This is a genomic window from Terrimonas ginsenosidimutans (genome assembly GCF_022012415.1).
Lineage (GTDB): Bacteria > Bacteroidota > Bacteroidia > Chitinophagales > Chitinophagaceae > Terrimonas_A > Terrimonas_A ginsenosidimutans.
In genome coordinates this window covers 173,015-278,265 of the sequence record NZ_JAKLTR010000009.1, presented here as the reverse complement: position 1 = coordinate 278,265, position 105,251 = coordinate 173,015, and the positions used below count along the sequence as shown (strand labels likewise).

Sequence of the window (105,251 nt, the reverse complement as noted above, 5' to 3'; positions counted from 1 at the left end):
AAGAGCCCTTTGCCCGCCTGGCAAAAAGCCCCCACGCGACAATTCACCTTTCGCACACAATAAGCAAATTCAACTCACAGATAAAACTCGGGGCATAGATTGATTTCGATATCACGCCGAATGCAGATTACACCCATCACCACTACTAAATTCACATCACCTGACACATCACCTGCAACAATTTAATATTTTCGCCCAGCGAAAAGAATCTTATGGACGGACAGTACAGGAAAGATATTTACCCGGGGCAGCAGGTCGCCATCATTCTGAAAAAAGATCAGCGTTCCGGAAAGCTGACGTATGGGGTTGTGCAGGACCTTCTCACTTCTGCGGCATTTCATTCACGCGGAATAAAAGTAAGGTTGGAAGATGGCCAGGTTGGCCGTGTTGCTGAAACTGATGTAGAAGATCCGGATGGGGATGACTAACTTTTCCCAAGAAGTACCTGGTACCACTTTCTTTTTTTCAGTCTCAGATTTTCAGTAGATAAAGCCATTAATGCTTCACGCAGATCGCGGATCTCTTCCAGCAGTTTTTGCTGATACGCCAGTTGTTCGGCGATATCCTGCTCTTTCGAGACAAGTTTCAAGCGGAACTCATCAAGTTTCCCTGCTTCTGTTTGCCATAACTGGCATTGATGCTCCTGCGTAAGTAGTTGTTTCTTCAATCCAAGAAGGTCTTGTTGTAACCGGCTCTTACTTTTCAATAACGTCTCGTTGGCTTCGGTCAACGCCTGGATAGTAGAGGAGCCTTGCAGGGGAGGATTGTTCATGGACTAAAGATATTCTAAATTTTCACATAACGATTCCCGTTTTATCAACATGCCCGGTCGCGGTCTCACTTATGTTTTTCTTAATCATAGAGCAGGTTGAAAGCGTGTTTTCGACAAGAAAAGCAATGAGATGGCCATTGGCTGACGGTGAGATTCTATGCAATTTTGTTACAGCAGCCAAGCAGTCAGATCATCACTTATTTAATCGAAAAAAACATCAATGCCTAACTACAAAAATTTTCTTTCAGCGATTAAGGAATTGCATGATCGCGGCTTCACACAGGATTTTGTCTTGTTTGAACAGTACCTGTTCTGGACACAGGAAAAGCTTTTCATATCCCCCATGGATTTCACTATCGAAGAATGTCATCGCTTTGCATTTCCTGCACCTACTGATAAACGCGATGACCTTGTCGTATTTGGCGTTACGGCTGTATCCGGGCATGTTAAAGGCATTCTGCTGAATCATTACACCTATACAACCGCCATCCCCGATGTGATAAGAACCAAGCTGGGAGAAATGGGATATTACCGGAAGGAGATGAGTTGGGTAGGATAGATAAATCAACTGTCCTTATGTTCCGTTCACAGAAGACGACATTGCAGCAATTTTTCGTAGCTTCCTTGTGTAATTATGCAGCAAATGCCAGACATCACTTATTGCACTATGAAACGGATTTTTGTTTCGCTTTATACGGGCTTACTGTTCGTATCTGCCGGCTGCAAAACAAAGAATAGTTTCCTGTTAACGGTAGATCCTCCGCTTAAAATAGAACAGGTGCAGGTAAAGCTGGAAATAATTTATCATGTGCCTTTGACAACTATTTTCAATGGAAGTCTTTATCAGCCAGTACCGGATGGATATGGAGAGAATGACTGGCAATTTATCTATCGTGACTCACTAGTGGGTGGAACAAGGTTCATAAAAACAAACAGGAATGATCATCATGATTATACATGCCGGTTCTTCGAAGAGAACGGTGTATATAAAGTTGCATTCCGTGCGAAAGGCATTGGTACGTTTTCAGATACTGTTGAACTGAAGGTCAAGGCTGCGGTAATGAAATGAAGGGATCATCTGAAGATCTATTTTCATTTCTACCACAGACCGAATTATTGAATGCTTGAAAATGTTATGCCTGATACTTCCCGCATTTAGCTGCGATTGAACATCCAGGCTTATTGTTTACATTCTGTTAAAGCTGATGACCTGAATGGGCGGCGCCTGGGTATTATCGCTGCTCTGTAAACCCTATATTGATCTTCACAAAAATGTGTTGCGCAGATTCCCTACGCAGTCACATTTAATTGCTTTGCAGATGCTGATTGAAAGATTGCTCGATCATAGGGCGGTTATTGGCGATCCAGGTTGGTAAAGTAGGACTGAGGCTGATAATATCCCAGTTCTCGCCCTCTTTCTTCCATTTGAATTGCCAACGATTCCCTCTGTCGTCGGATGTGTCTGCGTCATAACTGTCTTCAGCACGTTTGCGGAAATTAAACTCTCTCAAACGACCTTCGATCTTAACCAAAAGGGAAAAATGTATATTAGGAATAAATGCCATGAATCTCTGTTTTTCGGGTTGCAAAGGTAAGGTTGTTATTGCTTACAGAGAGATTCGTGCCAAACTAAGTTGTTGTTTGAGTGAATAATAGTTAGTTGCTCACAGGTTTTATCTTATTTATCCATCTTTTGACTTGATTTCGGTTAAGTGTCTGCGTTTTTAGCCTGAAATCAACTTCTCCATATCTATTGCAGGTATCGTTTTACCTGGTCTTCTGCTGAAAAGACGGTTAATGTTCCCGGTTGCAGCCCTTCGGCTACGGCCCTTAATTGAATTTGCCCTGCTGATCTATCCGTCCGGATAATGACCTGGCTTAATCCATTGAACAGTTTTCTTTTCCATGCTGACGCAGGAGTGAGTGAACGGATCAATCCTGCCTCTGTATTGACTTCATCCCAAGGATTTTTCTTTGGAATGGGTGTTGCCACAATATCTATCCTGTTATTACCCGTATGGATCATGGTTGAGTCCAGGTTGAAAATATAACCGTTCGATGTATGTGGAAGATCCCGCGCGATCAATTTCCCGTTTACATAGATCGATTGATTTTTCCCGATGCACTTGTAATACAGGGACCGCTGGATCTTTTCTTTTTCTGATGATATTGTAAAGCTGCCCCGATGGATATAAAGCGGGGCAAGGTTGTTGTAATCCCGTTGTTTAAATGCTGGAACCCAACCTTCGGCGGTGGAAGAGGACAGTAATGACGCAACTGCATTTGTATCTATTAAAGATCTTTCAAAAACTAGATCAATCGCGGCCGTTTCTATCTTATCAATAAATTGTTCTTTTTCAAGGGAAGTGGGATTGCCATTTCCTACACCAATGATCTTTGCCGGGCCGGTCAATTCAAAGGAAAGTTCATTGTCTGCAATTGGAACTGCTCTTCCTTTTTCATCAACAGCTGATGCTGTGATGATCAACAGGTCTTCACCATTGGCGGTGACCGTGTTCTTATGCGATGACAATTGTATTTGATGCGGCTTACCGGTAGTAGCTGTTTTTGCCGTCAGTATTTTTTTGCCATTGACGTACGATATTGCTTCCAGCGTGCCTGGAATATATCTGACCATCCACGAAAGGTGACCGTTCAATGGCATTTTTTTCCGGCCCAGACTTTTCTTGTTTAATGTCAGTTCAACTTCATCCGCATTACTGTACACCACTACTTCGATCTCTTCACCTTCCCGTCCCTGCCAGTTCCAGTGTGGCAGGATATGCAATACAGGTTGCTTCGCCCACCATGAACGCAGGTAGTACACATTGTCCTTTGGAAAGCCGCAAAGATCCATCATACCGAAATAGGATGTGACAGATGGAAAGCCATAAGGAGTCGGTTCGCCCCGGTAATCGAATCCTGTCCAGATGAACATGCCAGCCAGGTTGGGACGGTCTGCATAAAAATTCCAGCCTTCTTCAATACTATAAAAACCTGGTCTGGGTTTACGATCATATGCCGGTTGATGATGATTGATCTTGTCTTCCAGATACACGCCGCGTGTCGCAAAGGTGGAGCCTTCTTCTGTTCCCATGCCGGGTTGTTCAGGAAAAGCTTTAGCATGTGCGTCTATATCTCCATTGCCCATGTAGTTATATCCCATTACCTCCAGTACGGATGAAATGCCGCTTCTGAACCCTCCGCTGATGCCGGCAGTAACCGGCCGGGTCGAATCAAGGCTTTTTACAAAAGCCTGAAGGTTAAGTGCGATCCGTTCACCTGTTTTGTTGTTTTCGATAGCCCATTCTTCATTGCCGATAGACCAGCTGATCACAGAGGGATGATTGCGGTCGCGGAGGATCATTTTCCGGATCTCTTCCTGACCCTGAGTTGTTGTTTGCATCAACCTGTTCTCATCGATCACAAGCATGCCGAGTTCATCGCATGCGTTCAGGAGTTCAGGTGTGGGTGGATGATGCGAACATCGGTAAGCATTAGAGCCCATTTCTTTTAACTGCCTGATCCGCCAGTATTGCAGTTCATCGGGGATAGCTGTACCAACGCCTGCATGATCCTGGTGGTTATTGGTTCCTTTTAATTTTAGCGGTTTCCCGTTCAGAAAGAATCCCTGCTTTGCGTCAAAGCGGATCTCGCGGATTCCAAAATTTGTTTCATGTTCATCCAGTCTTTTTCCATTCTGCGTAACAATGGTGACAAGTTGATAAAGATGCGGAGAGTCAACGCTCCAGAATCTTGGCTGTTTAACTGTAAACTGATAATAGATCTTTTTTTCCTGGAATGGTCTGATCAGTACCTGCTGAAGTGTTGAGACCGCAACGGTGTCCCCGTTTTTTTTATGACGGATAAATTGAAACGCCTCTACGGGCTGAGTGGTCAGGGATTCGTTGATGAGGCTGCTTTCTGTAAATACTTGCGCCTGTTTATCCGAGATCTTTGTCCGGACAAATGTGCCTTGATCAGCCGCATGGATGGGAGATGTTTTCGTCAGCCATACATGACGGTAAATGCCGGCCCCTTCATAATACCAGCCTTCTTCGATGCCTGCATCTGTGCGTACAGCTACGATATTGCTGTCACCGTAGTTCAGCACTTCGCTGATATCGTAGGAGAATCCGGTATAGCCGCTTTCTGCTGTTCCGAGGTAATGTCCGTTCACCCAAACTTTGGAGTGTCTGAATACACCGTCAAAAACGAGTTTGATCCGTTTTGCTGTGTCTGCATGCGGAATAAAGAATGATTTACGATACCAGCCGATGGTCTGTCCAGGGAAGTTCCGGCCGATGGCTTTGAAACCATGACTAAAACTTGCGTTTGCATCAAAATCCTGTTCAACAGCCCAGTCGTGTGGCAGGTTGATCCTTCTCCATGCGCGGTCGTCAAAGTTTGCTTTGGCAGCGCCATCTCCGTATCCGGCCTTCGCGAGGTAGGAGAAGTAGCTCGTGGTGGTGTTGAAGTCTTTTGTATGATCGTAAGGATGTCCGAAAGAGAATTTCCAATCGAAATCCATCAGCCATTTTTGTCTGGAAGAAGATTGCGCAGCGCTTAGTACGCTGCAAAACAACAATACATGCAGGATCAGGTTTGAGCGGTGTGACATAGTTGGAAGCAGGCCGTTTTTACAGTACGGACAATTACCACTAAAATAGGCAAGCCTTCAAGCTGAGCCTAACAGTTTGTTTGCCAATGGCAATACTTTTTTGACTGTTAATGCCTGGCATCGTAGTCGGTCCGACAACAGGATATCTCTTATGTTCATCGAAATCTCCCTTTGGGAGATGCCCGTTTTTTTTCGGGAACTATCAACTGCAGAGCGCGGCCATCAGCCATCGTTCATCCGCCATTGAAATATGAATGACCGTTTAGCCTGATCATATTTCTTTACCCACAACATTCAGTCCTTCCAGTGTAAAATATGCGGGAGTGATCGATTGCCTTAGTTTGAGATATTGCTGATAGGTGTCTGTGAAGCCGGCGCGAAGTTCAACTGCCTTATCATAATTCCCCCATGTTCCCATGATCAGCTCGCAGGCTTCTCTTACCGCATAAGGCGAACCGCTGGTGATGTAATCCGCCAGGTTCCTGTCCGCAACATATTTCCTGAACAGGGGATTACCGGATCTGCCAACCATGATTCGTAACCCGGCGTTTGCGGCCAGGCCAAGATCAAGCGCATCATCAAATATAAAGGCCACTTCTTCGGGTTTCAAGGCATGTGCTTTCGTGAAATGTTCCAGTGCCAGCGCCTTGTGCAGCATCTTGAAATAGCCATTATGAAAATGTTCCCTGTTGGTATAATTGAATGACAATTGATTTCTTTCTCCGGACATGATGGCCATCACCGGAAGTTGTCCATTCAGGAGCCAGTGACTGAACCGCAGCAGGTTTGTTCCCATCGAATCTACTTCGTTAAAGGAACTGCTGCCCTGGTGGTCTTTTGTACCGTCATTGAATACGCCATCCCAATCGAAGATAAAAGCCTTGATACGCGATAGTTTTTCCTGGAAGCCGCTGAAGGGGATGCAGAATTTTCCGCCTTCTCCGGTGAAGATCTGTTCTATGCTCATGGTGTGAAAATAGGAAATAGAAGGCGGAACAGGCCGCAGGCCACAAATGACGTGGCAGACGGGGCGCCAGCCGGAATGTAATAAAGGTGGATGTGCGGGCGGCATTGGTATGACCCAATGCTGGACCGTCTGCGATCCAGTCCGCCATTTTTGCAGGAATCCTTCTTTGGTACAACTCTTGAAAACTAACCAGCATGGCCAGAGACTTTTATGCAATATTGGGTGTAGCGAAAACTTCTACTGCGGAGGAGATCAAGAAAGCGTACAGAAAGCTGGCGATCAAATATCATCCTGACAAGAATGCCGGAAATAAAGAAGCGGAGGAAAAGTTCAAGGAGATCAATGATGCGTATGAAGTATTGAGTGACCCGGATAAGCGGAAGAAATATGACAGGTTCGGGGAAAACTGGAACCGGGTAGGAGAAGAGCAGCAGGGCGGCAATTATTACCGGCGTGGCGCACAGGGCGGTGGTCAGCATTATGGTTTTGATGGCGATTCGTCTGACTTCTTTGGAGGAGATGGTGATTATTCAGACCTTTTTGGCAGCTTTTTCGGCGGACAGAACAAGGGTGGTCGTTCAAGAGCGCGCGATATACGTGGCACTATTGCCATCTCACTCGAAGATGCTTTTCAGGGTAACGCCAAGGTTTTCGAAGTGAACGGTGAAAAGATCCGTATACAGTTGAAGCCCGGTGCATATGATGGCTTGGAGATCAAGTTGGCCGGCAAGGGAACGCCTGGTGCGAAAAATGGAAAAGCAGGAGATCTTTATCTCGTATTGCAGATCATCCCGCATTCTCTCTATACCCGCGCAGGAAATGATATCCGGCAAACTCTTCCGGTGGACCTTTTTACGGCTGTACTGGGTGGCGAAGTACAGGTCAGCTCCCTCGGCGGGACGTTGAAGCTTAAGATCCCAGCCGGCGTGCAAAATGGTAAAGTATTGCGTATCAAGGGTAAAGGGATGCCGGTGTATGGCCAGACAAATGTGTTTGGCGATCTTTTACTGAATATCCAGGTCGCAATCCCCGAAAACCTCACCTCCGCCCAGCAAGAACAATTCCGCCAGCTGCAGGAATCCATGCGGGGCTGACAGGGCAGTATGGCCTGAAATATGATGTTCTAACAATACTAAAACCAGTTATTATGGGATTAGCAGTTGTTACCTACAGTGCCGGATCAAATGACGGCGAACGTTTTTTTCGTCAGCTGGAGGACCGCTTCCTGGAAAAGAGGCTTTCATACTATGCCAGCAGATTGCTCGATCATGGACTGGAAGATCAACCGGTGCTCGAAGAGGCCCTTTCAAAAGCTATGGCAGTTGTTTGCTCCGCCCGGATGAAGTGTAGTAATCATTTCAAACAGATATATGTAAGCAGGAAGGGACAATTGCAGGCGGATTGGCTGGTCTCGGTATTGGGAATGCGCACGATCATTATGCAGATGGGTGCGAAAAATCCGGAACTCGCCGCAATGCAGGTGGGCATGCTTTCTTCAGGTTATTAAAAAAGATATTATGGAAACATTTAAAGATATTATTCAGTCTGACAAACCGGTACTTGTAGATTTTTACGCGGAATGGTGTGGACCGTGCAAAGCCATGAGCCCGATCGTAACAGAGGTAGCGCGTAACTTACAAGGCAAGGCAAGAGTGATCAAAGTTGATATAGATAAAAGTCAGGCGGCAGCCCAGGCTTACCAGGTGCAGGCGGTCCCTACATTTATGATCTTTCAGAATGGAGCTGTCAAGTGGAGGCATTCGGGTATGCTGGATAAGCACACGCTGATGAATATGCTGGAGCAATACAGTTGATTAATTAAAAAGTCAAAAGTAAAAAGTAAAAACAGAGGCTTCGATCCGGCAATGAGCTTTCGTTTTTAGAACGTTTTTACTTTTGACTTTTTAATTTCCAACTCCCTATACGCTTACGTTGAAATCACGCAGTGCGTCATTTAAACTTGTCTTCAGGTCAGTGCTTGGCTTACGCTGTCCAATAATGAGCGCGCAATTCACGTGATATTCTCCTGCCGGGAATTTTTTTGCATAGCTACCGGGGATAACCACGCTTCTTGCCGGAACACGGCCTTTATATTCTTTTGGTGTATCACCGCTTACGTCGATGATCTTGGTAGATTGAGTGAGCACTACGTTTGCACCCAATACTGCTTCTTTTTCAACGATCACTCCTTCAACTACGATGCTGCGGCTTCCAAGGAAGCAACCATCTTCGATGATCACAGGAGAAGCCTGCAGAGGTTCCAGTACACCGCCAATCCCCACACCGCCGCTCAGGTGCACATTCTTGCCGATCTGTGCACAACTACCCACAGTTGCCCATGTATCAACCATGGTTCCCTGGTCAACATACGCTCCGATATTTACATAAGAAGGCATCAATACCACACCCGGCGCCACATAAGCTCCATATCTTGCCAAAGCATGGGGTACTGCTCGTACTCCCAGTTCCTTGTATCCTTTTTTCAGCAGCATTTTATCATAGAACTCAAAGGGGCCGATATCCCAGGTCTGCATCGGCTGAACACCGAAATACATCAGGATCCCCTGTTTAACCCACTCGTTGATCTCCCAGCCATTTTCCGTAGGGGTAGCCACGCGATAGCGGCCCTTGTCCAGATCCTCGATAAAAGAGTGGATGGCTTCACTGTACTTATTTTCCCTGAGCAACTCCCGGTTATTCCAGGCGTCCTGTATGAGTTCTTTCATAATAAGAAAATTTACGCGAATGTACATAAAACGCGAATGCAGCGCTAATGAGCACGAATGGCCGGGTCAGCTATTTCTTCTGCATAAAAACATTTCCGTGCCAGGTCAAATCTAAATACCGGGTTACTCAAACGCTGCCTTCCTGTGGGAGGGCATTCGTGCACATTCGCGGCCATTAGTGTACATTTGCGTCTTTATGAAGATAGGTTTTGATGCAAAGCGTGCGTTCCACAATTCAACAGGTCTTGGTTACTACAGCCGGACGCTGATCAATCTGTTGTCTGAGTATTACCCGGATAACGAATATTATCTTTTTAATACGAAGCCCTCATCGAAGTATGATTTTCCGCAATCAAATGTAAAGGAGATACTCCCTTCGGGATTTCCAGCCACGCTTTTCCGCTCTGCATGGCGAAGCAAATGGGTGGTAAAGGATGTAAAGAAACTGGGTATTGACCTGTATCACGGTTTGAGTCATGAGATCCCAGTAGGCATCGATCATACAGGCGCAAAATCCATCGTGACGATACATGACCTCATCCATGAAAGATATCCCAACCAGTATAATCCCATCGATGTAAAGATCTACACAGCGAAATATAAACATGCCTGCCAGCATGCTGACAGGATCATTGCGATCAGTGAGCAGACAAAACAGGATATCATCGACTATTATGGTGTGGCCGGATCGAAGATCGATGTTTGTTATCAAAGTTGCTCCCCGCTCTTTGCTCAAACTGTTCCTCCGGCAGAAAAGAAGAGCATTGCCTGGAAATATCATCTGCCGGAGAAATTTTTTCTCTCGGTTGGAACGATAAACGAACGCAAGAATATGCTGAACGTTTGCAAAGCGATGTTCCTGCTGCGCAATGACCTGCAGGTTCCGCTTGTGGTGATCGGCAAAGGAAGTGGCGGGTATTATAAAAAAGTGAAAGACTTTATTCTTCAAAACAACCTGGAGAAGAAGATCATTTTTTTGTCGGAGATGGAAGAAGCAAAAACAGACCGGACATTTCTGCAAACGGAAGATCTTCCCGCAATATATCAACAGGCCACCGCAATGCTTTATCCTTCCTTCTTTGAAGGGTTTGGCGCACCTATCATGGAGGCTTTGTGGAGTCGTTTGCCCGTGATCACCTCCAATGTGTCCTGCATGCCGGAAGTGGGCGGTGATGCAGCCTGGTATGTTAACCCCGCCAGTGCCGAAGAAATTGCCGAAGGCATGAGGCGCATACATAATGATCCTGCTCTCGTTGCATCCATGCAGGAAAAAGGCTGGGCACATGCACAGAGTTTTGCACCAGATATTTATGTGCATAACGTGATGAACATTTACAAAAGCGTATAATGGATTTTCAACAGGATATAGACCAGTGTTTAAAAACGCTTTCGGAAGGGGGCCTGATCCTTTACCCCACAGATACGATCTGGGGGATCGGTTGTGATGCCACGAATCAGGAAGCAGTGCAGAAAGTATACGCCCTGAAGCAGCGGGCAGATGAAAAGGCACTGATCGTGCTGCTTGCTGATGAACGTGACGTTTTACAGTATGTGGCCGGTGCGGATCTTTCTGTCTTCGACTACCTGCAACAAACCACCAAACCCACGACAGTGATCTATGATGGAGCAATCGGTCTGGCAGACAACCTGATCGGCGCAGATGGCAGCATTGCGATCCGCCTCTGCCAGGAACCATTCTGCAGACATTTGCTTAAACGTTTCCGTAAACCTATTGTATCCACGTCAGCCAATATTTCCGGGCAACCGTCTGCGCCATTTTTTAAACAGGTGTCGGATGAGATCAAAAGTGGTGTTGATTATGTGGTACAGTATCGGCAGGAGGATGAGACCATAGCGGTTCCATCGGCTATTATCAAATGGGAGAATGGGCGTGTGCAGGTAATACGACCCTGAGAGCGGTGGACCTCTGTTGGCAACAACTCCCACGCCCGTCATTTTTTTGATGGATCGTTGTACCGGAGGGAGATCGGTTGCGATCCGGAGACGCTTATCATTACTGAAACCCCTGCAGGCATCCTCCAGGACGATCTTTTCTTTTTTTGGCATCCGGGCAAAAAAGAAAATTCAGACAATATCTTTGCACTTCATGGAAATTAATTTTTCAGATAAAGAGATCTCATTGTTGAAGAGAATTTCAGCGGCAGCTGAAACGCTGAAGGTGCCTGCGTACCTTGTAGGAGGTTATGTGCGTGACAAGATACTGGAACGTCCCACAAAGGATGCAGATATCGTTTGTGTTGGTGACGGCATTGCGTTGGCAAACGAAGTAGCGAAACTTTTCAGCCCTGTACCTTCCGTTAATTTCTTCAAAACTTACGGCACTGCGCATATTAAAGTAAATATGGGTGAGCATGGCGAAGAGAATTTCTTCGATGTGGAATTTGTGGGAGCCCGTAAAGAAAGCTACCGGTTTGAGTCCCGAAATCCGAAAGTAGAGCCCGGATCGCTGGAAGACGATCAGAACCGCCGTGACTTTACCATCAACGCGTTGGCGATAAGTTTGAATAAGAACGATTTTGGCAAATTGATCGATCCGTTCGGCGGTGTCCGCCATCTGGATGAGAAAATGATCAAAACGCCGCTGGCACCTGATCAGACATTCAGTGATGACCCGCTGCGGATGATGCGCGCGATCCGTTTTGCGACGCAGCTTCAATTTGTCATCGAAGAAAATACACTTGACTCTATTGCCCGGAATGCAAAACGGATAGGGATCATTACGCAGGAACGCATCACGGACGAACTGAATAAGATCATACTTTCTCCAAAGCCTTCCATTGGGTTCGATCTGTTGTACAAAACAGGATTACTTCAGATCATCTTTCCGCCGATGGTTGATCTGGCAGGAGCGGAATATAAAGACGGTCACGGACATAAAGACAATTTTTATCATACACTTCAGGTGCTGGATAACATCTCCGTTAAAACAAATGATCTATGGCTGAGATGGGCAGCCATATTGCATGATATCGCCAAACCTGCTACTAAAAAGTTTGAAGAAGGGCATGGGTGGACATTCCATGGGCATGAAGCCGTGGGAGGGAGGATGGTGCCCAAGATCTTTGCGAAGCTGAAATTGCCGCAACACGAGAAAATGCGTTTGGTCCGGAAATTGGTGGAATTACATCTCAGGCCGATCAGTCTGACAAAGGAAAATATCACTGATTCCGCGATCAGGAGGCTTCTTTTTGATTCAGGTGAGGATTTTGATGGACTAATGATGCTCTGTGAGGCAGATATTACGTCAAAAAATAAGCAGAAAGTAAAACGTTACCTGGAGAATTTCCAACTTGTCCGGCAGCGCTGCCGGGAAGTGGAAGAGAAAGACCATGTGAGAAGCTGGCAACCTCCGCTGAGTGGTGACATGATCATGGAATTATTCGGGCTATCTCCCTCCAAACCCGTAGGAATACTGAAAGATGCCCTCAAAGACGCGATCCTCGATGGACTGATCCCCAATACCTATGAAGCAGCGCTGGAGTTTGTGACGGCGAAGGCAAGAGAGATCGGAGTGGCATAGAGGCGATGCACGATAGTAGACCGCCGGTCTGCAGAAATGGTCAGTATCCGATCATTGTTGCCCGATTCCGCTTTCTTTCCCAGCCATACAACATCGGTCATCGATAATGCGGAACTTATCTCCAAACTTTTTAATTTTGAAATCCCCCGGGGTTCAGCTCTGGATCATAACCCATAAATTTGTGCTATGGCAATTCTTAAATTCAGGATTTATTTTGAAGAGGACGAAAGCGTATACAGAGACGTTGCGATCCGTCATACGCAAACCTTCCGGGAGTTGAACGATACTATTTTGAAGGCTTACGAGTTTGACAGCAAACATAAAGCTACTTTTTTCAGAAGTAATGACCACTGGCAACGCGGCCGGGAGATCAGCCTGGAGAAGTATGATAAAGAATATAAAGCTCCACCATTGCTGATGGCTGAAACCTCCATAGGTTCAGAGATCAGGGATCCTAATCAAAAATTTATCTATCTCTACGATTTTAATAAGAACTGGACTTTCCTTGTTGAGCTGATCAATGTCTCCAAAGAAGAAAATCCCAAGATCAGTTATCCCTCTACCGTACGGGTGGAAGGTATTGCTCCCAGCCAGTACGGAACCAAAGGGTTGCTTGGTGAAAAGTTTGCCGATGTGGAAGAGAAGTACGATCTCAGCTCGGTGGGCGATGGCTTCGGTGAGAAAGATGAAGATGGTGAAGATCTTGGACTTGGTGAAGAATCGCAGGGTGGTGACGAAGAAGAAGCATAATCCGTGTACAAAAAGACCGTCATTGTTGTTGCTGGACCTACCGCGGTAGGTAAAACCGCGGTTGCAATCGACCTCGCACTCGCCTTTGATACCTCCATTATTTCGGCTGACAGCCGTCAGTGCTTCCGCGAATTATCCATAGGTGTGGCGCGTCCCTCAGAAGAGGAACTGCGACAGGTCCATCACGATTTCATCGCATCTCATAGTATTACAGAAGAGATCACTGCCGCAAGCTTTGAACAATACTCTTTGCAAAAAGCCAGCGATATCTTTCTTACAAAGGATATCGCTGTTCTTGCAGGTGGAACCGGCCTGTATATAAAAGCCTTTTGTGAAGGACTCGACGAAGTTCCGGCAGTACCGGTTGAAGTGCGTGCCCGGATCACCGCGCAATACGAAGCAAAAGGAATGGAATGGCTGCAGGAACAGCTGCGCGAAAAAGACCCCGCGTATTTTGAAAAAGGAGAAATGAAAAATCCCCAGCGTATGATGCGCGCACTGGAGGTGGTAGAAACGACAGGACGGTCAGTGATCGATTTCAGAACAGGCCGGTCCGCCATTCGTGATTTCAATATTATAAAGATCGGACTGGAACTTCCCAGGGAATTTCTTTACCAGCGGATCAATGCCCGGGTGGATGATATGATCGCGGCCGGACTGATTGAAGAGGTGGAAAGCCTCCTGCCATTCCGCAGCCTTAACGCCCTGCAAACCGTAGGTTATGCCGAACTGTTTGCCAGCTTCGACAACACAATCACCCTTGAAAGGGCGATCGAACTGATCAAACAGAACACACGCCGTTATTCCAAACGCCAGATGACCTGGTTCAAAAAAGACCCCGCATTCACATGGTTCAGCCCGCAAAATTTTGACTCTATCATTGGACATGTTCGCGAACAAATGCGCCGGTAAGTTGTTTACATGCTCACTAAGTTAGAATATGATTAGAACAGATGCTCCCCATCGAACCATTTCCCGTGTAAATTCATCTGCACCCGTGAACGTCACCTTTTGAAAGAATGTCTCATTTCACCAACTCAATCACATCAATCCGTTGTCATGAAGTATTGTCTAGCATGTTTATTTGTTATAATGTTTTCCGTATCGCATGCTCAGGAAGAGCGGGAACAGCCGTCTGATGTTGCCGTTTTAAAAGTCAACTCTAATCGTATTTATGGTAAACTGATCGATAAAAATACCGGCAAGCCCATTGAAGCAGCTTCAGTACAATTGTTTGCCAACGATGCAGGAAATAAAGACAGTCTCATAACAGGAATGCTTACCCGTTCAAACGGGGATTTCAGTTTTGATAACCTGCCGGCCTTAAAAACCTTCCGTCTGACTATTTCCGCGATCGGGTTTTCACAGATAGACCAGGAAGTAACGCCTGATTATGGAAAAGGTGCTGAGCAAAAGAAATTCAGAAATGATCTCGGTAATATCACGCTTGAGGCAGAAGTGAAGCAACTTGGCAATGTTGTGGTGACTTCCGTGAAGCCGGCACTGGAAATGGGGATCGACAGAAAGATCTTCAATGCGTCAAAAAGCATGGTTGCAACGGGTGGTACGGCGATCGACCTGATGAAAAATATTCCTTCGGTGTCTGTTGATGTGGATGGTAATGTGACTTTACGTAATTCATCACCGCAGATCTTCGTGGATGGACGCCCTACGATCTTATCACTCGATCAGATCCCGGCAGATAATATCGAGCGCGTCGAACTGATCACCAATCCTTCGGCCAAATTTGATGCGGCAAGCTCCGGCGGCATTATTAATATCGTTCTGAAAAAAAATAAACGAATCGGGCTGAATGGTCTTGCGACCATTGGTATCGGTCTTCCAAAAATTGCCAACGGAAATCTGAACCTGAACGTCCGCCAGGGTAAGTTCAATTTCTTTTTAAGCGGTGGGTATAATCAATCCGGTGGAAAGGCAAGGGGTGAAGCGCAGCGGCAGAATAAAGTGAACGGAGTGATCAGTGATTATTTCAACCAGGAATCTGTGAACGACAGGATCCGTCGTTTCGGTTCATTGAGACTGGGCGCTGACTATTTCCTGGACAACCGCAATACCATCAGCATCACCCAGCAGCTGGGAACCGGGCGATTTGGTTATGATGAAGTACAGGATCAGGACTACCTCGATGCCAGCCTCAATCCGGTCTATTACGGAAGCAGAACCGCAGACGGTAAAGCAACTTTTAAGCGGAATGGCACCAACCTCAATTTTAAACATAATTTTCCTGAAGCAGGAAAGGAGCTAACGGTTGATGTGAACTATAACTACGGCAGCAGTACCGACCGCTCTGACATCCTGAATGCGTTCAGCTACCCGGATGGGCAGGTTTATCGCCCGTCATCGCTTGTGAATAATCGGGGTAGCAGCAATTCTGACCAGGTAATATTCCAGGCTGATTATGCTGATCCCATCGGGGAGAACGGAAAGATCGAAATAGGCCTGCGCAGTTATCATAACCTCTTCAACAGCCGTTTTGATGCGTTTGCCAACAGCAACGGGCAGCAACAAAAGCTTCCACTGAGCAATAACTACGAGTACAAGGAAATGGTAAACGCTTTGTATGGTACGTATTCCAACAAAATAGGAAAGTTCTCTTACCAGGCAGGTTTACGCGCGGAGTATTCAAAATTTAATGGGTTGCTGGTAGACAGCGCTTTTAAATTCGGATATGAATACCCCTCGAAACTGAAGAATATCTGGAATGCATTATTCCCAAGTTTGTTTGTTACGCATGAACTAAGTGAAAAAGATCAGCTGCAGTTCAATTATTCGAGAAGGATCCGCCGCCCGAATTTCTGGCAGCTGAATCCATTCATCGATATCAATGATCCGGCAAATCTCCGCCAGGGAAATCCGGCGTTAAGACCCGAGTTTGTCAATTCATTTGAGCTGAACTACAGCCATAATTATAAATCGGGTAATTGGTTGGGTGTGCTTTATTTCAGGAATAACCCTGATGATATCACCGAATTCAGTGATACCATTACCACGCAGCAATACCAGGAGCTGGAAAATGCCGGTGTTAATCCGAATGCAATACTTAACACCTATATCAATGCCGGTACAACCAACCGGTATGGCGCTGAGTTTACCGTGCAACATAAGATCGGGAAGAATTTCGATATTACACCAACAGTGAATATGCAATACCGCACAGTGAAAGCACGGATCAATAACCTTGATCTGAGCAATGAAGGATTTAATTGGGAAGCAAAGCTCAGTACGAACTATAAGATCGAAACAACAAAATCATCCTTCTTCAATGGCCTCGGGTTCCAATTGCTAGGGGAATATGAATCCTCGGAAGTAATTCCCCAGGGAAAGCGCCGTCCGCAATACAGCGTCGACTATGCAATGCGTAAGGATTTTCTGAAAGACAATAAAGCGACGATCACATTTTCAGTCAATGACGTCTTTAATACTAGACGCTGGGGAACGATCTATGACACAGAAACATTCTACCAGGAATCTTATCGCCGCTGGAGTGTTCGCAGCTTCCGTATCTCATTCAGCTACAAATTTGGTAAATCAGACTTCTCCCTTTCCAACAAGAAACGGGATAACAATGAGTCAATGGACTAGCGGCCTTCACCTTCCATTCACTGAAGGGGAAAAGGGCTGAACAACCAGGAACAATTCATGCAATAAAAAAGGAGTAAGAACGCCGTTCTTACTCCTTTTTTAGTTTTATCCAAAGAACTATATTTTGATACCCACTGTCAGCATCAGGTTACTTCCATTGTTTCTCATCGTGGCAAAAGTATTTGCCTTGTCAGGCAATCTGTAAGGGAAGTCTACATCTTTCCTGAGGGCGTGCGTATATGTAAGGTCAATAAAGAAACCCGCATTTCTGTATCCAAGGCCGCCGCTTAAAAACATCTTGTTTGCTTTGAGTTCAGGATCAGCATAGGGATTGCCGAGATAAGAGAATCCGAGGCGGGTCATGATGGTAGTGAATTTCAACTCTCCGCCCAGTCTGAAATTGAAAGCGTTTTTATAATACTGCTTCATCACTTCGTTCACCCCTTCGTAGTATGAATTATCGCCGGAATCATCTGCATTAGCAAACTTATTTGACTTATATGTCACATATTCAACATCGGCCGTGATAAAACCTTTCTGCATCTTAACGTCTTCCGCTTCTCTTAAAACATAAGAGCCGCTCACCATAAATCTCCACGGAGAGGTCAGCTGGTATTTATAGAATGGAGTAGGCTCGTTATTATTCAGCAATTGATTGGAAGTGACGGTTGTTGTACCCGGAGTAGTGCGGTACTGATCAAGATTGACAGACATTGTTCCGGAATAAGAATCCTCCATCGCATACCAGGTTGGTGAATGAACTGCCAGGCCAAGGCGGATGAATTCCGCAGGCTTTGCGATCATACCCAGTTTCAGGTTAACACCAACACCTTTTGTTTTAAAGGTCTCATTCAGTTCATAAAAATTGAAGTTATTGTTCGTATTCCCTGTCATATCTTCTTCGCGGAAGCGGGATTTCTTTTCATAATTAACGATCGGCACGCCGAGAGAACCTCCCAGGTAGAATTTATCATTCATTGTTGCGGCATATCCAAGCGCGATCTCGGTAATACCTCCGCTTGTTTCTGTCCACTGTGATTGCCGGACGAGATAATCACCGCCATTCTTCAATGCATCCCACATAGACATGCTGATAACGTCCTGCCCGGTATGACCCGGAAGCGAAGCTGAGTCGATCAGGTAGTTCCATGCGGCCATTCTTGTACCGAAGGATACGCGGTTGCTGAATGGCATATCGTCCAGGTTAACACCGCTCGAAGCTGCTTCGGCAGCATATTGTTCAGCACCTGAGCTGAAGTCATTCAGTCCGGAATAGGAATAACTGCTATTGAAATTAGCTGTTCTGGCTACCGCAATGCTCAATGCCTGGTTGGTCCATTTTCCACGACGGCCGGGCCATCCCGCCACATATCCCGATGCTCCGAGGTTGAATGCTTTATCCTTTGAATTGCTACTGGGTGTGCCGCGGAAATCGATCTTATTATTCTGGAAGTTGAAGCCGGGGCTGATCACCAGGTCGCCGGTTTTGTAAAATGCAAGGCCTGCCGGGTTTACAAAGGTGGCCGTGATATCACCACCAAGAGAGCCCATTGCACCGCCCACAGCATTGATCCTTGCGGTCCCATTCACCGGCTGCCATGAATATTTCAATACGTCTTCGGGGATCTGCGCAAATGCCGTATCGGTGGAAAAGATCATTCCTGCAACCAGGCAGAGCTTTCCGATTCGCGTTTTTTGGATCAGTGTATGAATAGTTCGCGTATTCATTGTTCAAATATTTTAGGTTCGTCTGAAATACAATCGATAAAGAATACTATTGCCAACCTGCTACTGGCAACAGGGTACAAAAAAGGAGGAAGGGTAAGTAATTAAACTCAGATTCCATTCCTCCTCCCAAAAGTTTGCACAAACGGCCAGATCCGTTTCAATGCCCGGGTTATTGCTGCTTATCTTGGCGGTCTGGAAGCGCCTGAACTACCGCTGCTGCTACCGCGACCACTTGAAGATGAACTGCTGCTCGAAGATGGGGTATAACTCCGGGTTGGTGTCGAATTGCTTGGCTGCGAGTAATTGCTGCGTCCGCTGTTACTGGAGTTATTGTTCGAATAATTTCGTGAATTGGTATTGTTGTAACGGATGCTTCCACCACCGTTGTTGTTACTCGGGTTGTAGTAAGACATATTGGTACCTCTCGGAGCGCCATTCAATACATTACCCTTGGACGGATTAATATTCATCGGGCTTGTGTTCAGATAGCTTCGTGGATTGAATACAGTAGCACGACTCGGAACACCGGCAAAACCTCCCGGGTTCTTTATGAAGATCGGGCTCACATAATAAGGGTTGTAATAACTGTTCCATCCCCAATAGCTGTTCCATGGACTGTACCAGTTGTTATAAGAACCGTAGTAATTATAAGCGAAAGGGTTGTTGAAATAGTAATCATCCAGAGCCGACCAGCGGTATGGATTTGTTGAACGCATACGCAGGTACCTGTCTGTATAGTAGTCAGGAGTGGAACCATAATAACGGTCATCCTGCTGCTGAGCAACTACATATTCATCCTGAGGACGGGTGGGAGAGTAGTAAACATCGTCTACTGTCTGCCCGGTTTTATAGGCTGTGGTGCAACTACCAAGAGAGAATGCGGCCAGGGCCAGAAATAAAATATAAGGTCTCATGGCAAAAGGGTTTATTAGTTAAAATCGAAGTTACTACTTTTGTGCGACTTGAATTTTACGCAAACGTTTGTGTACCGAAGTTACATTTACCGGTTTCAAATAGTATGTGGAGGTGTGTTAAGGTTAATCTAAAGATTTGTGCGACATTAAACCTGTATTAGAATTAGACAATATTATAATCTGGATATATGAGTAAAGAAATCACTTCGAGGGCGCAGGACTATTCCCAATGGTATAACGATCTGGTTATTAAAGGCAGTCTCGCTGATCACTCTGCCGTTCGCGGTTGCATGGTGATCAAACCTTATGGGTATTCCCTTTGGGAGAACATGCGGGATGTGCTGGATAAAATGTTCAAGGATACAGGACATGTTAATGCCTATTTCCCGCTTTTCGTTCCCAAAAGCCTTTTCGAAGCTGAAGAAAAGAACGCGGAAGGGTTTGCGAAGGAATGTGCTATCGTCACCCATTACCGTTTGAAAGCTGATCCGAATGCAAAGGGTAAGCTGATGGTTGATCCCGAAGCAAAACTGGAAGAAGAACTGGTGATCCGCCCGACAAGTGAGGCCGTGATCTGGAATACATACCGAGACTGGATCCAGTCCTACCGCGATCTTCCTTTGCTCATCAATCAATGGGCGAACGTGGTAAGATGGGAAATGCGTACACGCCTGTTCCTCCGTACTGCGGAATTCCTCTGGCAGGAAGGCCATACTGCTCACGCTACAAAAGAGGAAGCTATTGAAGAGACGGTAAAGATGCTGCATGTGTATGCCGACTTCGTGGAGAACTACATGGCTTTACCGGTGATCAAGGGGGTGAAATCGCCTAATGAACGTTTTGCCGGTGCAGAAGATACGTATTGTATTGAAGCGCTGATGCAGGATGGCAAAGCATTGCAGGCAGGTACCTCGCATTTCCTGGGACAGAATTTCGCTAAGGCATTCAATGTAAAATTCTCCAATAAAGAGAATCAGCTTGATTATGTTTGGGCAACAAGCTGGGGGGTAAGTACCCGCCTGATAGGCGCGCTTGTAATGGCGCATAGCGATGACGAAGGACTGGTCCTTCCTCCAAGACTGGCTCCCCTCCAGGTGGTGATCGTTCCGATCTATAAAGGCGATGAGCAGAAACAACTGATCGATGCAAAAGCGGCCGAGATCATTGCAAACCTCAAAAATCTGGGTGTAAGGGTTAAATATGACGACAATGACAATGCACGTCCGGGCTGGAAATTTGCCGAATATGAAATGAAGGGCGTTCCCGTGCGTCTGGCACTCGGTGCACGTGATCTTGAAAAAAATGTGGTGGAAGTGGCCCGCCGCGATACCAGGGAAAAGCAAACAGTCGGACTGGACGGTATCGCTCAGTACGTTGACGGCTTACTGCTGGATATCCAGCACTCAATGTTCCATAAAGCGAAAACGTTCCGGGACGCGCATGTGACTGAAGCCAATAGCTGGGATGAGTTTGTAAAACTGCTGGACGAAAAGGGCGGGTTTATATCTGCGCATTGGGACGGCACTCCCGAGACCGAAGAAGAGATCAAGGATAAATCCAAAGCAACGATCCGTTGTATTCCTTTGGATAATCCACAGGAGCAGGGCGTCTGTATCCTGACCGGTAAGCCATCGACGCAGCGGGTGCTGTTCGCCCGGGCCTACTAGCCTAAATGGATAAATAGATGAAAGCGTTCTGACGCTGAGGATAAAAAAAGGGAAAGGAGTTAAAAGAGAGCACACCGGAAGGAATGCTCTTTTAACTCCTTTCCCTTTTTTATCCGCCTGGCTAAATATAGATTCTCTTTTCTTCTCTTTTTTCTCTTTAAACTCTTAGCTTAGTTAAAACTTAAACTATGGAGGATAATCAATCCTTTTTAGACCTGCAGGTAGATGATCAGGCTGCAATCAACCTTCATGAGACCTCGAAATGGGCGAAGTTCCTGGCGGTTGCGATCCTTTCTGCGATGGGTCTGGTTACATTATTATTTGTTGCATTCTGGAGCAGCATGAGTTCTGCATTTCAATCAACCGATGACTTTGATGAACGTAATGCCAACATGCTCAAAATTGTTGTTGCTGTTTGTTTGATCATTGTCCTGGCGATCGTCGTTATCCTGATGATGTTTTTGCTTAAAGGCGCCAATGCGATCAGGCAGGCAGTAAAGCATAAGGATCCGGTACTGTTCAACACAGGTCTTGGACATATCAGGAATTACTTTGCGATGGCGGGCATTCTGAGCCTGCTGGGTCTCGTTTTTAAAATAATGACTTTCTTCCTTCAATAAATGTATATATGGAACAGGATAACAGATCTTCTGACCTCTTTAATGAGATGAGTATAGACGGAATGGGTAAGCAATATATCCGCTCGATCGCCAGCTGGGCTATGGTAATGGTCGTAGTTGCCGTGATCGGATATGTGATAGAGATCCTCGATTTTTTGCGGGACAAACCTTCAGACGGCAGGCGTGTTGAAGGATTTGGCGGATTAACAGAAGCCATGGGGAATTCTTCCGCATTTTCGGTTTTCTTTGGTATTGCGATCGGACTGCTGATCAACTTCTTTTTATTCCGGTTTGCTTCCCAGGCGAAAGCTGGCCTGGACGGACATGATCAATGGAAACTGAATTCAAGTTTCAGCAATCTGAAAGCATACTTTATGGCCTGTTCGATCATTCTGATCATTGTGCTTGTATTTATGCTGCTGGTATTTGTTGTGGTTGGTGCAAGATTTGGAACAATGTAGATTCCTGGTGATTGTTGTCTCCCGCGGCCGTCGCTTCCGGCAATGGAGGCATATATAAATTAAAAAGAGAAGGGCTATCGTTGAAAACGATAGCCCTTCTCTTTTTAATTATCTCACCTCTATTGCAACAGACAGGCGGGCTGCAGCCGGCCAGGTTTATTTAACAGAAAGGTAATTGTAATCCTTCAGCAGTATTTCCAAAAAACTTTGCGGGTCCATGTCTGTCTGAATCTGCAGGTGATTTTTAATTTTATCAGCGGCTGAAGTGGCCATGAGATAATCGTTTTTCTTCTTCGACGACTCCAGGATGCTTTTGATGGCATTGATATCGCGGTCGCTCAGTTGCATGATCTGGGGGAAGGAAGGCGTATAGGTATCTTCCACTTCCTGGAAGACCGTATCTTCTATGCTCGCTTTGGAACTGGTGCGGATCAGGATCGTTTTCGCCAGCATATCTCCTATCCGTTGGCCTTTTTGTGAAGAAGCGATGAGGACAATATCTGTGATCAGGAATCCCAGTGCCATCAGGATCAGGAAACCCGTTTCCCAGCCACCCATACCCGCGCCTCCGGAAAGGATCGCGCCCAATAGCAAGACGATCCAAACATCGGAAATACGCAGCAACCAGCGGATGAAAAACTGGCTGAAGCTGGGTTTGCCGCCATTTTCATTAACCACCCTGATGCCCATGATCTTCTTTCCGACACTTTGCCCATTCATGGTGATCTCCAATACCACGTGATAAACCATGATCGGTAAAAATAAGAGCATCTGGATCGACGCCAGGTCATACCTTGAATCATGATCGAACCAGTTATAATTCCTGGCAATTTCCCGGTAAACTTTGGAGATCAGTATCAGGTACACTATTTCGATCACCATATCAATGAACAGCGAAAGCAAGCGTCTGTAAAATTCCGGGATCTCAAACTCGACTTCTATATTAAAACTGGTAGGTACTTTGATCAAAGCCATCTTCAGCGGCAGGTTTTAGCAATCAAGGTAGGGATTTTTTTGGGATGAAGGAAACTCGTTGGCCGTTGACCGTTGTCCGTTGACCGTTGTCCGGAATACAACTTCCGGGCGAAATTTGATAAGTATGTCTGTTACTTTCCCGTACGCCTATTTTAATGTAGAAGTCATCGGTCAACGGACAACGGTCAACGGTCAACGGCCATCGGTCACCGGACAACCATTTCTCGTTTTCCGAAAAAATGGTATTTTACAAGTCCAAACCCTGATAATTTTTGAGAGAAGCCTTATTCATAAAGAAGAACCGGGATCGCTGGTTGAAGAATCAGCATTTTATGGCAGAAGATGCTGACGAAATGGCCAAAGAATTTACTCAACTGGTAGATGACCTCGCCTATGCGAAAACTTTTTATCCCACAAGCAAGGTCACCCGGTATATCAATACGCAGGCATCACGGATCTATTTGAACATCTATCGCAACCGGAAAGAAGAAAGCAACAGGCTTATTACTTTCTGGAAATATGATCTGCCGCTTACCATCCGCAAACATCACCGGGCAATGATCTTTTCACTGATCATCTTCGTGGTCTTTTTTGCAATCGGCTTTTTTGCGTCAAGGCAGGATGAGAACGTTGCCCGGGGATTTTTGGGCGACAATTATGTGGAAACAACTCTCCGGAATATAGAAGAAGGTAATCCCTTCGGCATTTATGAATCGGGCAACCCGATCCTGAGCTGGCTTCATATCATGGTCAACAATATCAAAGTATCCCTGATGATATTTACCGCCGGTCTTTTTGCCGGAGTGCCAACCGCCTACCTTCTTGCGCATAATGCCGGAATGGTAGGTGTATTCGATCAGTTCTTTGCCGGACGCGGACTTGGGCTAGATTTTTTCCTCGTCGTTTTTGTGCACGGAACACTTGAGCTTACAGCTATTATTATCGCGGCCGGCGGGGGATTCATCCTGGGAAAAAGTTTTCTGTTCCCCGGCACACTAAAACGGATGACTTCCTTCAAACAGGGTGCGAAAGATGGCGTGAAGATCATGATCGGGCTGATGCCTGTATTTGCACTCGCCGCATTTTTTGAAGGTCTTATTACCAGGCTTTACAACGATATCTCTATTTTCACCTCCATTATCACGGCGCTTTCCGTTTTGTTCGTGATCTGGTATTTTGTGATCTATCCGATACAACTCGGAAGAAAAAGAAAATTCGATACGCTGGAAGAAGAAATCTAACACTAAAACGCTGAATCAAACAGAATACATCTCCCTTGAAAAGATTTTATCACCTCCTTTTTCTCCTGTTCTTTATTCCCTTGATTGCCGGAGCGCAAAACGATTCTGTCATTGTGATGATGGATACGGTTGCTGCACCCATCTATGATGATAATGGAAACTTCGATGACGAAGAGGAGTCACAGGACGAAGAAAAAAAGAGCGAATTCATGTCGCTCAACTTTTGGATAAAGGATTCTTTTCAGCTTCGACGGGTCGACTCTTCTGTAATAAAGGCATACCTCGCCGACGATGATTTCTGGTATGCTAATTATCCATTCAACAAACCCGAGCCCGAAAAAGAAAAAGAATATCGACGGCCGCTGGTGGATCATCCTGCGTTTGAAACGATCATGTGGATTGTTGTAATAGCCGGATTCATCACTTTCCTGTTCATATTCCTGACAAATAATAACGTCAGGCTTTTCCGGAGCTCAACGCCGATCCGGCACCAGGAAACAGAAGCAAACTTTGATGATATCTTCTCTGTCAATTACCAGTTGGAGATCGGAAAAGCAATAGCCTCCGGAAATATGAATTTCGCTGTCCGGTTGCTTTACCTGCGACTGCTGAGTAAAATGGCTGAACGGAATATTATTGAATATAAACAGGATCGTACCAATATGGATTATCTGATGCAGTTGTATAAGACCAAGTATTATCAGGATTATTTCCGGCTAACAAGGCATTATGAGTATGCATGGTACGGGCAATTTCCGGTTGACCGCGGAAAGTTCGAGCTGATACGCAGCGAGTTTGAAAACTTTGAAAGAAATTTAAACTGAGTACTTGAAGAAGACCTTTCCATATTTATTGATGGCCGTAGTGCTGGCTGCCGTTCTTTTCCTTATCTACAAGGGTGATAGAGGAGTAAAGGAACAGCGGACGCTGGATAGACGCATGTCTTTCCGCATTCGGGACAAGATCCCTTATGGAACATACGTTGCCTACCAAAGTCTGCAGCGGCTGTTTCCTGAAGCCACTATCAGTACAGATAAAAACCGCCCCGGGGAATGGCAAACGCTAACGCCCTATCAAAAACGTCAGGCGCTGGTCATCATTTCTCCTTTTTTCAACGCCGAACAAAGTGACATAGATAATTTGCTGGAGTTTGTAAAAGAAGGCAATGATGTGTTTGTGAGTGCAATGAAAGTGTCATACTATGTGGAAAAACTCCTAAAGTGTGATATATACTATCCGTCAGGTGTGATAGAGTCCGGCTGGCAGATGAATGGCAATGATACCCTTAGTGTATCACTTGATGTGCCTGCGCAGAATCAGCCGCACGAATATTCATATCCCGGTCAACGGTACGATTTCTGGTTCTACAAATATGATACGCTGACGTCTTCCGTATTGGGGTATAACAAAGAGGGTAAGCCGAATTTTGTAAGGTTGAAAGCCGGGAAAGGAAATTTCTATCTGCAGCTGGCACCGATGGCTTTCACAAATTACTTCCTGCTGCATAAAAAGAACATGGAGTATTACGACAGGTCTTTGTCGTTACTGTCGCCAGATACAAAAGCGATCGTTTGGGATGAGTTTTATGTATTGAAAGGGGATACAAGTGAACGTGACAAAGATGACAGCAAGCCAAACTGGTTAAGCGTATTCTTTAGCTACCCGTCTCTGCGTTGGGCCATGATCACAGCCATCATAGCACTGGTGGTATATGTTTTAATGGAAATGCGGAGAAAGCAGCGTCCTATTCCGGTGATACATCCTCCCAAGAATGATTCGCTTGATTTTGTAAAAACGATCGGCAGGCTGTATCATGATAAAGGAGATCACCGCAACCTTTGCATCAAGATGGGAGCTTACTTTCTTGAACATGTGAGGATGCGGTACAAGTTATCCACTACAACACTGGATGATGAATTTGTAAAGAATCTTAGTTATAAGACCGGTATCGATGAGAACGAATTGAAAGCGATCGTAACGGTTATTAATCATTTGCCTGAGCAGGACAGCGTGTCTCCCGGGCAACTGGTCACATTTCATAAACAACTTGAATCGTTTTATAAAACAGCATAAGCATGGAAGAAGAAATTTTTCAGCAGCGTACAGATCTTTCAGCCCTGAGTGAGGCAGTGATGTCTATCCGTAACGAACTTAAAAAGATCATTGTCGGCCAGGATGAGATGGTAAAACTGATCATTGCCGCCCTGTTGGCCGAGGGGCATATCCTGCTTGAAGGGGTGCCGGGAGTGGCCAAAACAATGACGGCAAAACTGGTTGCGCGAAGCCTTAATACGGGATTTGCGCGGATCCAGTTCACGCCCGATCTGATGCCTTCCGATGTATTGGGAACTCCCGTATTCAATCCCAAAGAAGCTACGTTTGATTTTAAAAAAGGCCCGGTATTCAGCAATATCGTACTGGTGGACGAGATCAACCGCGCTCCGGCAAAAACACAATCCGCATTGCTGGAAGTGATGGAAGAGCGGCAGGCTTCCGTTGACGGAAAAACTTACCTCATGTCTTCTCCCTTCATGGTACTGGCAACACAGAACCCGGTGGAGCAGGAAGGTACTTACCGTTTACCGGAAGCGCAGCTTGATCGTTTTCTGTTCAAGATCGTGGTTCCTTATCCGAATGAAACGGAAGAGATCGAAATACTTACACGCTTTCATCATATGGGCAATACACGTGTGGATGAACTCGTACAGCCTGTTCTTACCGGAGAACAGATCAATGCGATCAGGAAACAGATCAAGGATATCCTGATGGAAGAGAAATTGCTTCATTTTATTGCAAAGCTTGTTCATCAGACAAGGAATCATAAATCGATCTATCTCGGTGCCTCACCACGCGCGTCGCTGGCGATCATGAATGCGTCAAAAGCGATTGCAGCAATGCAGGGCCGCGACTTTGTTACTCCTGAAGATATCCTGGAAGTGGTTGTTCCGGTTTTGCGGCACAGGATCATTCTTTCGCCTGACAAGGAAATGGAGGGAGTAACGGAAGATGAGGTGATCAAACAGATCATTCAGAGTATGGATGTTCCAAGATAAACGATCTTAAAAAGAGTCTTTTGCTGAAATCATTCTATTTCAAAAATCTTGTATACTATATCGCGGGCATTGCTTCGGTAGTGTTTGTGATCAGTTATTTCGCTCCTGCATTGTTCCGGGTTGCATACCTGATCCTTTTGCTGCTGGCGATCGCAATCGTTGTGGACGCACTGCTGGTGTACAGTAAACGGAAAGGCATTGATGCGAAACGATCATTGTCGGACCGGTTCAGTATCGGCGATGAGAATAAGGTGACGCTGATCATGCAGAACCATTATCCATTTCCGGTTCAACTTGGGATCATCGACGAGCTGCCGGATCAGTTCCAGGCGCGTGACTGGAGAAGGCGGGTGAAGATCGCGGGCCAGGGTGAAGAATCGCTGACCTATACGTTAACACCCGTTTCCCGGGGTGAGTATATTTTTCACAGCATCAATGTTTTCATAAGCGGGCCATTACAACTGGTAAAGCGACGGTACATTTTCGAGGCTACACAGGTGGTGAAAGTTTATCCCTCCTATGTGCAGATGCGAAGATACCAGCTGCTCGCAGTAGCGAATCGTCTCCAGGAAGTAGGAGTAAGGCGTATGCGCCAGCTTGGCCACAGTATGGAGTTTGAACAGATCAAAGAGTACGTGCGCGGGGATGATTACCGTACGATCAACTGGAAAGCTACGGCAAGGAAGGACGCGTTGATGGTGAATAATTATACCGATGAAAGGAGCCAGCAGGTGTATTGCATCGTTAACAAAGGACGGGTGATGAAAATGCCGTTCGGTGGAATGACGCTGCTGGATTATGCGATCAATTCATCACTTGTTTTGGCAAACGTAGCCCTGGTCCGGCAGGACAAAGCAGGTCTGATCACCTTCGCGGAAAACCTTGATGCATTTGTACCGGCAGATAAGAAGCCAACGCAGATGAATCTCGTGCTGGAAACATTGTACAAACAGCAAACGCGCTATCTGGAGCCCGATTTTGAAAAGTTGTTTTCGGTGATACGTACGCGTATCAGCACGCGAAGCCTTTTGGTCATGTTCACCAATTTCGAATCTCTCGAGTCGCTGCAGCGTGAAATGCCGGCACTTAAAAAGATCGCCCGTTACCACCTGCTTCTCGTGGTCTTCTTTGAAAATACCGAACTCAAAGCTGTTACAGAACAAAAAGCACATTCACTGGAAGATATCTACATCAAGACCATCGCCGAAAAATTCGCTTTCGAAAAACGTCTGATGGTAAAAGAACTTCAGAAGAATGGCATTCTCTCCGTCCTGTCTTCCCCCGAAAATCTTACCGTCAATACGATCAATAAGTACCTGGAGTTGAAGACGCGAATGTCGATCTGAGATCGTTGACCGTTGTCCGTTGACCGTTGTCCGTTGTCCGGAATTCATGGGAGGTGGAATAGAATTGGATCTTCGTGTTCAAATTAAGAGAGAGAGGTTATCGTTTTAAACGATAACCTCTCTCTCTTAATTTGTGACGGACAACGGACAACGGACAACGGACAACGGACAACGGACAACGGACAACGGACAACGGACAACGGACAACGGTCAACGATCCCTATCTTTGCGCCATGAACAATTTTGCAGAAGGTCGGGTCCTTCTTATCAACAAACCTTTGCGATGGACATCTTTTGATGCAGTGAGGAAAATCCGGAACCTGGTCAGGATCAAGAAGGTGGGGCATGCAGGTACCCTGGATCCATTGGCCACGGGTTTGCTGATCGTTTGTACCGGAAAGTTTACGAAGAAGATCAATGAATATATGGCGAAGGAGAAAGAGTACACCGGCTCATTTACGCTGGGGGCGACCACTCCAACGTATGACCTTGAAAGTGAGCCGGAGAATTTTCTGCCGCTGGACGGGATAGATGAAGCAAAGATCAGAGCGGCCACCGTGCCTTTCACCGGAGAAATAATGCAGGTGCCACCTGCTCACTCTGCAATAAAGATCGATGGCAAACGGGTGTATGAACTGGCGCGAAAAGGAGTAGAGGTGAAGATCGATCCAAGAAAAGTGACTATCACAGAATTTGAGATCACGTCAATAGACCTTCCTGTTGTACAGTTCCGCGTGGTATGTTCCACCGGAACCTATATCCGTAGCCTGGCAAATGATTTTGGCGCAGCACTGGGTTGTGGCGGATACCTGAGCAGTCTTTGCCGTACAAGGATCGGTGAATTCACGATCGAAAACGCGATCACTCCTGCAGTGTTTGAAGAACAACTGAAAGCGTCGGAATCGACGGATCAGAATATAAATGGATAGTTGATGCCAAGCTGGAACTGATCGCCACGCGAGAATTTATACCCAAACCATTTGTTTTGCACAGCAGCATCCGCAGGCGCGGGGCTTGGGTCTTTTACTTTGTAGGCATAATCCAGCCGGATCACGAGAAAATTAAAGTCGACCCGCAAACCTGCGCCAGAGCCAACGGCAAGATCTGTCCATAACCGGCCCAGCTTGAATACCTCATTCGCTTCTCTGTCGGGCGCGGATTTCATATACCAGACGTTTCCGATGTCTGTAAATACGGCGCCATTCAGTTTAATATTGAATGGAGTGCCAAGAGGGAACCGGAATTCGACATTGCCTTCAAGCTGTATATCGCCATATCGGTCGGGCGTGCTGCCCACCCCCTGGAATGATTTGATATTTGATCCGGGGCCAAGTCTTCTGAGCGACCAGGCGCGCATACTGTTCGGCCCCCCTGCAAAGTATTGTTTGAAGAAGGGAAGGTTGTATCGTTTATCCGGATTTCTTGTCGAGTTGAATTCATGCCCTGCACCGGCAAACAAGCGGAAGGCCAGTGATGTTTTTGGGAATCTCATCAGGTATGCAAACTCTGCATCCAGCTTCAGGAAACGGTAAAGTTGTTTGTCGAGGAATGAATTGCGGATCATACCGGTCAACAGGCCGGATTCTTCAACATTGGCTCTGAATACACTTAACCGGTTGGTTGTTCCTCCGCTCATCGTAAAGCTTCCGATAACGGAAGAAATAAATCCATCCGTAAAGATATTTCTGAGGGATGGATTGTATTTGATCAGCGTATCAAGGCTGTCTCTTCTTATGAGCGAAGAGTATTCAATATTGGGGAGTTTTAACGAGATCAGCATTTTTCTACGCTGGAACTCATAACCCCAGGATCCGTTTAGTGTGGTAAGATTATAGAGAAAGCGTCTTTCAGTGTTTGCTGCATTAAAGTTGAAGACAGTGCTGAAATTGTCCCGCAGGTTTTCAGGGATGAACCCGAAGTTCGGGATCGCCCGGGGCATCCGTATGCTATGGCTGAACGCGATCTGCTGTGTCTGGATAAATTGCCCGAGACTGCTGGCATTGCCGAGCTCAATCCCGTAGCGAAGGTTGCTGCTCGCTAAATTTGCGGCTTTCGCGAAATTCCTGTTTTGAAGACCGACGTTGACACCTATCCCAAATATGTTCCCGGAAAAAGCATTCTGATTGATACTCCCTTCAAGGTTTGTATTGAATGAATACTTCTTTGCGGGAGACAGTCGTATCACAAAATCAATCGTATCTGTTCCTTTTCGCGGCAGCTGATCTATACTCACCATTCTCCATGTTCCCAGGGAATTGAAACGGTTGATCGTCCGTGCGTACCTTCTCAACCGATACAAACTGTCCGTTGGGAGATACACATTCGGCGGAAAGATCTTCGCTTTGAACCTTCCATGATGCTGGATAACGCGTATCGGTGCTTTCCCGGGACCTCCCCCTACTTCTTCGATCGTCGGAGTTATTCCAACGGTGTCTGGTGTATAATCGGGATAAAGAGTAACGTTGCCGATATAATATTTCACCAGCTTCGCACTGTCCAGGCTTTTAAGACGGATCTCAAGATTTGCAGTAGGGTTATTGCGGCGGGCTTGTAATTTCTGCAGAATTTCCAGTTGCTCAAAGGGGTCCAGGGTAGGGGTGAGCAGTGCGACATCGAGTGTATCCCAGATCCCGACCATCTCGTCCCGGCTGAACCGGAAATAACCCATATTCCTGTAGAGATCAGTAAGCCGGTCAAATTCGGCTGAGATCGGAGCCTTGGCAAAAGCATCTCCTTTTTTGATATAGGCTTGTCCGCGGGTACTGTCTGACAGGTATTGCAGATCTGTATGACGCATGTTATAGCTGATCGAATCCAGCTTGACGAGTTTGCCCGGACGGACATAAAAGTCGACAGTTGTTCTTTGCTGACCATCTTTTGCAAGGTCGATCTTATGCGTATAGTAGATCGAATCGCTGAAGTATCCCTGTGAATTCAGCAGGGCGCGCATGAATATGATCGAGTTGTCTGCATTGATGCTGTCATACACCGGAGGGTTTTTTAGCGTGCTCCAGAGTAATTTATCAAGCCGGCGTGCCTGCATGCTGTCATCAAGCTGGTCTGCCAGGCTTGCAGTGAGTGCCTGCTTTTCTATCTTTGAAAAATTGCCTATTAGGTTGATATTTGTTTTATAAACGAACGGTTTGTCAGTCGGGTAATGTTTTACGACCGTACAGGAGGCAAAAAATGCGAGCAAGCATCCGGTAAGAATTACTTTTACGAGATTGATATGAGTGGTTGGCTTACCGGATAACATAATTAAAATCAAGCGAAATGCTGAGTAAATCGAAGGTCAAATATATTCAAAGTTTAGGCCAGAAAAAACAAAGGGATGACGAACGGCTTTTCATCGCCGAAGGTCCGAAAATCGTGGCAGAATTGCTGCAGGATAATCCGGACGGTATCAGTCACGTGTATGCATTGCCGTCATGGGTGGAAGAGCGGCGCATAGACCTGTCTTCTTCGCTGATCACAGAGGTGTCTGTAGAGGAACTGGCCAGGATCTCACAACTTCACACGCCTAACCAGGTGCTGGCAGTAATGAAGCAGTTTCCCGAATCTCCGGTTCCCCCGTTGAAAGGCAGTATTGCACTTGCACTGGATACGATCCAGGATCCGGGCAACCTGGGAACCATCATCCGGATCGCTGACTGGTTTGGTATCCCCCGCATCATCTGCAGTCATAATTGTGCGGACCAGTATAATCCCAAAGTGGTGCAGTCGACCATGGGAAGTATCGGAAGGGTGCAGGTACATTATACCGACCTGGAAGCCTGGCTCGGTTCCCTGACAGATGTCCCGGTTTATGCGGCGGCATTACAGGGCCAGGATATTTTACAGATGAAGCGGTTGACAGAAGGGGTGATCGTGATCGGTAATGAATCGAAAGGCATCAGTCCCGCTGTAATGGAAAAAGTGAATGTGCGATTGACAATTCCTCAAAAAGGGAAAGCGGAGTCGTTGAATGCGGCGGTCGCGACCGGCATTATTGTTTCTCATCTTGTTTAAAGGCGAAACAGCTGGCAAACCCGATCCCCGCGTACTCTTTGCGGTAAAAAGCGTCCCTTGCGTTGTTTCAACGCGGATCAATACATAAATGATAGCGGGAGAAATATAAACTAACTGAAGCGGATCGCTTTAACCGGTTGGATCTTTCTGACCAGGATCGTCGGGATCATCAATACAAGAAAGCAGATCAGTAATGTACCACCGCATACCGCGCCTACTTCCCACCAAACAATGCTTACCGCCGCTTCGCTAAGGTAATAGGCATCTTCCTGGAGTTTGATGAACCCTGTAGCCTGTTGCAGGTAAAGTATGCCAAGCGCAACGCCGGTTCCCACAGCAATACCTGCAAGAGTGATGAACAATGAATGGCGGAGAAAGATCTGTTGAATGGTCCAGTTGGTAGCACCCAGCGCCTTCAGGATCCCGATCATGCGAACACGCTCAAGTACGAGAATGATCAGGCAGGTGATCAGGTTGATCAGTGCCACGATGATCATTAATCCAAGTAATACGTTCCTGTTCTTATTCTGGATATATAACCAGTCGAAAATATTTGGTGAAATATCCCGCACCGTGCGTGTATCCCAGGTAAGAGGGAAGAGGTCCATATTGTAAAGGTCTTCCGCAACAGAATCCATCATCCGGTAATCTTTCAGGAAGATCTCATAGCCGCCTACTTCCGTGGCGCTCCAGTCGTTCAGTCTTTGCAAAAGTTTCAGATCACCGATGGCGAAAGTCTTGTCATATTCTTCTATACCTGTTTTGAAAATACCCGCTACGGTTAGCCGGTCAGGCCGGTAAGTGCCGTCTGGCCGGATGAAGTAGATCAGTACACGGTCATTTACTGCAAGCTGCAGTTGTTTTGCGGTATAGGCGGAGATCATGATCTCGCGGCTATAAGTGCTGTCGTTAAAATGGATCGCGCGGCCTTCGCGGATAAAGGAAGCGAAATGGACAAAGTCGTAGCTGCTGTCAACTCCTTTTAATAAAACCCCTTCGATATCATCCCGGGTTTTAAGTGTCGCGTATTTTGTTGCAAACGGATGAATGCTTTCTATGCCGGGTTTTTGCCGGATAGCATCAATGAGTGTATCATTTTTTTCGATCGGGATCTCTTCCGCGATCAGGGCTTTGAAAGGCTGCTTTTCCTGGATGCGCAGGTGCCCCCAGAAACTGAAGACCTTTTGACTCACCTGTTCCTGGAATCCATTTACAAAAGCCAGTGTAATGATCATGACCGCAACGCTGATAATCGTGGCTGCTACAGACAGCCTGATAATGAACCTGGAAAAGGAACGCTGGTGGTTAAATGCGATGCGGTTTGCTATAAAGCCTGCAACCTTCAAATTGTTTTGTTTGTCTTAGTGCCGTGAATATTCAAGATCTGCCTGTCAGGCATTGAAACAAAAATAAGCCGAAAAACAGTTTACGGCCTGTTTTGAAGGAATTTTACCGGATTTAGGGAATATCTTTAGGGCCAGGTGAGCAAGGGAATGAGAGAAATGATCTCAATGCCTGCTTAAGCTTCCTTCTTCCGGAAAACATGTAGCTGATCCGCAAACCGTACTGTCTAACCAGTGTAAAAACATATCCATGCAAAGAATCTCCGTTGCTTTATTGATGTTGCTCAGTTTCTCAGTAAACGCACAGATGCCTGATAAAATTTATAAACCTTCTATTCATTCGGTGAAGCTGTTCAAAGCCGGGGATCAGTTAAGTTACCCGATCCTGAATCTTAACAGCGCAGACCAGCTGGAACTGCATTTTGACGACCTCGATGCAGATGTTAAAAGTCTCTATTATTCTTTTCAGCTTTGCAATGCCGACTGGACTCCGGCACAATTGCAGCCCTTTGATTATATCAGGGGCTTTCAGTCGACACGTATCACCACTTATCGTAACTCTTCCATTGCATTGAACCGCTATACACATTACCAGGCAACGGTTCCGGACAGAAGCTCGGTGCCCAGCAGGTCTGGTAATTATCTTCTGAAAGTATTCCGGAATAATGACACCTCAGACCTGTATCTCACGAAACGATTTCTGGTGGTGGATAATCGCGTTGCCATCTCTGCACAGATAAAGCAGCCTTTCAATTCGGCTTATTTTCTGACAGACCAGCGTGTGATGGTAAGCATAAGTACGGCCAATGCACGGATCAATACATCATCTCCACAGGACCTGAAAGTGGTGGTGATGCAGAATAATGCCTGGCCCACCGCTGCGTTGCTCGAACGTCCTACTATCTACCGGGGTAATTTCTTTGAGTATAATGATGACGCAACCAGCTTTCAGGCCGGACGGGAATGGCGCTGGATCGACCTCAGCAGCCTTCGGCTGATGACGGACCGGATGCAAAGGCTGAATGATGACAGTATTAAAAATCGCTCCGACGTTTACATTAAACCAGATGTTGAGAGAAGACAGCAGGTTTATATTTACTACAAAGACATCAACGGACAATGGATCATGGATAACCGTGATGGTTATAATCCCTACTGGCAGAGTGACTATGCATATGTTCATTTCTCCTTCATCCCTCCGGACAGGAAACCTTATCCCGGCAAAGAAGTGTATGTTTTTGGGGAACTGACAAATTATCTCCCTGACGATGATTCAAAGATGGACTTCAACGAAACTTACGGGATCTATGAGAAGACATTGTATCTGAAGCAGGGGTACTACAACTATTCTTATATCACCCTTGATGCGGGAAAGAGAAATACCAATCGTTTTCCGTTGGATAATACAGAAGGCAATTTTAATAATACGGAGAATAACTACACCGTACTTGTTTATTTCAGACAGTTTGGGGGACGGGCTGATGAATTGCTGGGTATTGCTCAGTTGAACAGTTTCCTGGGCAGATAGATCAAACGGGCGCAGGAGTATCGCAAAGGACGCAAAGAAATCGCGAAGAACGCAAAGAAACACTTAGCGCTCTTTGCGCAGGCTTTGCGTCCTTTGCGATACTAACAGGGCCTTCAGATGAATACCGCGCGCTGCCTGAAATAAAAATCTGTAGAATACCAGCTAATTATTCTTCCGTTATGTTTTTATTTTAGTTGCGCACCCGTATCTTTGCGGCCGGCAGGTCTTACACGACCAGCTCCTGCTGAAACTCCCCAGGGCCGGAAGGCAGCAAGGATAGGTGGTTGAGCGGTGCGATGTGAGTAGCCTGCCTTTTTTTCTTTTTTTAGCCGGAATAATTACTCCGATCCTGTTGTCCCCGTATATTTTTCAGTAATTTTCTGGTTTTCACAACATAATCAACCCGCGAACAACTCCAGCATCCGGGATGTTAATAACGGGTCCACAATCAACGATAACCATAAAACAACATACAAATGAAGTTTTTTATAGATACGGGCAATCTGGCTCAGATCAAAGAAGCTAACGAACTCGGTATTCTCGATGGCGTTACTACTAACCCTTCACTGATGGCTAAAGAAGGCATCAAAGGACAGGAAGCGGTGTTCAATCATTATAAAACCATCTGTGAATTAGTAGATGGTGATATCAGCGCGGAAGTTGTTTCTACCGATTTCGATGGTATCATCGAAGAAGGAAAGAAGCTTGCGGCTATCCACCCGAATATCGTAGTGAAAGTTCCGATGATCAAAGAAGGTGTCAGAGCGATCAAATGGTTTACAGACAATGGCATCCGTACAAACTGTACGCTGATCTTCTCTGCCGGTCAGGCGATCCTTGCCGCTAAAGCGGGTGCAAGTTATGTATCTCCTTTTATCGGACGTATTGATGACAGCAGCTGGGATGGTATTGAACTCATCGCTCAGATCGCAAATATTTACTCTATCCAGGGCTTCAAAACAGAGATCCTGGCGGCTTCTATCCGTAATGCCCTGCATATCGTGAAATGTGCTGAGGCTGGCGCTGATGTTTGTACATGTCCGCTGGACTCGATCCTGGGTTTGCTCAAACACCCGTTGACAGATATCGGTCTTGCCAAATTCCTGGAAGACGCGAAGAAATTTGCATAAGATATTCAGATCATATTACTAAAAAAGACCGCCCCATCAATGGAGCGGTCTTTTTTATTCTATCAGTTCTTTCGTCTCTTCTGATTCGTATTCCGGAGGATCTCATCCCTGGAAGGCAGCATAGGGTCTGGCGCCCGCTTGATCCAGATCGTGGTTTCCTTCCATATGGCGGGATTCGACTTCAATACAGCTTTCACCGTCACTTTTTCCACACTGCATTCCATCGGCAGGATCAACTCATTACCCGAAAAACTGTAGTCAGACGAAGAAAAGCTGATCTCTTTTGCGCTTAATGGCTGCCATTGCCCATTGGATAGCTTCCCATCAACATTTATATAGTTATGAGTGCCCTTTTTCAGGCTGTCTGTATAAAGATGAAAATAAATGCTGTCCACCGTCTGCGCTTTCAGCGACGTAGCCATGGTGAGGACGAACAGTGTAAGTAAAAATCTTATCATGGTCCTGTTTTATGGGTGAATGACGAGCCGGAAAGGTCAAAGGTACGGCAGGATCAGGGGTTAACTAAATTTTAAGGAGACCGGATGGGAGCGATATCCGTCGATCGGTGTCCGGTCCGGGTTCCCGGATCCTTCGCCTTGCTTCCACGGCTTCCGGGGACGAACTGAGGAGGTTTCGGGGAAGCAAAGAGGAGGCAATGAGGAGGAGCCGGGGAGAAATAACCGAACTCCCTGCATTTTAGTGCTCTTCACCGGGCGTTTTGCGCCCTTCACCCAGGTTTTTCGAGTCTTTTGAAGCGATTTACGGTTTCCCTCGCAACAGGATATGCCATAAATTTCGATTAATGACATCAGCTGATCCGGATGGCAAACCGGCTTAATTCTAAGCTGATCGTCTGTAAAACATAAAATGGAAAGGGGCCTTTCTCAGAAAAGCCCCTTTCCATTTTATGTTTTACAGACGATCAGCTTTCGCCTTATTATCGGCTACAGTCGGCTAACCACCGTTGCCACTTAACGCCGGTCATGATCGCCCATTACCTTAAAACGCTTTAGTTTCCTTTGGTTTTTGCTCATTCTTCGGCGGATTCTTCACGTATTTCTCCAGCCATGCAAACTGTTCGTTCAGCATATGGAGGATGTTTTCTCTTCCTGCATATCCATGGCTTTCGTAAGGGAGGCTTACAAATTTAACAGTACCGCCATGCCCTTTGATCGCATTGAACATACGTTCACTTTGGATAGGGAAGGTACCTGTATTGTTGTCGGCATCTCCATGGATCAGGAGAATGGGCGTTTTGATCTTGTCAGCATAGCTGAACGGGCTCATCTGGTTATAGAGATCGGGAGCCTGCCAGTAAGTGCGATCTTCATTCTGGAAGCCAAACGGAGTAAGGGTCCTGTTGTAAGCACCACTGCGCGCGATACCGGCTTTGAACAGATTGGTATGTGCCAGCAGGTTCGCCGTCATGAATGCGCCATAGCTATGGCCGCCTACAGCAACACGGTTCCTGTCGCCCACTCCCATATCCGCAAGCTTGTTGATCGCAGCCTCAGCGTTATACTTCAACTGATCAATGAAATTGTCGTTCGGCTTTTTATCCTTGTCAGTTGCTACGATCGGCATTTCAGCATTGTTCAGAACGGCGTAGCCCTGAGTAACATAGAACACCGGTGATCCATAGTTCACTAATGTATAGCGGTGTTCGCTGCCGCGCACCTGTGCCGCATCTGCTGCTGAATTGTATTCTGCCGGATAAGCCCAGATAAATACAGGCAATGGTCCGTCTTTTTTAGGATCATAACCTTTTGGCAGATACAGATCGCCGGTCAGGTCAACGCCGTCAGCTCTTTTGTAACGGATCTTCTCTTTTGTTACGCCTTCCATTTGAGGGTAAGGGTTTTTAAAAGCAGTAAGCTGGCGGTCTGCAATTCTCAACTTCAGGTTTTTCAGCCAGTAATTCGGCATTTCCTTCTCACTTTCCCTTCTCGTGATCAGGTTCAGTTTATTCGGATCCAGGACACGAACAATTGTTTCGTAATATCCTTCCTGGCAACGCCATAATGTATCTGCTTTTTTGGTATGTATATCATACGAAAGCAGGAAGGGAAGATCGCCTTTAGGTGAGCTGCCGGTCGTGTTGTTCAGCAGGATCTTGTTTCCATTGTCGATGGTAACGATCACATTCTTGCCGAAGCTGTTAGGCGAGGTTACGGGGAAGCCGGGATTGCTATAGGCATCAGTTGTATTGCGTGTGATCAGTTTTTCCAGGTCGCCGGTCACAGAGTTGTAACGGTCCATTTGTGTAACCTGTTTGCTGGTAAGTCCTTCTGTTACGAGTGCAAGATTCTTATCGCCCCAGGTAACACCGCGGAAACGCATTTGAGTTTTGAACAGCTCTTTGGGTTCTGCAGTAAATGGTACTGCCTGTGAATAAACAACGTCTCTGTATTCCACCTGTTTTTTGATCAATCCGCTGTCAAGTGGCATGCACCAGACGATCGTCGCGGCTTCATCATCTTTCCATTCGAACCCGCGGGCAACATTCTGTACGTTATCGTTTCCGCCGGGCGCTGTTTCAGAAGAAGGCAGATCAGCCAGCTTTTTGATCAGTTTGCCCTGCAGATCAGTAACGGAAACTGTTGAAGGAAATCCGTTTGCGGGAACGATGTAAGAAAACGGTTTATTCAGTGTGCGGGAGAGCAGGTATTTTTTATCCGGAGAAACCTGGATGCTGCTGTAGATCGCGGGTGCGCCGATCTTTGTTTCAACACCATTCACGTTTTTTACCAGCTGAGCTGTAGCGAAGAACTCATACAGTTGCTCATCATAAGGACTTTTGATCAGATCCTGGTAGGTTGGGCGGGGAGATGCCTTGCCATAGTTCTCCTGTGTGGTAGGCCCTTTCGGAGCCAGTGGTTTGGGAGGAGCTGCTGTCGGCGGCTTGAGTGTAGTGCGGTAGATCACGGTGTTGTCATCATACCACTGGTAACCGCCACTGATCACGTTCAGCGCGGTCTTATTGATCTGTGTAGCCTTTTGGGTCGCTACATCGATCACATAAAGGTCGACACGGTTAGACGTGATGTTGGTGAAAGCGATCTTTTTGTTATTCGGGCTCCAGCTAACACTGCTGGCGTAAAGTGGCGAAGGCAGGCCTGTTATTTTTAATTCTTTGCCCGAAGCGATATTCTTCAGGTAAAGGTTGTTTACATAATTCTGACGGCTGGGAGCATAGTTTGCGGGGTTGATACGCAGGCCAGCGATCTTCAACTCAGGTCGCGCCAGTTCCTCCACAGAAGGATAGCTGCTGCTTTCGGTAAAAAGCATCCATTCTCCTTTATCATCGATGTTGACACCCGGCGTTGGTTTCGCCAGTACCATATCGGCAATGTCTTTCGGGGGAAGTTTGTATGCTACATCGTCCTGTGCGAACGAGTAACCGGCTAATAACAGAGCTGCAAATAACAACGGAATTTTTCTTGTGTGCATAGCAGTATTGGTTAAATTAATTGGACGATATAAATATAGAGAACTTGCACGGATTGGGGGAGAGAGAAGGTTTGGGAGGTTTGGTACCTGTGAAACCTCCAAAACCTTCTCTCTCCCCCAATCCCTTAAAACTTTTTTTGCTCAAATCAATTTGCTTCTACATATTTGCAGGTATAATGATTAAACAACAGGTAAATATTCAGTGGTGGTGGCAAACAAACGTTCAACGGGGTTTGTAATGTCATCGCTATGTTTATTTCAACATATTCAGCCCCGACAGTGTTCGGGGCTTTTTTATTTATATGAAAAAAATTACGATCAATACTACTTGTAAAAGAATGCTCGCAGACGTGTTCACGCCTGTTGGGATCTATCTGCGGCTGCGTGACCGGTTCAGGGATACTATCCTGCTCGAAAGCACAGACTTTCATGCGACGGAGAACAGCTATTCGTTCATCTGCATCAATGCGATCGCAGGTATTGAGATCAGTAATACAAGCAGCATCGAATTCAAGCTGCCGGGACAGGCGCCGGAGAAGGCTGCTATCAGCAAGACGGAAGCTGTACCGGGGATCCTGTGGGAATTCATGCAACGCTTCTCTATCGAACCCGGAAAAGAGAAAGAAACGGCATTTGCCCAGGGGCTGTATGGTTACACAACCTATGATGCGGTTCAGTTCTTCGATACCATTCAGTTTGCGGATAAAAATGGAGCTAATGCCATTCCACTGATGCGCTACCGGCTTTATCAGTACGTGATCGCCATCAATCATTTTAAAGATGAGTTGTTCATTTGCGAGAATAAGGTAACGGGTGTGGAAAGCGAGCTGCCATTATTGGAATCGCTGATCCGCAGCAAGGATGTGCCGGTATACCCGTTTGCTGTTTCCGGTGACGAATCGTCCAATATGGAAGACGAAACATATCGCCAGATGGTGAAAAAAGGAATTGCGAGTTGTCTTCGCGGCGATGTATTTCAGATCGTGCTGAGCCGTAGATTCAAACAATCCTTTACTGGTGATGAATTCAATGTATACCGGGCTTTACGCAGCATCAATCCTTCTCCCTATCTTTTCTTTTTCGACTATGGTGATTATAAGCTGATGGGTTCTTCGCCTGAATCCCAATTGGTGATCAGCAATGGTAAAGCGATCGTTCATCCGATTGCAGGTACGTTCAAAAGAACCGGCGATGATGTACTGGATGAACAGGCTGCGGCAAGATTGCTGCAGGATTCAAAAGAAAATGCCGAGCATGTGATGCTGGTCGATCTTGCGCGAAATGATCTCAGCCGTTTGTGCGATAATGTCACTGTGGCTCAATTCAGACAGGTGCAGTTCTTCTCGCATGTGATCCATCTTGTAAGCGAGGTTACGGGTACTGTCAGGAAGGACAGCAATCCGTTTGAGCTCGTGGCGAAAACATTTCCCGCTGGTACGCTCAGTGGCGCACCTAAATTCAAAGCGATGGAATTGATCGATCAGTATGAGCCGACCCAACGGGGATATTATGGTGGTGCGATCGGATTCATGGGCTTCAACGGAAGCTGCAATCATGCGATCATGATCCGGACTTTTCTCAGCCGTGACAATACCTTATATTATCAGGCTGGCGCAGGCGTTGTTGCTGCATCACAACCCGAAAGCGAACTGCAGGAAGTTAATAATAAACTCGGGGCATTAAAAAAGGCCATCAGTTTTGCTGAGGCGATCAATTGAGAAACGAATTAATACAGAATAATCAAAGCGCGTAACCCCAACTTGTGTGAATATGAAAGTGCTTGTTTTCGATAACTATGATTCATTTACCTATAACCTTGTGCATCTCGTTGAAAAGATCCTGCATCAGCGTGTGGATGTACACCGGAATGATCAGTTGCCGCTGGAAAAAGTAAAAGAGTATGATAAGATCATTCTTTCTCCAGGTCCTGGAGTTCCGTCGGAGGCAGGTTTACTTTTGCCGCTGATCAAAGAATACGCTTCCAGCAAATCCATACTTGGTGTATGCCTTGGGCACCAGGCGATCGGAGAATCCTTTGGAGGAACATTGGAGAACCTTAGTACGGTGTATCACGGAGTGGCAACACCCGTACAAAAGACCGCCATTAAGGCCGATCTCTTTGACGGATTGCCGGAAGAGTTCGAAGTGGGAAGATATCATAGCTGGATCGTAGCAGAGAAAGGATTGCCTGCCGAGCTTGAGATCACTGCCAGGGATGCAAACGGAATGATCATGGCGATGCAACATAAAAAATTTGATGTGAAAGGAGTGCAGTTTCATCCGGAGAGTGTGTTGACGCCGCAGGGAGAGACTATATTGCGGAATTGGCTGAAATAACAAATCCTGGAATTTCGATCTGCTGGATCAATGGGACTGGCGGCTTGACAGAACATGGAACTATCTCACGGCATACAATATTGAAATAGTATAATTTAAAACTAAACAAATCCCGTTCCGGGATCGCAATATGAAAAAGATCCTAACCTACCTTTTCGAGCACAAGACGCTCCCCCGCACTCTTGCGAAGGAAGCACTTGTGAACATAGGGAAAGGCATTTATAACGAACATGAGGTTACTGCATTCATGACGGTCTATCTGATGCGCAGCATCACGATAGAAGAGCTTCAGGGGTTCAGGGATGCGCTGCTGGAGCTGTGTGTGCCGGTGAAGCTGGATGGGTTTCAGACGGTTGATATCGTGGGCACGGGCGGTGACGGTAAAGACACGTTCAATATTTCAACGCTCAGTTGCTTTATCGTGGCAGGCGCCGGTCAGCCGGTAGCCAAGCATGGTAACTATGGCGCTTCGTCTGTGAGCGGTGCATCCAATGTGATGGAGCAGCTTGGCTATAAATTCAAACAGGATAATGCACAGTTGCAAAACGAAGTTGAACAGGCGGGAATTTGTTTTCTTCACGCACCCTTATTTCATCCTGCTTTGAAAACAGTCGGTCCTATCCGCCGCAACCTGGGCATGCGTACTTTTTTTAACATGCTTGGGCCGATGGTAAATCCCGCTGATCCTGCTTATCAGCTGGTGGGAGTATTCAGCCTGGAAATGGCCCGTGTATACAATTATTTCTTGCAGCATAACGGGCGGCCATTTACGATCATTCACGGGTTGGATGGATATGATGAGATCTCACTGACCAACGATACAAAAGTGATCACCCAGCACGGTGAGAGGATCATGACGCCGGAGCAATTAGGAAAACGCATGGTGTCTGCTTCGGATCTCCAGGGAGGAAAAACACCGGAGGAAGCAGCGAAGATCTTTGCGTCCATCATAAAAGGGGAGGGCACATGGGCTCAGAATGCCGTGGTGCTGGCCAATGCAGCGATGGCCCTGCATTGCACAGGTAAATATGCAAACTATGATGATGCTTATCACGCTGCTGTGGAAAGCCTCGAAAGCGGCAAAGCATATCAATGTTTACTAAAATTAATTTCTTTACAATGAGTACAATACTGGATACCATCGTTGCTGAAAAGCGGAAACATATCGAAAAATTCAAAGCACTCAGCAGTATCGAACGCTTTCAGCGGGATGGATTTTTCTGGGAGATCGCGACGCGATCCCTCGCGAAAAGCCTGCAGGCTGAAGACAGCACCGGGATCATTGCTGAATTCAAACGCAAGAGTCCGAGTAAGGGCTGGTTCAAAACAAAAGAGCTGGAAGTGGAACCCGTCGTCCGTTCATACAATGATCTCGGCGCAGCCGGTGTTTCTGTGTTAACAGATGAGGAATTCTTCGGCGGAGATCTGGATGACCTGATCCAGGCGAAAGTGATCTCCGATGTTCCCATTCTCCGCAAGGATTTTATGATCGATCCCTGGCAGATCGCCGAAGCACGGGCTTTTGGAGCAGACGTGATCCTCCTGATCGCAGCGTGCCTCACTCCGGCAGAAGTGAAAAGCATGGCAGGCTACGCAAAAAGCATCGGTCTTGAAGTGCTGCTTGAGATCCATAATGATGAAGAGCTGGAACATATCTGTGATGAAGTGGATATGGTTGGTGTAAATAACCGTAACCTTAAGACATTTGAAGTGGATATCAATATTTCCCTCGGGCTTATCAACAAGATCCCAACAAACAAACCTGCTGTGGCAGAAAGCGGCATCAGTAATGTTGAAACGATCGTAACTTTAAGACAGGCAGGATTTAAAGGTTTTCTCATCGGCGAAACATTTATGAAGGAAGAAAATCCCGGAAAGGCATTTGAAGAATTTGTAGGGGAATTAAAAAGTAAAAAGTAAAAAGTTTTTTATTAATTATTTTGAAAGAACATCCTTAAATACGGGCTTTTTTTAATTTTTAATTTTGACTTTTTACTTTTCCTCCCCACGATTGCTTGCTATCTAACATCATCAAAGCGAGCTTATGCGAATTAAAGTATGCGGGATGACATTGCCCGAACAGGTTAATGCCCTCGATGAAATGGGGGTTGATTTCGCCGGGTTTATTTTTTATCCGAAATCGCCAAGATATGTCGGTAATAAAATATCGCCCGAGAAAATGAAGCAGATCAAGGGCCGGATTGCAAAAGTAGGTGTGTTTGTCAATACACCGTATGAAGAACTGATGCGCACGGTGGAAGACTACAGGCTTGACATGGTGCAATTGCATGGTGACGAGTCGGCTTTCTTTTGTGAGAAAGTCGCCAATTACGTGACGGTAATAAAAGCGTTTCGCTTGTCGGACGACGATCCGCTTGACTGGATGGTAAAGCCTTTCCAGGAAAGCTGTGACATGTTCATGTTTGATACAATGGGGGCAGGGTATGGGGGAACGGGAAAGAAATTTGACTGGAATGTGTTGAATAAGGCGAACCCTGATAAGCTTTATTTTTTAAGTGGGGGGATCGAACCCGGGGATGAAGCAGCCCTGATGACATTTCAAAAAGAGGAAGCAGCCCGTAAATTGTTCTCCATAGATATCAATAGCCGTTTCGAGATCACCGCCGGCGTCAAGGATATGAATAAAGTGGAAGCATTTGTAAAAAGCCTGAAAGGCTGATGAAGACATTGCTTGCGTAAATAAAATAAACAGGAAGATCTTCCTGACCTATTGAAATGAAAAAACAGACTTATACAACGCCTAATGAGTACGGCTATTACGGATCGTTCGGAGGGGCCTATATTCCGGAGATGCTGCACCGGAACGTGGAAGAATTGAAGACGCGTTATCTTGATATCATCAATGATCCTTCTTTTAAAAAGGAGCTCGATGAGTTGCTGGCTGACTATGCGGGCCGCCCCACACCGCTTTATCTTGCAAAACGATTGAGCGCTCAGTTCGGCACCAATATATACCTGAAGCGGGAGGACCTTTGCCACACGGGCGCACACAAGATCAATAACACCATTGGCCAGATCCTGCTTGCAGAAAAACTTGGCAAGAAAAGGATCATTGCCGAAACCGGTGCGGGGCAGCATGGAGTGGCCACTGCCACCGTCTGTGCGCTCAAGGGCATTCAGTGCATTGTGTACATGGGAGAGAAGGATATCGAGCGTCAGGCCCCCAATGTTGCACGGATGAAAATGCTGGGTGCTACCGTGGTGCCGGCTCTTTCCGGCAGTAAAACATTGAAAGATGCTACTAACGAAGCGATCCGCGACTGGATCAATCATCCGGATGATACGCATTATATCATCGGAAGTGTTGTTGGCCCGCATCCATACCCTGATATGGTTACACTTTTTCAAAGCGTGATCAGCAAAGAGATCCGCGCGCAGTTAAAGGAAAAAACCGGAACTGAGTTACCTTCATCAGTGGTCGCATGTGTGGGAGGAGGAAGCAATGCCGCCGGGGCATTCTATCATTTCCTGGATGAAAAAGAGGTGGAACTGGTAGCTGTGGAGGCCGCTGGTCTTGGCGTGAACAGCGGGCAAAGTGCGGCTACATCACAACTGGGCCGCCCGGGGATCCTGCATGGCAGTAAAAGCCTGTTGATGCAGACAGAAGATGGACAGGTCGTAGAGCCTCATAGCATTTCTGCAGGACTGGACTATCCCGGTATCGGACCACTGCATGCGCATCTTTTTGAAACGGGGCGTGCAAAGTTTCTTAGTGCAACAGACCAGGAGGCGGTAGAGGCGGCTTTTAACCTCGCAAAAATGGAGGGGATCATTCCCGCATTGGAAAGCTCTCATGCGTTGTCTGCATTAACACGATTATCTTTCAGCAAAAATGATCATGTGGTCGTATGTCTTAGCGGAAGGGGAGACAAGGATCTTGCTACTTACATGAAATACATAAAATAACGCTATGAAGAATTTGCTTGCTGCAGTGCTTTCCGCATCTGTCCTTTTAACTGCCTGTGACAGGCAGCCCTATGTTGAACACAAGGTATCGCTTGAAAAGAAAGCGGATGATTGTGCCGGTGTTCAACTGGCGTTCCGCCTGAACTCCAACTTCGGTGGTGAACGGTATGAATTCGAAAAGTGTTTGCCGGCAACGTATGATAAATCGCTGATCATTTCCGAACGCCGTGGAGATACCGTAGTGGTGAAATTTGGTTTGCCTGGAAAGCCTTATGAGTCCGCGCGATATACGGTAGCGCTTGATATAGACAGCTATCCCCGGTATGATTACATAACTATTGATGATGAGACCTATCCTATCAGGACCTCAGAAAAATAAATATACATGAGCAGGATCAAAAGCTTGTTTGAACGCAAGAATAAAAATGTATTGAATATTTACTGCACGGCGGGGTATCCGAAGGCGGATAGTACTGTTCGTGTTATCCGAGCATTGGAAAAACATGGAGCGGACATTGTGGAGCTGGGAATGCCGTACAGTGATCCGCTTGCAGACGGGCCGGTAATACAACAAAGCAGCACTGTTTCCCTGGGGCAGGGTATGACGATCAAAAAGCTGTTTGAGCAACTGAAAGACCTGAGAACTCAAAGCAATATCCCACTCATACTGATGGGATATATGAATCCCGTGATCCAGTATGGGTTTGAAAAATTCTGTGCAGATGCTGCGGCTGTTGGCGTGGATGGATTGATTCTTCCCGATCTGCCTGAATATGAATTTGAGACAGAATATGGCGCCATTATCAGGAAACACGGGCTGGATTTTATATTCCTTGTCACTCCGGAAACAAGTGATGACCGGGTACACAGGCTCGATAGCTTAAGCACCGGTTTCCTGTATGCAGTTTCCTCCTCTTCCACCACCGGCAGTGATAAGAATATGGCTGACGCAGGCGCTTACCTCGAACGGCTGGAGAAGATGCGGCTGCGCAATCCTGTGCTGGTAGGGTTTGGCATCCGTGACCGCGCAAGCTTTCAGCAGGCGGGTACACATGCAAACGGCGCTATTATCGGGACTGCTTTTGTTAAAGCTTTGCAAAACAGTGATGATGAAGAGCGTTCTGTCCGGGAGTTTCTGGCTGGCGTCCTCTAATTCCAATGTTCGTGGTATACAGCGCCGGGAGGGGTTTGTGGCGGGGGCGTCAGGGAGAGACAGTTTTGAAAATTCCGCAAGCGACGGCGGTGTCAAATGTGCTGATCTCCCGCTGGGCGAATAGCCGCTTCAGCTTCCGGGCCCGGTAGGCGTACATTCGTTATCTTTGCTGTTCTAATTGAAGATCCAATGAAGTCAGGTTTATTGTTGCTGTGTTTATTTCCTCTGGTAATTGCTGCGCAGGAAAAGTTAACGATCAAAGGAAAACTGAAAGGGCTGAAGGATAGCACCGTTATCTATATCACGGATGTAAATAATCCTACAGATACTATTGCAATAGATACCGCGCAGAATGGCCGGTTCTACCTGAAAGGGCAATTGAATGAGCCAATGCTGGTAAATATCGCGCTGGGGGCCGATAAACCATTGATGACATTCCTGACAGGCTCCAATATGCGTATTACAGGTAAAGCAGGGGCTACAGATCAGATCAGGGTTACCGGATCATCTTCTTATAAGACTTTCGCTGAATTCCAGAAAGTATTTGACCCTTTATTCAAGCGGCTGATGGGGATCAATCAGCAACTGCAGATGGGTATGCGTTCTGACAGCCTGATCACAGTTGCGGAGAAAAAGAGAGACAGTATACAGGATGCGATCGACCGGTTCGTGGTAAAACACTCCTCCTCACCGGTGAGTGCATTCCTTCTTGCGGCCACCTATCAGCTTAGTGAAGATGTATTGCTGGCTGAAAAAAGATTCAATACGCTGAAGCCTGTGGCTACTTCCAATATGTACGGCAAGTTCCTGAAGGAAACGATTGATGAAGCGAAAGTAACCGCTATCGGAAGTGTTGCTGCTGAATTTACGCAGGCTGATACTTCGGGAAATCCTGTTTCACTTTCCTCTTTCCGTGGCAAGTATGTATTGCTTGATTTCTGGGCAAGCTGGTGTGGTCCGTGCAGACAGGAGAATCCGAATGTAGTGGCAACCTATCATAAATTCGTATCAAAGAATTTTACAGTGCTGGGTATTTCGCTGGATCGTCCCGGACAGAAGGATAAATGGATCCAGGCGATCCATGCTGATAATCTTACCTGGACGCATGTAAGCGATCTCCAGTTCTGGAACAATGTTGTTGCCCAGCAATATCGCGTACAAAGCATCCCGCAGAACTTTCTGATCGGACCGGATGGAAAGATCATCGCGAAAAACCTTCGTGGTCCGGCACTGGAAGCGAAGCTTTGTGAGATACTGGGATGTCAGTGATCCGGCCGGTTATTCCATGCCAAGAAGTGTTCTTATTTTTTTGGTGGCTTCACTGCTGCTCGTCTCAAACTGGGTTTTCTTACTTGCAGATTTCTCCGACAGGTATGCAATGCCGTGGTCAATTTCCTTTACCATCAGATTTAATGTTGTTTTCAGATCAACGATAAACGTGTGATCGGGACTATCCGGGCCAATGGCATTGGTTGTTTGCAACTTGGTGATATGATCCAGCAGAAGGGCTATGATATTCTTCTGCATCATCATCTTCTGGTAGGCGACATTCGAGTCTGCCCTGTTCCTGTCAAAAGCAATGATCTGTGCTTCGATCTGATCCTGGGCGGTCAGCACATATGCGGCGGAAATGCCTCCGATCACACTGAGGAAAGCTTGTGTTTGTTCGTGAACATTATCTTTTTTAGATTGAGCAGATGTTTCGTTCTGCTGCGAATATGATTGGAAAGCCAGTGTGCATGCCAGCAAAAGAATGGCGGTCTTTTTCATGGTAGAGTAGATTGTATGGTTTGATGATGGTGGAAGATCTTCGGATCTTTAATACGAACTGATGTCAGATAAGTTTGTATTCGTAAGCATATTTTACAAGACCTATGACTGTACTTGTATGTGTCTTCCGCAGGATATTTTTTCGATGTGTTTCCACTGTGCGTTCACTGATGAACAATACCTCTGCGATCTGTTTATTGTTATATTCTTTTTCAATCAGGCGTATTATCTCGATCTCCCTGTCAGTGAGATGAGCTTCCTGGCTGTGCTTTTTCCGTTGGTTGGCGCGTTGAAGTTCTTCGATCACATCCTTACTGAAGTAAATGCCGCCTTCTGCAATCTTTTCAAGTGCTTTTGCGAGCTCCGTCTTGCTGATGTTCTTCAGCATATAGCCTGAAATATTTGCCTCATCGATCATCTGGCTGACCAGCTGACCTTCGCCACTCATAGAAAGTGCAAGGATCTTGATCTGGGGGAATCTTTCTTTTACTTTTTTAGCAAGTTCATTACCCGGAAGCGCAGGCATCATCACGTCGGTGATAAGCATGTCTACAGGAGTTTCTTCCAGCATCGGGATCACCTGGGTAGGGTCTGTGGTGGTAAGAATGAATTTGATCTGCTCATTATATTTGAGCATGGAGAGCAGGCCATCTATAACAACCTGGTGATCATCCACGATAATAACACTGATTTGGTCTTTTTTGAGCATCTGAGAGTGATGGAGTAATGTACTATGTTTAAGTGACAAACAAGAAAAAGCAGAACTTTTTTTAAGCTACAGCGGGAATTTGCAAACTGATGACCGTACCTCTACCTGGGGAGGAGTCGATATCGATATTTCCTTTCAGGTATTCAATTCGTGTATGGATATTCTTCAGTCCCATTCCGCCGGATTTTACTTTTTCCCTGGCATCGAAACCCCGGCCATTGTCTTCAATGGTGGCGCTGATACCGTCGGTGTCTCTTATAATGGATATATCGAGGATGGTTGCATGGGCATGTTTGATCACATTGTTCACGCATTCCTGTATGATACGGTAAAGCATCACTTCGGTGCTGGGGTCAAGCGATTGATCCAGTCCTTCGGTGTACAGGTGTATGTTCAATGTGTTGTGGTCGATCTTATTGATAAAGTCTTTGAGGGCTTCACCAAGTGTTTTCTTAAACGACGTGCTTAGCATCATGTTGTGTGAAACCTGCCTTATCTCGCGGCAGCTTTCATCAACAAGGGTCATGATCTTTTCGAGGGATGATTGATGTTCTTTCGACGTGCCGGGTAAATTTGATTCAAATGCGGAGAGGTTCATCTTTGCGGCGCTCATCATTTGTCCTACGCCGTCATGCAGATCGCGGGCGATTCGCTGGCGTTCTTCTTCTGCGGCGATGATCACTGCTTTGGCTGAGATTGCCTGTTGCCTGCTGATCTCTTCCTGTAATCTGATCTTCTGACTGTGTTTATACCTCCGGTAGTACCAATAGATCAGCAATTTGCTTAACATCAGAATGCTGATCACGGCCGCCAGCCAGTAATTCTTCTGCTGCAATTCAAACTGCTGCTGCTGGATGGTTTTTTCATGCTCCACGGTTTTGAAACGTGTTTCCATCTCAGCCACTTTTTGGCCCAGTCTTTCTGTAAACAGCGAATCCCGTGCTCCTGAATAAAGTTTATACATGTCCAGCGCGGCCTGGTTATTTCCTGTTTTTTCATACAGGAGGGAAAGGGAAAGCATTGCCTGTGTTTCCTCTGCCTGACAGTTTACAGCACTCCTTGCCATTTTGAGCGCCTGGTTCAATACAATGCCTGCGCTATCAAAATGGCGTTGCCCTGTATAGATATCTCCCATGCTGATCAGGCAGCTGACCCTGCCCTTTGTATCGCTGAGCTGTGTTTGCAGTGAGAGGGATTCCCGTATGAGGGGTTTCGCTTTTTCATAGTCTCCCTTTATTGAAAAGAGTTGCCCGAGGTTGTTGAGCGCTGTGGCCAGAGACTCTTTGTCGCCTGATCCCCGGGTGAGCCGGATGGCATCCAGGTAATAAGCTTCTGCCTTCGTGTAGTTTTTGGACAGTTGGTAAATGCTGCCAACATTTACAAAGGAGCCGGCGAGACCATAAGAATCACCCATCTTCTGCTTGATCGCAATTGATTGCTCATGGTATTTGATTGCTTCCGCGTACCGGCCAAGGCTTTGATTTATTGTTCCGATATTATTGAGGGAGTAGGCAGTTCCTTTATCATCTTTATGCTTTTCGAAAAGCTCCAGCGCTTTTAACTGATGACCGAGTCCCTGTTCGAGCAATCCCTGGTTCTGGTATACTATTCCGATCTTATTGTGCAGTTTGGCAATCCCAAGTTCATCCTTGAGTTGCCGCCGGATATTCATGGCTTTTGTATAGAGATCGACGGCGGTATCATACTGTTCTTTGTCGAAGTAAATGATGCCAAGATCATTGTAGGCCTGGGCTTCGCTTGCCGGGGAGTTGATTGACCTGGCCTCCTGAATGGCTTTATTGCCATAGAGTATCGCTTTCTCCCGGTCAATTGTACGATACTCCCAGGTGAGATTGGTGTAGGTGGCGGATAGTTGTGCGCCTGTCTGAGTGGGGATCAGTTTTTCCAGGCTGTCAATAGCAGGCGTTGTCTGCTGTGCGTTCAACAGCAGTGGACAAACCATCACCAGTAGGGCCAGGGATACCTTCATAGTAAAAAGAGATTAGCGGATCAAAGTCCGAGCACTTCCTTCATACTAAAGATACCCTTTTTGTCTTTGATAAATTCTGCGGCCAGAACGGCGCCTGTCGCGAAGCCTTTCCGGTTGTGAGCTGTATGGATGATCTCGATATCATCTATCGCTGATGTATATTTTACGATATGTGTTCCCGGGGCGGGATCGATGCGCTTGCTGATGATCGCCAGTTCATTGTCAGCCGGAATGGTATCGTTCACCCATTTATTTTTGCGGGGGAGCAATTCCAGCGCATGCTCTGCGAGGGTAATAGCTGTTCCGCTTGGGGCATCTTTTTTCTGTGTATGATGGATCTCTTCCATACTCACCTCGTATTCGGTATGCGGCGCCATCAGGGAAGCCAGTCTTTTATTTAATTCAAAGAAGATATTCACGCCAACACTGAAATTGCTGGCATAAAGAAAGCTGCCATTATGCTGCTGGCAGAACGATTCAATTTCTCCGAGCCTTTCTATCCAGCCGGTTGAGCCGCTGACTACCGGAACGCCGAATCCAAGAGTCTGTTTTACATTATCAAACGCGCTGTGAGGGTTGGTGAATTCTATTGCAACATCTGCTTTCGAAACATTGTCCTTTGTAAAATCCGCAAGATTTTCTTCATTCACCTTTAATACGATCTCGTGTCCTCTTTGCAGGGCAATTTCTTCAATAGCTTTTCCCATTTTCCCATAACCTAGTAGAGCGATGCGCATGACGTTTTTGTTTTGAGTGGGCAAAGATAGGGAATGGGAGAGAGACGAAGGACCACGGATCGCTGGCGGTAGAGATCAGGGATAATCGAAAGGAATAAACGAAGTGGCCCGGTAAGAAAAGGAGAGGCCAGTTATGCAGCATGATCTACGGTTCGTCCGCTTTCTCAGAACCGTGCCCTCACGAGATCCCGCTTCTTTTTTCCAACATCAAACACCAAACTGAGCGCCGGGCCGTTGGTGAATGCCATCTGGCTTAAGGTCGGGCGGACATGCATGGTGAGGTCCGGGCTTACATCGAAGCCCTTAAGGTGGGCGTCAACGGCGGCATCTACCACATTCAGCCCCCAGAAGATCAGGAAGAATACTGCGGAGTAGTCTATATCGCGGCGATACTGATCGCGGAGATAGGACAGTGTTTGCCCATCTTTATTATCCACGAAGTATTGCAGATCGGGGTGCACGTTCGGATACTGGCCGTTTGTATCAGATACGGCATTAAAAGCATAACGGGTGCGTCTGTACCACTGAAGATTGAATATGAAAATGCCGGCTGTGGTGCCGAGAGCGCCATACACGATCGGTACTTTCCAGTATTTGCGGTTGTAGATCTGTCCCAGGCCGGGAAGAATGGCGGAGCGCAGGGCGGCTTTACCCGGATCATAAAACCTGATCTTTTTAGCAGGTTTTGCAGCCTGCGCGAGCTTTGCGCTATCCTGGATGAGTATAAGCGGATTGGTCGTTGGTGTTGAATCGATCACCTGTGCATATAAAGATCTGCCTGTACAGACCAGGAGGAACGTTAACACGCAACAAAACGCCTTGAGTAGCTTATGCCTCATTTTAAACTGATTTCTTTTCTCCCTCATCACCCGATTTTCACATCCATCTGCCTGAGAAGTTTGTTCAGCTCTTCCTGAGAGTAGTAGTCAAACGTGATCTGGCCGCTTCCATTTCTGCTGTGCTTGAGTTTTACACGGGTGCTGAAATGCGAGGCTAAGTTATCTTCAATTTTCTGGTAGGCTACCGGCAGCGCGTTTTTTGAAGTTTTTTTAACAGCACCGCCCTGCTTGTACATAGTACGGACAAGAGCTTCTGTTTGTCTTACAGACAACGCCTTTGCCTTTATTTCTTTGTAGATATAAAGTTGTTTGTCGACAGTATCAACATTGATCAGTGCACGGGCATGGCCCATGCTCAGTTCGCCGCTGCGTACGGCAAGCTGGATATCCGGAGGGAGTTTGAGCAGGCGGATAAAGTTAGCCACGGTGCTGCGGTCTTTTCCCATTCTTTCCGCCACCATTTCCTGTGTGTAGGTCAGCTCTTCCATCATCCGCTTGTAGCTGAGGGCAACTTCCATTGCGTTGAGATCTTCACGCTGGAGGTTTTCCAGCAGGGCGAGCTCGAGCAGTTCCTGGTCATTCGCCTGGCGGATATAAGCCGGGATGTCTTTAAGGCCAGCCATTTTGGATGCTCGCCAGCGGCGTTCACCCGAGATCAGGCGATACTTGCCCGAAGGAAGTTTCGAAACCGTGATCGGCTGGATGATATCATGCATTTTGATCGAATCAGACAGTTCTTTCAATGCCTGCTCGTCGAAATCACGTCGTGGCTGTTTGGGATTCGGCTCTACCTGGTCAACCGGAATGCGGTTCATCGCAGTGGCTGTTTCCACTACCGCAGGTTTAAGATTACCGGCACCTGTTTTCAGGTCACTGTCTATTCCCTGAAGCAGGGAACGTATTCCCTTTCCAAGGGCGTCTTTATTCGATTTGGGAGTTGTCATTATAATAATTCAAAATTAAAAAGTAAAAATTAAAAAATACCCGCCTCGGTCAAATCAGCCTTTTATTGCCGGAGCCGCTATTTTTTAATTTTGACTTTTTAATTCTGCGGGCGGTCCTTTTTTAATACAAACCCACCTTACAGTTCTAAAACTTTTTCGTCATTCTTGATCTTCGTCATATCATTCTTCTGCAGGATCTCTTTGGCGAGGTTCAGGTAGTTCATAGAGCCTTTGCTCGGCGCATCGTAGAGGATCACTGGTTTGCCAACGCTTGGCGCTTCTGCGAGGCGTGCATTCCGGTGAATGATCGTATTGAACACCATCTCTTCAAAGTGCCGGCGTACTTCACTCACCACCTGGTTGCAAAGGCGGAGACGGCCGTCATACATTGTCATCAGGATGCCTTCGATCACGAGGGCCGGGTTCAGGCGGCTTTGTACGATCTTGATCGTGTTAAGCAATTTGCCCAAACCTTCCAATGCGAAAAATTCACACTGTACAGGCACAACAACCGAATCTGCCGCTGTGAGGGCATTTACCGTGATCAGGCCAAGTGAAGGAGAGCAATCGATGATGATGAAATCGTATTCATCCTTTACTGCTTCCAACAGGCTTTTCATCACTGTTTCGCGGTTGGGATAGTTGATCATTTCGATTTCCGCACCAACCAGGTCAATATGCGAAGGGATCAGATCCAGGTTCGGAATTTCCGATTTCAGGATCACGTCCTTCGCCTGCGCCTGGTTTACCATGCAGTCATACAGACTTTGGGTGATATTATGCAGGTCAAACCCCACACCCGTGGTGCTATTTGCCTGCGGGTCCCCATCTACCAGCAGGGTCTTATATTCGAGGACAGCAAAACTGGCCGCCAGATTAATAGCAGTTGTAGTTTTGCCCACGCCCCCTTTTTGATTCGCCACGCCAATGATTCTTGCCATAAAGGATATAACAGATTTATTTATAAGTCGTTCACAAAATAGTGACCGGCAGCGAAGTTTAAAAGTTTAAATGTTTGAAAGTTGAAAAGTTTAAAAGTTCTGCAGCTTACGCTTACACCTAAACTTTAAAACTTTTAAACATTTAAACTATTAAACTCAAACTCCTCCAAACAACACACCTCACACGACATAGTTCCTGGTAAAATTGCCGTCTGAAGGGTAGACCGCAAAATTTAGTTTTGCCCATTCGGTGAACTATCCGGCAAAAATAAGTGTTCAGTAAAAAATTATCCGTAAAGTCCTGATCTTTAATTTTGAAGCTTTGATATGCGTAACACTCCTTTTTGGTGGATATTGATCTGTTTTATGGTGCTGCTGGACTTTTATGTCTTCCAGGCCGTGAAGGTGGTAACAGCCCCAGCCGGCGCTAAAGCCCGGATTTTCATCTATTACGGCTACTGGATCCTGTCTGCGGGCGCCATTCTCCTGCTCCTGATCCTGCCTTATTTGCACCTTGGTAACCAGGCAAAACTGACCAGCAGCACGATCTTCGCCATTATTGCGGGGATATTTTTCGCAAAAGTGATCGCCGCAGTTTTTTTCCTGGTCGACGACCTTCGCCGCGGCATTCAATGGGCCGCCGGCAAATTGTTTTTCTCCAATACCGAAGGCGAAACCCTGCAGCAAGGCGAGAAGATCTCCCGTTCAGTATTTCTTTCATGGATCGGAATGCTTGTGGGTGGAAGTCTGTTCGGGACGCTGATCTACGGGTTCGGCAATAAGTATAAATATCATATTAACAGGCTGTCACTGGCTTTTGATAATCTTCCCGGATCTTTCAAAGGATTGAAAGTGGTGCAGATCTCGGATATCCATTCAGGAAGCTTTGCCGATAAGAAAGCTGTTGAAAAAGGAATCGAGAAGATCATGAAGGAAAAGCCTGACCTGATCCTGTTTACCGGCGATCTTGTGAATAATACGGCAGATGAAATGGACAACTACAAGGATGTATTCAGCAAACTGAGTGCTCCGATGGGCGTTTATTCAACGTTGGGAAACCATGACTACGCCGATTATGTGAAATGGGATAAGCAGGAAGAGAAGGCTGCCAATCTCGAACGTCTCAAACAGGTTCATGCTGATCTTGGATGGAGGTTGCTGATGAATGAGCATATCGAGTTCAAGCGTGGTGAAGAAGCCATCGCGTTGATCGGTATTGAAAACTGGAGCGCTAAAGCAAACTTTCCCAAATACGGTGATCTGAAGAAAGCGTATACCGGCGCAGAAGCGTATCCATTTAAAATATTAATGAGTCATGATCCTTCGCATTGGGATGCACAGGTCAGACCTTCTTTCAGCGATATAGATCTTACACTTTCCGGTCACACACACGGCATGCAATTCGGTGTGGAACTTCCCGGTTTCAAATGGAGCCCTGTTCAGTATGTATACAAACAATGGGCTGGCTTGTATGAAGAAGGAAAACAAAAATTGTACGTGAATCGTGGATTCGGTTTTATCGGTTATCCCGGAAGAGTAGGGATCATGCCGGAGATCACGGTGTTCGAATTGATTTGATAAGATAAAAGTCAAAGCAAAAAGTCAAAAGTAAAAACAGAGACTGCGGTAAGGTAACGACTATAACACACCGCAGTCTCTGTTTTTACTTTTGACTTACTTTGTTAACGCACTTTAACCATTTCTGTATAGGGGTTCTTCTTCACAGTGTTGTTTTCTATCAGCATCCGTTTTATAATAACCTTCACAATGATGAAGCAATAATCAGTTTGTAAAAACTGTTTTGTTGATGATTATCGCTTATTTAACAACGGACGTTCCTGGATGGCATCATCCTTGACTTTTTTGAAAACAAAAAATAAAAAAAGTATGAAAGTGAAATTCCTGTTGCCGCTACTGGCGTGCATGTTTGTATCCACCGTAACGATGGCTCAGTTCCATATCGGTTTTAAAGGCGGAGCAAATATTACTAAAGTGGATGGAGAGTCTTTCAAGGACAAATTTTCTTATGGCTATTCGTTAGGGGTGTTTGCGGAGATCGGGCTCGGAGAGAAATTCCATCTGCAACCAGAAGTTTTGTTTAACCAGTACAGTTCTACGGTTGACAGTAATTACAGGCACGTTTATCAGAACATTTTTAGTTCCAATCAAAGCAAGGTCAAGCTGAATTATCTCTCAATTCCGATCCTGCTTAATTATAAGCTACTTGGAAATTTCCTGAGCCTGCAGGCTGGTCCGCAGTTCAGCATTCTCATGGATCAAAGCAAGAATCTTTTGCAGAATGGCGGGAATGCGTTTAGTAAAGGAGACTTTGCAATGGTGGGTGGTGTGCAGCTCAAGCTTAGTTCCATCCGGATAAGCGGCCGGTACGTGGTTGGCTTAAATGATATCAATGATATCGATAACCAGGATAAATGGAAGAACCAGGGCTTCCAGGTGGGGGTAGGCTTCGCCCTTTGACGGGCTTCAGAAGAGTTTAAAAGTTTAAAGGTTTAAGGGTTTAAAAGTTAATCATTAACGGCTGGAAAATGTTCCTTCCGTTGGAATGCATAGACTTTTAAACTCTTAAACCTTTAAACTTTTAAACATTTGCTGTACTGCACTTGGAAATCCGGGGAGAATTGCTGTATTTTTCGGCCTCATGTTATGGCCGGATCTCCGGTTTTGGCGGGAAGAATACACTGAAACGGTTGTTTTTTGCACCGTTTGGCAGTCTTTTTCCAGCGGCATGATACTTGACAAGCTACAGTCCCGGTTAATTTTTGACATCCGACCCGGGAGGATGACACATTGTCTAAAGAAGATCTGATTATGAGCTTTGAAAATTTTTTGCTACAGCCGGAAGACGAAATGGATTTTTTGCCGATCATACCTCTGAACGAAAGCGAACAGGATGACTCCAGCGCAATAGAAATACCTGATGAGATAGCCCTATTACCCTTAAGAAACACCGTCCTTTTCCCCGGTGTGGTGTTACCTATTACCGTTGGACGTGATAAAAGCATAAATGCTGTCAATGACGCATATAAAGCCGACAAACTGATTGGTGTTGTTGCTCAGAAAGACAGCACCGTTGAGGATCCAACCGTAAAAGACCTTGAAAATGTTGGTACAGTTGCCAAGATCGTTAAACAGATCAAGATGCCCGACGGCGGCACTACGATCATTATCCAGGGTAAAAGCCGCTTTACTATTGAGGCCATCACCTCTGAAACGCCTTATTTCCGTGCGAAGATCAACAAACTGGAAGAAGAGGAATCTCCAAAAGATGGCGACTTCGATGCATATGTTGCCACTATAAAAGATCTTGCAACAGAGATAATTCAACTTTCACCCAATATTCCAACGGAAGCGTCCATCATTCTTAAAAATATTGAGAACCCTTCATTCCTGATCCATTTTGTATCCAGCAATCTGAATACAGATATCAAGGAAAAGCAAAAACTGCTGGAGATAAATAATCTCCGTGAGCGCGCGGATATCCTGATGCAGCTGCTGCAGAAAGAATTGCAGTTTGCCGAACTGAAGAATAAAGTAACGAATAAAACCCGCACAGAACTGGATAAGCAGCAGCGTGAATACTTTTTGCAGCAGCAACTGAAAAGTATTAAGGATGAGCTGGGCGGCGATACCAATACGCAGGAGATCAAAGAAATGCAGAAAAAGGCCGAAACAAAGAAATGGCCTGCCTCTGCAAAAGAAGCATTCAAAAAGGGAATCGAGAAGCTGGAGCGAATGCATCCATCCACTCCGGATTATTCCGTTGTGTATAATCATGTCGACCTGATGCTTGATCTTCCCTGGGATGATACTACGGAAGACTCTTACGATCTGAAAAAAGCGAAGAAAACGCTTGATACAGATCATTTCGGGATGAATAAGATCAAAGAAAGGATCCTGGAATATCTCGCTGTTTTGAAATTGAAAGGAGATATGAAAAGCCCGATCCTTTGTTTTGTTGGCCCTCCGGGCATTGGTAAAACATCACTTGGACGCAGCATTGCCAATGCGATCGGACGTAAATATGTGCGTCTGAGCCTTGGCGGGATGCACGATGAAAGTGAGATCAGGGGACACAGGAAAACCTATATCGGTGCAATGCCCGGAAGGATCCTGCAATCTCTCCGCAAGGTGAAGTCTTCCAACCCTGTGATGATCCTGGATGAGATCGATAAAGTGGGTAACGATCATCGGGGCGATCCAAGCAGCGCTTTGCTGGAAGTTCTCGATCCCGAACAGAACAATACTTTTTACGATAATTATCTTGAACTGGAATACGACCTGAGCAAAGTACTGTTCATCGCTACTGCAAATAATCTGCAGAACATTCAGCCGGCTTTGCGCGACAGGCTGGAGATCATTGATCTGAGTGGGTATGCGGTGGAAGAAAAGGTAGAGATCGCCAAACGTCACCTTGTTCCCAGGCAAAAAGAATTGCACGGATTGAAAGAGTCTTCTTTCAAGATCAGTGATAAAGTATTAGAGCGGCTGATCCAGGATTATACCCGTGAAAGCGGTGTGCGCGAACTTGACCGTCAGCTGGCTTCCGTGATGCGCTACCAGGCCAAGCAACTGGCCATGGAAAACAAGCTGAAAGCGAATATCGGAACAGATGATATTGAGAAGATCCTTGGGAAGCCTCGTTACAGCAACGAACTGTATAAAACGGCAAATATTGCTGGTGTTACCGTGGGTCTTGCTTGGACATATGTTGGTGGGGATATCCTTTTTATTGAGGCCAGCCTGAGTGATGGCAAGGGGGAGTTGAAGCTTACCGGCAACCTCGGAAATGTGATGAAGGAAAGCGCCAGCACAGCGCTGACATACCTTTTATCCAATGCCAACAAGTTTCCAATGGATAAAAAACTGATCGAGAAAAAGAATATTCATATTCACGTACCGGAAGGTGCGGTGCCTAAGGACGGCCCGAGTGCCGGGATCACCATGATGACGGCGATCGCCTCAGCACTTACCAATAAAAAGGTGAAGCCTTTTCTTGCCATGACCGGCGAGATCACGTTGCGTGGACAGGTCTTACCAGTTGGCGGCATCAAGGAAAAAGTACTGGCTGCAAAACGCGCCGGACTTAAAGAAGTTATTCTTTGCTGGCAGAATGAAAAAGATGTACAGGAAATTGAATCAGACTTTATCAAAGGGATCAAATTCCATTATGTAAAAACAATGTCGCAGGTGCTGGAGATCGCTCTTACCTGACGCTAACCGGATTATAGTAAATATGGCGGCTTTCCCTGATCAGATCCCGGGTAAGCCGCCATTCTTTTTCATTCATCTGCCATCTCCCTGAACGGCCTTATCTTCGCAACAGTGCGACCAGGACTGCTCATATTCTGTATGCTCCTCGTGAATTGTCTTCAGGCCCAAACCCTCGGAGGCAATACTGTTTTTAACTTTCTCAGGCTTCCTAATACTCCACAGCTGTCAGCTCTCGGGGGGATTAATGTCTCGGCTCCATCCAACGATATAGGGCTTGCTGCAAACAATCCGGCGTTGCTGACGCCTGCCATGCATACACAGATGAATGCGGCCTTCAATGCGTTCTATGATGGAATATCTTCATCCAACCTTTCACTGGGTTATCATCACCGTCAATTGAATACGACCTTTTTGTGGGGACTGAACTACCTGAATTACGGAGACATTCAGCAAACGGATCCTTCCGGAAACCTGCTGGGTAATTTCAGACCTGTTGACTGGACCATGCAGCTCTCAGCCTCCAGGAAGTATCTCGAACGCTGGCAGTATGGTATGGCGCTTAAATTCATTCATTCAGGGTATGGATTGTACAAAGCCAGCGGGCTTGCCGCAGATGTGGGCGTGGCTTATTCCGATACGGCTAATTCCTTTTCGGCGTCCGTTCTTGCCAAAAATATGGGCACCCAACTGAAACGTTATGAAGGAACTGATCCGGCTGATCTTCCGTTCGATCTGCAGGCGGGGATCACAAAGAGATTACAAAATTCTCCGTTTGGTTTTTCGGTGACGCTTCATCATCTTCATCAGTTTGATCTTGCCTATAACGATACCGTTTTTAATAATGCGAATGGGTATTCGAACAGTGGCAGTAAATTCAGTTTTGATAATATTTTCCGTCACGTGGTATTAGCAGGCAATATTTACCTGGGAGATAAAGTGGAGCTCGCATTCGGATATAATTATCTGCGCAGAAAAGAGCTTAATATCGGCAATGCGGGCAATGGATTGACAGGGTTCTCTATGGGCGTTTCGCTTGTGCTGAATAAACTGCAGGTTCGCTATGCACGTTCACAATACCAGAATAATACCGCCTATAACCAGTTTGGGTTGAACCTTTCGCTGAATCAGTATTTTGGCCTGGGCAAATGGGGGGAGAAGATAGGGTGGTAGTTTTAAAAGCGGGGCGTGAAGAGCCTTTTTTAGATACTACTCATATTTATCCAAAAAAAGCGGGCGCACATCAATAGAGTGCGCCCGCTTTATGATTATTTATCTGATCAGAGATAGCTCAGATTTGTCTTTGGTGTCAGTTCCATCAGTGTTTCATACATCAGCTGGATCGTATTTTCGATATCATCTTTATGGATCATCTCCACAGTGGTATGCATATAGCGAAGCGGGATGGAGATCAATACCGATGGACAGCCATCGTTTGCATAAGCAAATGAATCAGTGTCAGTACCCGTGCTGCGGCTGAGTGCACGCCATTGGACAGGGATCTGCTTATCCTTCGCAACTTTTTCTACAAAAGCCAGGAGCTTGTTATGGATTGCCGGTGCATACGCAAGTGATGGTCCTTTACCGGTAGAGACATCTCCCTCAATGTTCTTATTGATCATCGGAGTGGTGGTGTCATGTGTTACGTCTGTTACGATCGCGATATTTGGTTTGATACGTCTGGCGATCATTTCGGCGCCGCGCAGCCCGATCTCTTCCTGCACTGCATTCACCACATATAAACCAAAAGGAAGTTTCTTCTTATTCTCTTTGATCATCCTGGCCACTTCCGCGATCATAAAACCACCAACGCGGTTGTCGAATGCACGCCCAACGAGGTTGCCATTGGCCAGCTCATCAAACCCATCCTGGTAAGTGACAACGGCTCCCACATGGATGCCAAGCTCTTCTACTTCTTTACGGTTACGCGCACCGCAGTCGAGCCATAGATTTTCTGTTTTTGGCTGGTTTTCTTTATCGTTGCCAATGCGGGTGTGGATGGCCGGCCATCCGAATACAGCCTTAACCGGTCCTTTTTTTCCATGGATGAATACGCGTGAAGCAGGCGCGGTCTGATGATCTACACCGCCATTGCGTTTAAGATAGATCAATCCTTCATTGTTCACATAGTTTACAAACCAGCTGATCTCGTCCGCATGCGCTTCAATGACTACTTTGAACGGATGATCCGGATTTATAACGCCCACCGCGGTTCCATAAGGATCCACAAATGTGGTGTCCACATAAGGCTTAAGATAAGCTAACCACAATTTCTGCCCCCACGTTTCGAAGCCTACCGGCGAAGCATTATTGATATAATTTTTTAAGAAACTGTAAGATTTATCTGTAATGATCGATTTCTTAGCTTTAGCCGCTTTTGCCATATTTTATTCCTTTTTAGATAAGATAATGGGCAAAAATAAACAAATGGATGGGAGTTTCTCGGACTTTTGTGAATGGCCCGGGATCGTCCCCTGGCGGTTGTCCGTTCACCGGCCTGCATATAATAAAGGGTTTTATCTGACCAGGGTCACCATTCCTTTTCCTGAATAATGTTTTCCCAGGTAATCGATCGCGTTTACCATCCACACATAAGTGTTGGTGCTTTGGAACTGACCGTTGATCCTTCCATCCCAGCCGTGGCCCTGGGCAGATGTGCTGAACACCAGCTGGCCCCAGCGATTGTAAATATTGAAGGAAACCATTTGCTTCATCCCCGCCAGTACGGGGATAAGAAGGTCGTTCTTTCCATCGTTATTGGGCGTAAACGCAGACGGGACAAAAATGGTTGGCACGGAGGAATATACTTTTACCGATACGAACGCTGAATCGTAGCAGCCGATCCTGTTATAAACATCAACCTTATACACGATATTCTCGGAAGGCTCTTTGATTGTCGCAACAGGGTTGGAAATATTCGTTGCAGAAAGCGAATAAGGAGGGCTCCAGTTGTACTTTACGCCGCCCGTTGCCTGCAATTGAAGCGGCTGCCCGGTAATGACCGAAGTGTCATTGCCAGCAAACGGAATGATCTTGGGCAAGACCGTTACAAGCACTGTATCTCTTCCTGGTTTGGGACATCCGCGTGTATTCTCGTATGCCGAAAAAACAAACGCCGTTGTTCTGGGTGGGCTTGCCACAGGATTCAATGCACCTGCATTGGAAAGATAGCTGGCCGGCGACCAGCTCCAGGAATTGCCATCGGTTATTGCTGTGAGAAAAGCTGCATCGTTGTAACAAACCGTTGTATCTGCACTTGCCCTTGCTACCGGATAAGGAACGGCTCTGACATTTATAGCGGCAGTGGCCGAGCATCCTCCGATGGTTGCTGTTACGGCATAACTGGTTGTTGCGGGTGTAACAGCCCTGGGATTCTGAACCAGCGGATCAAACAATTGCGCGGCTGGGGTCCATGCGTATTTTAATCCGTTTGAGTTGATCCGCAACTGTATCGTGTCACCACTGCAAATGGTTGTATCATTCATCGGGATCAATGTGACCTGATCTACCACGCGAACCTGTACGGAATCTTTATTAATGCACCCGTCTGTATTCAGTTCTACATAATACAATGTGGAAACAGGAGGAGAAACCACCGGGTTGGAAATATTGGTTGCCGACATAAAACTGCCGGGGCTCCAGGTGAAAATTCCGGTTCCGGTTGCCTGAAGCGGCAGCTGATCATTCCGGCAGATCAGCGTGTCTTTGAATGCAAGCGTGATAGGAGGCTTGTCTATCATCGTGATCTTTTTCTCAACTGTATCCCGGCAACCGTCCGTTGTTGTTACGATCAGCCGTATATACTTATCGCCGGTGAACGGATACTTGTATACCGGGTGACGCTGATTGGATGCATCATTAAAGACAGAAGGCTCTCCAAAGTCCCAAGCCCACAAAGCGATCGACCCTGATACAACAGTACTTTGGTCCCTGAATACCGTTGGATTATTGATGCAAACTCCAGTCGCATTAAAATCAGGAACCAATCCGGGATAGACATACACTTTGGTCCTTGCCGTATCTGTACAGGGTTGTCCCTTATTTACGATAAGCTGAACATTGTATGTGCCATTGACAGGAAAAGTGTAACTCAGGGAAGGTGTGGTGGCCGTGAAAATGGCTGTTCCCGCAGGATCAAAGACGAGCCATTCATAAGAAACGATCAGCGGACTTGTCGCACGATTATCGATCACGATCGAACGGGTGGTACCGCACAGCATATAATCATCTTCAAGGTTCGCGGCAGCAATGCTGCAATCAGTGATATTGATCTGCAGGTCCTTCCGTTGTACAGCGATTATATCTCCATCGCGGATTTCCGACACACAAACCGTTACCACGTAGATCCCTGCCGCAGGAGCCACACCGCTGATCAAGCCTGTGGATGGGTCTATATGTACTTTTGAACCGAGGGGAGCGGATTCGGTAAAGTCAGCGTAGGCATAAGGCACTGAACTGTATGGAGGGTTCCCGGCAGGCACGCCATTTACACCGCCCGTTGTGCTGTTGTAAGCGCTGCAAAACGAGTAGATCAGGTTGTCGTTATCAGCATCTTTAGCAGCGAAACTGTAGGAGAAGTAATTGTCAGCACAGACCATGACCAGATCGGATCCGCTGAAGCGTGCACTGTTGTTGCTGGCGTCCGCTATGCCCGGGATATCGCAGGTGTAGGTAGCGCCAACCTGGTTCCCGGCAGCAAGGTTGTTTATGCCGCGGATCCGGTAATTGACTTCACTGGCTATAATGTATCCGGCAGGTGAACCCGGGAGCGATACAGTGAAGTTATAATAGGCGACATCGTAACATACCTCTGGAGGATTGGTAATGCACGGATCATTATTGGTAAGGCTGATCGTTTCCCTGTTAGAGATCCTGACGCTGATATCTTCAAACCGCTGATTGGTGGTTTTGTCAAAAATGGACATAACAGCGGGATCAGGGAAATTTCTGCCGGAGTTGCAACGCATGAATAGTTTCAGGGTAACATTGTAAGTATTGGCGCCCACATGCGTATAAAACATTTCACCGCCGGTGATATGATCGGCCCAGGCTAGCACGGAAGATGCAGTGAGAAGCAATATTAGGAAAGCCCGTTTCACCACTGGCAGCTGATTTTGGTCAGGGTTATGAATATAACACTATTCTCTAATAAATCCGTCGATCCAATATTAAATCATATCGCCGGATAGGGGGCGAAGGTTGCCCTACAGAACCACCAACTCCTGAATAACTGAAAAACAGGCTCCGTAATTCGTTAAGAATGATCCATGCTTTTCATCCCAGCGGTGAAAAAGACAGGGTCGGTTAAGGCCACACTTTAACAGCAGTTATTTTGGTGTAAAGGGATGTTATTGTATTTTAGTTGCCGCCTCCCGGGGTACAATTATCCAGGCACTTAAAAAAAACAAATAATATCCTTTCATGAAGCTGATCCTTCCCTTACTGATGCTTTTACCTGTGCTGATCAACGCACAGGATTGTAAACTGATCAACGACAAAGACCCTTACACCAAGGAAACCAGGCTTTCTTCAGGAGCACTGGGTGTACAGGGGGCCGTCCTTACGGTAGATGCCGACAAAAAAGAGATCGATTTCTTTTTCGAAATAAACGGCAAATGCTTTAATGATGCATCTACTGTTGTTATATTTTTTGAAAATACCAAAGTGAAAACAACCATGCGAAACCAGGGAAGTGTGAACTGTGACGGGTACTTTCACTTTAAGTTCAGGAACGGTGCAACTACTCCAACGGCACTGTCCAAACTGGGGACCCAAAAAGTGACACAGTTCATTTTTAAAGGAAATGATGATAAAGAGTTTATCGTGTCGCTTACTCCGGCACAACAACAGACCGTACAGGAAGTAGTGGCCTGTATCAATAAAGAATCAAAGTTGTTGTTACAGTAGTGTTCTGGCCGCTGTAAGATGTAAATAAAAAGAGAAGGGCCCTCGTCTGCGACGAGAGCCCTTCTCTTTTTATCTATACCGGTGTCCGGCTTCTTTATCGTAGTGAGGTGAGTGGATCAATTATTCAAATGCTGCATTCAATACCGCGGCAAGACGTAAACCTCCTTTTAACAATTGCTCTTCGAGTGTCTGCTGAAACTGGAAATTGTATTTGTAGCTGAGTTTTGATTCAGGAGGAGTGGCGTCATAGATCTTATCAGAGACCACGTGAGAATCATAGAACCAATCCTCCAGTGTGCCGGACTGCCATTTCTTTACGTCTTCTTTGCTGGCGATATTCAGCAGTTTTGCATACTCGGTGTAGCTGTACTGCTGGAATTCGATGAACATGCTGTCCCATAATGTGTGCAGGTTTGTTTTTTTATCAAACCAGTATACAACGATCTTGTTGCCTCCCTGATCTTCATCACGGCCTACGTGTAACGGCTGGTGCAGGTCACCGACCATATGTACCAGGAACCTTAAAGCCTCCTGACGTTGTTTCAAGGGCAGCGATTTATCTTTTAGCTGTGCCACCATGTCCTGGATCTGCGTATAAAGGTTTTTACCCGGCAATTTCTTTAATCCGGTGATAAACTCTTCCCTGGAGATATGTCCGGGAAGATCAATATAATGCCAGTGGGACGCATGGTTCCAGGTGGAGTCTGATTTGATGAAATCAGGCCAGTTAGACCACCAGGCCAGTGACTCACGGCCGAATAGTTTCTTTATTTCTTTCTTTGCTTTACTGCTCAGGTGGCTTTCAGCGATCTCCCCAATAATGCGATGGCCGGTAAGCCCCCAGCAAAACGCAAGATGGCTGATCATTAATACGGCTGCCAGCAGGGTGGCACGCAGGGAGTAACGGAAGACAGACTTCATGTGAGGTTATTTGAGCGCAAATTTGGGGGAATTGGCGGGGTCTAAAAAATTTAAAAGTGGAGCAGGGCAAGGCTGCGGATGGTTGCCTGACCTACCGCGTGATGTTTGACCAAAACACGCATGGCACAGAACCCTATTACTTCAGCGGGACGATCTGGTCTGCGGCCCCGGGCCCTGTTTTACTTTCCGTACGTCAGACTCTTGAACTTCCATTTCTTTCCCTTTTTTGTTACAAGGTAAAGATGGTTGTATTCTGTTTCCGGAAGATCGGTCAACAGGTTTTCGCCCATTAGCTTATTGACAATATCATCGATCGTATTACTATGGCCCACGATAAGCGTGTTGCCTTTCAGCGCTTTTAACTGGTTTATGAACTCTTCAGTGGGAACTGGCGAATAGTTGGCTGTGCTCAGGCCGAAGTGTGCGCGGGTCGGCTCTGCCGTCTCCCTGGTGCGGATGGTGTTCGTTGAAAACACATACCGGATCTTTTCGCTGGTCAGGGTCGTTTTCAGGTCCAGCGCACGCTGTTTCCCCGAGTCTGTAAGAGGAGGATCAGTGGCGGACATTCCCGGCGTATTACGGGCAACGGTTGCTTTTTCAGCATGACGCACAACAAAATACCGCTGAGCGCTGCATGCGCTCATGATACAGGCAATAGAGACGAGCAATAGGCAATTTCGCATCGGAATGATGATTCAGTTATTTAGTGAAGCCCTTCCACACAGTCCTTCTACGGACAAAAATAACTGTTCTATTTGTCAGATAAAATTCCATTAAAAGAGATCGGCTGCCTGTAATTGCTGTTTACCTGCAGCGATGCCCGCCCATTTGGATAGATGGTCAGGTTCATTTCTGAAACGGTCTGTGACTCTTTTGGCTTTATAGAGATCTCCCATCTTTTTTTCCGGTAAGTCGATCTGTATTCTGCATTGACGGAGGTAAAACTGATCCCGTTATCAGATGGATTGACCGGTGCTGAAAAAGCACGGCCGAAATAGGGGAGTGCTGCTATGACAGAATCGCCCGATACACGCAGATCATACAGGGATGTAAGCTGTATATTCCGCCCCCGCATCGGGTTGGCGGTCTGCGCAATGAATGTAAATTGTTTCCCCTGCACTTTCTGGCGTACCACGGCACTATCCATATTCTGCGCTTCCGTCAATTTGAATGAAGCCAGCATGGTTGTTAAAAGCAGTACCGGAAGTATTTTATTGAATTTGCTCATAGATCATTTTGGAGGAAATGCGGCAAATTCTGTACCGATGGACCGGAGCCTGATCGCAGCACAGACAACAGATGATCCTCTGTAATAGAGAAACCCGTTGGCGCTAATGATTTCAGGTTCGTTTAATAAGTTGTTAATTGTCTCCCGGAAGTGAAGATCAACTGTGTACCGGATGTTTGTCCTGAGGGTGGCTATTGCTCATCGGGCATCAAAAAACAAAACCGCTCACCGCTTCGTGCCATCCGGGAGTTCATTATTCATAAAACCAACTCCCGGCGTAACACGAAGCAGCAAGCGGAATTTGTCTGCGGACCCATCCGCCGTAGGCGCGGAGGACAAAAACAACTAACCCATCCAGATAAAGCGCTGCTGCGCTGATTTATTCATTACCGGCAATTGTACCGGTTGTAGTATTCTCAACATTCCATTCTTCTGCTCTTACCCTTTGCAGATCTTCATATTTTTTATTCTGACTGGCCACATATTCATTCATCTTTTTTCTGTAGGCGTCTGCTTCTGAACGAGTAACCGTGCAAATACCGCCTTCACCTTCGAAGAAATAATGGGTACTGATGAACTTCTTCACGTGTGCTCTTGTTTCCTTTGGCAGGTATTGTTGTAATTTCCAGAAATCGCGGCTGCCTGATTTCTTTATTGCTGCCAGCACTTTTCCCGGACCGCTATTATAAGAGGCAATTACCAGCAACCAATCGCCAAAGATCTTATGCAGGTACTCGAGATACTTTGCTGCTGCAATTGTGCTTTTGTAAACGTTGCCACGCTCATCATACTGCCCGCCTACTTTCAGTTTGAAATGCCTGGCGGTAACAGGCATCAACTGCCATGCACCCATTGCGCCAGCTCTCGAAACGATCTTTGGCTTTAATTGCGACTCGATCACTGCGAGATATTTCAGTTCCAGCGGCAGATTTTTTTCAGCGAATATTTTATCCATTACCGTAAAGCATGACTCGCTGCGGTCTTTGATCTTCTGCAACTCGCGGTCATTAACTTTCAGATAAGAGGAGACAAAATCTTCAGCCTGGTTATTCAGTTGTATTTCGGGCGCGTCGATCAATTCTTCATCAGGTGCGCCACTGAGTTCAAGCATTACAGAATCGAACCTCAATAATTGTACACTGGTATCCTTACTTGCAGACAATACGAAAGTGCCGGAGTAAGTTCGGGTTGCGGACATCATGATAAGTGCTATCATCACGAGCAAACCATAAATGGGAAAAGCTTTTTTAATAGAGTTCCTGTTCAACATCGTTTTCATTTTGGGTAAAACAATGCCGACCCTAGGGTTTTGGATTAACGAAACGGATTAACCATAGGAAGTGGAGACACTCTTCAAAAGATATTGGAGAAAATAAGAGAAGTAAACCGGGGGACGGACAATCAGGTTTTTCTGTTTCCGGTCTTTGCGCTTATCGCGCATTCGCGATCATTCTTGTTACAGTCGCGAAGTCAAAAGTAATAGCCAGTTCCCGGATGTCATAGCGTTTAGACCTTAGGAAAACTACGATGACAAGCTATATCAATGATAACCATGTTCGTATCCGTCAAAAAAAACGACTGCAAATTAGGCAGTGTTTTTATGGCAGCATCGCGTGTTATTCTGGCATGTATTGCAACCAGCTCAGACGATGTGTTTTATGATCGGTGTATTTTTTTTGAGAAATGCAATAAGTAAAAACACTAGATTATTTAATTCACTCAAATAAATGCTTATTTATTCATTGATCAGGGTTATTATTTTTTCGATCCGGGTAATAATTATTGTATAAAAACGATTAATATTGGTGTTATATAAAGGCAAGGCTTTTATTGCATCTAATAATCCAAATCTTATGATCCAGGTTTTAACCGGTTCCGTGTCGGCAGGTGCCTCTCTGCAGGCTTACATTGATGAATTGTTGTATCATTCCCTGGCAGAGAACATGCAGCGGAGTGAGAGTAAAGTGAGCAACGAAATTCCCGCATCCCTTGCACTACTGGCAGGCGAGGCGAAAGTTTTCCCCGTGATCAAAGAATTGATGAATGCTGTTCTGGTGAATGCCCGGAGGGGAAATATTACTGTCCGTGCAGAACGTTTCCGGGATATCATGATCCTGGAGATAGAGGACTGTAATAATTATAACGGGTATGCGCTTGACTACAGCCTTCGATCACTTGAAGAGCTGGCCCGCATGGCCGGTGGTAATATATCTGCAAAGGGGCAGCAGCAACTGACCGTAACGATCTCCTTCAGTTTTCCCTCAGCTTAGTGATCAGTAACTTTTATAAAACAGGCAGGCCGGAACGTATTGTTCCGGCCTGTTGCGTTACTGTGCACTTGCCTGTAAAATAGAATGTTTGCGGATCTGATGGAAAAATTTAGAGATGAGTTCTTCAACTCATGTTCAGGTCGTTTATTCATCGCCATACGTCCGTTATTTTCCCTTTAGATCCTGTCTTTTTCCCATGGATTTCCTTTTACCTGAAGCGATATTTACAGCAGAGAAATTTCTTAGTCACCGTCATTTTCAGGACTGGTGGAGGAGGGCAGTCCTGAAAAGGGCGGTGCGTTTTTTTATTGCATCTATGATCAAAAAACAGAAAAATGAGATAGGAATTGTGGAATGATACAATTGAAAAAGTGGGCGACGACAGTCAAACGCAGCAATGCGGTTGCTGTCGTATGCCCATTTCCGGCCTGCGCGGGCGGCGGTGAATGAATCTGCGCGCACATGGGGAATAGGTCGTAGCTCGCGACGGGTATCTTAACTCGCCCCCCGATAAGGCATAGCCCCCCGTGACTGCCAAAACCCTTGCAAGATTTCAACCTATGGAACATTCAAATCATTAAACTATTAAACATTTAAACTTTCAAACTTTCCACCCCCCCTCATCCACGTTCACCTCGAAACAAGCTTTATTGAGTTAATATTCGAAAGACGGGTCTTATAAATATCAAGCTCTACGGTCTTGCCATTAAATACATAGGCTGCATAGCTTTTCTGATCTTTATCATAGCTGTATACGTATGCCAGCTTATCATCTTTTACGTCCAGTGATTCACAGAAACCCTGCGCGCCTGCCGGTACTGCCGGTTTGATCAGTTGGTGCGTTCCTGTTGCAGATACTTTCCAGATCACCGGTTGATACAGGCGAATATCCAGCACATTCAACAAAAGATTTCCTTTACTGTCCGGAACGCCCGTATGCAGCCGATGATAATTAGCTTCAAAAGATTGGTTGACCGGATGCTGTCCTGTTTTAGTCCAGATGGTAGGAACGGGGTGTTGTGCAGTACCCCCTTCGCCCATTATGAAAACTCCTTTGTCAGATACAGACATGCTAAAGCCCAATGCATAGGGCAGGTTATCATGCAGGACGGTGAAAGAAGGTTGGTCATTCTCGTCGACCACCCAGTATCCGATCGTATAAACAATATTACCGTTGACGTTTTTTTTCTGGCTGCCACCGATATACAGCTTGCCGCCATACAATTGCATATTGCCGGCTTTTCTCACTGCGAGAATGTTTCCTGCCACGCCGAATCTCGTGATAGATTCCAGCATGCCGTTTTTTATTTTCCATAACATAGGGTCGAGATCGGTTTCGCCGGAAATATATAACGCATTGTTGAACCATTTCAGGTCCGATGCACTGCTCCTTGCTTGAATATCCACTCCGTCAGTCAGGTCGATCTTTTTTCCGTTCTTCCAGTAGCATGGTTTCAGACGGTCGTCGGAGCCTTTGGTATTTGCAAAGGATCCCGCGATATAAATATCGCTTCCCTGTTTTTCGATGCCATAGGCAAAGGCCTGATCAACCCCGCCACTTTCAAGTGCGTTTCTTTTTTCGTTAAGCCAGTAAACGGCTTCATAATTTCCGGTGGACGGATTAAATATCGAAGCCGTGGTTATTACGTCAAACGGCTGCACAGGTGGGGGTGGCGCGCCCTGATCATTATCTTTTTTACAGGAGTTGAATATGATCAACGCAGATAATACTGCAAATACGTTCTTTAACATGATGTCTTATTTATAGGTGAAAAGAGCTGTTCTTTTTCTGTTGAGAGAAGGAGTTGTCGGGCTTGCTAATTCGACCACCATTTTCGTGATCTGATTCTTGCTGACCTCGCAGTGATGTGTAGTGGTGATGTCAACAAACTCCGGGTCATTTCCCTGTTTAACGATACGGGTGATCTTCCTGGGAAAACCTTTCATGGAGCTAAGCACCGGATAATTGAAGATCATATAATTCTCCAGCAAGGTAAGGTCGATAAAGGCCCAGGGATTAAAGCTGACTTCTGTATATCCTTCGATCTGCTGTGTAACCGTGGTTGATCCTGAGTGTGAAACAGTAGACGTTAGTTCTCCGGCTGTATTATAATTATAGTCTGTTTCTGTTTTCAGTTCCGGTCCGGCTGCGCCAAAAGTGATATACCTCATTTTGTGCACCTTCCCATCTCCACGATAATCATATTCCAGATGATAGTAAACAGTAGAAGGCGCATTGCTGGTTTCATTAGTCGAGCGGGTTACTTTTCCACCGTTATAGTGATAAACGTTCTTATACACGGATGAATTCTCTCTCACTTCTGACATCAGGTTGCCGGTCCATGAAAATTCCACTGCGTTACTCGACTGTGTACTTGAATAGGTTATTTTTTTCAGTGTATTGTTGGAGTTGTATTCATAACTTTCTTTGAATCCGCTATTCCATTCAATGGAGGCAAGTTTGTCTCCTGTTTCTGCCGGAGGTTTTGGTGCATCGTCTTTTCTGCAGCTTTGCAATGCAATAGCAGAAGTGAGTGTCAGTAATGCGATAAGGTTAGGTTTGAACATAGCTATTTTTTTTAAAGGTCAGGTTATTTAGTGACCACACTTTTTGCATCGTGTATGAACTGAATAATTTTGGAATGGGCTGTTACGGACATGCTGACAATGATGGGAGCGTCTTCGTTGGCTGATGTGAATGACCTGTTGTTTTCCGGGGTTCAGTTGTTGTAAAAGATATACAGACAGTCTAGATCTTATCGCAGAGTACGCAGAGAAGCCGCAAAGGGCGCCAAGATGATCTTAGCGCCCTTTGCGGCTTCTTTGCGGTACTATGGCGATACTATTATTTCAGGCTGAAATAGAGTGCTTACTTTGACTTACTCGCTATTCCACCTTTTCTGCTGTCAACAGTAACCGTATATTTTGAACTTCCCTGTACGATCCATCTGACCGTAACGGTGCTCAATCCAGGGATATTATTCACTTCGATCGTTGAAGCACTATTCTTCTGTTCTGTGTTAAGGTCGAGGTCTGCATTGTTCACGATCATTCCTGCAATCACTTTCGCCCCGGAGATCGAGATATAGTCAGGTCTTTCGATCCTGAACTTCAGATCCTGGCTGCTATGGGTTGGCATGATGCGGCTATTGGAGATCACGGCAGTGATCTGCTTCAGGCCATCTCCCAGATCTTTTTCGATCAGTGTATCAACTGCCAGTTTTGGTGTATGGAAGCAATGGTATACAGAGAATGACATATTTCTGTGGGCATCGCTTTCCAGCAGGAAACCAGGGTGAGCCCGTCCAAAGTTCTTCTTGAAACCACCGATCTCGATCTTGCCATACTGCGGATGATCAAATTCATGCCAGTCAACAAATGCATCTTTGAAAAGCAGATACCGGTCAAATACGTAAGAGCCATTATCGTCACGTCCCTCTTTGTTGAACATCAGGTAAGACGTCCACAGTTCATTGGAATAAGTGTACACGCCACGTCCGCCATAGAACCAGTCGAGCTCACCGCCATAAGCGGCATACAGATCTTTGTATACGACCAGGTAACGATAGCCCGGCATGAGCTCTTCACCTTTTTTAGCAATTACGTCGTACACTCTTACGTCCTGCGCATTATAGGTGACCTGGTCGGTAGGATCGCCCGGTCCGCGAAGGATCATGCCTCCTGAATTGTGGTACGACTGGGCAGCTGCAATATTTGGATGTTTCATCACGAATTCCATCACAGCCCTGTTTTCCGGTAATGAGAAAGGATACTTGTAGGCACCTCCCTGGATATTGTTCGGCTGCCAGCCCCATCCCCAGTCGCGGTTAGGATCGTATTCAAATGTATACCCATCTTCATTCACCTGGCCGTCGCCATCATTATCGATACCTTCAAGACCCAGGAGTTCGTATTCGCCTTTTTCATCCGGACCAACCTGTATCATTCTCCTCGGTTCTGTCGGGTCCGCTTTATACCGGCCATTCGGATTTTTGCGGCGCATCATCAGGATCTCATTATCGCCATCCAGATCATCATAGCCATCTTCGTCCACTTCGCCATCGCGGTCATTATCTACAGGGATCACACCGGAACGAGGTGTACTCGCAGTGTTGGGTGCATGGAAATAGCTGTCACGGCCATCGGGGTTGATGGATGGAACGATATAGAAGGTTTTATCCTCCAGCAGTTCCTGGATGAATTTTGTATCACCGAATGATTCTGTAAGATACCACGCCGTATACAATGCAAATTCGCTTCCCTGTACTTCGTTGGAGTGGATGTTGCCATCGATGTACATTGCTGGTTTTTTATTCGGGTCACCTTTTTTGAAATCGGTGATGGTAAGGCACCAGAGATCACGGCCTTTATAGGATTTGCCTATCGATTCGAGTTTGGCGAGATCCGGATGAGCGGCAGCGATCTTTTTAACGATCTCTGAAATGGCGGCATGATCATTATAACGGTTCCAGCTTACCGCTACTTTCGGATGCACCGGGCTTCCGGCTGCTTTGAATAATTGTTCCGGAGTTTGAGCCCTGGCAACAGATAATGTTGTAATGCCGATTGCCAGCGCGATATTTTTTATGATGAAACGTTTCATGTTGTCTTGTTTACGGGTTAAAGATTGATGTCAACGGTTTTGCTGCCTGTAGTCGGACTTCCGGCTTCCAGCGTAACTTTCCCGCTGCCTTTGATCAGCCAGGTCAGTTTTTCCGTTCCATAGCCATCCAGTGCATTCAGCGTCTGCAGTTTTCTGCCGCTGATCACTGATTGATTGTTTCCTGTATTCAGTTTAACCCTGATGCGTTTAACCCAATAGTTTCTTTCACCCAGTTTGGAATGGGAAGGGAGGGCGCCTTTGTTAACCAGATCAACCGTGATCCTGGTCACATTGCCATTCAGCTTTTCCGTTTTAACATTGATCAGATCCAGTTCTGGTTGCGCTGAAGCCAGTTTAACCAGGAAGCGGTTATGCTTTTTGGTTATATCTGCCACCAGGTTGTAAGGAGGGGTGATAAGTACAAAAGGATCGATGCCGCCCACTTCAACTTTTCTTCCGGGGAAATCAGGATGATTGATAGCTTTCCATTCAGTGAATGTATTGGAGATGCCCTGGCTTGCTGCCCAACGCAGATAGTTCGCGTTCGGATCTTCGATGGTAAATGCTTTTTCCTTCTTAGTTGTATCAGCCTTTGCTTTAGGAACCCACCATCCCGGCGTGCTGAAGCTGTAGCGCCCGAAGTGGAAATAGGCCCATGAATAAAAATCGCCACCAGCTGCGGATGCTTTTGGCGCGTCTTTCAGGCCGGTTTCTTTGTTATACAGGTCAGATACAAAGCTGTTGATCTTTGCATCCGGTTCCAGCCATCCTGATGTGATGGTTTGGGCAGCGGCCATTTGATTGAAAGTTACCGGTGAGCTGAGGTTGTTATTGGAGCCAAAGCTTACAACGGCGTAGATATTGGATCTTTCAAAAAGATAATCCAGCAGCGCACGTGTTTCATTTTCAGACACGGGAAACTCGCCGGAGCCCTGGGAAAAAGAAGGGTGTTTGAACGTAAGGTTTTTGTTGAACCAAACGCCGCCTTCTCCGTCTTCGTTGAAATTGCCGTCGTTGTCATTGTCGCGACCTTCGGTGTAAATATCATACAGTCCTTTTTCTCCTTTGGAGAGGTCAGCTTTTACAAGCATGCGTGTATCGTCAGGATTGGTTTTGTAAGTCCCTACAGGAGACTCTACGCGCATGATGGTGATCTTTCCGTTGCCGTCAAGATCATCAAATCCATCTTCATTGAGCTTGCCATCGCGGTCATCATCTGTGCTGGTGGCATTTCCCTGCCGTTCGTAACGTAGGGCGGCAAAGTATTGCTCCATTGCATCGGGGCTCAGGTTGGGGAAGACGTAGAATGTGGTTTTTGCAAGAAGGGCTTTGATACTGTCCGCGGAGTTATTCTTCAGCAGATCTTCAGCGAAGCCAAGAGCGAGTTCGGTGCTTAGTATATTATTGCCTTCAACGCCTCCTGCAACAAGAAGGGCTGGCTTTAAGTCGACATTACCCGTACCGATAGTGATCTGCCAGATCTCTTTACCACCTGCTGTTTTGGTAAGGGAGCGCAGTTTTACCAGCTGCGGGTAAGTTTTTGCCAGCGTGTTGAGCCGGTTGGTCTGCTGGGCGAAATTGCTGTAACCGGCAGGGCTTTGAGCGGAGCTGTTTAAGCCAACTGCCACGAGAAGCATCAGTGAAAAAATCTTTCTCATGCATTTTTTTTTGGTCGCCTAATATACAGAGAAAGAGTATGGCTTGGTGAAAACAGGGGATATTTCCTGATGAGTGGGTTGATAATTTATTTGCCTGGCGTAGGAGTATCGCAGAGGACACAAAGAGTTCGCAAAGAGCGCAAAGATAACCTTAGCGTCCTTTGCGAACTCTTTGTGTCCTCTGCGATACTCCTACGCCAGGCAATTTGAAAAACTTACTTTTTCTTTTTTGCTTTCTGAGCTTTCTTCCTCGCCTTCAGCGCTTCTGCCTTCGCTTTCAGCTTTTCTTTTTTTGCTTTCGCGAGTTCTTTCTCTTTGGCCAGTTTCTGATTAGCTTTCTCTATCCTGATATTCTCACGGATCGTATTCCAGTAATCTTTGCCATATCCAACAAAGATCTCCTGTCCTGCAGGAATATCTTTTTTTGACTTGATATACACCTTGTCGTTCTCTTCTACGTACTCTGCATTGTTGGAAACGCCTTTTGTACGGGAGAGACCGCTCGCATCGTTGGCGTATCGTGCCAGTGCGGATTTCCACGGACGTGCGTCGATCACGTATTTGTTATTCACGAAATAGATATAGCCATTCTCTTCCCCCTGCACTTCTTTCCAGGTGGTTCTTTTCCCTTTGTATTCTACGATCAAAGTCCCTTTAGGAATTGCTTTGTTGGTAAAGAGGCCCATGCCTGAGTCTGGGAGGGCGGATGTTTTAACGAGGAGTTGTTTTTCAAGTAATGCCATGTTGCGAAGATAGGAGAAAGAAGGTTTCATAGGTTTGGGGGGAGGGAAGGTTTGGGAGGTTTGGTATGTCTGGAACTTAAGAAACCTTCCAAACTTCCACCCCTCCCTCCAAACGAAAAAAGCCACTCCCTCACAGGAATGGCTTTCTCTATAACGTAACCGCAATGCTTAGTAGCGGTAGTGTTCAGGTTTGTAAGGACCTTCTTTAGTGATGCCCAGGTAGGAAGACTGAGCAGGAGTCAGTTCGTCGAGAACCACGCCGATCTTAGCGAGGTGAAGACGTGCAACTTTCTCATCAAGGTGCTTAGGAAGAACATACACTTTGTTTTCGTAGTTCTTGTGGTTGCCCCAAAGTTCGATCTGAGCCAGTGTCTGGTTAGAGAAAGAGTTACTCATTACGAAGGATGGGTGACCGGTAGCACAACCCAGGTTAACCAGGCGGCCTTCAGCCAGGATGATCACATCATGACCATCTACGTTGTAAAGATCTACCTGAGGTTTGATAGTGTCTTTAGTGTTGCCATAGTTTGTGTTCAGCCATGCGATATCGATCTCGATATCAAAGTGGCCGATATTACAAACGATCGCTTTATCTTTCATTGCTTTGAAATGCTCACCAGTGATCAGGTCACGGCAGCCTGAAGCAGTAACAATGATGTCAGCTTCTTTTACTGCGTCGATCATTTTCTTCACTTCAAAACCGTCCATTGCAGCCTGGAGGGCGCAGATAGGATCGATCTCTGTAACGATCACGCGGCAACCGGCACCAGCCAGAGAAGCAGCAGAACCTTTACCTACGTCACCATAACCACCAACAACAGCAACTTTACCAGCCAGCATTACGTCAGTAGCGCGACGGATAGAGTCAACCAGCGATTCTTTACAACCGTATTTATTGTCGAATTTAGATTTAGTTACAGAGTCGTTTACGTTGATCGCTGGCATAGGCAGTGTTCCTTTTGCAACGCGCTCATATAAACGGTGTACACCTGTGGTAGTTTCTTCAGAAATACCTTTCACGTGCTGAACCAGCTCAGGGTATGTATCCAGGACCATGTTTGTCAGATCACCACCATCGTCAAGGATCATGTTCAGAGGTTTGTCCTGTGCACCGAAGAACAGCGTCTGTTCGATACACCAATCAGCTTCTTCCTGAGTCTGACCTTTCCAGGCAAACACCCCGATACCTGCAGCGGCGATAGCAGCAGCAGCGTGGTCCTGTGTAGAGAATATATTGCAAGAGCTCCATTTAACTTCAGCACCCAGCGCCGTCAGCGTCTCGATCAGCACGGCAGTCTGGATCGTCATGTGCAGACATCCTGCAACACGAGCACCTTTCAATGGCTGTGAAGGACCATACTCGGCACGGATAGACATAAGACCGGGCATTTCTGCTTCAGCCAGACGAATTTCCTTACGGCCCCATTCAGCCAGGGAAATATCAGCCACCTTATAGGGTAAGGAGAAATCAATGGATTTTGATACAGTAGACATTTTTTGTTTGATTTTGCGGGCAAAGGTACTGTTTACCCGTAACATACCCTAATGCAGGGGTGAGGTCTTGTCAAGAATGTTTACTGACGATGAAGAGGTTAGGAGGGAAGCCGGATACTGACAGTCCTTACCGCCGATCGTGCATCTTTTTTCGGCCAATGGTGCCGCCATTGCATTAACTTTGAAACTATCTAAAAATCCACTGAGTATGTATGTGTACGATACTGTTTCAGCTGCTGTTAATGGTTTAAAAACAAGAGGTTATGTGACGGATTTCAGTCTTCAGGAGAATTGCCTGGTCTGCCAGGACGCCCGGTATAATGCGGAAGATTTTGAAATAGTGGAAGTATACCGCTTTGAAGGGGATTCCGATCCGGCCGATGAAGCTGTTGTATATGCTGTAGACGGCTCAAAGGGGAGAAAGGGCGTGCTTGTGACTGGCTATGGCGCATCAGCTGAGGGTTTAAGCGCGGAAATGGCTAAAAAGCTTTCCATCGAAAAACATTGAGCTCTTCAACTTTTTAATCCTGTCAATATGAAACAATTCTCCCTGTTGCTGCTGGTTGCAGCCCTTACAGCAGTCCCTTTTACCTCCTCTGCGCAGAAAGGCAGAAAACAGGTCAAAGATTCCCTTTCTTTGTCCTGCATTCTGCTCAATGCAAAAGATATTACTCCCAAAAAACGCGAAGACGGAATGGAAGAGCTCAAGCTGGTTCTTTCAAGCGATACGGACACGACCGTCCGTGCAGGCATGGATGCTGTGATCAGTAAAGTGCAGCGTACCCAGGAAGGGAAATGGGAAGTGGTCTACTATCACCAGGACTACTGGTTCTGGATGAGCGGGATCTCCAAAGTGACCGTTCGCCCTAATCAAAAGGTTAAAGCAGGGGATGCTATCGGGATCAATGAGCCCGGTGAGCCGGTCGAATTGCTGGTCTATGATTTTGAAACGCCGGTTGATCCAAAGAAATATTTGAAGTGCGGGAAGTGATCTGAATGGCTGGTGAAGGAGCAACGCAAAGATCGCAAAGTAAACCGCGGAGAACACAACGAGATGTAACCCGGAATGTTCTTCCTGCGGCCTTTGCGGTTTACCCTGCATTCTTTGCAATACTCCTACGCCAGTCTTTTATCCATTACATAATCATTCATGAAATACCCTTCACCAATCCCGATATCTTCTTCCGCAACTTTTACAAAACCGATCTTCTCATAAAATCCAACTGCCGGGTTTTGCCGGTTTACGTTCAACCGAAGAATCGTACCGCCTTTTTTTGCTGCAGCTTTAGCAATCGCGTCCACCAGGAATTTGCCGGTGCCGCGCCCCTGTTGGGAAGGAAGAACATAAAGCTTATGCAATTTGTATACGCCCGGTTCCGCGAGTCCGACTGATGCAAAACCAACCGCTTCCACGCTGTCATAAGCCAGCAGGAATTCAGCTCCGCCCTTCATCTGCTCTGTCAATGAGCGCTCACTGTACATCATGTTCAGCATATAGTCGATCTGTTCCTTCGGGATGATCTGTCCGTATGCCGTCGGCCAGATCCTGGTAGCGAGGTCCCGGATCAGCGGCAGATCATGTTCATAGGCCTTGCGGAGGCTCATTGTTTCCATTGGGTTATATGTTTGTTGTGAGAGTTTACGGTGTTTTTTGATATGGATGAAACTCAACCGTACTGCAATAATGAAGGATGCGATCGCTCCGGCGATCAGCAGACCGTCTGCGATCAGGTCTCTTACCGTGGGAGAGTCCCGGATAAACAAAAAGAAATCGTACAGACCATGGAAGAGCACTGCCCAGAATAATCCTGTCAGTAACAACAGCGCTTTTCCCTTTTGGGCAAATTTTGCATTGCCGGCGTAGTATCCCATAAGCACACCAAAAGTTGCGTGAGCGGGAACTGCCAGGAACATCCGGAGAAAAGCAACCTGGTATCCCTGCCCGGTCTGGGCCGACTGGAATACATACAACACATTCTCAAGTGTAGCAAAGCCCATGCTGACCATTACGGCATAGACGATGCCGTCCAGTGGTTCATCAAATTTTTTACTCGGATAGGCATAGAAACGAAGGGCAAGGAATTTGACACCTTCTTCTACCAGTGCGACATAAAGGAAAGCTTTTATGGCAATGGAGGAAACACTTGTTTCATAATTGATCAGGTAACGCTCTATAAGCGCTGCCGGTATTACTGTTATTACCCCCAGCAGAAAACTCATCAGCAGGTTCCGTTTCGGCTCACGGTTGTAAGCATCCCTGTGGAAAATGAACAGGCAGATAGCGATGCCCGGGGCAATGGCGAGTAGAAGGAGTTGCATCGGAAGAGGCGTTTAAAAGTTTAATGGTTTAGCAGTTCAAAGGGTTTGGGTAATCGTCTGTTTAGACGGTTGATCATTCTTTGAAGATAACTGTTAAACGATTAACAGCTAAACTACTAAACCCTGGCTCTGTTACAGAAAAAAATAAAGGTTTAAAAGTTGATTGTTCAGTTGTCAGAAAGTTATCAGGTCTTTCAACGCTGCAACTTTTAAACTATTAAACAATAAAACTTTTAAACCCTTAACTATAGAGAGCGAGATCAGCTTACAATCCCATTTTCTTTTTCAGGTTTGCGTCGATCGCATCGAGGAACTCCTGTGTATAAAGGAAGTCTTTACCATGCTCAACCTTTGGTTTGATCGTCAGCGCGAGGTCTTTTGTCATTTTACCCTCTTCTACTGTTTCGATACAAACAGCTTCGAGAGCGTTTGCGAAGTCGATCAGCGGCTGGTTGCCATCGAGTTTGCCACGGAAAGCAAGGCCTCTTGTCCATGCGAAGATAGAAGCGATCGGGTTGGTAGAGGTTGGATTGCCTTTCTGATGTTCGCGGTAGTGACGGGTTACCGTACCGTGCGCAGCTTCAGCTTCGAGGGTTTTGCCATCAGGTGTAACGAGTACAGAGGTCATCAGGCCGAGTGAACCGAAGCCCTGAGCAACTGAGTCGCTTTGTACGTCACCATCATAGTTCTTACAAGCCCAGACAAAGCCACCGTTCCATTTCATAGCGCTGGCCACCATGTCATCGATCAGGCGGTGTTCATAAACGATACCTGCTTTTTCGAATTGTGCTTTGAATTCGTTCTCATAGATATCCTGGAAGATATCTTTGAAACGGCCATCATATTTTTTGAGGATGGTGTTTTTGGTAGAGAGGTAGAGTGGCCAGCCTTTGGACAGCGCCATATTCATACAGCTGCGTGCAAAGCCTGCAATGCTCTCATCTGTGTTGTACATAGACAGAGAAACGCCACCGCCTTTGAACTGGAATACTTCGTGCTCGATCACCTGTCCGTCTTCGCCAACGAATTTGATGGTCAGCTTACCTTTTCCCGGCACGACGAAGTCTGTAGCGCGATACTGGTCGCCAAATGCGTGACGGCCTACGATGATCGGACGATCCCAGGTAGTCACCAGGCGTGGAATGTTCTTGATCACGATCGGCTCGCGGAATACGGTACCGTCGAGGATATTGCGGATAGTCCCGTTAGGGCTTTTCCACATTTGCTTCAGGTTGAATTCTTTTACACGGTCTTCATCCGGAGTGATGGTAGCACATTTGATACCCACGCCATACTGTCTGATCGCATTGGCGGCATCAACGGTCACCTGATCATTGGTCTGATCGCGGTATTCCACACCCAGGTCATAGTATTTTATATCAAGATCCACATAAGGGAGGATCAGTTTGTCTTTAATGAACTTCCAGATGATACGGGTCATTTCATCTCCGTCCAGCTCAACTACCGGATTTGCAACTTTGATCTTTTGAGACATAATAAAGTTTGGTTTTGTAAGGTTAATACTTGCGCTGCCCACCAAAGCTTCTGCGAGGGAGACCCACCGCTAATGCTTCGGCATACCAGGAGCCCACCTACGCTAAAGCTCAGGCGGGCGGAGCAAATTTACAAAATATCATGGCTAAATCCGCTCAGATTCTGCGCAACCGTTCCCGGAATCCAAAAAAATAGGCCATTCCCTATTTCAGGATTCTATTTTTTTACCTAACTTCTACAAACAAATGGGCGCTGCATATGGAAAATGTAAAGGTCTTTCTGAATTTCCTGAGGAAGTTTGTGACCATAACAGACGAGGAGTTTGAAAAAAGCATCCAGCCTGTACTTAAAGTAAGGAAATTCCGGAAAAAGGAATTCCTGGTAAAACAGGGCGAGATTGAACACTACTTCAACTTCATCTCCAAGGGGATCATCCGTAAATACTACAAAACAAGTAAGGTTGAAACGAATGTACAGATCTCAACCGAAGGCCAGGTAATTCTGGGCCAGCAATCCTTTCTCAGCCGCGAACCTTCCGAATATTTTGTCGAAGCCATTGAACCCGCTACAGTCATCTCCATCCGGCATGATAAACTCGAAGAACTCTACGCGCAGTCCAAACGGATGGAACGCCTTGGCCGGCTCGTGATCACTCATATGATGATCGTTAGTGACACCTGGCAAATGCAGATGATCAAAATGACACCACGTGAAAGATTTATTGCTTTTGTAAATAAGAACCCTGAGCTGATGAGAAGGGTGCCGCAAAAATATCTTGCTTCCTATCTTAACATCAAGCCTGAAACCTTCAGCAGGTTTAAGCATTTACTGAAGAACAATCCGAATAATATGGCGGCCTAAGCTTCTCCGGGCAGCTTCCCGTTTACTGCATGCCAGAGCCAAAATTCAGCAATCTCCCGCCAATTGCTGTCCTGTTAAAAAGAAAATCCCGGCTTCGTGATCAGCCAGGATCTTTGTGCATTGCATCAGTCTTTTATTGACCTGTTCCCGATGGTATTCAGCTGGAACGGTCACGCTTGTTTGAACATGGTCCGGAAACGCCTTCTGAAATGACGTTGTCTGCAACTAAAAAAACTGCGTTATAGTGTTCCTCCTCCGATAAGAAGATCTCCCTGCTACATTGATCTTTACAGTTTCAGCAACAATTCTTCCAGCTTTTTCGCGTTTTCCTTCTCCACTTTTGCAGCCGCAATGGCAAGCGGGATTATCCTTTTCGCTTCTTCTTTGCTTCCTGATTTATACAACAGGAATGCATAAGTGTCCAGGTAAGCAAATTCCGGTTTTTGATCAGTCAGCTCCTTCATCCATTGCAAGCATTTTGTAATTACGCCGGGGTCTTCACATTTCCTGTAAACGTTCCAGCAAAAAGAATTCACAGCTTCATTGTTGAATTTACCGCTGTTCTTCAGCTGTTCATTGATCTCAAAAACTTCATTCCATTTGTTTTGATGTATAAGAAGTTCTTTTTTATAGTACGGGACCATCGTGCTGAGGTAACTCTCCCCGAGCGCGGTTCGCGTGAATTCAATGGCTTTATCAAACATCGTCTCATTGTTTTTTGCAACGGCCTTTTCAAATTTCCCGGAACTCAAAAAGTAAAAGAGTACTTCCACGTCTGTATTCCCAAAGAGAGATTCATACCTGGATTTGTTCTTTAACAGCTCGTTGAGCATCGGCTCGGGAAGCTGTTCACCATAGAAATAGATCAGGGTGGAAAAATATTCTTCGGAGTAGAGATTTTTTTGCTTGCGCCAGAATTTTATAAGCGCTGCAGTATCCAGGTTGGTATTTGTACGGTTTATATAGTCAGTATAGAACCGGGGATATTTTGAGGCATCGATCCTGTTAGAGTAGCCTTTTAGTTTTTTACCTGAACCTGCTGCCACCAGTGCTTTGTTTGTAAACTCAAAAACACTTTTGCTTAATGATTGAAAGTCATCTCCGGGGAAGCCATATTTTCTCTCTATCACGTATCCGTCCCTGTCGAGGATCAAACCGGTAGGATAACTCATCACGTGGTGTTTTTTCGATAAATGAAAAACACTGTCTTTCTCTGCATCATATTTAAGTAAGATGAATTCCTTACTGAGTTGCTGTTTGACCGAGTCATGCTGGAACACGAGTTTGTCCAGTTGCTTGCACGGAACGCACCAGGTTGTGTAAAAGTCAACAAAGATCAATTTGTTTTCTACAGTAGCTACTTCGAGTGCTCTGTGATAATCCTGGTCTATTACTTTCAGATCCTGTCCGTTACTTCTGCAATACCCCAATAGCAGCATTGTCAGTAATACTAAGTATTTCATGTACGATTGTTTTTGTTTTGGTGAGGGCATAACACTGTGACGTTACAGCAGGCTGCGCACAGGGGCTTACCGCTGGTATCGGCTCTTATAAACCTGGCAGGGTCGGGCTTTTCCGGGTCACATTTACATTTCCCATCTTTCCGTCTAACCGGTTTATCTGGCGGGTAAGGCGGAAAGAGGGGAAATGTGTTCAGATCTTAAGATCTTTTATAGTGGCTGAACTGCTGGCGAAGTGATTAACCCTTCCAGTGAAATGGATGAAGGTTGAATTTGTTCTTCGCGGCGAAAAGTTTATTTCTTGCGCATGTAGATATTTCCTGAAACCGTTTCAAGTTTCACCAGATCTTTACCTCCGTTTACGGTGCCTTTGATATGTGATGAATAACCTCCTTCCTTTTTGTTCTGAATGTCTATATCAAGATCAGAATAGATCGTTCCGGTTACTGTTCTTGCATCTATGTTTGCAGTATTCATGGCCACATCCAGACTTCCTGATACTGTTTTTAAGGTCAGCTTTCCTGTATAGGCTTTGATGCCTACATCGCCTGATACGAGGTCTGTCTCAAGGTCTCCTTTAAAGTTTTCAGTGACAAGGTTGCCGGAAATGCTTTTAACAATAAGTGATATGTTTTCGGGTACATAGATCACATACGTGATTTCGATATTTGTACCGTAGCTTTTACCATTGTTCTCTTTACGCTTCTTTTCAAAATAGTCGCCATAATCGTCTTCCACCTGGAAGATGCCGGATGCCTCACTTGTTTTCAATTGATAAACGCTGTTGCCGGCACCTTCATCTATATTAACGGAGGCTGTCAGCCGGATATCGTTTCCGGCGCCCTGAACTATCTTGATCTCGCGGGCAAACTTCAGGTGCAGCTTCACTTTCGCGGCTCCATTGGTCCGGAATGTTTCATCAACTTTTCTTTGCGCGATGCCTGTAAACGCTATTGACAGGATAAGAATGGCTAATAATATTTTTTTCATGGCTATGATGTTGGTTTGGGTTGTTATTTCTTTCTGAGGTAAATATTGCCGGTGGATGCTTTCAGCGAGATCTTAACACCACCGTTATTGATGTCTCCGCTGATCGCTCTATGGCCGCTGACCGGCTTCAATCCGTCTTCACGTTGCTTGACAAGATCGAAATTCGAGTATACACCTCCCATGGTTGATTTCATCTCTATGGAAGCTTTGACGTTAGCAGGAAGATTCACTTCAATATTCCCTGTGGAAGACATCAGTGAGATGGGAGCTCCCTGGTTGAGCGCGCTGAAGTCTGCTTCAATATTTCCAGTAGAGGAATTCGCTGTTACGGGTCCGGTCACTTTTTTCAGTCTGATCTCTCCAACAATTGTTTTCAACTCCAGTTCCGTATTCCAGTCTTCAACAGTGATATGCCCCAGGCTGCCTGCGTCAATGTAGAGCGCTACAGAAGCTGGTAAAGTGATGACCAGGCCCTCTCTTTTCAAATGCGACATAAGATCTCTTAATTTCAAAACGCCGCCGTCCTGTTGCTGTATCATTCCTATGCCCGTATTGTCGGTACCGCCGGGGTAGATAGCTTTCAGACCGTTGGCCTTTTCATCTTCTTCGTCTTTTTGTTTTTCGTTTACACGGATTTTTACTCCGTCATTGCCACAGTCGGTGCAGCCAGAGCTGATTTTTATCTCACTACCGGTGCCTTTGATAATGCGGACACTTGTTTCGGTTTCAATTTCCACCCTGGAAATGCCGCTAAGGGATTTTTTGAATTCCTTCTGTCCGAGTGCTTGCAAGCCTGAGAGGAAAATGGGGTATAGAAGTATTATAAAATATTTCATGCGATTAAATTTCTTGTTTAATTAGATCTGTGTAAGACCAAACCTGACCTGTTCTTTGACAAAGCCGGGAGTGGCGGGTTCGTTCAATAACTTTTGCATAGGTTTTACCGCGCGCTTTTCACGTGCGCCGATCAGGAATTCGATAATAGCGATCTGGACATCCGGGCTGGTTTCGAGATCAAGGGCATGGATCAATGCCCGCTTGACCAGCTCTTCGTCTTTGAATTTCCATAGAGCTTCGGCGGCGGCGAGTCTGACGTTTGCGTTCTCGTCATGGTGTAAGCGGTTGATGATCGCCTGCAGGACTTTCTCATCCGGTTGTTCCATTTCTTCTGAGTAGCTCACCGCCTGGATCCGTTTGCTCGCGGAACGGTTGTCCAGCATTGCCAGCGTTCTTTCTTTTACCATTTCCTGGTATTGCTGTTCCAGGTGGCTGACCCGTTCTTCTGTTTTCCGGTTGGCCTGAAAGCTTCCGTATAGTACTCCTGCGATCAAAAGTGCCGCTGCAGCAGCAACTCTTAGCAGGGGCTTCCACGGGAAACTGATCAGCTTACCGGGCTTCGTTTCCGTTGATGCCTTTTCCGCTTCGAGCATTGTCTCAAATGATAACCGGAGTGTTTCCGGAGGAACTTCCCGGGGAAGTTGTCCGATCATTACCAGCAGCTGCCGGCTTTGCTCAAGCGCTGACTGGCAATTGGGGCATTCCCGCAGGTGACGCTCTACCAGATCCCGTTCTTCTCCTGATAAGGCATTTTCGAGGTGATCGATGATCAGTGTTTCTACATCATTGCATTTCATATCTCAACGGATTCAAAGTAAACGGTTCTCAATTTTTTAACTGCGCGATGGATCTTTACTTTAATGGCAGCTTCTGTACTGTTCAGCACCGCCGCGATCTGCAAATACTTCATACCATGAAAGCGGCTCATGATCAGGATCTCGCGATCGGCTTCCGGCAGTTTCAGCAAGGCCTGTTTCAGCCCCGCCAACTGATCTCCGTCGTCCACCGTATCTGCTATTTCCGGAATACCATCCATCGGCGCCATTTTCTGTCTGGCTTCGCGGAAATGATCCATGGCCAGGTTCCGGGCGATCTGGAAGATCCAGGGGGTGAACCTGCCTCCGTTATAGGATGATCTGTTCTTCATCACCTTATAGAAGGTGGATTGCGTCAGGTCTTCACTGACGTCCCGGTTTTGAACCATCTGCAGGAGGAAATTGTAGATCCAGGCCTGGTATCGCTCAAAAAGCACACGCATGCAGTCCAGTTCCCCGGCAGCAACACGGCTCATGAGCTCCTCATCTGTTAGATTTTTCAAATTGTTCTGGTCCTGTTTGTAATGTATACTGCGCGAAGATGGAAAGGTTACATGGGACGCCGGTCTTTTTTTTGTAAAGGCCATTTCAGGGAAATTTCTGAACCAATGTCTGCTATACCTGAAAGATGTTGCACGATCTGTTTCCCTGCCCCTGGCGAAGGGTATGGCAGTGAGGTTCAGGTTTGCAGAGAACGAGCTTTATGGTGTTAAGGGGGATGGCTGCGCCAGATAGCCGCAATGCGTAGTATATTTATAGCAAAGACCAACTCATGATCCACTATTACGATACGCTTTTTGCCTATATTTCGCGTATCATAGACATTCCCGAGTCTGACAGGGCTAGCTGCCGCGAAACATTCAGGCCCCTATTCGTTCCACGGGATACCCTGCTCGAAGTTCCTGGAAAAATACCGCACTATCACAATTTCATTGTCTCCGGCTTTATGAGAAAGTTTTACGTTAATGACAAGGGAGAAGAAGTGACGGTAGAATTAAATGACGGGCCGCGGTTCTTTACGTCTTACTGGCATTTTGTGAATCAGACCGTTTCCAATGAATACCTTCAATGCATCACGGATTGTGAATTGCTCAGGATCACCAGGGCCGATGCGGAGCGAACTTCCAAAACGAGCCTGACTCAAAAGGATTATACCATCCGCTTATTTCAGCAGATCCTGGAAGAGGATAAGCAGCGCATCAATGATCTTGCAACCCTTACTGCGGAGCAGCGGTATGTGAAATTGATGAGCAATGCTCCGGGTATCATACAAAATGTGCCCCTGAAGTATATTGCCTCGTACCTGGGTATAAAGGCGGAAAGTCTGAGCCGGATCAGGCGGGAGATCACTTCTTAACAATTGTTAAGTGCAGATGATGAGCAGGAAGATACCTTAGCTCATCAGCATATGAAACAAACACCTGCCGCTACACGTATCTTCCAGTACTCCGCTCGCTTTTGGTTTACTGTTACCTATCTTGGTCAACTGATCTTTGCTTACTACATCCTGATGTTATACTGGACTTCCACCGCTTTGGGGGAGTTTGAAAACTGGAATAAGGTCAATCCTCATTTCTACAGGAAGGACGATCTTACCGGCAATATCTTTTTCGCATCGCATGTGGTGCTGGCGGCAATTGTAACGATTCTGGGGCCCTTGCAACTGGTCAACGGTATCAGGAGTAAATGGCCGCGATTGCACAGGGTTTGTGGCCGTATTTACATTTATTCGGCGTTTCTGATCAGTGCAGCCGGGCTATACCTGGCATTGGTGAGGGGGGCAGTCGGCGGCCCTTTCAGCACGGCTACCGTGTCAATTAATGGAGCCATCATTATGCTTTGTGCTTTTTTCTGTGTGCGGTATGCGAGGCAACGGAATATCCCGCTGCATAACCGTTGGGCCATTCATCTGCTCATAGCAATGAGCGGTGTATGGTTCTTCCGGGTGTTTTTTATGTTGTGGATGGTGATCTTCCGTGCACCGGTGGGGTTTGATCCGGAAACATTCACCGGTCCTTTCCTGTATGTACTGGATGTGTTTGTTTATATTTTCCCGCAGGCTATCGTTGTATTATACTTCAAGGCGAAATTTTCCGCCGGTTCTTTCAAAAAGTATTTGTTCTCCTGTCTGTTGCTGATTATTACACTTGCAACAGCCGTGGGGATCTTCGGTGCTGCCGGCGGCATGTGGTTGCCGAAGTTATAATGGTTTGTGCATGCCGGAAGTTTTTATGGCAGTGCCTTATTCAACAGGAAGTTTTATTAACAATTCTTAACAATCTCTCCATTTCAGCCGGCAGGATCGTTTCAGCCTTAACCGGGCGTAACGCGTATTAACACTACTTAACATCGGACTCCATCCCTCACAATTGGCTTGCCTCCGGTGATTGTGCGTATTAGTTTTGCTGTGTAATCGAAACCAATACGGTTCCATTAAACAACACCAACAATATAAAGCATTATGAAAAAGATCATCCTTACAATCGCCATCGCCATCAGCAGTTTCGCTGTATTTGCAAACAATACTGATATCAACTCTTCTGTATTGAAAGCGTTCAATAAAGAATTTTCCGGGGCAAGCGAAGTGACCTGGACTGCGGGTGCGCAATTCTACAAAGCAAGTTTTGTTCATAACACGCAGCATCTTACTGCATTTTATACCTATTCCGGAGAACTGCTGAGCGTTGCCAGGAACATCAGTTCGCTTGATCTGCCGATGAACCTGCAGGCATCCCTCCGGAAGGACTATGGCGGCCGCTGGATCACAGAATTATTTGAAATGTCCAGTGAAGAAGGGACCACCTATTATATTACGCTGGAGCAGGCGGATTCAAAAATTGTTTTGCAGTCAGCAGATGGCTTTCAGTGGAGCGTTTACCGGAAAGCGGTAATGGCATAATATTTCAAGGCCATTATACCATTAAACCAGTAAAAAGCAAGCCCCGGCACTGACCGGGGCTTGCTTTTTTATTGATGATCGTTTTCGGGGTAAATACCCGGAGACGGAGACGTTGTAGTTCTTCGCAATTGGCAACCAAACGGGCATTACAGGTTCACTACCAGCACCGGTATCTTCAGCTCATGCCTCACTGTATTGATGGTTTCGCCGTAAAGAAGATCTTTGATCCCGCTATGGCCATGCGCTCCGATCACCAGCATTTCTGCTGTTGATTCATTCACCAGTCGTACAATTTCTTTTGCCCTGCTACCAAAGCCGAGTTTTGCTTCGGCTACGAATCCGCGGTCGCGCAATTGCTTTGCATAGAATTCGAGGTGCTCTTTATCTTTTTCTGTTTCCAGATCATCGCTCTCGTGTTCATAGATCCTGGCAGGAACGCTTTCCACGACATGCACCAATACATATTTTGTTTGCGAATTGCCTTGTCCCAATGCGTGCGATAACAGTCGCTGATCGTTTTCACTGAAATCAAGTGCAACGGCTACTGTTGCATACGATGGTGCTTCCAGCGAATGCAATACAGTTGCCTGCGGATGTAACTGCACCTGCACGTTGGACCATTTCTTTTTGAGTAGCGGATATACGATCGCAATGATCAGCAGGGCGATGAAGATCACTCCGCCCAGTATAAGCGCGGTCTTTCCTACCCAGTTGCCCGGATGGGAGAAAAGGTCGTTGGCTTCTCCCATTACCATGGTAAGGTTAAGGTATACAAGTATTGCAGTAATGAGCCAGGCGGCGAACTGTACGATCGGTTTGATTGCGAAGCTGCCCATTGTTTTCTTATCACTTACAAAATGGATCAGTGGAATGATCGCAAAGCCTAACTGCAGGCTGAGCACGACCTGGCTAAGTATCAGCAGATCGTCAATATTATCTTCTCCGTTGACAAGAATAACGATAACAGCCGGTACAATGGCGATCATCCTTGTCAGCAATCTTCGCATCCATGGATTGATACGCAGGCGGAGATATCCTTCCATGACGATCTGTCCCGCCAGGGTGCCGGTAACAGTTGAACTCTGCCCGGCAGCGATCAATGCAACGGCAAACAGGGTGGGGGCGAGTTTTGAGCCAAGCAACTGATCAAGCAGAAGATGGGCGTCTTTGATCTCGGCAACGTCGGTGCGGCCCGATTTAAAGAATACAGCTGCCGCAAGCACGAGTATTCCCGCGTTTACGAGAAAGGCGAGATTCAGGGCAACCGCACTGTCGATGAAATTAAGTTTCAGCGCACGTTTGATCCCCTCGGGGCTTCGTTTGATCTTTCTTGTTTGCACAAGGGCGGAGTGGAGGTAGAGGTTATGCGGCATCACGGTGGCGCCGATGATACCGATAGCGATATACAGTGCGGTGTCATTGGGGATATGAGGAATAAACCCGCTGGCCACTTCTCTCAGATCAGGTTTGGCAAGAATGATCTCGATCAGAAATGATCCGCCGATGATGAACACGAGGCCAACGATAAACGCTTCCATTTTGCGCATGCCCAGGCGTTGTAGCAGCAGGAGAAGGAACGTATCGAGAACGGTGATCAGTACGCCCCAGATCAGCGGTATGCCGGTAAGCAGTTGTAACCCGATCGCCATACCCAATACTTCGGCAAGATCAGTTGCGGCAATAGCAATTTCCGCCAGCACATATAAGGCAAAATTGACGGAGCGGGGATAAACTTCGCGGTTGGCCTGGGCAAGATCGCGGCGGCGGACAATGCCGAGTCTGGCAGAAAGGCTTTGCAGCAATAATGCCATCAGGTTGCTCATCAGCAATACCCAGATCAGCGTGTAACCAAACTGGCTGCCGCCGGCAAGATCGGTGGCCCAGTTGCCAGGATCCATATATCCGACACTTACAAGGTAAGCTGGTCCGAAAAAAGCGAAAATGCGTCTCCATTTCGAGCGGCCTGCCGAGGTCGTATCAACGGACTCGTGCACGTCGCTTAGTGAAACGTCTGGATGTTGTTTACTCATCGTATTTGACAAAGATATTTTTGGCCAGGTCGCCACTGATATTAGTGGCCAGCTGCTGGCGGAGTTTGATCTCAAGTGACTGGTCAAAGCTGAATTTCTTTTTGACTTCCAGTTTTGTTCCAATGCCAATTTTCTTGTGGCTCAGTAATTCAAGCATCGCCGAGGATTGATCGCTCACATAGCAAACAATCCCGGTAGTGTTTAAAGGCAGATCGGGGAGGCATACCTGTTTTCCTGTTTCAATTTTACCGTTTGCATCAGGGATCGGGTCTCCATGCGGATCATATCGGGGAAAGCCCAGGAACTCATCCAGCTTATCGATCAGTTTTTTACTGCTAACGTGTTCGAGGTCTTCTGCCACAGCATGCACTTCATCCCAGCTGAATTTTAATTTTTCCGCCAGAAAGAACTCCCACAGGCGGTGACGGCGTATGATCAGCAGCGCGAGTTTCTTTCCGTCAATGGTCAGTTTGAAACCCTTGTATGCTTCATAGTGTACCAGCTTCTTTGTCCGCAGCTTTTTCATCATGTCCGTGACGGACGCAGGACGCGTCTGCAGCTCTGCCGCAAGTTCATTGGTCGTCACCGAACCTTCCTTCTGCAAATGATAAATCGCTTTGATATAGTTCTCTTCACTGGTCGAATAGTTCAGCACGGCTAAAATATTTTTTAGACAAATCTAAAACAAAGAGTTGGAAAGAGGAAAAGGAGATTGGAGAAGAACGCCGGACGACGTATCGCAGTCGGGTTTTGGTTTCATACAGCCCAATGAAAGGCGCGGGATCGTAGCGTTAGCTTTCTGCCGGATCGTCTGGTGGCTGCGGTCCTTCGTCCGCAGTCCAAATTAAAATTTGATTAGCCCGCAGGTTTGATGCTCAAACTTTTATCCCTTTTTCCGGGTTCTCTCGTCTCAAAAGCCTTATTTTGCCGTACCAACTGATCCCCATGAAGTCCTTTTTCCTTTGTATGTTTTTTTGCGCAAGCCTTGCCTGGATATCTGGATGTAAGTCTGAGAAAAAGCCTTCTTTATCAGGTGACGAACCTGTAGAAATTGCTGATTTCATCGATTTCTTTCCGGAAATAACCTTGCCTTTCCAGGTGGCAGATACGAGTTTGTTGAAGAAGGATAATGATTCGTTGCGGATCAATTATAAGATATTCACGCAGTTTGTTCCGGATTCAATTCTCAGTGCTTCGATGGGTAAATCAGCGCAGGCGAAAATTTATCCTGTAGGGCGAATAGCAAAAGATGAAACTTATCTGCTTGCGAAAGTTATCAATGGAAACAACAGGGCCGTGTTTATCCTGGGTTTTGATAAGAAGAAGCAGTTTATTGCCGGGATGCCATTGTTGAAGCAGGATGCCAATCCCGCAACTCAGCAGATGACTACCCTTGATAGCAGGTCTACCATAACAAAAACGGTTGTGCGTAAAAATGCAGCAGGAACAAGTGAAGGAAAGGATGTTTACGTATTGAATAATGATGCGAAAGCGTTTATGCTGATTATGACAGATCCCCTGGATGATGTGGTGTCTGAGCTGATCAACCCGATTGATACATTTGCGCGCAAACTGAAATATTCTGCTGATTACAGCTCAGGAAAACTGAACCTTGTTTCCGTCCGCGATGGCAGAAAGAAAGACCGGTTCAGCTTTTTTGTGCACTTTGAAAAAGGGGAGTGTTCCGGTGAATTAAAAGGAGAAGCTATCTGGCAAACTCCAACAAAAGCGGTATACAGCGAAGCCGGTGATCCCTGCTCATTACAATTCACCTTTTCCAATAATGCAGTGACATTGAAAGAACTGGAAGGATGCGGCTCCAGGCGCGGGTTGCGTTGCTCTTTCGATGGATCTTACGCAAAAAAGAAAGAGCCAAGGCCTAAGAAACCTGCAAAACGCGAGTGAAACACAAATGGCCGCGAATAAACGCGAATGGCCTGAATGTTGGTAGGAAAAGGCCAACGTGATAAAACAGCCATTTAATTTAATGCCCAGCTCTTCAATATTTCAACAATTTACCCGTTTTTGCATTTATTCGCGCGGATTCGCGGTCATTCGCGGTACATTCGCGTCATGTAAAAAAGACACAATATGAGTTTTAACAATTTTACTGTCCCTTACCCTGCTGAACAGCCTTATACAAAACGTGTTGCCTACTTCTCAATGGAGTTTGCCATTCACCAGCCTTTGAAGATCTATAGTGGTGGCCTTGGGTTTCTTGCCGGATCCCATATGCGTAGTGCGTATGAACTGAGACAAAATCTTGTAGGCGTCGGCATCCTGTGGAAATATGGTTACTATGACCAGGAGCGTCATCAGGACCAGACCCTGGATGTTGCCTGGAATGAAAAACAATACAGCTTCCTGGAAGATACAGGCATCCGTTTCCAGATCAATGTACATGACCATCCGGTGTGGATCAAAGTATACTATCTTAATCCGGAAACCTTCAAAACGGCTCCGATGTTCCTGCTTAGCACGGACGTTCCGGAAAATGATTATGTTTCTCAAACCATCACTCATCGCCTTTATGATGCGAATGTGGCTACCAAAGTAGCGCAGTTCATTCTTCTCGGTGTTGGCGGCGCAAAACTGATGGATATTATTGGTTTTAATCCTGAGCTGTATCACCTGAACGAAGCACATGGCCTTTCGGCTGCGTTCTATCTTTACAACAAGTTCAAAAACCTTGATGATGTAAGAAAGCGCCTGGTGTTCACCACACATACGCCTGAGGAAGCAGGCAATGAAAAGCATGACATTTACCTCTGCCATAAAATGAGTTATTTCTGTGGTCTTTCGGTTGATGAAGTCAGAAAGCTCACCGGTATTTATGACGATGCGTTCAACCATTCGCTTGTGGCGCTTCGCTTTGCAAAGATCGCCAATGGCGTTTCTGCGCTGCACGGCGTAGTGGCAAGGGAGATGTGGTCCAAATACCCCGGCGTATGCCCGATCATCTCGATCACCAATTCGCAGAACTATCGCTACTGGGCAGATAAGCAACTTTATCGTTTCCGAGAAGCGGGAGATGATTATGGTATTGATGACCGCAAGAAATACCTGAAGAAAAGAGCGTTTGAGATCGTGGCAGATCAGACGGGCAAATTATTCAATCCTGATGTGTTTACGATCGTTTGGGCACGCAGGTTTGCAGGTTATAAACGTGCAGGCATGCTGACGACCGATGAGAAGCGTTTTGAAAAACTACTGACCAATTCAAAATATCCCGTACAGATCATCTGGGCAGGTAAACCTTATCCTGTAGATCATCCGGCGATCAGTGAATTCAATCAACTGGTTCATCTCAGCAAAAAGTATAAGAACGTGGCGGTGCTGATCGGCTACGAGCTGGCACTTTCTAAACGGTTGAAACAAGCTGCTGACTGCTGGTTGAATAACCCGCGTGTACCACGTGAAGCATCCGGTACAAGTGGTATGACTGCTGCCATGAATGGAGCTGTTAACTTTTCTACCGATGACGGCTGGATCCCGGAGTTTATCAATCACGGTCATAATGGTTTTGTCGTTCCAAAAGGTGACTATGCAAACATGACAGTGCATGAGCAGGATCAATACGATCTCGACAAGCTGTATGAGATCCTCGAAAACGAGATCCTTCCTCTTTACTATGATAACTATGCAACATGGCGCCTGGTGATGAAGAACAGCATGCAGGATGTGCGCTTCCAGTTTGAGAGTAACAGGATGGCACATGAATATTATGATCAGTTATATAAATAATAAATAAATAAAGGATTCAGTACACACCCAGAGCGGGAATGCTTTGGATCAGGTGAATGCAGCTGCAGGATCTGTTGAAAAGTTGGGGGGGCTACAAAATGGCTTGGGTTGAAATGTTCCGGATGAGCATCGCTCGGATAAACTTCTGCCGGCCCTTCCACCGTAGCGAAGCGGAGGAGGGAACCTGAGCCAGTCGCTCAAAGATTTATCGCCCTCAGCCTGTCAGCTTGTCACCATTTCTCACTGCTTAAAATCCCGTCAAGCTTTGGACGGCCAAAGGACGACCAAGAGACGAACTAACGACGACTAACAAGCATTTCAAAAACACGCGAAGTTTGACCCTGAATGATTATCATCAGTCAACACATCAGCTGACTTCACGTGCCAGAATGTCGTATCTAAGGAGCATATATCGCTTCAAGACTTGTAAGTGGACAAGTAATAATAACCCGTTTGCAGAATACCAGCAAGCCTGATTACATCAGGCGAGGTACCGAAGCAAAGCAAAAACTTTAAACTTTTAAACCTTTAAACACTTAAACAACCATCCCAAAACTTTTACGCTTGCTCCCCGGTCGCACAGCACCGGTTTCTAAAATAACAGGTATAAAGAAAGATCCTGTTGACCCTCACTACCTTCACCAGTAGCCAGGATCAACAGGATCTTTTCTTTATGCACTATTTAATTTATGCAGGGCCTCTGCTTAAACAACCAGTCCCATTAATTTTCCAGAAAAACAGAATCCCCGTTCAGAGTTGCTGCATTATGGACTCTACACTCTTCGCTTCCCCATAAAAGCTGATCAGTTTCTTAATTATACTTTCTACCACAGCGTCAGGGCAAGAAGCTCCGCTTGTGATCAGGATCCGCGCGGGCTTGTTTTGCGGCAGATAATGGCTTGTAAGCAGTTCCTGTTTTGTATGAAAATTATAATGAAGGATCTCGTTTTCCGAGATCAGTTTTTCACTGGTATCGATGTAATAGGTGGGCAGCTTTTCTTCACAGAGCTCTACGAGGTGGGAAGTGTTGGAGGAATTGTATCCACCGGCAACAATAGCAATATCTGCATCCGTGTCCAGCATGCCGGTGACGGCGGTCTGGTTATCATTTGTGGCATAGCAGAGCGTATCGCGGGTATCTGCAAATCTTTCTGCGATGTTTTTTTCATCGGGTTTGAAATGCTGGATCATTACCTGTTTGAGATAATCGGCAATGGCCTGTGTATCGCTGGCGAGCATGGTTGTCTGGTTAACGACACCGATGCGTTGCAGGTCTTTTTCCACGTCAAATCCTGCGGAGTGCTGTCCCCGGAATTCTTCATAAAATAGTGATGCCGGTTTGTGTCCGCTGATATATGCTGCCAGCTCTATGGTTTGTTTCATGTCTTTGACAACGACAGAGGGCGCATTGCTGGCGGCGTGTGAGAATGTTGCCCTGGTTTCTTCGTGCCCGGGTTTGCCATGAATAATGATAGTGTAACTTTTTTTTGCAATGGCTTCGCTACGGTTCCATACTTTTTCAACGAAGGGGCAGGTAGTGTTGTATTTTTCTGTTTGTATACCGATATCGTTCAGTCGTTTTTCAATTTCCAGTGTAGTGCCAAATGCAGGAATAATTACGATGTCGTCAGCTTTCAGCTCCTCGAAAGGAATGAGTTGTTTCCCGTAAGTATCCTGCAGGAAGGTGATCCCGTGGGAAAGTAGGTCGGCATTTACCTGCGGGTTATGGATCATTTCGCTCAGGAGGAAGATCCGGCGGCCAGGGTTTTCGTCAACCGTCCGGAATGCGATCTCGATCGCATTCTCTACCCCATAGCAGAAACCGAAATGACGGGCCAGATAGATCTGCACCGGTCCGAAATCGAGCAGGGTGGGCGTGAAATCTTTCTTCAGCTTGTCAAGCTCCTTACGCTTTTTCTTGATAGCGGAGATCAGCGGGCTACGGTAGATGATCGGGACGTCGAAACTTTTCATTCCACAAAGATAAGCTAAGAGAAAAAAAGAGTGAAAAAGAGGTAAAAGAGTACTCTTTTACCGGTGCCCAAGGCCGGCGGTCACAGGAAGCGGCCTGCTTTCAAATGGCCAGAACCGTGAGCTAATTTTATTTCATTAGGTAGCAATTAGTTATTAGCTTCACGAGCATCACTAAAATCCGGATCAAATGGAGCAAACTACGCGGAGGCCTGTAGAATGGGCGCATACGACGAATATATATGAGGTGAACCTGAGGCAGTATACGAAAGAAGGGACATTTAATGCATTTGCAAAAGAGTTACCGAGATTAAAGGAGATGGGCATTCATACGCTCTGGTTTATGCCGATCACCCCGATCGCGCAAAAAAATAAGAAAGGTTCAATGGGCAGTCAGTACGCGTGCTCAGACTATACATCTGTCAATCCTGAATTTGGTACGCTGGATGATTTCCGGAAGCTGGTGAAGAAAGCACAGTCAATGGAGTTTAAGGTCATTATCGACTGGGTTGCGAATCATACGGGATGGGATCACTGGTGGACAATAAAGCATCCTGACTACTACAAAATGGATCCTGCTACGAATGATTTCAAACGCGCGAGCGGCATGGATGATATCATCGAGCTGGATTACGATAACCCCGCATTGAGAAAGGCGATGATCGAAGCGATGCAATACTGGGTGAAAGAAACCGGTATTGATGGTTATCGTTGTGATCTTGCCAGCTGGGTGACGGCTGATTTCTGGGAAGAAGCGAGACCGCAGGTTGATGCGGTCAAGCCGGTATTCTGGCTTGGAGAATTTGATGAGTTGCAGAATCCTGAACATGGAAAAGTGTTCGACGTCAGTTACGCATGGAAGTGGATGCATAAAACAGAAGAGTTTTACCAGCAAAGGCAGCCTTTTAATAATCTTTATGAATTACTGAAGCAGTATAGCAGTATCGGTGATAGCTCTATGCGGGCGTGGTTTACGAGCAATCATGATGAGAATAGCTGGAATGGAACAGAGTATGAGAAGTATGGAGATATGGCGCTTGCGCTGGCTGTATTCAGTTGTACCTGGAATGGAGTGCCACTACTTTATAATGGACAAGAATTGCCATTACAAAAGAGACTTGAATTTTTTGAAAAGGATCTCATTCCATGGAGTAAGAAATATGAACTGCATGATTTTTATAAAACATTGCTGAAGCTGAAAACGCAACACCCGGCATTGAGAGCCGGCGATCCTGCCGTGCAAACGCACAGGGTTGCCACTTCAGACGATACCCGTGCATTTGTTTACCTGCGGAAGAATGGAGACAGGGAGGTACTGGTGGTATTGAATTTTTCGTTTGAGCCGGTGCTGAATTTCTGGTTTTGTGATGATAGTGTAAGAGGTGTATACAGTAATGTTTTTACAAAGGAAGAACGGGATCTAAGTGTGGGGACAGGGTTTAAACTTGGACCCTGGGAGTACGTGGTGTTTGAGAAATAGTTTAAAGTAAACTGGCGTAGAAGTATCGCGCAGCGTTCAAAGAGATCGAAAAGCCCGCTATGATTTCTTCGCGTTCTCTGCGATTTCTTCGCGCGCTTTGCGATACTTCCACGCCAGTCGAAGGAACATTTTGGCCTGGCAGCTTAAGCAGACCAGCCACTGATCGAAATAAAAAAGGCCATCCCGGTGATCGGAATGGCCTTTTTTTATTTCAATGAATGCGGAGATTAGAAATCACTATCGCCGTCATCCAGCTTTATCTGATAAGTATATGTACCGTTATAACCCGGATAAATGCCTTCCAGTTTCAGGCGTCCTGAGCCATCGCTCATGTATTTGCCGATATCATCAGCATTTTTCACGTCACGGCCGTTGACTGTTGTAATGATGAAGTTCTCTTCCATACGAGTGCCAGAGAATGGTCCGCCGGATTTGATCTTCTTCACTTTCACCCCGCCGCTGATCTCATATTGTTTTGCTTTTGCAGCGTCGATGTTTTCCAGTTCAAGTCCGAGGCGATCGCCCACGATCTCTGCACTGCTTACATCGTCGATCTTGCTGGCAGTACCTTTCAGGATAACGTTCGCAGTATATTCTTTTCCTGCGCGGATATAAGTTACGGGAACTTTCTCACCCGGTTTGAGGCTTGCAAGGTGACCGCTCATTTCGATGCCGCTTGATACAGCATTTCCATTAAGCTTTATGATCACATCACCTTTTTTAATACCTGCGGCAAGTGCGGCGCCGTCAGCAGGAACTGACTGCACAAATACACCCTGACCGTCTTTTACTCCCGCCTGTTTCACCATTGATTCGTTCTGTGACTGGCTTGGGTTATAGTTGATACCGAGGTAGCCTCTTTTTACATCACCGAATTCGATCAGGTCGCTTACTACTTTGCGAACGATATTTACAGGGATGGCAAAACCGTATCCTGCATAAGTACCGTTTGGAGCAAGGATCGCTGAATTGATACCCACCAGCTGGCCTTCTGAAGTAATCAGCGCACCACCGCTATTTCCCTGGTTGATCGCCGCATCTGTTTGAATAAACGATTCAACAGGTGAATTACTTTGACGGCTGTTGATACCAATTGAACGGCCTTTCGCACTTACGATACCTGCCGTTACAGTTGTTTCAAGTGTCAGCGGATAACCTACTGCCAGTACCCACTGGCCTAGCTTCAGATTATCTGAGTTGCCATATACCATATAGGGCAGGGCTGTTGCATCGATCTTCAATACTGCAAGGTCCGTACTCGCGTCTTTACCGATCACTTTTGCAGGGTAAGACTTCTTATTGCTTAAAGTAACGGTGATCTCTTCTGCTTCACCACCACGTCCATCAGAGATCACGTGGTTGTTGGTAACGAGATATCCATCTTCGCTGAGCAATACGCCGCTACCGGATGCCCTTTGTTCTGGCTGGATCATATTGCCACCACCAGGTCCGAAGAAGAATTGATCGAAGAAATCATCCATACCGCCATTTCCACCACGGTTATTGCTTAGTCCGTTGCTGATCTTCTTGGCGGCGATCTTTGTTTTGATATGCACCACTGCAGGAACAGCAGCGTTTGCTGCTTTGGTGAAATCTATCGCATCTGCAGGAGCGCCTGTAACAGTGCCATTGAAGCCTGCATAATTAACCGGCAGCTTGCCATCGGAACTCAACACCAGGGAAGATTTCTGTGTATTCAGTTTTCCATAAACCCACACACTGCCAACAGCTGAGGTGGCACTGACGGCCATCACCAGCAAGAGTTGTTTCCATTTCATATTCTTTTCCTTATTTTTTTGTGTACGTTATTTATTCGGTCTTACTACTGATTTCAAATAGTGTGCCTTTGACATACAAAATAACAAACTGTCATTTCGAATTACGAACCAATAGTTTAGTTTAACAAATCATTTACTAAGGCTTTCGTACTTCCTCACAAATTTATTAACATTTCGGGAGAATTAAAAGAGAGAAAGACTGCCGGCTGAGGACCGCAGGTCCCGGAAGGGCCTGCCGTCCAGTGTGAACTTTAATGATCCTAAAACCAGGTTTTCATTAGCCTGATCCTTTTGGTGAATCTTCAGCGGTCCCCTCGCTGATCTTCAGCCCATTCGTCAGATACCCTTTAAAAAAGCCATCGTATCCACGCCGTCTGCGTAATCATCAATGCGCGGTCTTTGCGCATTTCCGAAGGAAGTATACGCTGATCCGACGACACATTGGAGATCATCATTACCGGTCAATGTTTCTTTCAAGGCGACAGGATCTGTGTAGTACTCATAGTTGAGCTGGCTGATAGGAGAGAAGACTGACTTTTCCTCTACAAGCAGGATCGAATCATTACTCATATAGTACTTGTTATTGAGCAGGTGCAGGGCGAGATTGTAATCGTAGTTGTTCTTGTATTTGTGGTGATTGAACAGGTGATTATATTTTCTGAAAGCGTTCAGCAGTGGCTCAAATCCGTATCCTGCCGGCACATACAGTTTCGTGACATTGCGGCAGCCCAGACCGAAATACGCATATACATCATCTGCCAATTGTTCCAGTTCCGCGCCTGACTCCTGTCCGGTGAGTACGGCAACGGATGTCCGGTTGCGGCGGATGATATTTGGGTATTTGCGAAAGTAATAGTCGAAATAGCCGGCCGAGTTGTTGCTGCCGGTAGCTATATAGGCATCGCAGCCTGCTAAACGTTCTGCAAAAACGATCAGCTGTGAAATGGAATTATCCCATTCTGCCAGTTTTTTGACGAGGTGGGGCAACAATATTTTGTCTTTCGAGGAGGTTTTTATCATGGCTATATGTCCACTGATGAAAACACATAAGAGGTCATGGAACCCAACCAGCGGGATGTTTCCAGCCATCACAATGCCGACGGTTTTGGGAGCAGGGTTTTCTTCCGGGAATTGGTAGGCGGCCGTCCATTCATCCAGGACCTGTTCCTGCAGGAAAGCGTCTGCCACCTGTTTACAAGCCAGCTCAACAAATTCAGGTGTGAACCAGCCATTTTCCCGGGAAGCCCTTTCTTTAATATCCATCCATTCTGTCGAGTCAGCGCGCATATACTGTCCGAGTTGATCAAGGAGGCTGATCCTTTGTCGTAAATTCATTCGTAGTTTTTTATGTGTTAACCGTTTGAGGCGGATCTTCTGTAAGCAAAATGTTACGGGAGTGTAAAATTTTGTCATGTTGATTCACCGGCAAAGAGTATTTTTGTACGCAAAAATAACCTCAACTTACTTAATCATAATTGTATGGCTATTAAGATAACAGATGAATGTATAAACTGCGGAGCCTGTGAACCGGAATGCCCGAATAACGCGATCTATGAAGGCGGCGTTGAATGGGCGGTGTCTGACGGTACTTCCGTGAAAGGATCTTTTACGCTGATCGACGGATCAGTGGTGGATGCAGACCAGAAAAATGAGCCGCTTAGTGTTGATACTTACTATATTACGGCGAACAAATGTACAGAATGCCAGGGCTTCCATGAAGAGCCGCAGTGTGCTGCAGTATGCCCGGTTGACTGCTGCGTTCCGGATGATATGTACCAGGAAACCGTAGAAGAGCTGATTTCTAAAAAAGACAGGCTGCACCTTTAAAATGTGCATAAAAAACAGGCTGGGTACGGATCCTGGCCCGGTTTTTTGACTATCTTAGAATCACATTTACAAAGCAGCCCAGCTGCTTATATTTTGGCGGGTGATATTTCCCGTCGTAAAAAGGTGAAGCACAATTACTGTCTTCACCTTTCTTATTTCTGACCATTGATCGTTGTCCGTTGACCGTTGTCCGGAAGAAAGGACGACAGTTACAGAAGGAGTAGGTTGAAAAATGTTTGGTCAACGTACAACGGTCAACGGACAACGGTGAACGATCATCGATCGAAACTCCTGTCATTCAACAACAATTAACCAAATTAATTTCCCTTTACCCGTTTTTTCTTCAATATTTGTAACGCAAAACCATTGACAATATCATCATGAAAAAGAAAATAGCCCTGGTAACGGGCGGGTACTCGGGAGAATCGGTCATCTCGTATAAAAGTGCCACGACGATCGGCAATCATCTCGATAAGGAATTATTTGATGTATACAGGATAGATGTAAACCCGCAGGGATGGTTTTATGAAGCAGCGGACGGGCAGAAAGCGGAGATAAATAAGAACGATTTTTCCCTGACGGTTGATGGCAAAAAGATCAGCTTTGATGCTGCTTTTATCGGGATGCACGGGACGCCCGGGGAAGACGGAAAGCTGCAGGGGTATTTTGACGTACTCGGTATTCCTTATACAAGTTGTGATGCGGCAACTTCTGCCATCACTTTTAATAAACGTTATACAGTGGCAGTAGCAAAGATGGCGGGGATCGCTGTCGCCAATTCACTCCATCTTTTTAAGCATTCTCCGGTTCCTGCCGCGGAAGTGGCCGATAAACTGAAAATGCCGGTATTTGTAAAGCCTAATAACGGCGGATCCAGTATCGGTATGAGCCGCGTTGATAAA

At 46.2% G+C, this 105,251-nt stretch carries 93 protein-coding genes and 1 other RNA gene (1 of these 94 cut by a window edge); 51 read left to right on the top strand and 43 right to left on the bottom strand.

Features of this window, described 5'->3' with window-relative positions; translation table 11 throughout:
• The first annotated feature begins 212 nt into the window (after positions 1–212).
• Entirely contained in the window at positions 213–428 is a 216-nt protein-coding gene (locus LZZ85_RS15550) for a YwbE family protein (protein ID WP_237873780.1), read from the top strand.
• Here the strand turns inward: LZZ85_RS15550 and LZZ85_RS15545 are convergent.
• Entirely contained in the window at positions 425–772 is a 348-nt protein-coding gene (locus tag LZZ85_RS15545; RefSeq protein ID WP_237873779.1) for a hypothetical protein, read from the bottom strand. The two genes, LZZ85_RS15550 and LZZ85_RS15545, sit on opposite strands and share 4 nt — an antisense overlap.
• 220 nt (positions 773–992) lie before the next feature.
• Between LZZ85_RS15545 and LZZ85_RS15540 the strand changes: the two genes are divergently transcribed.
• Both LZZ85_RS15540 and LZZ85_RS15535 read left to right on the top strand, forming a co-directional pair.
• Positions 993–1,331: a hypothetical protein gene (locus LZZ85_RS15540; RefSeq protein ID WP_237873777.1), complete on the top strand. Its 339-nt coding sequence runs from the start codon at positions 993–995 to the stop codon at positions 1,329–1,331.
• Between the two features lie 108 nt (positions 1,332–1,439).
• Positions 1,440–1,841, top strand: coding sequence for a hypothetical protein (locus tag LZZ85_RS15535; RefSeq protein WP_237873776.1), 402 nt, complete (start codon positions 1,440–1,442; stop codon positions 1,839–1,841).
• A 235-nt stretch (positions 1,842–2,076) separates the two neighbouring features.
• Here the strand turns inward: LZZ85_RS15535 and LZZ85_RS15530 are convergent, their stop codons facing one another.
• The 3 genes from LZZ85_RS15530 to LZZ85_RS15520 all read right to left on the bottom strand — a co-directional run bounded on the left by LZZ85_RS15530 (position 2,077) and on the right by LZZ85_RS15520 (position 6,360).
• Entirely contained in the window at positions 2,077–2,337 is a 261-nt protein-coding gene (locus LZZ85_RS15530) for a hypothetical protein (RefSeq protein ID WP_237873774.1), read from the bottom strand.
• 185 nt (positions 2,338–2,522) lie between these two features.
• On the bottom strand, positions 2,523–5,393 hold the full coding sequence (gene galA / locus LZZ85_RS15525; protein WP_237873772.1) for a beta-galactosidase GalA: 2,871 nt from the start codon (positions 5,391–5,393) through the stop codon (positions 2,523–2,525).
• Positions 5,394–5,664: 271 nt separating this feature from the next.
• Positions 5,665–6,360, bottom strand: a complete 696-nt coding sequence (locus LZZ85_RS15520; protein WP_237873771.1) for a hypothetical protein — start codon at positions 6,358–6,360, stop codon at positions 5,665–5,667.
• A gap of 194 nt (positions 6,361–6,554) precedes the next feature.
• Between LZZ85_RS15520 and LZZ85_RS15515 the strand changes: the two genes are divergently transcribed.
• The 3 genes from LZZ85_RS15515 to trxA are packed head-to-tail and all read left to right on the top strand — an operon-like array spanning position 6,555 to position 8,174.
• Complete coding sequence (locus tag LZZ85_RS15515; RefSeq protein WP_237873770.1) at positions 6,555–7,454, top strand: DnaJ C-terminal domain-containing protein; 900 nt, start codon at positions 6,555–6,557, stop codon at positions 7,452–7,454.
• A gap of 53 nt (positions 7,455–7,507) precedes the next feature.
• Positions 7,508–7,867 (top strand): hypothetical protein, encoded by a 360-nt coding sequence (locus LZZ85_RS15510; protein WP_237873764.1) that lies wholly within the window; start codon positions 7,508–7,510, stop codon positions 7,865–7,867.
• A gap of 10 nt (positions 7,868–7,877) precedes the next feature.
• A complete protein-coding gene (trxA, locus tag LZZ85_RS15505; RefSeq protein ID WP_237873763.1) occupies positions 7,878–8,174 on the top strand; it encodes a thioredoxin in 297 nt (98 codons plus the stop codon).
• A gap of 105 nt (positions 8,175–8,279) precedes the next feature.
• On the opposite strand, the gene LZZ85_RS15500 is transcribed toward trxA, so the two are convergent.
• Positions 8,280–9,086 (bottom strand): 2,3,4,5-tetrahydropyridine-2,6-dicarboxylate N-succinyltransferase, encoded by an 807-nt coding sequence (locus LZZ85_RS15500; RefSeq protein ID WP_237873760.1) that lies wholly within the window; start codon positions 9,084–9,086, stop codon positions 8,280–8,282.
• Positions 9,087–9,282: 196 nt separating this feature from the next.
• Between LZZ85_RS15500 and LZZ85_RS15495 the strand changes: the two genes are divergently transcribed.
• The 6 genes from LZZ85_RS15495 (at position 9,283) to LZZ85_RS15470 (ending at position 16,980) form a co-directional block, all read left to right on the top strand.
• On the top strand, positions 9,283–10,434 hold the full coding sequence (locus tag LZZ85_RS15495) for a glycosyltransferase family 4 protein (protein WP_237873758.1): 1,152 nt from the start codon (positions 9,283–9,285) through the stop codon (positions 10,432–10,434).
• Positions 10,434–11,000, top strand: a complete 567-nt coding sequence (locus tag LZZ85_RS15490) for an L-threonylcarbamoyladenylate synthase (RefSeq protein WP_237873756.1) — start codon at positions 10,434–10,436, stop codon at positions 10,998–11,000. The genes LZZ85_RS15495 and LZZ85_RS15490 overlap by 1 nt, the downstream gene beginning before the upstream one ends.
• A gap of 193 nt (positions 11,001–11,193) precedes the next feature.
• A complete protein-coding gene (locus tag LZZ85_RS15485; protein WP_237873754.1) occupies positions 11,194–12,627 on the top strand; it encodes a CCA tRNA nucleotidyltransferase in 1,434 nt (477 codons plus the stop codon).
• A 186-nt stretch (positions 12,628–12,813) separates the two neighbouring features.
• The gene (locus LZZ85_RS15480; RefSeq protein ID WP_237873751.1) at positions 12,814–13,377 is read left to right on the top strand and encodes a plasmid pRiA4b ORF-3 family protein; all 564 of its coding nucleotides are present in this window, start codon (positions 12,814–12,816) and stop codon (positions 13,375–13,377) included.
• A gap of 3 nt (positions 13,378–13,380) precedes the next feature.
• On the top strand, positions 13,381–14,289 hold the full coding sequence (gene miaA / locus LZZ85_RS15475) for a tRNA (adenosine(37)-N6)-dimethylallyltransferase MiaA (RefSeq protein WP_237873749.1): 909 nt from the start codon (positions 13,381–13,383) through the stop codon (positions 14,287–14,289).
• A gap of 180 nt (positions 14,290–14,469) precedes the next feature.
• On the top strand, positions 14,470–16,980 hold the full coding sequence (locus tag LZZ85_RS15470) for a TonB-dependent receptor (RefSeq protein ID WP_237873747.1): 2,511 nt from the start codon (positions 14,470–14,472) through the stop codon (positions 16,978–16,980).
• Positions 16,981–17,097: 117 nt separating this feature from the next.
• On the opposite strand, the gene LZZ85_RS15465 is transcribed toward LZZ85_RS15470, so the two are convergent.
• Positions 17,098–18,708, bottom strand: coding sequence for an OmpP1/FadL family transporter (locus LZZ85_RS15465; protein ID WP_237873744.1), 1,611 nt, complete (start codon positions 18,706–18,708; stop codon positions 17,098–17,100).
• 179 nt (positions 18,709–18,887) lie between these two features.
• Entirely contained in the window at positions 18,888–19,622 is a 735-nt protein-coding gene (locus tag LZZ85_RS15460) for a hypothetical protein (RefSeq protein ID WP_237873742.1), read from the bottom strand.
• A gap of 188 nt (positions 19,623–19,810) precedes the next feature.
• Between LZZ85_RS15460 and proS the strand changes: the two genes are divergently transcribed.
• The 3 genes from proS to LZZ85_RS15445 all read left to right on the top strand — a co-directional run bounded on the left by proS (position 19,811) and on the right by LZZ85_RS15445 (position 22,370).
• A complete protein-coding gene (gene proS, locus LZZ85_RS15455; RefSeq protein ID WP_237873741.1) occupies positions 19,811–21,289 on the top strand; it encodes a proline--tRNA ligase in 1,479 nt (492 codons plus the stop codon).
• 188 nt (positions 21,290–21,477) lie between these two features.
• On the top strand, positions 21,478–21,909 hold the full coding sequence (locus LZZ85_RS15450; protein ID WP_237873740.1) for a hypothetical protein: 432 nt from the start codon (positions 21,478–21,480) through the stop codon (positions 21,907–21,909).
• An 8-nt stretch (positions 21,910–21,917) separates the two neighbouring features.
• Positions 21,918–22,370 carry a hypothetical protein gene (locus tag LZZ85_RS15445; RefSeq protein ID WP_237873739.1) on the top strand — a complete coding sequence of 151 codons (453 nt, stop codon included), beginning with the start codon at positions 21,918–21,920 and terminating at the stop codon, positions 22,368–22,370.
• 156 nt (positions 22,371–22,526) lie between these two features.
• On the opposite strand, the gene LZZ85_RS15440 is transcribed toward LZZ85_RS15445, so the two are convergent.
• On the bottom strand, positions 22,527–23,345 hold the full coding sequence (locus tag LZZ85_RS15440; RefSeq protein ID WP_237873738.1) for an RDD family protein: 819 nt from the start codon (positions 23,343–23,345) through the stop codon (positions 22,527–22,529).
• A gap of 272 nt (positions 23,346–23,617) precedes the next feature.
• On the opposite strand from LZZ85_RS15440, the gene LZZ85_RS15435 reads away from it, so the two are divergent.
• The 6 genes from LZZ85_RS15435 to truB all read left to right on the top strand — a co-directional run bounded on the left by LZZ85_RS15435 (position 23,618) and on the right by truB (position 29,914).
• On the top strand, positions 23,618–24,586 hold the full coding sequence (locus LZZ85_RS15435) for a stage II sporulation protein M (protein WP_237873737.1): 969 nt from the start codon (positions 23,618–23,620) through the stop codon (positions 24,584–24,586).
• Between the two features lie 35 nt (positions 24,587–24,621).
• Positions 24,622–25,410 carry a DUF4129 domain-containing protein gene (locus tag LZZ85_RS15430; RefSeq protein ID WP_237873735.1) on the top strand — a complete coding sequence of 263 codons (789 nt, stop codon included), beginning with the start codon at positions 24,622–24,624 and terminating at the stop codon, positions 25,408–25,410.
• Between the two features lie 4 nt (positions 25,411–25,414).
• Positions 25,415–26,659, top strand: a complete 1,245-nt coding sequence (locus tag LZZ85_RS15425) for a DUF4350 domain-containing protein (RefSeq protein WP_237873733.1) — start codon at positions 25,415–25,417, stop codon at positions 26,657–26,659.
• Between the two features lie 2 nt (positions 26,660–26,661).
• Complete coding sequence (locus tag LZZ85_RS15420) at positions 26,662–27,639, top strand: AAA family ATPase (protein ID WP_237873731.1); 978 nt, start codon at positions 26,662–26,664, stop codon at positions 27,637–27,639.
• 20 nt (positions 27,640–27,659) lie between these two features.
• On the top strand, positions 27,660–28,985 hold the full coding sequence (locus LZZ85_RS15415; protein ID WP_237873729.1) for a DUF58 domain-containing protein: 1,326 nt from the start codon (positions 27,660–27,662) through the stop codon (positions 28,983–28,985).
• Positions 28,986–29,218: 233 nt separating this feature from the next.
• Entirely contained in the window at positions 29,219–29,914 is a 696-nt protein-coding gene (gene truB / locus LZZ85_RS15410; protein WP_237873728.1) for a tRNA pseudouridine(55) synthase TruB, read from the top strand.
• On the opposite strand, the gene LZZ85_RS15405 is transcribed toward truB, so the two are convergent.
• Positions 29,896–32,241 carry a BamA/TamA family outer membrane protein gene (locus tag LZZ85_RS15405; protein WP_237873727.1) on the bottom strand — a complete coding sequence of 782 codons (2,346 nt, stop codon included), beginning with the start codon at positions 32,239–32,241 and terminating at the stop codon, positions 29,896–29,898. The two genes, truB and LZZ85_RS15405, sit on opposite strands and share 19 nt — an antisense overlap.
• 17 nt (positions 32,242–32,258) lie before the next feature.
• On the opposite strand from LZZ85_RS15405, the gene LZZ85_RS15400 reads away from it, so the two are divergent.
• Complete coding sequence (locus LZZ85_RS15400; RefSeq protein ID WP_237873725.1) at positions 32,259–32,993, top strand: TrmH family RNA methyltransferase; 735 nt, start codon at positions 32,259–32,261, stop codon at positions 32,991–32,993.
• Between the two features lie 110 nt (positions 32,994–33,103).
• Here the strand turns inward: LZZ85_RS15400 and LZZ85_RS15395 are convergent, their stop codons facing one another.
• The gene (locus tag LZZ85_RS15395) at positions 33,104–34,339 is read right to left on the bottom strand and encodes an ABC transporter permease (protein ID WP_237873723.1); all 1,236 of its coding nucleotides are present in this window, start codon (positions 34,337–34,339) and stop codon (positions 33,104–33,106) included.
• 247 nt (positions 34,340–34,586) lie between these two features.
• Here LZZ85_RS15395 and LZZ85_RS15390 point away from each other — a divergent pair, with 247 nt between their 5' ends.
• The 3 genes from LZZ85_RS15390 (at position 34,587) to fsa (ending at position 36,994) form a co-directional block, all read left to right on the top strand.
• Positions 34,587–35,864 (top strand): type IX secretion system plug protein, encoded by a 1,278-nt coding sequence (locus LZZ85_RS15390; protein WP_237873722.1) that lies wholly within the window; start codon positions 34,587–34,589, stop codon positions 35,862–35,864.
• A gap of 217 nt (positions 35,865–36,081) precedes the next feature.
• Positions 36,082–36,180: signal recognition particle sRNA small type (ffs, locus tag LZZ85_RS15385), an RNA gene on the top strand.
• A gap of 160 nt (positions 36,181–36,340) precedes the next feature.
• Positions 36,341–36,994 carry a fructose-6-phosphate aldolase gene (fsa, locus tag LZZ85_RS15380; protein WP_237873718.1) on the top strand — a complete coding sequence of 218 codons (654 nt, stop codon included), beginning with the start codon at positions 36,341–36,343 and terminating at the stop codon, positions 36,992–36,994.
• A 62-nt stretch (positions 36,995–37,056) separates the two neighbouring features.
• Here the strand turns inward: fsa and LZZ85_RS15375 are convergent, their stop codons facing one another.
• Together LZZ85_RS15375 and LZZ85_RS15370 are read right to left on the bottom strand one after the other, a co-directional pair.
• Complete coding sequence (locus tag LZZ85_RS15375) at positions 37,057–37,452, bottom strand: hypothetical protein (RefSeq protein WP_237873716.1); 396 nt, start codon at positions 37,450–37,452, stop codon at positions 37,057–37,059.
• Between the two features lie 541 nt (positions 37,453–37,993).
• Positions 37,994–40,444, bottom strand: a complete 2,451-nt coding sequence (locus tag LZZ85_RS15370; RefSeq protein WP_237873714.1) for a S9 family peptidase — start codon at positions 40,442–40,444, stop codon at positions 37,994–37,996.
• A 302-nt stretch (positions 40,445–40,746) separates the two neighbouring features.
• Here LZZ85_RS15370 and LZZ85_RS15365 point away from each other — a divergent pair, with 302 nt between their 5' ends.
• The 9 genes from LZZ85_RS15365 (at position 40,747) to LZZ85_RS15325 (ending at position 49,130) form a co-directional block, all read left to right on the top strand.
• Entirely contained in the window at positions 40,747–42,162 is a 1,416-nt protein-coding gene (locus tag LZZ85_RS15365; RefSeq protein ID WP_237873712.1) for an anthranilate synthase component I family protein, read from the top strand.
• A gap of 52 nt (positions 42,163–42,214) precedes the next feature.
• The gene (locus LZZ85_RS15360; protein ID WP_237873711.1) at positions 42,215–42,781 is read left to right on the top strand and encodes an anthranilate synthase component II; all 567 of its coding nucleotides are present in this window, start codon (positions 42,215–42,217) and stop codon (positions 42,779–42,781) included.
• A 130-nt stretch (positions 42,782–42,911) separates the two neighbouring features.
• Entirely contained in the window at positions 42,912–43,904 is a 993-nt protein-coding gene (gene trpD, locus LZZ85_RS15355; RefSeq protein WP_237873708.1) for an anthranilate phosphoribosyltransferase, read from the top strand.
• Positions 43,901–44,701 (top strand): indole-3-glycerol phosphate synthase TrpC, encoded by an 801-nt coding sequence (gene trpC, locus LZZ85_RS15350; RefSeq protein ID WP_237873707.1) that lies wholly within the window; start codon positions 43,901–43,903, stop codon positions 44,699–44,701. The genes trpD and trpC overlap by 4 nt, the downstream gene beginning before the upstream one ends.
• A 124-nt stretch (positions 44,702–44,825) precedes the next feature.
• On the top strand, positions 44,826–45,461 hold the full coding sequence (locus LZZ85_RS15345; protein WP_237873706.1) for a phosphoribosylanthranilate isomerase: 636 nt from the start codon (positions 44,826–44,828) through the stop codon (positions 45,459–45,461).
• A gap of 56 nt (positions 45,462–45,517) precedes the next feature.
• The gene (trpB, locus tag LZZ85_RS15340; protein WP_237873705.1) at positions 45,518–46,708 is read left to right on the top strand and encodes a tryptophan synthase subunit beta; all 1,191 of its coding nucleotides are present in this window, start codon (positions 45,518–45,520) and stop codon (positions 46,706–46,708) included.
• A 4-nt stretch (positions 46,709–46,712) separates the two neighbouring features.
• Positions 46,713–47,087 (top strand): hypothetical protein, encoded by a 375-nt coding sequence (locus LZZ85_RS15335; RefSeq protein ID WP_237873703.1) that lies wholly within the window; start codon positions 46,713–46,715, stop codon positions 47,085–47,087.
• 6 nt (positions 47,088–47,093) lie between these two features.
• Positions 47,094–47,861 carry a tryptophan synthase subunit alpha gene (trpA, locus tag LZZ85_RS15330; protein ID WP_237873701.1) on the top strand — a complete coding sequence of 256 codons (768 nt, stop codon included), beginning with the start codon at positions 47,094–47,096 and terminating at the stop codon, positions 47,859–47,861.
• A 189-nt stretch (positions 47,862–48,050) separates the two neighbouring features.
• On the top strand, positions 48,051–49,130 hold the full coding sequence (locus LZZ85_RS15325) for a TlpA disulfide reductase family protein (protein WP_237873695.1): 1,080 nt from the start codon (positions 48,051–48,053) through the stop codon (positions 49,128–49,130).
• A 9-nt stretch (positions 49,131–49,139) separates the two neighbouring features.
• Here LZZ85_RS15325 and LZZ85_RS15320 read toward each other — a convergent pair whose 3' ends face one another.
• The 7 genes from LZZ85_RS15320 to LZZ85_RS15290 all read right to left on the bottom strand — a co-directional run bounded on the left by LZZ85_RS15320 (position 49,140) and on the right by LZZ85_RS15290 (position 55,791).
• Positions 49,140–49,631 carry a hypothetical protein gene (locus LZZ85_RS15320; protein WP_237873693.1) on the bottom strand — a complete coding sequence of 164 codons (492 nt, stop codon included), beginning with the start codon at positions 49,629–49,631 and terminating at the stop codon, positions 49,140–49,142.
• 64 nt (positions 49,632–49,695) lie between these two features.
• Positions 49,696–50,340, bottom strand: coding sequence for a response regulator (locus LZZ85_RS15315; RefSeq protein WP_237873691.1), 645 nt, complete (start codon positions 50,338–50,340; stop codon positions 49,696–49,698).
• A 61-nt stretch (positions 50,341–50,401) separates the two neighbouring features.
• Positions 50,402–52,330 (bottom strand): tetratricopeptide repeat protein, encoded by a 1,929-nt coding sequence (locus LZZ85_RS15310; protein ID WP_237873689.1) that lies wholly within the window; start codon positions 52,328–52,330, stop codon positions 50,402–50,404.
• Between the two features lie 20 nt (positions 52,331–52,350).
• A complete protein-coding gene (dapB, locus tag LZZ85_RS15305) occupies positions 52,351–53,067 on the bottom strand; it encodes a 4-hydroxy-tetrahydrodipicolinate reductase (protein ID WP_237873687.1) in 717 nt (238 codons plus the stop codon).
• 164 nt (positions 53,068–53,231) lie between these two features.
• The gene (locus LZZ85_RS15300; protein ID WP_237873679.1) at positions 53,232–53,906 is read right to left on the bottom strand and encodes a DUF5683 domain-containing protein; all 675 of its coding nucleotides are present in this window, start codon (positions 53,904–53,906) and stop codon (positions 53,232–53,234) included.
• 26 nt (positions 53,907–53,932) lie between these two features.
• Entirely contained in the window at positions 53,933–54,850 is a 918-nt protein-coding gene (locus LZZ85_RS15295; RefSeq protein ID WP_237873677.1) for a ParB/RepB/Spo0J family partition protein, read from the bottom strand.
• Positions 54,851–54,987: 137 nt separating this feature from the next.
• Positions 54,988–55,791: a ParA family protein gene (locus tag LZZ85_RS15290; RefSeq protein ID WP_237873675.1), complete on the bottom strand. Its 804-nt coding sequence runs from the start codon at positions 55,789–55,791 to the stop codon at positions 54,988–54,990.
• Positions 55,792–56,118: 327 nt separating this feature from the next.
• Between LZZ85_RS15290 and LZZ85_RS15285 the strand changes: the two genes are divergently transcribed.
• From LZZ85_RS15285 to porQ, 4 genes are all read left to right on the top strand, one after another.
• On the top strand, positions 56,119–57,369 hold the full coding sequence (locus LZZ85_RS15285; RefSeq protein WP_237873673.1) for a metallophosphoesterase: 1,251 nt from the start codon (positions 56,119–56,121) through the stop codon (positions 57,367–57,369).
• Positions 57,370–57,678: 309 nt separating this feature from the next.
• Positions 57,679–58,269, top strand: a complete 591-nt coding sequence (locus tag LZZ85_RS15280; protein WP_237873672.1) for a porin family protein — start codon at positions 57,679–57,681, stop codon at positions 58,267–58,269.
• Positions 58,270–58,620: 351 nt separating this feature from the next.
• Positions 58,621–61,023, top strand: a complete 2,403-nt coding sequence (gene lon / locus LZZ85_RS15275) for an endopeptidase La (RefSeq protein WP_237873670.1) — start codon at positions 58,621–58,623, stop codon at positions 61,021–61,023.
• A gap of 138 nt (positions 61,024–61,161) precedes the next feature.
• Positions 61,162–62,193, top strand: a complete 1,032-nt coding sequence (gene porQ, locus LZZ85_RS15270) for a type IX secretion system protein PorQ (protein WP_237873667.1) — start codon at positions 61,162–61,164, stop codon at positions 62,191–62,193.
• A 107-nt stretch (positions 62,194–62,300) separates the two neighbouring features.
• Here porQ and LZZ85_RS15265 read toward each other — a convergent pair whose 3' ends face one another.
• Both LZZ85_RS15265 and LZZ85_RS28675 read right to left on the bottom strand, forming a co-directional pair.
• Positions 62,301–63,404: a M20/M25/M40 family metallo-hydrolase gene (locus LZZ85_RS15265; protein WP_237873665.1), complete on the bottom strand. Its 1,104-nt coding sequence runs from the start codon at positions 63,402–63,404 to the stop codon at positions 62,301–62,303.
• Between the two features lie 132 nt (positions 63,405–63,536).
• The gene (locus LZZ85_RS28675) at positions 63,537–66,119 is read right to left on the bottom strand and encodes a T9SS type B sorting domain-containing protein (protein ID WP_237873662.1); all 2,583 of its coding nucleotides are present in this window, start codon (positions 66,117–66,119) and stop codon (positions 63,537–63,539) included.
• A 322-nt stretch (positions 66,120–66,441) separates the two neighbouring features.
• Here LZZ85_RS28675 and LZZ85_RS15255 point away from each other — a divergent pair, with 322 nt between their 5' ends.
• Positions 66,442–66,927, top strand: a complete 486-nt coding sequence (locus tag LZZ85_RS15255) for a hypothetical protein (protein ID WP_237873659.1) — start codon at positions 66,442–66,444, stop codon at positions 66,925–66,927.
• A gap of 120 nt (positions 66,928–67,047) precedes the next feature.
• Here the strand turns inward: LZZ85_RS15255 and LZZ85_RS15250 are convergent, their stop codons facing one another.
• The 4 genes from LZZ85_RS15250 to LZZ85_RS15235 all read right to left on the bottom strand — a co-directional run bounded on the left by LZZ85_RS15250 (position 67,048) and on the right by LZZ85_RS15235 (position 70,346).
• A complete protein-coding gene (locus LZZ85_RS15250; RefSeq protein WP_237873658.1) occupies positions 67,048–67,848 on the bottom strand; it encodes a S1/P1 nuclease in 801 nt (266 codons plus the stop codon).
• 179 nt (positions 67,849–68,027) lie between these two features.
• Positions 68,028–68,531: a SixA phosphatase family protein gene (locus LZZ85_RS15245; RefSeq protein ID WP_237873656.1), complete on the bottom strand. Its 504-nt coding sequence runs from the start codon at positions 68,529–68,531 to the stop codon at positions 68,028–68,030.
• A 68-nt stretch (positions 68,532–68,599) separates the two neighbouring features.
• A complete protein-coding gene (locus tag LZZ85_RS15240) occupies positions 68,600–69,076 on the bottom strand; it encodes a DUF4251 domain-containing protein (protein WP_237873654.1) in 477 nt (158 codons plus the stop codon).
• A gap of 379 nt (positions 69,077–69,455) precedes the next feature.
• Positions 69,456–70,346: a lytic transglycosylase domain-containing protein gene (locus LZZ85_RS15235; RefSeq protein WP_237873652.1), complete on the bottom strand. Its 891-nt coding sequence runs from the start codon at positions 70,344–70,346 to the stop codon at positions 69,456–69,458.
• Between the two features lie 583 nt (positions 70,347–70,929).
• Here LZZ85_RS15235 and LZZ85_RS15230 point away from each other — a divergent pair.
• Positions 70,930–71,346 carry a hypothetical protein gene (locus LZZ85_RS15230; RefSeq protein ID WP_237873651.1) on the top strand — a complete coding sequence of 139 codons (417 nt, stop codon included), beginning with the start codon at positions 70,930–70,932 and terminating at the stop codon, positions 71,344–71,346.
• A gap of 630 nt (positions 71,347–71,976) precedes the next feature.
• Here LZZ85_RS15230 and LZZ85_RS15225 read toward each other — a convergent pair.
• The 6 genes from LZZ85_RS15225 to ahcY all read right to left on the bottom strand — a co-directional run bounded on the left by LZZ85_RS15225 (position 71,977) and on the right by ahcY (position 79,844).
• Positions 71,977–73,098 (bottom strand): hypothetical protein, encoded by a 1,122-nt coding sequence (locus LZZ85_RS15225; RefSeq protein WP_237873650.1) that lies wholly within the window; start codon positions 73,096–73,098, stop codon positions 71,977–71,979.
• A gap of 6 nt (positions 73,099–73,104) precedes the next feature.
• The gene (locus LZZ85_RS15220; RefSeq protein ID WP_237873648.1) at positions 73,105–73,914 is read right to left on the bottom strand and encodes a hypothetical protein; all 810 of its coding nucleotides are present in this window, start codon (positions 73,912–73,914) and stop codon (positions 73,105–73,107) included.
• Positions 73,915–74,215: 301 nt separating this feature from the next.
• Positions 74,216–75,949 carry a M14 family metallopeptidase gene (locus LZZ85_RS15215; RefSeq protein ID WP_237873646.1) on the bottom strand — a complete coding sequence of 578 codons (1,734 nt, stop codon included), beginning with the start codon at positions 75,947–75,949 and terminating at the stop codon, positions 74,216–74,218.
• Between the two features lie 17 nt (positions 75,950–75,966).
• Positions 75,967–77,607 carry a M14 family metallopeptidase gene (locus LZZ85_RS15210; RefSeq protein ID WP_237873644.1) on the bottom strand — a complete coding sequence of 547 codons (1,641 nt, stop codon included), beginning with the start codon at positions 77,605–77,607 and terminating at the stop codon, positions 75,967–75,969.
• Positions 77,608–77,822: 215 nt separating this feature from the next.
• Positions 77,823–78,380 carry an SET domain-containing protein gene (locus LZZ85_RS15205; protein WP_237873642.1) on the bottom strand — a complete coding sequence of 186 codons (558 nt, stop codon included), beginning with the start codon at positions 78,378–78,380 and terminating at the stop codon, positions 77,823–77,825.
• Between the two features lie 138 nt (positions 78,381–78,518).
• Complete coding sequence (gene ahcY, locus LZZ85_RS15200; protein ID WP_237873641.1) at positions 78,519–79,844, bottom strand: adenosylhomocysteinase; 1,326 nt, start codon at positions 79,842–79,844, stop codon at positions 78,519–78,521.
• A 181-nt stretch (positions 79,845–80,025) separates the two neighbouring features.
• Between ahcY and LZZ85_RS15195 the strand changes: the two genes are divergently transcribed.
• The gene (locus LZZ85_RS15195) at positions 80,026–80,352 is read left to right on the top strand and encodes a hypothetical protein (RefSeq protein ID WP_237873639.1); all 327 of its coding nucleotides are present in this window, start codon (positions 80,026–80,028) and stop codon (positions 80,350–80,352) included.
• A 27-nt stretch (positions 80,353–80,379) separates the two neighbouring features.
• Entirely contained in the window at positions 80,380–80,835 is a 456-nt protein-coding gene (locus LZZ85_RS15190; RefSeq protein ID WP_237873637.1) for a M23 family metallopeptidase, read from the top strand.
• A gap of 125 nt (positions 80,836–80,960) precedes the next feature.
• Here LZZ85_RS15190 and LZZ85_RS15185 read toward each other — a convergent pair whose 3' ends face one another.
• Positions 80,961–82,163, bottom strand: a complete 1,203-nt coding sequence (locus LZZ85_RS15185) for a GNAT family N-acetyltransferase (RefSeq protein WP_237873633.1) — start codon at positions 82,161–82,163, stop codon at positions 80,961–80,963.
• A gap of 265 nt (positions 82,164–82,428) precedes the next feature.
• Positions 82,429–83,658, bottom strand: a complete 1,230-nt coding sequence (locus LZZ85_RS15180; protein ID WP_237873629.1) for an NADP-dependent isocitrate dehydrogenase — start codon at positions 83,656–83,658, stop codon at positions 82,429–82,431.
• Between the two features lie 257 nt (positions 83,659–83,915).
• Here LZZ85_RS15180 and LZZ85_RS15175 point away from each other — a divergent pair, with 257 nt between their 5' ends.
• Positions 83,916–84,518, top strand: a complete 603-nt coding sequence (locus tag LZZ85_RS15175; protein WP_237873626.1) for a Crp/Fnr family transcriptional regulator — start codon at positions 83,916–83,918, stop codon at positions 84,516–84,518.
• 287 nt (positions 84,519–84,805) lie between these two features.
• Here LZZ85_RS15175 and LZZ85_RS15170 read toward each other — a convergent pair whose 3' ends face one another.
• From LZZ85_RS15170 to LZZ85_RS15150, 5 genes are all read right to left on the bottom strand, one after another.
• The gene (locus LZZ85_RS15170; protein ID WP_237873623.1) at positions 84,806–85,981 is read right to left on the bottom strand and encodes a thioredoxin family protein; all 1,176 of its coding nucleotides are present in this window, start codon (positions 85,979–85,981) and stop codon (positions 84,806–84,808) included.
• Positions 85,982–86,272: 291 nt separating this feature from the next.
• Positions 86,273–86,968, bottom strand: a complete 696-nt coding sequence (locus tag LZZ85_RS15165; RefSeq protein ID WP_237873622.1) for a DUF4097 domain-containing protein — start codon at positions 86,966–86,968, stop codon at positions 86,273–86,275.
• A gap of 23 nt (positions 86,969–86,991) precedes the next feature.
• Positions 86,992–87,804, bottom strand: coding sequence for a DUF4097 family beta strand repeat-containing protein (locus LZZ85_RS15160; protein WP_237873617.1), 813 nt, complete (start codon positions 87,802–87,804; stop codon positions 86,992–86,994).
• Positions 87,805–87,825: 21 nt separating this feature from the next.
• Positions 87,826–88,602, bottom strand: coding sequence for a HEAT repeat domain-containing protein (locus tag LZZ85_RS15155; RefSeq protein ID WP_237873615.1), 777 nt, complete (start codon positions 88,600–88,602; stop codon positions 87,826–87,828).
• Positions 88,599–89,123: an RNA polymerase sigma factor gene (locus LZZ85_RS15150; RefSeq protein WP_237873613.1), complete on the bottom strand. Its 525-nt coding sequence runs from the start codon at positions 89,121–89,123 to the stop codon at positions 88,599–88,601. Before LZZ85_RS15150 ends, LZZ85_RS15155 begins: the two co-directional genes overlap by 4 nt.
• Positions 89,124–89,392: 269 nt before the next feature.
• On the opposite strand from LZZ85_RS15150, the gene LZZ85_RS15145 reads away from it, so the two are divergent.
• From LZZ85_RS15145 to LZZ85_RS15135, 3 genes are all read left to right on the top strand, one after another.
• Entirely contained in the window at positions 89,393–89,977 is a 585-nt protein-coding gene (locus tag LZZ85_RS15145; RefSeq protein ID WP_237873611.1) for a Crp/Fnr family transcriptional regulator, read from the top strand.
• A 51-nt stretch (positions 89,978–90,028) separates the two neighbouring features.
• Positions 90,029–90,826, top strand: a complete 798-nt coding sequence (locus LZZ85_RS15140) for a DUF2306 domain-containing protein (protein WP_237873610.1) — start codon at positions 90,029–90,031, stop codon at positions 90,824–90,826.
• A 255-nt stretch (positions 90,827–91,081) separates the two neighbouring features.
• Positions 91,082–91,519: a hypothetical protein gene (locus LZZ85_RS15135; RefSeq protein ID WP_237873609.1), complete on the top strand. Its 438-nt coding sequence runs from the start codon at positions 91,082–91,084 to the stop codon at positions 91,517–91,519.
• A gap of 146 nt (positions 91,520–91,665) precedes the next feature.
• On the opposite strand, the gene LZZ85_RS15130 is transcribed toward LZZ85_RS15135, so the two are convergent.
• Together LZZ85_RS15130 and LZZ85_RS15125 are read right to left on the bottom strand one after the other, a co-directional pair.
• Complete coding sequence (locus tag LZZ85_RS15130) at positions 91,666–93,549, bottom strand: Nramp family divalent metal transporter (RefSeq protein ID WP_237873608.1); 1,884 nt, start codon at positions 93,547–93,549, stop codon at positions 91,666–91,668.
• Positions 93,542–94,204, bottom strand: coding sequence for a metal-dependent transcriptional regulator (locus LZZ85_RS15125; RefSeq protein ID WP_237873604.1), 663 nt, complete (start codon positions 94,202–94,204; stop codon positions 93,542–93,544). The genes LZZ85_RS15130 and LZZ85_RS15125 overlap by 8 nt, the downstream gene beginning before the upstream one ends.
• Positions 94,205–94,494: 290 nt before the next feature.
• Between LZZ85_RS15125 and LZZ85_RS15120 the strand changes: the two genes are divergently transcribed.
• Together LZZ85_RS15120 and glgP are read left to right on the top strand one after the other, a co-directional pair.
• A complete protein-coding gene (locus LZZ85_RS15120; protein WP_237873602.1) occupies positions 94,495–95,454 on the top strand; it encodes a hypothetical protein in 960 nt (319 codons plus the stop codon).
• Between the two features lie 186 nt (positions 95,455–95,640).
• Entirely contained in the window at positions 95,641–97,293 is a 1,653-nt protein-coding gene (gene glgP, locus LZZ85_RS15115; RefSeq protein WP_237873600.1) for an alpha-glucan family phosphorylase, read from the top strand.
• Positions 97,294–98,043: 750 nt separating this feature from the next.
• Here the strand turns inward: glgP and LZZ85_RS15110 are convergent.
• Positions 98,044–99,267, bottom strand: a complete 1,224-nt coding sequence (locus LZZ85_RS15110; protein ID WP_237873598.1) for a 4-hydroxy-3-methylbut-2-enyl diphosphate reductase — start codon at positions 99,265–99,267, stop codon at positions 98,044–98,046.
• A gap of 187 nt (positions 99,268–99,454) precedes the next feature.
• Here LZZ85_RS15110 and LZZ85_RS15105 point away from each other — a divergent pair, with 187 nt between their 5' ends.
• Positions 99,455–100,744: an alpha-amylase family glycosyl hydrolase gene (locus LZZ85_RS15105; protein WP_237873596.1), complete on the top strand. Its 1,290-nt coding sequence runs from the start codon at positions 99,455–99,457 to the stop codon at positions 100,742–100,744.
• A gap of 227 nt (positions 100,745–100,971) precedes the next feature.
• Here the strand turns inward: LZZ85_RS15105 and LZZ85_RS15100 are convergent, their stop codons facing one another.
• Together LZZ85_RS15100 and LZZ85_RS15095 are read right to left on the bottom strand one after the other, a co-directional pair.
• Positions 100,972–102,522, bottom strand: a complete 1,551-nt coding sequence (locus LZZ85_RS15100; protein WP_237873590.1) for a trypsin-like peptidase domain-containing protein — start codon at positions 102,520–102,522, stop codon at positions 100,972–100,974.
• Between the two features lie 336 nt (positions 102,523–102,858).
• Positions 102,859–103,857: an acyl-CoA reductase gene (locus LZZ85_RS15095; protein WP_237873588.1), complete on the bottom strand. Its 999-nt coding sequence runs from the start codon at positions 103,855–103,857 to the stop codon at positions 102,859–102,861.
• A gap of 144 nt (positions 103,858–104,001) precedes the next feature.
• On the opposite strand from LZZ85_RS15095, the gene LZZ85_RS15090 reads away from it, so the two are divergent.
• Together LZZ85_RS15090 and LZZ85_RS15085 are read left to right on the top strand one after the other, a co-directional pair.
• The gene (locus LZZ85_RS15090; RefSeq protein ID WP_237873587.1) at positions 104,002–104,349 is read left to right on the top strand and encodes a 4Fe-4S dicluster domain-containing protein; all 348 of its coding nucleotides are present in this window, start codon (positions 104,002–104,004) and stop codon (positions 104,347–104,349) included.
• A gap of 380 nt (positions 104,350–104,729) precedes the next feature.
• Positions 104,730–105,251: the 5' portion of a D-alanine--D-alanine ligase gene (locus LZZ85_RS15085; protein WP_237873585.1), read on the top strand. It continues 465 nt past the right edge of the window; 522 of the gene's 987 nt are visible here — the first part of the coding sequence; the start codon lies at positions 104,730–104,732; its stop codon lies off the right edge, out of view.

Excerpts from the sequence above, each read along its gene's own strand:
- LZZ85_RS15550 (WP_237873780.1), top strand. The coding sequence starts at position 213 with ATGGACGGACAGTACAGGAAAGATATTTACCCGGGGCAGCAGGTCGCC.
- LZZ85_RS15545 (WP_237873779.1), bottom strand. The coding sequence starts at position 772 with ATGAACAATCCTCCCCTGCAAGGCTCCTCTACTATCCAGGCGTTGACC.
- LZZ85_RS15540 (WP_237873777.1), top strand. The coding sequence starts at position 993 with ATGCCTAACTACAAAAATTTTCTTTCAGCGATTAAGGAATTGCATGAT.
- LZZ85_RS15535 (WP_237873776.1), top strand. The coding sequence starts at position 1,440 with ATGAAACGGATTTTTGTTTCGCTTTATACGGGCTTACTGTTCGTATCT.
- LZZ85_RS15530 (WP_237873774.1), bottom strand. The coding sequence starts at position 2,337 with ATGGCATTTATTCCTAATATACATTTTTCCCTTTTGGTTAAGATCGAA.
- galA (WP_237873772.1), bottom strand. The coding sequence starts at position 5,393 with ATGTCACACCGCTCAAACCTGATCCTGCATGTATTGTTGTTTTGCAGC.
- LZZ85_RS15520 (WP_237873771.1), bottom strand. The coding sequence starts at position 6,360 with ATGAGCATAGAACAGATCTTCACCGGAGAAGGCGGAAAATTCTGCATC.
- LZZ85_RS15515 (WP_237873770.1), top strand. The coding sequence starts at position 6,555 with ATGGCCAGAGACTTTTATGCAATATTGGGTGTAGCGAAAACTTCTACT.
- LZZ85_RS15510 (WP_237873764.1), top strand. The coding sequence starts at position 7,508 with ATGGGATTAGCAGTTGTTACCTACAGTGCCGGATCAAATGACGGCGAA.
- trxA (WP_237873763.1), top strand. The coding sequence starts at position 7,878 with ATGGAAACATTTAAAGATATTATTCAGTCTGACAAACCGGTACTTGTA.
- LZZ85_RS15500 (WP_237873760.1), bottom strand. The coding sequence starts at position 9,086 with ATGAAAGAACTCATACAGGACGCCTGGAATAACCGGGAGTTGCTCAGG.
- LZZ85_RS15495 (WP_237873758.1), top strand. The coding sequence starts at position 9,283 with ATGAAGATAGGTTTTGATGCAAAGCGTGCGTTCCACAATTCAACAGGT.
- LZZ85_RS15490 (WP_237873756.1), top strand. The coding sequence starts at position 10,434 with ATGGATTTTCAACAGGATATAGACCAGTGTTTAAAAACGCTTTCGGAA.
- LZZ85_RS15485 (WP_237873754.1), top strand. The coding sequence starts at position 11,194 with ATGGAAATTAATTTTTCAGATAAAGAGATCTCATTGTTGAAGAGAATT.
- LZZ85_RS15480 (WP_237873751.1), top strand. The coding sequence starts at position 12,814 with ATGGCAATTCTTAAATTCAGGATTTATTTTGAAGAGGACGAAAGCGTA.
- LZZ85_RS15470 (WP_237873747.1), top strand. The coding sequence starts at position 14,470 with ATGTTTTCCGTATCGCATGCTCAGGAAGAGCGGGAACAGCCGTCTGAT.
- LZZ85_RS15465 (WP_237873744.1), bottom strand. The coding sequence starts at position 18,708 with ATGAATACGCGAACTATTCATACACTGATCCAAAAAACGCGAATCGGA.
- LZZ85_RS15460 (WP_237873742.1), bottom strand. The coding sequence starts at position 19,622 with ATGAGACCTTATATTTTATTTCTGGCCCTGGCCGCATTCTCTCTTGGT.
- proS (WP_237873741.1), top strand. The coding sequence starts at position 19,811 with ATGAGTAAAGAAATCACTTCGAGGGCGCAGGACTATTCCCAATGGTAT.
- LZZ85_RS15450 (WP_237873740.1), top strand. The coding sequence starts at position 21,478 with ATGGAGGATAATCAATCCTTTTTAGACCTGCAGGTAGATGATCAGGCT.
- LZZ85_RS15445 (WP_237873739.1), top strand. The coding sequence starts at position 21,918 with ATGGAACAGGATAACAGATCTTCTGACCTCTTTAATGAGATGAGTATA.
- LZZ85_RS15440 (WP_237873738.1), bottom strand. The coding sequence starts at position 23,345 with ATGGCTTTGATCAAAGTACCTACCAGTTTTAATATAGAAGTCGAGTTT.
- LZZ85_RS15420 (WP_237873731.1), top strand. The coding sequence starts at position 26,662 with ATGGAAGAAGAAATTTTTCAGCAGCGTACAGATCTTTCAGCCCTGAGT.
- truB (WP_237873728.1), top strand. The coding sequence starts at position 29,219 with ATGAACAATTTTGCAGAAGGTCGGGTCCTTCTTATCAACAAACCTTTG.
- LZZ85_RS15405 (WP_237873727.1), bottom strand. The coding sequence starts at position 32,241 with ATGTTATCCGGTAAGCCAACCACTCATATCAATCTCGTAAAAGTAATT.
- LZZ85_RS15400 (WP_237873725.1), top strand. The coding sequence starts at position 32,259 with ATGCTGAGTAAATCGAAGGTCAAATATATTCAAAGTTTAGGCCAGAAA.
- LZZ85_RS15390 (WP_237873722.1), top strand. The coding sequence starts at position 34,587 with ATGCAAAGAATCTCCGTTGCTTTATTGATGTTGCTCAGTTTCTCAGTA.
- fsa (WP_237873718.1), top strand. The coding sequence starts at position 36,341 with ATGAAGTTTTTTATAGATACGGGCAATCTGGCTCAGATCAAAGAAGCT.
- LZZ85_RS15375 (WP_237873716.1), bottom strand. The coding sequence starts at position 37,452 with ATGATAAGATTTTTACTTACACTGTTCGTCCTCACCATGGCTACGTCG.
- LZZ85_RS15370 (WP_237873714.1), bottom strand. The coding sequence starts at position 40,444 with ATGCACACAAGAAAAATTCCGTTGTTATTTGCAGCTCTGTTATTAGCC.
- LZZ85_RS15365 (WP_237873712.1), top strand. The coding sequence starts at position 40,747 with ATGAAAAAAATTACGATCAATACTACTTGTAAAAGAATGCTCGCAGAC.
- LZZ85_RS15360 (WP_237873711.1), top strand. The coding sequence starts at position 42,215 with ATGAAAGTGCTTGTTTTCGATAACTATGATTCATTTACCTATAACCTT.
- trpD (WP_237873708.1), top strand. The coding sequence starts at position 42,912 with ATGAAAAAGATCCTAACCTACCTTTTCGAGCACAAGACGCTCCCCCGC.
- trpC (WP_237873707.1), top strand. The coding sequence starts at position 43,901 with ATGAGTACAATACTGGATACCATCGTTGCTGAAAAGCGGAAACATATC.
- LZZ85_RS15345 (WP_237873706.1), top strand. The coding sequence starts at position 44,826 with ATGCGAATTAAAGTATGCGGGATGACATTGCCCGAACAGGTTAATGCC.
- trpB (WP_237873705.1), top strand. The coding sequence starts at position 45,518 with ATGAAAAAACAGACTTATACAACGCCTAATGAGTACGGCTATTACGGA.
- LZZ85_RS15335 (WP_237873703.1), top strand. The coding sequence starts at position 46,713 with ATGAAGAATTTGCTTGCTGCAGTGCTTTCCGCATCTGTCCTTTTAACT.
- trpA (WP_237873701.1), top strand. The coding sequence starts at position 47,094 with ATGAGCAGGATCAAAAGCTTGTTTGAACGCAAGAATAAAAATGTATTG.
- LZZ85_RS15325 (WP_237873695.1), top strand. The coding sequence starts at position 48,051 with ATGAAGTCAGGTTTATTGTTGCTGTGTTTATTTCCTCTGGTAATTGCT.
- LZZ85_RS15320 (WP_237873693.1), bottom strand. The coding sequence starts at position 49,631 with ATGAAAAAGACCGCCATTCTTTTGCTGGCATGCACACTGGCTTTCCAA.
- LZZ85_RS15315 (WP_237873691.1), bottom strand. The coding sequence starts at position 50,340 with ATGCTCAAAAAAGACCAAATCAGTGTTATTATCGTGGATGATCACCAG.
- LZZ85_RS15310 (WP_237873689.1), bottom strand. The coding sequence starts at position 52,330 with ATGAAGGTATCCCTGGCCCTACTGGTGATGGTTTGTCCACTGCTGTTG.
- dapB (WP_237873687.1), bottom strand. The coding sequence starts at position 53,067 with ATGCGCATCGCTCTACTAGGTTATGGGAAAATGGGAAAAGCTATTGAA.
- LZZ85_RS15300 (WP_237873679.1), bottom strand. The coding sequence starts at position 53,906 with ATGAGGCATAAGCTACTCAAGGCGTTTTGTTGCGTGTTAACGTTCCTC.
- LZZ85_RS15295 (WP_237873677.1), bottom strand. The coding sequence starts at position 54,850 with ATGACAACTCCCAAATCGAATAAAGACGCCCTTGGAAAGGGAATACGT.
- LZZ85_RS15290 (WP_237873675.1), bottom strand. The coding sequence starts at position 55,791 with ATGGCAAGAATCATTGGCGTGGCGAATCAAAAAGGGGGCGTGGGCAAA.
- LZZ85_RS15285 (WP_237873673.1), top strand. The coding sequence starts at position 56,119 with ATGCGTAACACTCCTTTTTGGTGGATATTGATCTGTTTTATGGTGCTG.
- LZZ85_RS15280 (WP_237873672.1), top strand. The coding sequence starts at position 57,679 with ATGAAAGTGAAATTCCTGTTGCCGCTACTGGCGTGCATGTTTGTATCC.
- lon (WP_237873670.1), top strand. The coding sequence starts at position 58,621 with ATGAGCTTTGAAAATTTTTTGCTACAGCCGGAAGACGAAATGGATTTT.
- porQ (WP_237873667.1), top strand. The coding sequence starts at position 61,162 with ATGCTCCTCGTGAATTGTCTTCAGGCCCAAACCCTCGGAGGCAATACT.
- LZZ85_RS15265 (WP_237873665.1), bottom strand. The coding sequence starts at position 63,404 with ATGGCAAAAGCGGCTAAAGCTAAGAAATCGATCATTACAGATAAATCT.
- LZZ85_RS15255 (WP_237873659.1), top strand. The coding sequence starts at position 66,442 with ATGAAGCTGATCCTTCCCTTACTGATGCTTTTACCTGTGCTGATCAAC.
- LZZ85_RS15250 (WP_237873658.1), bottom strand. The coding sequence starts at position 67,848 with ATGAAGTCTGTCTTCCGTTACTCCCTGCGTGCCACCCTGCTGGCAGCC.
- LZZ85_RS15245 (WP_237873656.1), bottom strand. The coding sequence starts at position 68,531 with ATGCGAAATTGCCTATTGCTCGTCTCTATTGCCTGTATCATGAGCGCA.
- LZZ85_RS15240 (WP_237873654.1), bottom strand. The coding sequence starts at position 69,076 with ATGAGCAAATTCAATAAAATACTTCCGGTACTGCTTTTAACAACCATG.
- LZZ85_RS15235 (WP_237873652.1), bottom strand. The coding sequence starts at position 70,346 with ATGTTGAACAGGAACTCTATTAAAAAAGCTTTTCCCATTTATGGTTTG.
- LZZ85_RS15230 (WP_237873651.1), top strand. The coding sequence starts at position 70,930 with ATGATCCAGGTTTTAACCGGTTCCGTGTCGGCAGGTGCCTCTCTGCAG.
- LZZ85_RS15225 (WP_237873650.1), bottom strand. The coding sequence starts at position 73,098 with ATGTTAAAGAACGTATTTGCAGTATTATCTGCGTTGATCATATTCAAC.
- LZZ85_RS15220 (WP_237873648.1), bottom strand. The coding sequence starts at position 73,914 with ATGTTCAAACCTAACCTTATCGCATTACTGACACTCACTTCTGCTATT.
- LZZ85_RS15215 (WP_237873646.1), bottom strand. The coding sequence starts at position 75,949 with ATGAAACGTTTCATCATAAAAAATATCGCGCTGGCAATCGGCATTACA.
- LZZ85_RS15210 (WP_237873644.1), bottom strand. The coding sequence starts at position 77,607 with ATGAGAAAGATTTTTTCACTGATGCTTCTCGTGGCAGTTGGCTTAAAC.
- LZZ85_RS15205 (WP_237873642.1), bottom strand. The coding sequence starts at position 78,380 with ATGAAACCTTCTTTCTCCTATCTTCGCAACATGGCATTACTTGAAAAA.
- ahcY (WP_237873641.1), bottom strand. The coding sequence starts at position 79,844 with ATGTCTACTGTATCAAAATCCATTGATTTCTCCTTACCCTATAAGGTG.
- LZZ85_RS15190 (WP_237873637.1), top strand. The coding sequence starts at position 80,380 with ATGAAACAATTCTCCCTGTTGCTGCTGGTTGCAGCCCTTACAGCAGTC.
- LZZ85_RS15185 (WP_237873633.1), bottom strand. The coding sequence starts at position 82,163 with ATGCAACTCCTTCTACTCGCCATTGCCCCGGGCATCGCTATCTGCCTG.
- LZZ85_RS15180 (WP_237873629.1), bottom strand. The coding sequence starts at position 83,658 with ATGTCTCAAAAGATCAAAGTTGCAAATCCGGTAGTTGAGCTGGACGGA.
- LZZ85_RS15175 (WP_237873626.1), top strand. The coding sequence starts at position 83,916 with ATGGAAAATGTAAAGGTCTTTCTGAATTTCCTGAGGAAGTTTGTGACC.
- LZZ85_RS15170 (WP_237873623.1), bottom strand. The coding sequence starts at position 85,981 with ATGAAATACTTAGTATTACTGACAATGCTGCTATTGGGGTATTGCAGA.
- LZZ85_RS15165 (WP_237873622.1), bottom strand. The coding sequence starts at position 86,968 with ATGAAAAAAATATTATTAGCCATTCTTATCCTGTCAATAGCGTTTACA.
- LZZ85_RS15160 (WP_237873617.1), bottom strand. The coding sequence starts at position 87,804 with ATGAAATATTTTATAATACTTCTATACCCCATTTTCCTCTCAGGCTTG.
- LZZ85_RS15155 (WP_237873615.1), bottom strand. The coding sequence starts at position 88,602 with ATGAAATGCAATGATGTAGAAACACTGATCATCGATCACCTCGAAAAT.
- LZZ85_RS15145 (WP_237873611.1), top strand. The coding sequence starts at position 89,393 with ATGATCCACTATTACGATACGCTTTTTGCCTATATTTCGCGTATCATA.
- LZZ85_RS15140 (WP_237873610.1), top strand. The coding sequence starts at position 90,029 with ATGAAACAAACACCTGCCGCTACACGTATCTTCCAGTACTCCGCTCGC.
- LZZ85_RS15135 (WP_237873609.1), top strand. The coding sequence starts at position 91,082 with ATGAAAAAGATCATCCTTACAATCGCCATCGCCATCAGCAGTTTCGCT.
- LZZ85_RS15130 (WP_237873608.1), bottom strand. The coding sequence starts at position 93,549 with ATGAGTAAACAACATCCAGACGTTTCACTAAGCGACGTGCACGAGTCC.
- LZZ85_RS15120 (WP_237873602.1), top strand. The coding sequence starts at position 94,495 with ATGAAGTCCTTTTTCCTTTGTATGTTTTTTTGCGCAAGCCTTGCCTGG.
- glgP (WP_237873600.1), top strand. The coding sequence starts at position 95,641 with ATGAGTTTTAACAATTTTACTGTCCCTTACCCTGCTGAACAGCCTTAT.
- LZZ85_RS15110 (WP_237873598.1), bottom strand. The coding sequence starts at position 99,267 with ATGAAAAGTTTCGACGTCCCGATCATCTACCGTAGCCCGCTGATCTCC.
- LZZ85_RS15105 (WP_237873596.1), top strand. The coding sequence starts at position 99,455 with ATGGAGCAAACTACGCGGAGGCCTGTAGAATGGGCGCATACGACGAAT.
- LZZ85_RS15100 (WP_237873590.1), bottom strand. The coding sequence starts at position 102,522 with ATGAAATGGAAACAACTCTTGCTGGTGATGGCCGTCAGTGCCACCTCA.
- LZZ85_RS15095 (WP_237873588.1), bottom strand. The coding sequence starts at position 103,857 with ATGAATTTACGACAAAGGATCAGCCTCCTTGATCAACTCGGACAGTAT.
- LZZ85_RS15090 (WP_237873587.1), top strand. The coding sequence starts at position 104,002 with ATGGCTATTAAGATAACAGATGAATGTATAAACTGCGGAGCCTGTGAA.